Source organism: Amycolatopsis sp. NBC_01286 (assembly GCF_035982555.1).
Lineage (GTDB): Bacteria > Actinomycetota > Actinomycetes > Mycobacteriales > Pseudonocardiaceae > Amycolatopsis.
Genome location: NZ_CP108428.1, coordinates 8,632,066 through 8,745,552 on the forward strand (window position 1 = coordinate 8,632,066; position 113,487 = coordinate 8,745,552).

At 73.0% G+C, this 113,487-nt stretch carries 108 protein-coding genes (2 of these 108 cut by a window edge); 42 read left to right on the forward strand and 66 right to left on the reverse strand.

Translation table 11 applies throughout. The features are described from left to right. A protein-coding gene (locus OG570_RS39425; RefSeq protein WP_326953892.1) for a serine hydrolase domain-containing protein crosses the window boundary here: on the forward strand, positions 1-282 show its end. The gene continues 723 nt to the left of window position 1, outside the view; the window shows 282 of its 1,005 coding nt (coding positions 724-1,005); the start codon falls outside the window, past its left edge; its stop codon occupies positions 280-282. Here OG570_RS39425 and OG570_RS39430 read toward each other — a convergent pair. Next, the gene (locus OG570_RS39430) at positions 279-752 is read right to left on the reverse strand and encodes a MarR family winged helix-turn-helix transcriptional regulator (RefSeq protein WP_326953893.1); all 474 of its coding nucleotides are present in this window, start codon (positions 750-752) and stop codon (positions 279-281) included. The genes OG570_RS39425 and OG570_RS39430 overlap by 4 nt on opposite strands. An 84-nt stretch (positions 753-836) precedes the next feature. Here OG570_RS39430 and OG570_RS39435 point away from each other — a divergent pair, with 84 nt between their 5' ends. From OG570_RS39435 to OG570_RS39455, 5 genes are all read left to right on the forward strand, one after another. Further along, positions 837-1,430, forward strand: a complete 594-nt coding sequence (locus OG570_RS39435) for an NADPH-dependent F420 reductase (RefSeq protein ID WP_326953894.1) — start codon at positions 837-839, stop codon at positions 1,428-1,430. Between the two features lie 125 nt (positions 1,431-1,555). Continuing rightward, complete coding sequence (locus OG570_RS39440) at positions 1,556-1,993, forward strand: ATP-binding protein (RefSeq protein WP_326953895.1); 438 nt, start codon at positions 1,556-1,558, stop codon at positions 1,991-1,993. Positions 1,994-2,061: 68 nt separating this feature from the next. Then, complete coding sequence (locus OG570_RS39445) at positions 2,062-2,439, forward strand: STAS domain-containing protein (RefSeq protein ID WP_326953896.1); 378 nt, start codon at positions 2,062-2,064, stop codon at positions 2,437-2,439. 89 nt (positions 2,440-2,528) lie between these two features. Next, positions 2,529-2,738: a DUF2188 domain-containing protein gene (locus OG570_RS39450; protein WP_326953897.1), complete on the forward strand. Its 210-nt coding sequence runs from the start codon at positions 2,529-2,531 to the stop codon at positions 2,736-2,738. A 166-nt stretch (positions 2,739-2,904) separates the two neighbouring features. Then, a complete protein-coding gene (locus OG570_RS39455; RefSeq protein ID WP_326953898.1) occupies positions 2,905-3,891 on the forward strand; it encodes an esterase/lipase family protein in 987 nt (328 codons plus the stop codon). A 50-nt stretch (positions 3,892-3,941) separates the two neighbouring features. Here the strand turns inward: OG570_RS39455 and OG570_RS39460 are convergent, their stop codons facing one another. Then, positions 3,942-4,421 carry a hemerythrin domain-containing protein gene (locus tag OG570_RS39460; protein WP_247051105.1) on the reverse strand — a complete coding sequence of 160 codons (480 nt, stop codon included), beginning with the start codon at positions 4,419-4,421 and terminating at the stop codon, positions 3,942-3,944. A 61-nt stretch (positions 4,422-4,482) separates the two neighbouring features. After that, a complete protein-coding gene (locus OG570_RS39465; RefSeq protein WP_326953899.1) occupies positions 4,483-5,673 on the reverse strand; it encodes a zinc-dependent alcohol dehydrogenase in 1,191 nt (396 codons plus the stop codon). 192 nt (positions 5,674-5,865) lie between these two features. Here OG570_RS39465 and OG570_RS39470 point away from each other — a divergent pair, with 192 nt between their 5' ends. Then, positions 5,866-6,273 (forward strand): ATP-binding protein, encoded by a 408-nt coding sequence (locus OG570_RS39470; protein WP_326948914.1) that lies wholly within the window; start codon positions 5,866-5,868, stop codon positions 6,271-6,273. Between the two features lie 3 nt (positions 6,274-6,276). On the opposite strand, the gene OG570_RS39475 is transcribed toward OG570_RS39470, so the two are convergent. Together OG570_RS39475 and OG570_RS39480 are read right to left on the reverse strand one after the other, a co-directional pair. Continuing rightward, positions 6,277-6,693 carry an STAS domain-containing protein gene (locus OG570_RS39475; protein ID WP_326953900.1) on the reverse strand — a complete coding sequence of 139 codons (417 nt, stop codon included), beginning with the start codon at positions 6,691-6,693 and terminating at the stop codon, positions 6,277-6,279. Positions 6,694-6,926: 233 nt separating this feature from the next. Next, positions 6,927-7,397, reverse strand: coding sequence for a MarR family winged helix-turn-helix transcriptional regulator (locus OG570_RS39480; protein ID WP_247051101.1), 471 nt, complete (start codon positions 7,395-7,397; stop codon positions 6,927-6,929). A 71-nt stretch (positions 7,398-7,468) separates the two neighbouring features. On the opposite strand from OG570_RS39480, the gene OG570_RS39485 reads away from it, so the two are divergent. Then, a complete protein-coding gene (locus OG570_RS39485; protein ID WP_326953901.1) occupies positions 7,469-8,668 on the forward strand; it encodes an MFS transporter in 1,200 nt (399 codons plus the stop codon). Between the two features lie 4 nt (positions 8,669-8,672). Here the strand turns inward: OG570_RS39485 and OG570_RS39490 are convergent, their stop codons facing one another. The 3 genes from OG570_RS39490 to OG570_RS39500 form a co-directional block, all read right to left on the reverse strand. After that, positions 8,673-10,430 (reverse strand): SGNH/GDSL hydrolase family protein, encoded by a 1,758-nt coding sequence (locus OG570_RS39490; protein WP_326953902.1) that lies wholly within the window; start codon positions 10,428-10,430, stop codon positions 8,673-8,675. A 13-nt stretch (positions 10,431-10,443) separates the two neighbouring features. Beyond that, a complete protein-coding gene (locus tag OG570_RS39495) occupies positions 10,444-13,644 on the reverse strand; it encodes a family 78 glycoside hydrolase catalytic domain (protein WP_326953903.1) in 3,201 nt (1,066 codons plus the stop codon). 158 nt (positions 13,645-13,802) lie between these two features. After that, positions 13,803-14,696: a TIGR03619 family F420-dependent LLM class oxidoreductase gene (locus OG570_RS39500; RefSeq protein WP_326953904.1), complete on the reverse strand. Its 894-nt coding sequence runs from the start codon at positions 14,694-14,696 to the stop codon at positions 13,803-13,805. Between the two features lie 154 nt (positions 14,697-14,850). Between OG570_RS39500 and OG570_RS39505 the strand changes: the two genes are divergently transcribed. Further along, a complete protein-coding gene (locus OG570_RS39505) occupies positions 14,851-15,915 on the forward strand; it encodes a serine hydrolase domain-containing protein (RefSeq protein ID WP_326953905.1) in 1,065 nt (354 codons plus the stop codon). 12 nt (positions 15,916-15,927) lie between these two features. On the opposite strand, the gene OG570_RS39510 is transcribed toward OG570_RS39505, so the two are convergent. Further along, complete coding sequence (locus OG570_RS39510; protein ID WP_326953906.1) at positions 15,928-18,615, reverse strand: helix-turn-helix transcriptional regulator; 2,688 nt, start codon at positions 18,613-18,615, stop codon at positions 15,928-15,930. 122 nt (positions 18,616-18,737) lie between these two features. Between OG570_RS39510 and OG570_RS39515 the strand changes: the two genes are divergently transcribed. After that, complete coding sequence (locus OG570_RS39515; protein WP_326953907.1) at positions 18,738-19,163, forward strand: hypothetical protein; 426 nt, start codon at positions 18,738-18,740, stop codon at positions 19,161-19,163. Here the strand turns inward: OG570_RS39515 and OG570_RS39520 are convergent. From OG570_RS39520 to OG570_RS39530, 3 genes are all read right to left on the reverse strand, one after another. Next, the gene (locus OG570_RS39520) at positions 19,151-20,632 is read right to left on the reverse strand and encodes a glycosyltransferase family 39 protein (protein ID WP_326953908.1); all 1,482 of its coding nucleotides are present in this window, start codon (positions 20,630-20,632) and stop codon (positions 19,151-19,153) included. The genes OG570_RS39515 and OG570_RS39520 overlap by 13 nt on opposite strands. Then, positions 20,616-21,341 carry a TetR/AcrR family transcriptional regulator gene (locus OG570_RS39525; RefSeq protein ID WP_326953909.1) on the reverse strand — a complete coding sequence of 242 codons (726 nt, stop codon included), beginning with the start codon at positions 21,339-21,341 and terminating at the stop codon, positions 20,616-20,618. Before OG570_RS39525 ends, OG570_RS39520 begins: the two co-directional genes overlap by 17 nt. Positions 21,342-21,673: 332 nt before the next feature. Further along, positions 21,674-23,623 (reverse strand): potassium transporter Kup, encoded by a 1,950-nt coding sequence (locus OG570_RS39530; protein WP_326953910.1) that lies wholly within the window; start codon positions 23,621-23,623, stop codon positions 21,674-21,676. Positions 23,624-23,790: 167 nt separating this feature from the next. On the opposite strand from OG570_RS39530, the gene OG570_RS39535 reads away from it, so the two are divergent. Continuing rightward, positions 23,791-25,245, forward strand: a complete 1,455-nt coding sequence (locus OG570_RS39535) for a phospholipase D-like domain-containing protein (protein ID WP_326953911.1) — start codon at positions 23,791-23,793, stop codon at positions 25,243-25,245. Positions 25,246-25,257: 12 nt separating this feature from the next. Here OG570_RS39535 and OG570_RS39540 read toward each other — a convergent pair whose 3' ends face one another. Beyond that, positions 25,258-26,193: an AraC family transcriptional regulator gene (locus OG570_RS39540; RefSeq protein WP_326953912.1), complete on the reverse strand. Its 936-nt coding sequence runs from the start codon at positions 26,191-26,193 to the stop codon at positions 25,258-25,260. Positions 26,194-26,275: 82 nt separating this feature from the next. Here OG570_RS39540 and OG570_RS39545 point away from each other — a divergent pair, with 82 nt between their 5' ends. From OG570_RS39545 to OG570_RS39555, 3 genes are all read left to right on the forward strand, one after another. Continuing rightward, complete coding sequence (locus tag OG570_RS39545; RefSeq protein ID WP_326953913.1) at positions 26,276-26,698, forward strand: pyridoxamine 5'-phosphate oxidase family protein; 423 nt, start codon at positions 26,276-26,278, stop codon at positions 26,696-26,698. A 110-nt stretch (positions 26,699-26,808) separates the two neighbouring features. Then, positions 26,809-27,906: a ferredoxin reductase gene (locus OG570_RS39550; protein ID WP_326953914.1), complete on the forward strand. Its 1,098-nt coding sequence runs from the start codon at positions 26,809-26,811 to the stop codon at positions 27,904-27,906. Between the two features lie 29 nt (positions 27,907-27,935). Then, positions 27,936-29,213 (forward strand): fatty acid desaturase family protein, encoded by a 1,278-nt coding sequence (locus tag OG570_RS39555; protein WP_326953915.1) that lies wholly within the window; start codon positions 27,936-27,938, stop codon positions 29,211-29,213. Between the two features lie 162 nt (positions 29,214-29,375). Here the strand turns inward: OG570_RS39555 and OG570_RS39560 are convergent, their stop codons facing one another. Further along, the gene (locus tag OG570_RS39560; protein WP_326953916.1) at positions 29,376-29,690 is read right to left on the reverse strand and encodes a hypothetical protein; all 315 of its coding nucleotides are present in this window, start codon (positions 29,688-29,690) and stop codon (positions 29,376-29,378) included. 25 nt (positions 29,691-29,715) lie between these two features. Then, a complete protein-coding gene (locus tag OG570_RS39565; protein WP_326948895.1) occupies positions 29,716-30,165 on the reverse strand; it encodes a MarR family winged helix-turn-helix transcriptional regulator in 450 nt (149 codons plus the stop codon). 113 nt (positions 30,166-30,278) lie between these two features. On the opposite strand from OG570_RS39565, the gene OG570_RS39570 reads away from it, so the two are divergent. Continuing rightward, positions 30,279-32,705: an FUSC family protein gene (locus tag OG570_RS39570; protein WP_326953917.1), complete on the forward strand. Its 2,427-nt coding sequence runs from the start codon at positions 30,279-30,281 to the stop codon at positions 32,703-32,705. 150 nt (positions 32,706-32,855) lie between these two features. On the opposite strand, the gene OG570_RS39575 is transcribed toward OG570_RS39570, so the two are convergent. From OG570_RS39575 to OG570_RS39615, 9 genes are all read right to left on the reverse strand, one after another. After that, entirely contained in the window at positions 32,856-33,266 is a 411-nt protein-coding gene (locus OG570_RS39575; protein WP_326948892.1) for an STAS domain-containing protein, read from the reverse strand. Positions 33,267-33,468: 202 nt separating this feature from the next. Continuing rightward, the gene (locus OG570_RS39580; protein ID WP_326953918.1) at positions 33,469-35,607 is read right to left on the reverse strand and encodes a SpoIIE family protein phosphatase; all 2,139 of its coding nucleotides are present in this window, start codon (positions 35,605-35,607) and stop codon (positions 33,469-33,471) included. A 170-nt stretch (positions 35,608-35,777) separates the two neighbouring features. Next, a complete protein-coding gene (locus tag OG570_RS39585; RefSeq protein WP_326953919.1) occupies positions 35,778-36,746 on the reverse strand; it encodes a glycine betaine ABC transporter substrate-binding protein in 969 nt (322 codons plus the stop codon). 27 nt (positions 36,747-36,773) lie between these two features. After that, positions 36,774-39,158: an ABC transporter permease subunit gene (locus OG570_RS39590; protein ID WP_326953920.1), complete on the reverse strand. Its 2,385-nt coding sequence runs from the start codon at positions 39,156-39,158 to the stop codon at positions 36,774-36,776. Between the two features lie 145 nt (positions 39,159-39,303). Beyond that, positions 39,304-40,071, reverse strand: a complete 768-nt coding sequence (locus tag OG570_RS39595; protein ID WP_326953921.1) for a sigma-70 family RNA polymerase sigma factor — start codon at positions 40,069-40,071, stop codon at positions 39,304-39,306. Between the two features lie 267 nt (positions 40,072-40,338). Continuing rightward, positions 40,339-40,905, reverse strand: coding sequence for an SRPBCC family protein (locus OG570_RS39600; RefSeq protein ID WP_326953922.1), 567 nt, complete (start codon positions 40,903-40,905; stop codon positions 40,339-40,341). A 98-nt stretch (positions 40,906-41,003) separates the two neighbouring features. Then, positions 41,004-41,591: an ABC transporter permease gene (locus OG570_RS39605; protein WP_326953923.1), complete on the reverse strand. Its 588-nt coding sequence runs from the start codon at positions 41,589-41,591 to the stop codon at positions 41,004-41,006. Then, positions 41,588-42,220, reverse strand: coding sequence for a TetR/AcrR family transcriptional regulator (locus OG570_RS39610; RefSeq protein WP_326953924.1), 633 nt, complete (start codon positions 42,218-42,220; stop codon positions 41,588-41,590). The genes OG570_RS39605 and OG570_RS39610 overlap by 4 nt, the downstream gene beginning before the upstream one ends. After that, the gene (locus OG570_RS39615) at positions 42,217-43,269 is read right to left on the reverse strand and encodes a medium chain dehydrogenase/reductase family protein (RefSeq protein ID WP_326953925.1); all 1,053 of its coding nucleotides are present in this window, start codon (positions 43,267-43,269) and stop codon (positions 42,217-42,219) included. The genes OG570_RS39610 and OG570_RS39615 overlap by 4 nt, the downstream gene beginning before the upstream one ends. 108 nt (positions 43,270-43,377) lie before the next feature. On the opposite strand from OG570_RS39615, the gene OG570_RS39620 reads away from it, so the two are divergent. From OG570_RS39620 to OG570_RS39630, 3 genes are read left to right on the forward strand one after another with little or no spacing between them, the layout of a single operon-like run. Further along, positions 43,378-44,010: a TetR/AcrR family transcriptional regulator gene (locus tag OG570_RS39620; protein WP_326953926.1), complete on the forward strand. Its 633-nt coding sequence runs from the start codon at positions 43,378-43,380 to the stop codon at positions 44,008-44,010. 60 nt (positions 44,011-44,070) lie between these two features. Next, entirely contained in the window at positions 44,071-46,044 is a 1,974-nt protein-coding gene (locus tag OG570_RS39625) for a hypothetical protein (protein WP_326953927.1), read from the forward strand. 2 nt (positions 46,045-46,046) lie between these two features. Then, entirely contained in the window at positions 46,047-47,609 is a 1,563-nt protein-coding gene (locus OG570_RS39630) for a hypothetical protein (RefSeq protein WP_326953928.1), read from the forward strand. A 4-nt stretch (positions 47,610-47,613) separates the two neighbouring features. On the opposite strand, the gene OG570_RS39635 is transcribed toward OG570_RS39630, so the two are convergent. After that, positions 47,614-48,162, reverse strand: a complete 549-nt coding sequence (locus OG570_RS39635) for a TetR/AcrR family transcriptional regulator (protein ID WP_326953929.1) — start codon at positions 48,160-48,162, stop codon at positions 47,614-47,616. Positions 48,163-48,272: 110 nt separating this feature from the next. Between OG570_RS39635 and OG570_RS39640 the strand changes: the two genes are divergently transcribed. Next, the gene (locus OG570_RS39640; protein WP_326953930.1) at positions 48,273-49,286 is read left to right on the forward strand and encodes an NADP-dependent oxidoreductase; all 1,014 of its coding nucleotides are present in this window, start codon (positions 48,273-48,275) and stop codon (positions 49,284-49,286) included. Between the two features lie 103 nt (positions 49,287-49,389). Here OG570_RS39640 and OG570_RS39645 read toward each other — a convergent pair whose 3' ends face one another. After that, the gene (locus OG570_RS39645) at positions 49,390-50,211 is read right to left on the reverse strand and encodes a MerR family transcriptional regulator (RefSeq protein ID WP_326953931.1); all 822 of its coding nucleotides are present in this window, start codon (positions 50,209-50,211) and stop codon (positions 49,390-49,392) included. Between the two features lie 231 nt (positions 50,212-50,442). Here OG570_RS39645 and OG570_RS39650 point away from each other — a divergent pair, with 231 nt between their 5' ends. Beyond that, on the forward strand, positions 50,443-50,787 hold the full coding sequence (locus OG570_RS39650) for a putative quinol monooxygenase (RefSeq protein WP_326953932.1): 345 nt from the start codon (positions 50,443-50,445) through the stop codon (positions 50,785-50,787). Here OG570_RS39650 and OG570_RS39655 read toward each other — a convergent pair. Continuing rightward, a complete protein-coding gene (locus tag OG570_RS39655; protein ID WP_326953933.1) occupies positions 50,753-51,535 on the reverse strand; it encodes an oxidoreductase in 783 nt (260 codons plus the stop codon). The two genes, OG570_RS39650 and OG570_RS39655, sit on opposite strands and share 35 nt — an antisense overlap. Positions 51,536-51,610: 75 nt before the next feature. On the opposite strand from OG570_RS39655, the gene OG570_RS39660 reads away from it, so the two are divergent. The 3 genes from OG570_RS39660 to OG570_RS39670 all read left to right on the forward strand — a co-directional run bounded on the left by OG570_RS39660 (position 51,611) and on the right by OG570_RS39670 (position 53,569). Then, a complete protein-coding gene (locus OG570_RS39660; protein WP_326948876.1) occupies positions 51,611-52,099 on the forward strand; it encodes a MarR family winged helix-turn-helix transcriptional regulator in 489 nt (162 codons plus the stop codon). Between the two features lie 76 nt (positions 52,100-52,175). Continuing rightward, positions 52,176-52,784 carry a TMEM175 family protein gene (locus OG570_RS39665; RefSeq protein ID WP_326953934.1) on the forward strand — a complete coding sequence of 203 codons (609 nt, stop codon included), beginning with the start codon at positions 52,176-52,178 and terminating at the stop codon, positions 52,782-52,784. A gap of 59 nt (positions 52,785-52,843) precedes the next feature. Further along, positions 52,844-53,569, forward strand: a complete 726-nt coding sequence (locus tag OG570_RS39670) for a hypothetical protein (protein WP_326953935.1) — start codon at positions 52,844-52,846, stop codon at positions 53,567-53,569. Here the strand turns inward: OG570_RS39670 and OG570_RS39675 are convergent. Then, positions 53,536-54,999: an MDR family MFS transporter gene (locus OG570_RS39675; RefSeq protein WP_326948873.1), complete on the reverse strand. Its 1,464-nt coding sequence runs from the start codon at positions 54,997-54,999 to the stop codon at positions 53,536-53,538. The genes OG570_RS39670 and OG570_RS39675 overlap by 34 nt on opposite strands. Positions 55,000-55,087: 88 nt before the next feature. Between OG570_RS39675 and OG570_RS39680 the strand changes: the two genes are divergently transcribed. Both OG570_RS39680 and OG570_RS39685 read left to right on the forward strand, forming a co-directional pair. Next, positions 55,088-55,672 carry a TetR/AcrR family transcriptional regulator gene (locus OG570_RS39680; protein ID WP_326953936.1) on the forward strand — a complete coding sequence of 195 codons (585 nt, stop codon included), beginning with the start codon at positions 55,088-55,090 and terminating at the stop codon, positions 55,670-55,672. A 174-nt stretch (positions 55,673-55,846) separates the two neighbouring features. Continuing rightward, positions 55,847-56,197, forward strand: coding sequence for a DoxX family protein (locus OG570_RS39685; protein WP_326953937.1), 351 nt, complete (start codon positions 55,847-55,849; stop codon positions 56,195-56,197). Here OG570_RS39685 and OG570_RS39690 read toward each other — a convergent pair whose 3' ends face one another. From OG570_RS39690 to OG570_RS39705, 4 genes are all read right to left on the reverse strand, one after another. Then, positions 56,198-58,225: an MGH1-like glycoside hydrolase domain-containing protein gene (locus tag OG570_RS39690; protein WP_326953938.1), complete on the reverse strand. Its 2,028-nt coding sequence runs from the start codon at positions 58,223-58,225 to the stop codon at positions 56,198-56,200. It abuts the gene before it with no gap. Positions 58,226-58,335: 110 nt separating this feature from the next. Continuing rightward, complete coding sequence (locus OG570_RS39695) at positions 58,336-59,238, reverse strand: NADP-dependent oxidoreductase (RefSeq protein ID WP_326953939.1); 903 nt, start codon at positions 59,236-59,238, stop codon at positions 58,336-58,338. After that, a complete protein-coding gene (locus tag OG570_RS39700) occupies positions 59,235-60,191 on the reverse strand; it encodes an alpha/beta hydrolase (protein ID WP_326953940.1) in 957 nt (318 codons plus the stop codon). The genes OG570_RS39695 and OG570_RS39700 overlap by 4 nt, the downstream gene beginning before the upstream one ends. Positions 60,192-60,219: 28 nt before the next feature. Further along, entirely contained in the window at positions 60,220-60,780 is a 561-nt protein-coding gene (locus OG570_RS39705) for a hypothetical protein (protein ID WP_326953941.1), read from the reverse strand. Positions 60,781-60,919: 139 nt separating this feature from the next. Here OG570_RS39705 and OG570_RS39710 point away from each other — a divergent pair, with 139 nt between their 5' ends. From OG570_RS39710 to OG570_RS39725, 4 genes are all read left to right on the forward strand, one after another. After that, on the forward strand, positions 60,920-61,489 hold the full coding sequence (locus OG570_RS39710; protein WP_326953942.1) for a TetR/AcrR family transcriptional regulator: 570 nt from the start codon (positions 60,920-60,922) through the stop codon (positions 61,487-61,489). Positions 61,490-61,550: 61 nt separating this feature from the next. Next, the gene (locus OG570_RS39715) at positions 61,551-62,468 is read left to right on the forward strand and encodes a trypsin-like serine peptidase (RefSeq protein ID WP_326953943.1); all 918 of its coding nucleotides are present in this window, start codon (positions 61,551-61,553) and stop codon (positions 62,466-62,468) included. A 117-nt stretch (positions 62,469-62,585) separates the two neighbouring features. Then, on the forward strand, positions 62,586-63,221 hold the full coding sequence (locus OG570_RS39720) for a hypothetical protein (RefSeq protein ID WP_326960292.1): 636 nt from the start codon (positions 62,586-62,588) through the stop codon (positions 63,219-63,221). After that, positions 63,218-64,366, forward strand: a complete 1,149-nt coding sequence (locus OG570_RS39725) for a PrsW family intramembrane metalloprotease (protein WP_326953944.1) — start codon at positions 63,218-63,220, stop codon at positions 64,364-64,366. Before OG570_RS39720 ends, OG570_RS39725 begins: the two co-directional genes overlap by 4 nt. Positions 64,367-64,368: 2 nt before the next feature. Here OG570_RS39725 and OG570_RS39730 read toward each other — a convergent pair whose 3' ends face one another. After that, entirely contained in the window at positions 64,369-64,869 is a 501-nt protein-coding gene (locus OG570_RS39730; protein WP_326953945.1) for a DUF6630 family protein, read from the reverse strand. 78 nt (positions 64,870-64,947) lie between these two features. Here OG570_RS39730 and OG570_RS39735 point away from each other — a divergent pair, with 78 nt between their 5' ends. Next, positions 64,948-66,534 (forward strand): amidase, encoded by a 1,587-nt coding sequence (locus OG570_RS39735; RefSeq protein ID WP_326953946.1) that lies wholly within the window; start codon positions 64,948-64,950, stop codon positions 66,532-66,534. Between the two features lie 14 nt (positions 66,535-66,548). On the opposite strand, the gene OG570_RS39740 is transcribed toward OG570_RS39735, so the two are convergent. Together OG570_RS39740 and OG570_RS39745 are read right to left on the reverse strand one after the other, a co-directional pair. After that, positions 66,549-67,412, reverse strand: a complete 864-nt coding sequence (locus OG570_RS39740; protein WP_326953947.1) for an AraC family transcriptional regulator — start codon at positions 67,410-67,412, stop codon at positions 66,549-66,551. Positions 67,413-67,445: 33 nt separating this feature from the next. After that, a complete protein-coding gene (locus OG570_RS39745) occupies positions 67,446-67,868 on the reverse strand; it encodes a tautomerase family protein (RefSeq protein WP_326953948.1) in 423 nt (140 codons plus the stop codon). Positions 67,869-67,993: 125 nt separating this feature from the next. Between OG570_RS39745 and OG570_RS39750 the strand changes: the two genes are divergently transcribed. The 3 genes from OG570_RS39750 to OG570_RS39760 all read left to right on the forward strand — a co-directional run bounded on the left by OG570_RS39750 (position 67,994) and on the right by OG570_RS39760 (position 70,406). After that, entirely contained in the window at positions 67,994-68,887 is an 894-nt protein-coding gene (locus OG570_RS39750; protein ID WP_326953949.1) for an isocitrate lyase/PEP mutase family protein, read from the forward strand. An 84-nt stretch (positions 68,888-68,971) separates the two neighbouring features. Further along, complete coding sequence (locus OG570_RS39755) at positions 68,972-69,790, forward strand: alpha/beta fold hydrolase (RefSeq protein ID WP_326953950.1); 819 nt, start codon at positions 68,972-68,974, stop codon at positions 69,788-69,790. Between the two features lie 43 nt (positions 69,791-69,833). Beyond that, positions 69,834-70,406 (forward strand): TetR/AcrR family transcriptional regulator, encoded by a 573-nt coding sequence (locus OG570_RS39760; protein ID WP_326953951.1) that lies wholly within the window; start codon positions 69,834-69,836, stop codon positions 70,404-70,406. Positions 70,407-70,813: 407 nt separating this feature from the next. Here the strand turns inward: OG570_RS39760 and OG570_RS39765 are convergent, their stop codons facing one another. After that, the gene (locus OG570_RS39765; protein ID WP_326953952.1) at positions 70,814-72,217 is read right to left on the reverse strand and encodes a hypothetical protein; all 1,404 of its coding nucleotides are present in this window, start codon (positions 72,215-72,217) and stop codon (positions 70,814-70,816) included. A gap of 109 nt (positions 72,218-72,326) precedes the next feature. Continuing rightward, complete coding sequence (locus OG570_RS39770; protein ID WP_326953953.1) at positions 72,327-73,766, reverse strand: FAD-dependent monooxygenase; 1,440 nt, start codon at positions 73,764-73,766, stop codon at positions 72,327-72,329. Positions 73,767-73,881: 115 nt separating this feature from the next. On the opposite strand from OG570_RS39770, the gene OG570_RS39775 reads away from it, so the two are divergent. Continuing rightward, positions 73,882-74,847: an Lrp/AsnC family transcriptional regulator gene (locus OG570_RS39775; protein WP_326953954.1), complete on the forward strand. Its 966-nt coding sequence runs from the start codon at positions 73,882-73,884 to the stop codon at positions 74,845-74,847. 59 nt (positions 74,848-74,906) lie between these two features. Here OG570_RS39775 and OG570_RS39780 read toward each other — a convergent pair whose 3' ends face one another. From OG570_RS39780 to OG570_RS39790, 3 genes are read right to left on the reverse strand one after another with little or no spacing between them, the layout of a single operon-like run. Beyond that, a complete protein-coding gene (locus tag OG570_RS39780) occupies positions 74,907-75,710 on the reverse strand; it encodes an alpha/beta fold hydrolase (RefSeq protein ID WP_326953955.1) in 804 nt (267 codons plus the stop codon). After that, the gene (locus tag OG570_RS39785; protein ID WP_326953956.1) at positions 75,703-76,989 is read right to left on the reverse strand and encodes an O-acetylhomoserine aminocarboxypropyltransferase/cysteine synthase family protein; all 1,287 of its coding nucleotides are present in this window, start codon (positions 76,987-76,989) and stop codon (positions 75,703-75,705) included. Before OG570_RS39785 ends, OG570_RS39780 begins: the two co-directional genes overlap by 8 nt. Beyond that, a complete protein-coding gene (locus OG570_RS39790; RefSeq protein WP_326948851.1) occupies positions 76,986-78,017 on the reverse strand; it encodes an isopenicillin N synthase family dioxygenase in 1,032 nt (343 codons plus the stop codon). The genes OG570_RS39785 and OG570_RS39790 overlap by 4 nt, the downstream gene beginning before the upstream one ends. A 235-nt stretch (positions 78,018-78,252) precedes the next feature. Between OG570_RS39790 and OG570_RS39795 the strand changes: the two genes are divergently transcribed. Then, a complete protein-coding gene (locus OG570_RS39795) occupies positions 78,253-79,416 on the forward strand; it encodes a S8 family peptidase (protein WP_326953957.1) in 1,164 nt (387 codons plus the stop codon). Between the two features lie 53 nt (positions 79,417-79,469). Here OG570_RS39795 and OG570_RS39800 read toward each other — a convergent pair whose 3' ends face one another. Together OG570_RS39800 and OG570_RS39805 are read right to left on the reverse strand one after the other, a co-directional pair. Then, the gene (locus OG570_RS39800) at positions 79,470-80,291 is read right to left on the reverse strand and encodes a hypothetical protein (protein ID WP_326953958.1); all 822 of its coding nucleotides are present in this window, start codon (positions 80,289-80,291) and stop codon (positions 79,470-79,472) included. Between the two features lie 165 nt (positions 80,292-80,456). Beyond that, entirely contained in the window at positions 80,457-80,999 is a 543-nt protein-coding gene (locus OG570_RS39805; protein WP_326953959.1) for a TetR/AcrR family transcriptional regulator, read from the reverse strand. 86 nt (positions 81,000-81,085) lie between these two features. Between OG570_RS39805 and OG570_RS39810 the strand changes: the two genes are divergently transcribed. Then, the gene (locus OG570_RS39810) at positions 81,086-82,015 is read left to right on the forward strand and encodes a TIGR03564 family F420-dependent LLM class oxidoreductase (protein ID WP_326953960.1); all 930 of its coding nucleotides are present in this window, start codon (positions 81,086-81,088) and stop codon (positions 82,013-82,015) included. A 3-nt stretch (positions 82,016-82,018) separates the two neighbouring features. Here OG570_RS39810 and OG570_RS39815 read toward each other — a convergent pair whose 3' ends face one another. The 17 genes from OG570_RS39815 to OG570_RS39895 all read right to left on the reverse strand — a co-directional run bounded on the left by OG570_RS39815 (position 82,019) and on the right by OG570_RS39895 (position 102,986). Next, positions 82,019-83,206, reverse strand: a complete 1,188-nt coding sequence (locus tag OG570_RS39815; protein WP_442788349.1) for an FAD-dependent monooxygenase — start codon at positions 83,204-83,206, stop codon at positions 82,019-82,021. 90 nt (positions 83,207-83,296) lie between these two features. Continuing rightward, positions 83,297-84,562 (reverse strand): cation:proton antiporter domain-containing protein, encoded by a 1,266-nt coding sequence (locus OG570_RS39820; RefSeq protein WP_326953962.1) that lies wholly within the window; start codon positions 84,560-84,562, stop codon positions 83,297-83,299. Continuing rightward, positions 84,559-87,477, reverse strand: coding sequence for an AfsR/SARP family transcriptional regulator (locus tag OG570_RS39825; RefSeq protein WP_326953963.1), 2,919 nt, complete (start codon positions 87,475-87,477; stop codon positions 84,559-84,561). The genes OG570_RS39820 and OG570_RS39825 overlap by 4 nt, the downstream gene beginning before the upstream one ends. A gap of 182 nt (positions 87,478-87,659) precedes the next feature. Next, a complete protein-coding gene (locus tag OG570_RS39830) occupies positions 87,660-88,385 on the reverse strand; it encodes a DsbA family protein (RefSeq protein WP_326953964.1) in 726 nt (241 codons plus the stop codon). A gap of 34 nt (positions 88,386-88,419) precedes the next feature. Beyond that, a complete protein-coding gene (locus tag OG570_RS39835) occupies positions 88,420-89,475 on the reverse strand; it encodes a serine hydrolase domain-containing protein (protein ID WP_326953965.1) in 1,056 nt (351 codons plus the stop codon). Further along, positions 89,469-90,062, reverse strand: coding sequence for a nitroreductase family protein (locus tag OG570_RS39840; RefSeq protein WP_326948841.1), 594 nt, complete (start codon positions 90,060-90,062; stop codon positions 89,469-89,471). The genes OG570_RS39835 and OG570_RS39840 overlap by 7 nt, the downstream gene beginning before the upstream one ends. Further along, positions 90,049-90,594, reverse strand: a complete 546-nt coding sequence (locus OG570_RS39845) for a flavin reductase family protein (RefSeq protein WP_326948840.1) — start codon at positions 90,592-90,594, stop codon at positions 90,049-90,051. Before OG570_RS39845 ends, OG570_RS39840 begins: the two co-directional genes overlap by 14 nt. Further along, positions 90,578-91,696, reverse strand: coding sequence for a HesA/MoeB/ThiF family protein (locus OG570_RS39850; protein WP_326953966.1), 1,119 nt, complete (start codon positions 91,694-91,696; stop codon positions 90,578-90,580). The genes OG570_RS39845 and OG570_RS39850 overlap by 17 nt, the downstream gene beginning before the upstream one ends. Next, entirely contained in the window at positions 91,693-92,943 is a 1,251-nt protein-coding gene (locus OG570_RS39855; RefSeq protein ID WP_326953967.1) for an aKG-HExxH-type peptide beta-hydroxylase, read from the reverse strand. The genes OG570_RS39850 and OG570_RS39855 overlap by 4 nt, the downstream gene beginning before the upstream one ends. Next, on the reverse strand, positions 92,940-94,232 hold the full coding sequence (locus OG570_RS39860; protein WP_326953968.1) for an aKG-HExxH-type peptide beta-hydroxylase: 1,293 nt from the start codon (positions 94,230-94,232) through the stop codon (positions 92,940-92,942). The genes OG570_RS39855 and OG570_RS39860 overlap by 4 nt, the downstream gene beginning before the upstream one ends. Positions 94,233-94,237: 5 nt before the next feature. Continuing rightward, positions 94,238-95,491, reverse strand: coding sequence for an aKG-HExxH-type peptide beta-hydroxylase (locus OG570_RS39865; protein ID WP_326953969.1), 1,254 nt, complete (start codon positions 95,489-95,491; stop codon positions 94,238-94,240). Continuing rightward, a complete protein-coding gene (locus OG570_RS39870; RefSeq protein ID WP_326953970.1) occupies positions 95,488-96,816 on the reverse strand; it encodes a tetratricopeptide repeat protein in 1,329 nt (442 codons plus the stop codon). Before OG570_RS39870 ends, OG570_RS39865 begins: the two co-directional genes overlap by 4 nt. Continuing rightward, positions 96,813-98,168, reverse strand: a complete 1,356-nt coding sequence (locus OG570_RS39875; RefSeq protein WP_326953971.1) for a tetratricopeptide repeat protein — start codon at positions 98,166-98,168, stop codon at positions 96,813-96,815. Before OG570_RS39875 ends, OG570_RS39870 begins: the two co-directional genes overlap by 4 nt. A gap of 6 nt (positions 98,169-98,174) precedes the next feature. Next, complete coding sequence (locus OG570_RS39880; protein WP_326953972.1) at positions 98,175-99,746, reverse strand: NAD(P)/FAD-dependent oxidoreductase; 1,572 nt, start codon at positions 99,744-99,746, stop codon at positions 98,175-98,177. After that, positions 99,743-101,464 (reverse strand): S9 family peptidase, encoded by a 1,722-nt coding sequence (locus OG570_RS39885; RefSeq protein WP_326953973.1) that lies wholly within the window; start codon positions 101,462-101,464, stop codon positions 99,743-99,745. The genes OG570_RS39880 and OG570_RS39885 overlap by 4 nt, the downstream gene beginning before the upstream one ends. Beyond that, on the reverse strand, positions 101,461-102,714 hold the full coding sequence (locus OG570_RS39890) for an MFS transporter (protein WP_326953974.1): 1,254 nt from the start codon (positions 102,712-102,714) through the stop codon (positions 101,461-101,463). Before OG570_RS39890 ends, OG570_RS39885 begins: the two co-directional genes overlap by 4 nt. Before the next feature lie 134 nt (positions 102,715-102,848). Then, the gene (locus tag OG570_RS39895; protein ID WP_247050999.1) at positions 102,849-102,986 is read right to left on the reverse strand and encodes a hypothetical protein; all 138 of its coding nucleotides are present in this window, start codon (positions 102,984-102,986) and stop codon (positions 102,849-102,851) included. A 130-nt stretch (positions 102,987-103,116) separates the two neighbouring features. On the opposite strand from OG570_RS39895, the gene OG570_RS39900 reads away from it, so the two are divergent. After that, positions 103,117-103,716, forward strand: coding sequence for an alpha/beta fold hydrolase (locus tag OG570_RS39900; protein WP_326953975.1), 600 nt, complete (start codon positions 103,117-103,119; stop codon positions 103,714-103,716). Here OG570_RS39900 and OG570_RS39905 read toward each other — a convergent pair. Beyond that, positions 103,694-104,284: a TetR/AcrR family transcriptional regulator gene (locus OG570_RS39905; protein WP_326953976.1), complete on the reverse strand. Its 591-nt coding sequence runs from the start codon at positions 104,282-104,284 to the stop codon at positions 103,694-103,696. The genes OG570_RS39900 and OG570_RS39905 overlap by 23 nt on opposite strands. A 98-nt stretch (positions 104,285-104,382) precedes the next feature. Between OG570_RS39905 and OG570_RS39910 the strand changes: the two genes are divergently transcribed. Further along, positions 104,383-104,754: an ester cyclase gene (locus tag OG570_RS39910; RefSeq protein ID WP_326948828.1), complete on the forward strand. Its 372-nt coding sequence runs from the start codon at positions 104,383-104,385 to the stop codon at positions 104,752-104,754. 61 nt (positions 104,755-104,815) lie between these two features. On the opposite strand, the gene OG570_RS39915 is transcribed toward OG570_RS39910, so the two are convergent. The 3 genes from OG570_RS39915 to OG570_RS39925 form a co-directional block, all read right to left on the reverse strand. Further along, positions 104,816-105,838, reverse strand: a complete 1,023-nt coding sequence (locus OG570_RS39915; protein ID WP_326953977.1) for a S1 family peptidase — start codon at positions 105,836-105,838, stop codon at positions 104,816-104,818. 300 nt (positions 105,839-106,138) lie between these two features. Further along, positions 106,139-106,876, reverse strand: coding sequence for a hypothetical protein (locus OG570_RS39920; RefSeq protein ID WP_326953978.1), 738 nt, complete (start codon positions 106,874-106,876; stop codon positions 106,139-106,141). Positions 106,877-106,999: 123 nt separating this feature from the next. Further along, the gene (locus OG570_RS39925) at positions 107,000-107,419 is read right to left on the reverse strand and encodes a MarR family winged helix-turn-helix transcriptional regulator (protein WP_326953979.1); all 420 of its coding nucleotides are present in this window, start codon (positions 107,417-107,419) and stop codon (positions 107,000-107,002) included. A 56-nt stretch (positions 107,420-107,475) separates the two neighbouring features. Here OG570_RS39925 and OG570_RS39930 point away from each other — a divergent pair, with 56 nt between their 5' ends. Continuing rightward, positions 107,476-108,000 carry a DUF6790 family protein gene (locus OG570_RS39930; protein ID WP_326953980.1) on the forward strand — a complete coding sequence of 175 codons (525 nt, stop codon included), beginning with the start codon at positions 107,476-107,478 and terminating at the stop codon, positions 107,998-108,000. 20 nt (positions 108,001-108,020) lie between these two features. Continuing rightward, positions 108,021-108,659, forward strand: a complete 639-nt coding sequence (locus tag OG570_RS39935) for a TMEM175 family protein (RefSeq protein WP_326953981.1) — start codon at positions 108,021-108,023, stop codon at positions 108,657-108,659. A gap of 4 nt (positions 108,660-108,663) precedes the next feature. Here OG570_RS39935 and OG570_RS39940 read toward each other — a convergent pair whose 3' ends face one another. The 3 genes from OG570_RS39940 to OG570_RS39950 form a co-directional block, all read right to left on the reverse strand. Further along, positions 108,664-110,115: an amidase gene (locus OG570_RS39940; RefSeq protein WP_326953982.1), complete on the reverse strand. Its 1,452-nt coding sequence runs from the start codon at positions 110,113-110,115 to the stop codon at positions 108,664-108,666. A 204-nt stretch (positions 110,116-110,319) separates the two neighbouring features. Continuing rightward, the gene (locus tag OG570_RS39945) at positions 110,320-110,916 is read right to left on the reverse strand and encodes a TetR/AcrR family transcriptional regulator (RefSeq protein ID WP_326953983.1); all 597 of its coding nucleotides are present in this window, start codon (positions 110,914-110,916) and stop codon (positions 110,320-110,322) included. 78 nt (positions 110,917-110,994) lie between these two features. Continuing rightward, positions 110,995-111,393: an STAS domain-containing protein gene (locus OG570_RS39950; RefSeq protein ID WP_247050989.1), complete on the reverse strand. Its 399-nt coding sequence runs from the start codon at positions 111,391-111,393 to the stop codon at positions 110,995-110,997. Positions 111,394-111,525: 132 nt separating this feature from the next. Between OG570_RS39950 and OG570_RS39955 the strand changes: the two genes are divergently transcribed. Both OG570_RS39955 and OG570_RS39960 read left to right on the forward strand, forming a co-directional pair. Continuing rightward, a complete protein-coding gene (locus OG570_RS39955) occupies positions 111,526-112,347 on the forward strand; it encodes a class I SAM-dependent methyltransferase (protein WP_326953984.1) in 822 nt (273 codons plus the stop codon). A 190-nt stretch (positions 112,348-112,537) separates the two neighbouring features. After that, on the forward strand, positions 112,538-113,487 hold the start of the coding sequence (locus OG570_RS39960) for a TIM-barrel domain-containing protein (protein WP_326953985.1). 2,221 nt of this gene lie beyond the right edge of the window; only the first 950 of its 3,171 coding nucleotides appear in the window; the start codon lies at positions 112,538-112,540; the stop codon falls past the right edge of the window.

The following is a 113,487-nucleotide window of genomic DNA, read 5'->3' on the forward strand; positions in this document are numbered from 1 at the left end:
CTGAAACCGGCCACGCACGCCGAGATGATCACCGTTCAGACGGCAGGCCTGCGCCGCGGCCTGGGGTGGCAGGGACTGGACGTCCCGGGTTCGCCGGTCGGCACCGCGCTGGAGCCGGATGCCTACGGCCACACCGGGTTCACCGGCACGAGCCTGTGGGTGGAGCCCGCGCGCGGGCGGTACTACGTGCTGCTCACCAACCGCGTCCACCCGACGCGCTCGGGCGACGCCATCGCCGCGGTGCGCCGCGAGTTCCACGACACGGCGGCCCGGCTGGGCTAGCCGTCACCGGCGGTCAGGGCCGCGAGGCGGCCGCGGACCTTCTCGCCGATGGTGGTGAGCGTTTCCAGCTCCGCCGTCGTGAGCTGGTCGATGAACGCGTCCCGGACGTCGGCGACGTGCTGCGGGGCCGCGGCCTCGATCAGTTCCCGGCCTCGCGGGGTGCTGACGACGACCGCCCCGCGCTGGTCGGTGGCGCACCGCTCGCGGGTCACCAGGCCGCGGTGCTGCATCCGGCCCAGGTGTTGCGACAGGCGGCTCTTCTCCCAGCGCAGCAGCTCGCCGAGTTCGAACGACCGCAACCGGCCTTCCGGCGCCTCCGAAAGGTGGGCCAGTACCTGGTAGTCGGCCCGGGACAGCCCGCAGCGGGTCCGCAGCTGCCGCTCGATGAACTCCGAGAGGCCGTCCTGCATCGCCATCAGGCCACGCCAGGCCCGGTCTTCCCGTTCGTCCAGCCACCGCGCGTCCGCCATGACCGCGACCCTACCCGTTGGTTGACATGTGAACCAGTTGCGGCCTACGTTTGGTTAACACGTTAACCACATCGGGAGGACACCATGACCACGCGCCCCGCGATCATCGGCAGCGGCAACATCGGCTCGGCCCTGGCCCGGCTGTTCGCCCGGGCCGGCGTCGAGGTGAGCATCGCCAACACCCGCGGGCCGCAGTCGCTGCCGTCGTTCGGCGCCGGCGTGCACGCCGTGACGCTGGAAGAGGCGCTGGAGAGCGACGTCCTCTTCCTGGCGATCCCGTTCACGGCGGTCGAGCGCTTCGGCAAGTCCCGGCCGGACTGGGCCGGCAAGACCGTCGTCGACGCGACGAACGCGTTCTACACGCCGAACGCCGACGAAATCCTGCAAGGCCGGCTGTCCACCCACTACGTCGCCGAGCAGCTGCCCGGCGCCGAGGTCGTCAAGGCCTTCAACCAGCTGCCGTCCGGGACCCTCGCGGCCGAACCCGCCCCGGGACCGGGCAAACGGGTGGTCTTCCTCGCGACCGACACGCCGGCCGCGGGCGACCGGATCGCGGACCTCGCCGTCGCGCTCGGCTTCGCCGCGGTGCAGCTGGGCCGGATCGACGAAGGCGGCCGCCTGATCCAGGCGCAGAACGCCCTCGTGCTGCGCAACTTCGTCGAGCTGCCGCTGCGCTGAGCACGGCGCTCCGACGGCCGCGGCGGGCGCCGATCCCGAGCGCGGGTAGCCTGCCTGGAGAACACGACAGCCCAGGCAGGTTCCTCACCTCTGGGAACGGGCCCGCGGGAGGAGTCGTTTTGCCGGTGACCTGGGCTCGAGACGACCAGGCCGGCTGGCAGATCCTGGACGTGACCGGCCGCGACCGGGCCGACTCGGCGTCCGCGCGGCACTGGGCCGAAGCCCGGCTCGCCACGCTGGGCGAACCGCACCGCCTCGACGTGCTCATGGTGATCGGCGAACTGCTCGACAACGCCTACCAGCACGCCGACGGCCCCACCCAGGTCCGGCTCCACCGGCTCGCCGAGCCCTGCGAGATCACCGTGGCCGTCGCCGACACCAGCGGCAGCTCGCCGCGGCTGCGCGTCCCCGACGACCACGGCGGCCGCGGGCTGCTGCTCGTCGACCAGCTGTGCCTCGCCTGGGGCGCGAGCTACCACGACGACGGCAAAGTCGTGTGGGGCCGCCTCGGCTGCGCGGAGCCCGGCCTCGCCTGCCCGAAGGACGAAGCCGGCCCGAGCTAGGCAGGCCCCTTGGTATCCGCCGCCGGACCTGGTGGGATGGAACCGGCCACGCGAGTGGAGGAGCTGCCATGGAGACGCCGCGTCCGGACGGCACCGGACCCGCGAACGACCTGCTCACGGTGACCCGGCAGAGCGCCGGTGACGGCGACGTGAGCGTGCGGGCGCGCGGCGAGGTCGACGCCTCGACCAGCCCCGTCCTGGAGGACGCGCTGACCGCGGAGCTCGCCGGCGGCCCGCGACGGCTCACGCTCGACCTCGACTCCGTGACCTTCTTCAGCTCCGCCGGCATCTCGACGCTGGTGACCGTGCAGGGGCGCTGCGCCGACCGCGGGACGAGGTTCGTCGTCCTCGCACCGCGCCGGGTCCGGCGGGTGATCGGCCTCGCCGGGATCGACCGGGTCGTGACCGTGCTCGACTCGGGCGCCCCCGGCCCGGGCGGCACTTGAGCCCTTGATCGGCGGTACCGCGTTTGTGTCGCACCGGGAAGGGCACCCACCTCGGGTAGGACGGCCCACCCACGGTGAAAGGCGTCGGCGTGACCCGGGGAGACGTGCACACGTACTACGAAGACGGACTGTGGAAGAACCGGATCGAGGGCGGCGTCCGCGCCTCGAACACCTCGGCGCGCCGCAGCGACGCGGTGTCGTTCGGGCGCACGATGGCGCGCCGGAAGCGGGTCACGCACTTCGTCCACGACGCGACGGGAAACGTCGAAAGCCGGAAAACGTACGGGCCGCGCTCCTGACGGGCGATTTCGGCGTCCATTCAGGACAGTGAGAACGGCCCAGGCCCGGCAGTGCGTCGGACGTCACCCCGGCGCTTCGGGCCCGGCCGCGTACCGGGCGTCGACGCGGGTAGTCCCCCACCTGAGGCCGGCCGGTCCTGCGGCGGCGAAGCACGGAAGAAGCACCATGACGAAGACGACCGCTTCGGCGCTGCACGCACTGCTGGGCCGGGTCCCCGCGCGACTCGCGTGGCGGTACTGGGCCGGCTCGGTGCTCGAGTCCTCGGCGGGGCACTACGTCACCGGCGTCGCCCACGGGGTGTTCGGCGCGAGCCTGCCCGCTCCCGGCCGGGACGCCATGACCGTCCGAGCGGCCCGAAGAGCCGTCGAGGTCGAGCGCCGGACGCTCGCCGCGGCCTTCCCGGACGCGACCGGCAGCGTGGTGGTCTTCCTGCACGGCCTGGTGGAAACCGAGCGCGGCTGGTTCCGCGGCGCGACCCCCGGCGCCGACTTCGGGACGCGCTTGGCTGCCGACGTCGGCAGCACCCCGGTGTACCTGCGGTACAACTCGGGCCGCCACGTCTGGGAGAACGGCCGTGAGCTCGTCGCGCTACTGTCCGGGCTCGTCGCCGCGTGGCCGGTCCCCGTCACCGACATCGTCCTCATCGGACACTCCATGGGCGGCCTGGTCGCGCGAAGCGCGCTGTACCAAGCACAAGAACAGGGTTCGCCGTGGCTCCCCCGCGTGACGCGCCTGGTGTGCCTGGGCACCCCGCACCGCGGCGCGCCGCTCGAACGCCACGTCGCCCGGCTCGTCGGCGTGCTCGGCCGTTCGGCCGCGGCGGCGCCCCTCGCCCGGGTGCTCGCGCTGCGCAGCGACGGCATCCAGGACCTCGCCTACGGCCACGTCCACCATGCGCAAGGGGATGCCGGGGCCACCTGGCGACCGGAACCCGGCTCGGGCGCGGGCATCCGCCGGTTGTTCGTGTCCGCGACGCTCTCGCGCACCCAGGACAGCACGTGGGGCCGGCTCTTCGGCGATCTCCTCGTGACCCCGGTCGGGAGCGACGACCTGACCGAGGACGCCGACGTCGTCTGGCTCGGCGGGCTGAACCACTTCGCGCTGCTGCACGAGAACGTCGTCTACGAGGCCCTGCTCGGCTGGTTGCGGTGACGGGACCGGCCCGGGCTCGAGTGCGCCCGGGCCGGTTCACGCGACGCGCGTCAGGCGTGCGCGCTGCGGATCTTCAGCGGGTCCTTGGGGGCCTTCGACCGGATGTCGAGCATGGTCTGCCCGATCTCCTGCAACCGCTTGCGCCCCAACGCCTTGCGCACCTCGGGGAACCACTCTTCCTCTTCTTCTTCGACGTGGTGGCGCACGCTTTCGGTGAGCACGGTGACCTTTGCGTCGAAGGTTTCGTCCTTCGGGTCGAGCGTCCGCAGCTCGGCCATCAGCCACACCATCACGTGGTGCTCTTCCACGCTTTCCAGCACGTGGTCGCGCGTTTCCGGAACGGCTTCCCGGGCGACGGGGTAGAAGATCTCTTCTTCGATGTAAGTGTGGGTGGTCAGCTCCTCGATCATCGCGTCGACGAGCTTCCGCTTCTCCTGGTAGGCCCGCTCGCCCGCCTTCTCGAACTGCTTGAACAGCCTTTCGACTGTCTTGTGATCGTCCTTGAGCATCACGATCGCGTCGGTCGACACGGGCAGCCTCCTTCGTCCCCCGGCGGGTACCCGCCGGGGGACGGCCCAACCGGCGTCCCGCTCAGGACCCCGGCCGCAGCAGGATCTTCTGGGCGCCGTCGAGCTTCTTCTGGAACATCTCGTACGCCCGGGGCGCCTCCGACAGCGGCAGCTTGTGCGTGGCGAACCCCTCGACGCCGAGCGGGTCGCCGTCCCCGGTCAGCACCGGCATGATGTCGTCGATCCAGTGGCGGACGTTCGCCTGGCCCATCCGCAGCTGGAGCTGCTTGTCGAACATGTCCATCAGCGGCAGCGGGTCGACCATTCCGCCGTACACCCCGGACAGCGAGATCGTGCCGCCGCGGCGCACGCTGTCGATCGCGGCGTAGACGACGCTCAGCCGGTCGATGCCGGCCTTCTCGGTGATCTTCGCGCCGATCGGCTGCGGCAGCATCGCGACCAGGTTGTGCGCGAGCTTGCCCACCGGGGCGCCGTGCGCCTCCATGCCGACGGCGTCGATCACCGAGTCGGCGCCGCGGCCGCCGGTCAGCTGCCGGATCGCGTCGCCGATGACCTTGTGGTCGCGGGTGTCGATCGCGGTGGCGCCGTGCTCGCGGGCGCGGGCGAGCCGTTCCGGCACCAGGTCGACACCGATGACCTGGCCGGCGCCGCGGTGACGGGCGATCCGGCAGGCCATCTGCCCGATCGGGCCGAGGCCGAAGACCACGACCGTGCCGTCGCGGGGGACGTTCGCGTACTCGACGGCCTGCCAGGCGGTCGGGACGACGTCGGACAGGTAGACGAACCGCTCGTCCGGCGGGCCGTCCGGGACCTTGATCGGCCCGTACTGCGCCTGCGGGACCCGCAGGTACTCGGCCTGCCCGCCGGGCACCTGCCCGTAGAGCTTGGTGTAGCCCAGCAGCGCGGCGCCCTTGCCCTGGCCGGTGACCTGGGTGGTCTCGCACTGCGACTGCAGCCCGCGCTCGCACATCCAGCAGTGGCCGCAGGAGATGGTGAACGGGACGACCACGCGGTCACCCGGCTTCAGGCCGGTCACCTCGGCCCCGACCTCCTCGACCACGCCCATCGGCTCGTGGCCCAGGATGTCGCCCTCGGTCATGAACGCCCCGAGCACCTCGTACAGGTGCAGGTCGGAGCCGCAGATGCCGCTGGAGGTGATCCGCACGATCGCATCGGTGGGTTCTTCGAGCTTCGGATCCGGCACTTCTTCGACGCGGACGTCACGCTTGCCGTGCCAGGTCACTGCCTTCATGGGACTCCTCTGCGGGTGCGGACTACCCGGTTTCCCGCGACGGGCGGGCACAAACCCGGTTCAGCCGGTCGGGGCGTCCGCGAAAAGGGGCGCGAGTCACGGGTAAGCCCGGCGGCTCGGGGTACCTACCGGACAACGACGCCGGCCACCTGTGCTCGCCGGTGTGGCGGACGTCGTCGTGAGGAGTTGTTCATGCCGGTGACCTGGCGCGAAACCGATCGGCCCGGGTGGCAGGTCCTGGACCTGACCGGCCACGATCTCGCCGACCTCGCCGCGGCCCGGCGGTGGACCGAAGCGCGGCTCTCGACCCTCGACGAGGCCCACCGCGTCGACACGATGCTGGTCGTCGGGGAGCTGCTCGACAACGCCTACCACCACGCGAAAGGGCCGATCCAGCTCCGGCTCCACCAGGTGGACGACCCGTGCGAGGTCGTGGTTGCCGTCGCCGACCACGGCGGCGGTGTGCCGCGCATGCGGGACCCGGCCCACGACGGCGGCCGCGGGCTGCTGCTGGTCGACCGGATCTGCCGGGCCTGGGGCGTCAGCGACGACGACGGCGGCAAGACCGTCTGGGGCCGGGTCCCCTGCACGGAAGCCTGAGGGCTAGCAGTCCGGCGCCGGTTCGGTCAGCCGCGGCAGCAGCGCCAGCCACGACAACGCCTCGGCGAGGTCGCGGTAGACCGGCAGCACCCGCTCCAGCCCCAGCGCGGTCAGCGGGCGCAGCACCGACCGCTGCCGGGTGACGAGCACGAACGGGACCCCGGCGGCGTGCGCGTCGGCGGCGGTCTTCACCAGGACGGTCAGCGCCCGCGCCGCGCAGAAGGTGACGGCCGCGGCGTCGACCACGAGGACCGGCGGCCGCAAGGCCAGTTCCCGGTCGAGCGACTCGGCGAGCGAAGCGGCGACGGAGATGTCGAGCTCACCGGCCGCGGCCAGCACCGTGGCCTCGGCCGAGACCGAAACGTCGAACCGCGCCGACGCGAACACGCCGCGCTGACGGGGCAGCGGAACAGCAGGCATGACGGGTGGCCTCCCTCTTCACCGTGAGGCCAAACCGCGGCGTGCACCAGTCCAGTCCCACGCCGGTCCCGGACGGGATCGCGGATGTGGGGTGCGGCGGCTGCTCAGGTGAACCGCTGCACCCCCGACGGTACAACCGATTCACAACCGATGCAGAATCCGGGTCCCGAAGTGCGGTCCCCGGCCTGGTGCGGGCGGCCTGACGAGCGTGCAACGGTTGTGCGACGCGGTGCTCAGGACGCGTCTTCGCCGGGTTCCGGCAGCCGCCCGGCGACGTGGTCGCGGAGCCGGCCCAGCGTGTCGAGCAGGGCGCTGCGCTCCGCGGCGCCGAGGACGGCGAAGGTGTGTTCGGCGTGCGCGTCGTGCAGGGCCTTGATCTCGCCGAGGTGTTCGCGGCCCTTGGCGGTGATCTCGAGCCGGGTGGAGCGGCGGTCGCCGGGGTCGTCGCACCGGCGCAGCAGGCCCTCGTCCTCCAGGCCGTCCACCAGGGACGTGATCGACCGGCCGGTGACGCCGAGCCGGTCCTTGAGCTCACCCATCCGCGGGGTGCCCGCTTCGTCGACGGCGAGCATCAGCAGCACCCGGGACGTGGACCAGCCGCGTTGCTGGTAGGGCTGCCCGGCGTACCGCCGCAGCGCGTGGGTGGTGCGCATGAGCGCGTCGGCCAGCTGCGCCCCGGACGGCGGCGTTGTCTCACTTGACACGCTCCCAGAGTAGCCGCAACCCTCATGTACACAATTGACACTATCCGGGTTGAAACGTCTTGGGGAACATCATGTGGCGAAGCCGTAACTACCGGCTGCAGTTCGCGAGTGCGGTCGTCTCGGCGCTGGGTACGGCCGCCGCCCCGGTCGCGATGGCGTTCGCGATCCTCTACGCGGGCGGCTCGGGCACGGCGGTGGGCCTGGTGTCCGCGGCGGGCACGGTGCCGGCGGTGCTGTTCTTCGCGATCGGCGGCGTCGTGGCCGACCGGCTGCCGCGGCACCTGGTCATCGTGGCCGCGAACCTGGTCAGCGCGCTCGCGCAGGCGCTGTTCGCGCTGGTGGTCTTCACGGAATCGGTGAAGGTCTGGCAGCTGGTGGTCTTCGCCGCCGTCAACGGCCTCGCCATCGCCTTCCGCATGCCCGCCACCGAGGGTCTGCTGATGCGCAGCGTGGACCGGGCGGACGCGAGCAAGGCGTTCGCGCTCTTCCGGACCGGCCTCAACGGCGCCCAGGTCGCCGGGGCCGCGCTCGGCGGTGTGCTGGTCGCGGGCTTCGGCCCGGGCTGGGTACTGGCCCTCGACGCGGCGACGTTCCTCGTCGCGGCCGGGCTGGGGGTGCTGATGGAGGTCGACGGCCACCTGCGTAAGCGCACCGGGCTGCGCACCGAACTGCGCGAAGGCCGGACGGAGTTCGCCGGCCGGCGGTGGTTGTGGAGCGTGGTGGGCCAGTTCGCCGTCGTCAACGCCCTCGGTGTCGGCGCTTTCGCCGTCCTCGGCGCGCTGGCCGCCCACGCGAAGTTCAACGGCGCGGCCGACTGGGGTTTCATCCTCTCGTGCGACGCGGCCGGCATGATCCTCGGCGGCTTGCTCATGGTGCGGTTGCGGCCGAAGCGACTGCTGGTGTCCGGCACCTCCGCGGCGTTGCTGCTGGCCCTGCCGCTCGCGGCGTTCGCGGCGTCGGCGCCACTCCTGGTGATCTGCGCGGCGTCCCTGCTGGCCGGGGTCGGCGTGGAGATCTTCAGCGTCAACTGGCTGACGACGCTGCGGCAGGAGGTGCCGCACGACAAGTTCTCGCGCGTCGCGGCCTACGAGGCACTCGGCTCCTTCGGGCTCACTCCTCTGGGCGCGGCCGCCGCGGGCCCGGCGGCGGACAAGATCGGCCTGGACCGCACGCTGTGGTGCGCGACCGGCGTCATCGTGGCCGCGACCGCCGCGGTCCTCGCGCTTCCCGACGTGCGGCGGATCCGCCGTACGGCAGACAGTCCGAAGTAGACACTCACAGCGCGTCGAGGGGGATGGCCTCGGCCATGGCGCGGTAGCCCGCGTCGCCGGGGTGCAGGTGGTCGCCCGAGTCGTAGACCGGCAGCATGGCCTCCGGGTCGGCCGGGTCGCGGACCGCCGCGTCGAAGTCGACCCAGCCGTCGAACACTCCCGTGCTCGTGCGGATGAAGGTGTTCACCTGGTCGCGGGCCGCCAGGTGGGCGTCGTTGCTGCACGAGCAGCCCTTGATCGGCGTGAGCGTGGCCGCCAGCACCCGGATGTGGGCCGCGTGCAGCTCGGTGGCGATCTGTTTCAGCCCGGCGATGACGGCGTCGGCGCTCGCGTCGCTGTTGATGTCGTTGATGCCCTCCAGCACGATCGCGGTGCGCGCCCCGGGCTGGCTGATCAGGTCGTGGCCCAGCCGGGCGAGGCCGCTCACGCCGGCCGTGCGGCCGTCGGGGAATCCGCTGAAGGCGTCCTGCAGGATGCGGTTGCCCGCGATGCCCTCGTCGACCACCCCGGGCGCGCTGTCCGGGCCGCGCGCGAGCAGGCGCTGGGCCAGGAAGTCCGGCCAGCGGCTGTTGGTGTTCGGGGTCGACGAGTAGCCGTCGGTGATCGAGTCGCCGAAGGCCACCACGGAACCGGCCGGGCCCGCGTCCGCGACGTCGATGCCGCTGAGGATCGTCCAGAAGCCGAACGTGCCGGCGGACGGGAAGTCGCCGGCATCGGCCGTGTGGTCGCCGGTGCCGTCGGCCGTGGTGTACATGTCCTGCAGCCCGACGCTGTGCGCGGGCGCGTTGGTCACGGTCCCCTTCAGGTACAGGCTCACGAGCAGGTCGGCGTCGGCGGGCACCGCGAACGGCAGCGCGTCGCTGACGGCCTGAGCGCCCGCGGGCAACCCGGCTTCCGGTTGCCCGCCGAAGGTCAGGGTGACCGGCGTGTTCACCGGCGTCGCGCCCGCCTGCCGCACCGCGACCGTGGCGTGGCCGACGACCAGCGGCCCGGGGTCGTAGGCGTTGTCGAGCCGGACCCGCACCTGGGAGCCGCCGCGGCTGGTGTGCTCGACCATGCGCAGCGTCCGCTCGGTCCACGGACCCGCGGCGAGGCCGTCGTCCGTCGCCGCGGCCCACGTTCCCGCCCACGGCCCGGCCGCGGGCCGCACGCCGAGGGCGAACACGTGCAGGGCCGCGCCCGGGCTGATCGTGGGCAGCGTGACGGCGGTGGCCGGCGCACCCGGGTCGAGCGGGACCGACACCGTGTACAGCTTGGCGGAGAAGGCGTTCGGTCCGCTCGGGGTGTTCCACCGCGGGAACGACACGGTCATCCGGTCACCCGGCCCGAAGTACCAGTCGGGCGCGCCGAGCTGGAAGTCCTGAACGTGCCCGTCCGCGTACTCGATCGTCCCGGTCCCGGCGGACGCCGTGCCCGTGCTCGTCACCAGGAACGACAGCGCCGCACCGGAAAAGGCGCCCTCGATCCGCTGACCGGCGGCGACGACGTTGTCGGGTGCGCCCGGGCTGTAGGCGGGCAGCGCCAGCGCTGCGCCGTCGACGGTGACCGTGCGGCCGGGAGCCCAGCCCGCGGCGGCCAGGTCTTCGGCGATGAGGCTGTGCCCGCTCCCGTCGAGGTCGGCCGCGCCCGGCTGGGCGGCGGTGCTGACGCCGACGTTGTCGAAGGCCGCGGCGAGACCCGGGTAGCTGACGGCCGCGGCGGCCGTGCCGACCGGGGTGACGAGACCGGCGACCACCAAGGCGGCCAAGAGGATGCGCTTCACGAGGGACTCCCAGTCAGTCGCAGTGGCGGGCGGTGAACGTCCAGGTGCCGGAGCCCACGGAGAACCGGTTCGCCCCCGGCAACGGTGTCGCACCCGGCGGCGCCGTCACGCCCGTACCGGGGACCGTCACCGTGCCGGTCGTGTTGGCGGGCACCGTGACGGTCAGGTCCAGCCGGCACCCGGACTGCGTCCACGCCGACGAAACCGGGCCGCGGACCGTGTCGAGCGACGCCGCCACGTGCCCGAGACCGGTGGGAACCTGTGGTGCGAAAGCGATCGCGGCGTAGCCGGGCGCGGCCGGGGTGATCCCGGCGAACTGCGTGTACAGCGCGGCGTTGACGCCCGCGAACATGGCGTGGTCGTGGGTTTCCATGCCGGACTGGTACGTCCACTGCTCCCACGGCGTCGTCGCGCCGCGGCCGATCTCGTACCCGAACCCGGGGTAGGTCTTCTGGTCGAGCACGGTCAGCGCGACGTCGATCCGGCCGACCTTGGCGAGCGCCTCGGGCAGGTAGCGGGTGCCGAAGATGCCGGTGTCGAGGTGGCCGCCGTTCTTCGTCAGGATCGTGTCGACGAGCTGCGCGCCGACGGCGGCGAGCTTGTCCGGCGGCACGATGCCGAAGGCGAGCGGCAGGACGCTGGTTGTCTGGCGGCCGTCGCCGTAGGTGTTGCCTGCGGCGTTGAGGAAGTGCGCGTTGAACGCGTCGGCGATCGACGTCGCCAGTCCGGCGAAGTGGGCCGCGTCGGCCGTGTTCCCCAGTGCCCGCGCGGCTTTCGCGACGTCGTCGGCCTGCCGGAACGACAGGGCCGTGTTGACGATCGACCGCTCGCTGAAGCAGTCGCCCGCCGACGGGTTTCCCTGACCCCCGTTGGCGTTCGGGCCGCGGTCGGGCGGGCACCAGTCGCCGAACCCGCGGTCGTCCGGCCAGATCCGGCCGGGGTAGGCGGCCGCGTTGGTGTCCACGAACGCCGTCATCTTCGGGTAGGTCGCGGCGAGGCGCCCGAGGTCGCCGTACTGCTCGTAGAGCGACCACGCGAGGTCGACCGATCCGCCGCCCATGTCCGGCAGCTGGGCGTTGCCCGCGTCGCTGGGCAGCGCCGTGCCGGGCGGCAGGTCCTGTAGGTACTTGCCGTAGAAGCCGTCCATGCCGAAGTCGAGGACGGCCGCGTCGTGGTAGGCCTGCACGTCCATGCCCGGCGGCGTCCGCTCGTCGCGGACCGGGTTGTCGGTGGGCAGGCTCATCGAGTTGTTCAGGACGGCACGCCGGTTGTTCGCCCAGATCGTGTTCAGCAGCGGGTCGGACGTCTCGACGTGCCCGGTGGCCGCGACGTCGGCGTGCGCGACGCGGCCGGCAACGCTGCCGAGGTCCGGCGTGCCCGGGAAGCCGGTCAGCTCGAGGTAGCGGAAGCCGTGGTAGGTGAACCGCGGCTCGTAGACCTGGGTCCCCGCGGCGGATCCGAGCGTGTAGGAGTCGGTCGACGCGGCGTTCCGGTTGGTGCTGGTGTCGAGCATCCCGTCGGCGCCGACCTCCTCCGCCGTGCGCATCCGCACCGTCGTCCCGGCCGGCCCGGCGACGCGGAGCTGCGCCCAGCCCGCGAAGTTCTGCCCGAAGTCGTAGACGTGGACACCCGGCCGGGGCTGCTTAACCGACACCGCGCGCAGGGTCTGCACCACGCGGATCGGCGGCGCCGTGGCGGCGGTGAGGGTGGCGCTGGGCGCCGCGACCGTGCGCACCGGGTGCCAGGACGCGTCGGCGAAACCGGGCCGGTCCCAGCCGTTCTGCTGCAGCCGCGCGTCGTAGCTCTCCCCCGCGTAGAGGTCGTTGGCCGTCACCGGGCCGTCGGACCAGCGCCAGGTGTCGTCGGTGGTGACGGTCCGGGTCGTCCCGTCGGTGAAGGTGACGGCGAGCGCGAGGATGCCCTGTTTCGGGCCCGTCCACCGGAAGCCGTACTGGCTGAACCGCGAGCCGTACCCGTTGCCCAGCCACAGGCCCACGGCGTTGCGCCCGGCGTGGACTTGCCTGGTGACGTCGAAGGAGTCGTAGAGGTTTCGCTGGTCGTAAGGGGTACTGGCGGGCGAGAGGACCTGGTCGCCGGTCTTCTCGCCGTTGAGGTGGAGTTCGTAGAAGCCGAGGCCGTAGACGTACGCCCGCGCGGTGGCGACCGGCTTGTCCAGGACGAACTCGTGGCGCAGCAACGGCGCGTCCGGCGTCTGGGCCAGCAGGACCGGGTCGCCCTGCGGTTCCAGCTGGCCGTCGGCGATGGTGACGCCAGGGAAGCGCGGGTCCGGGACGGCCGAGAAGTCGTCGGAGAACAGCGGTGTGCCGTCGGGCGCGTGCACGGCGACGTTGTCGTAGCGGGCGTCCTCGGCCGTGCCCTGGCTGACGGACGTCCGGAAGCCGAGGGTGCCGGTGGTCGCCGCGCCGACCGTGCGGGAGTCGACCTGCGTGCCGTCGATCGAGGTGACGACGGTGTCGCCGCGGGCTTCGAGACGCAGGTGGTGCGGTGCGCCGACGGTGGCCGGGGTGATGACGGGCGCGAGGTCGGTCTCGCCGAGGAGCGTGAAGGCGCCGTGGCTCTTCACGTGCGGCCGCAGCAGCACTTTGCCCGGCGTCGTGGCCGCGTTGACCTGCCACATCAGGAAGTCGTCGGGGCCGGCGGCGCGGAAGAGGACGCTCGCGGCGCCCGCCTTGATCGTGAAGTCGAGGTCGAGGGTGAAGTCCTGCCACGCGTACGCGCTCCCCGCGTCCGGGCTGATCCAGGCCGCGCTCCCCCAGTCCGCCGGCCCGGTCTCCCACCAGGCGGGCCCGGCCGGTTTTGTCACGCCGCCACGGGAATCCCAAACCTCGACGGTCCAGTAGCTCCGCTTCCCGGCCGCGGCGGCCGCACCGCGGTAGGGCACCGAAACCGAGTCACCGCTCACGACCTTGCCGCTGTCCCAGATGTCGGTGCGACGCGCCGCGAGCAGGCCGGGCGAGCTGGCGACGAGGATCCGGTAGGCCGTCTGCCGCGCGCCGGACCGGTCGGAGCGCAGTTTCCAGCTCAGCGTCGGAGCGCCGGTGGTGGCCAGCGGGTTGACAACGTTGTCGGCGCGCAGATCGTAGACCTCGATCCCCGCGCCGCGATCCCCCGCGAGCGCGGGGGTGCCGAGGAAGAGCGTCGAGAGCAAGGCGCACAGGAAAGCGAGCGCGACTCGTGCGGGATGACCGGACATGGACGCTCCACTCGCGGCCGCAGCCGGCCGACGTCAAATCTTCGCTGATTTGAAACGTTTCAAGTTATCTTATCACCACGCCCGTGACGCAGACAACCGGAACTCGTCGGGAACGCTCCGGTGGTGGCTCACCCGCGGGCGAGCCGCCACCGGGGACTTCAGCCCTGGGCGGTCAGTTCCAGCAACCGGCCGGTGAGGTCGATGTGCTCGTCCACACTGCTGGTCAGGTAGCTGATGTCGATGAAAGTGTGGTCCGGCTCGAGGATCGAGACGATCTTGACGACGGACTCGGCGATGTCCTCCGGCTTCGTGTCCGGGGCCGCGTTCACCCGCAGCGCCGCGCTCAGCGCCCCCGGGTCACGGCCGGCCTGCTCGGCGTCGGCGCGGAGCTTGGCCAGGGTCGAGGTGAGCACGTCCGCGGGGAACGCTTCGGGGATCGACCAGACCGGCAGCCAGCCGTCGGCCCGCTCGGCGACCCGGCGCAGCGACTTCTCGCCGAACCCGGCCAGGTGCACCGGCGGCTTCCGCACCGGCTTGAGGTCGACGTACGACTCCGCGATCTTGTAGCCGACACCCTCGTGGGACACGATGTCCTTGCTCCACCAGGTGTCGAGCAGGTCGAGCAGGTCGTCGAGCCGCTTGCCGCGCTCGGACATCGGGATGCCGACGGCGTCGTATTCGTCCGGCGACCAGCCGATGCCCAGCCCGGGCAGCAGCCGGCCGTTGCTGGCGACGTCGATGCTGGTCAGCAGCCGCGCGAGGTTGGCGGGCTGGTACTGCGTGGCGTTGATGGTGCTGGAGCCGAGGATCACGGTCTCGGTCACCGCCGCGGCGATGGCCAGCGCGGCGAACGGGTCCTGGGCGGTCCGGAACTCGTCAGGCATGGTCTCGTAACCCGGGTAGGGCACCACGGGCTTGACCGGCGACAACAGCCGGTCCCCCACCCACAGACCGGCCGCCCCGGCCTCTTCGGCGGCCCGCGCGTACCGCGCGACCCCGCCCGGCGTGGCCGCCGCCTTGCCGAACACCGGAAGGCTGAAACCAATGCGCATCAATGACTCCCCTGGAGAACGAACGGATCATGGAGGTCCTGGTGCCACTACTACTCGCATCTGGTTGTTCGTTCAAGTAATTCGGCGGCGCGGCTGATCACGGCCTGCGTTAATCCGTTGGCGCCGACGGGGAAACGAGGGTTGGGTACCGCTCATGGCCCACATCGAGGGTACGTGTGACGAACGGTTCGAAGCGGTGCGGGACGCCCTGGCGGCGTCGCTGGACAAGGACGACGTCGGGGCGTCCGTGGCGGTGTACGTGGACGGTGCGCCGGTCGTCGACCTCTGGGGCGGGTACGCCGACGAGGCGCGGACGCGGCCGTGGGAGCGCGACACGATCACCGCGGTCTGGTCGACCACCAAGACGATGACCGCGCTGTGCGCGCTGATCCTCGCCGATCGCGGTGAGCTCGACCTGGACGCGCCCGTGGCCGCGTACTGGCCCGAGTTCGCCGCCGCCGGGAAGGACGACGTGCGGGTGCGGCACGTGCTCGGGCACACCGCGGGCCTGCCGTCCTGGGACGAGCCCCTGACCGTCGAGCGGCTCTACGACTGGCCCGCGATGACCGCGCTGCTGGCGGCGCAGGCGCCCGCGTCGGAACCGGGCACAGTGGGCGCCTACCACGCCGTCACGCAGGGGTACCTGGCCGGCGAGGTGATCCGCCGGGTCACCGGGCGCCGGCTCGGCCGGTTCTTCGCCGAGGAGGTGGCCGGGCCGCTGGGCGCCGACTTCCACATCGGGCTGGCCCCCGAGCACGACCACCGGGTCGCGCCGGTCATCCCGGCCACGACGCGGGCGCCCGGGTTCGCGGACCGCGGGCCCGGCAACCCGGACGTCCCCGCGGCGGTGGCCAACACGGAGGCGTGGCGACGGGCGGACATCCCGTCCGCCAACGGGTTCGGCAACGCGCGGTCGGTGGCCGCCGTGCAGTCGGTGCTCACCTCGGGCGGCCGGGGGCTGCTGTCCGCGGCCGGCTGCGAGCGGGCCCTGGAGGAGCAGTTCGCCGGCGAAGACCAGGTCCTGGGCGCCCGGATCCGGTACGGCATGGGTTACGCCGTGCAGGGCCGCAGCTGTTCCTGGGGCGGCTGGGGCGGATCGCTCGTCATGAACGACTTCGACCGCCGCATGACCGTGGCGTACGTGATGAACCGGATGCTGGAACAAGGCCCGCTGGGCGACGACCGCGGGCTGAGCGTCGTGCTGGCGACGTTCGGCTGACCGGCCTGGGCGTCAGCCGTCGAGGCCCGGCTGGTTCCGCAGCTGCCGGCGGGACGTGATGCCCAGTTTGCGGAAGATGTTGCGCAGGTGGGCATCCACGGTGCGGGGGCTGAGGAACAGCTGCGCGGCGATCTCGTTGGACGTCGCGCCGGTGGCGGCCATGCGGGCGATGTGCGTCTCCTGCATGGTCAGCCGGTCCGCGGTGCGCGCGGACCGGGCCCGCGCCGTTTCGCCGGTGGCGCGCAGTTCCTTCGCCGCGCGCTCGGCGAACGCTTCCATCCCGGCGCCCGTCAGGAGTTCGTGCGCGGTGCGCAGGTGCTCGCGGCTGTCGCGCCGGCGGCCTTCGCGGCGCAGCCATTCCCCGTACAGGAGGTGCGCCCGGGCCCGGTACGCGAGCAGCGGGCTCTCGCCCAGGTGCTCGACGGCGTCGCGGTAGTGGTCCTCGACGCCGGTCACCACGCCGCGCGCGTACGCCGCGACGCCGAGGCCCGTGGCGGTTCCGCTCGCCGCGGTGCGTTCGGTCAGCGACGCCAGGGCCGCGGCGGCTTCGGCGGGATTTCCGGTCCGGGCGGCCGCCTCAACCAGCTCGGGCAGGGCGGCTCCGGCGAGGGAGAGCCCGCCGTGCGCGGTGGCCTGGCGGGCGGCCGCCAGCGCGGCCGGGTAGTCGGCCAGCCCGTTGTGCAGCACGGCCGACGCCCAGTGCACGTTGGCGACCAGCTGGCCCGCGCCGCCGGCGGTCGCCGTCGCCGTGGCGGACTCGAACAGCGCCAGGGCCTCCTCGCGACGGCCGCGCATCGCCGCCAGGTGCAGCCGCGGGTACAGCATCGGCGGCCCGTCGACCGCGTCGGCGATCGCCTCCTCCTCGGCGATCGCCGCCATCGCCTGCCCGGTGTCACCGGTCAGCGCGCCCTGCGAGGCCAGCTGGGCGAGGCCGAGCCGCAGGACGAGCGGCGAACCCGATTCGCGGCCGGTCTTCATCAGCCACTCGGTGATCGCCGCCTGGGCGTGGGGATCCCACATCTCCGACGCGAGCATGATCGCGAGCGCCGGCCGTCGAGTCCACAAGGGACTGTCGACGTCGTCGAACAGTTTGCGCAGCAAGGGAACCGCGGCCCGGTGGTCTCCCCCGGTCACCAGCACCAGCACGTCGAGGACGTCCGGTGACGCCGGCGCGGGCCCGGCGGACCGGACCGCGGCCAGCACCGTGTCCAGCACACCACCGGGCCGGCCGACGAGCAGGCCCATCTCGAGCGCGTCGAGGTAGCACTCGCGCGACCGGTCCGGATCCAGCTCCGCCAGGCGTCGCGCGGCCCGCACCATGAACATCGGGCCGTCGCCGTCGTGGTGCCGCTGGAAGGCGACCTGACCGCGCAGGAGATCGACCTGCGCGTGCCGGATCTCGTCCAGGGCCACGGGTTCGACGACCGTGAGGAGCTCGGCCGCCGCGTCGGGCGCGCCCGCGTCGAGTGCGGCCCGGGCCGCGACGATCGTCCGTTCGACCCGCTTCCCGGCGTCCAGCGACAACGCGGCAGCGCGGTCCAGGAAGGCCGCGGCGGCCACCACCCCACCCCGGGACCGGGCCCGGGACGCGCACCGCTCCAGCTCGGCGGCGACGTCGTCGTCGGGGCCGGCGCAGGCCTGGGCGCGGTGCCAGGCCCGCCGGTCGGGATCAACGGCCGGGTCGGTGACCTCCGCCAGCACCCGGTGGACCGCGTAGCGCTGACCCGCCTCCGCGGCCTGGTAGACCGCCGACCGGGCCAGCGGGTGGCAGAAGCGGACGCGGGTGGCGAACTCGACCAGCCCGGTGGCGGCCGCGGCCGCGCCGGCCGTGGCGACGTCGAGGTCCAGCCGCCGCGCGGCCGGCCACAGCAGGCCCGGGTCGCCGGTCGGGTCGGCGCTCGCGAGGGTGAGCAGCAGCCGCGCGGCGGCGGGCAGGTCCGCCAGCCGGGCCTGGAAGCCGCGTTCGATCCGGGACGGCACCGACGAGGAGTCCGGCGCGGCGAACCCGCCGGCCGTCGAGAGTTCCAGCAACGCCAACGGGTTCCCGCGCGCCTCGGCCAGCAGCCGGGCGCGCACCTGCTCGTCGAGCGTCACGTGGCTCCGCGCCGCCAGCAGCTCCCGCGCGTCGGTGTCGCTCAGCCCGTCGACGTCCACGCCCGGCAGCCCGGCCAGCGCGCCCGCACCCGGCGGCCGGACCGCGACCACCACCGCGACGCGCTCGGCGCCGACGCGACGGGCGAGGAAAGCCAGTGCCTTGGCCGACTCCGCGTCCAGCCACTGCGCGTCGTCGACGACGCACAGCAGCGGGCGTTCCGCCGCCGCGGCCGCCAGCAGCGCCAGGGTCGCCAGGCCGACGCGGAACAGGTCCGGGGTGCCCTCGGCCAGCCCGAACGCGACGCGCAGGGCGTCGCCGTGCCGGCCGGGCAGGTCGGCGAGCCGCGCCAGCACCGGCACGCACATCTGGTGCAGCGCGGCGAACGGCAGCTCCGACTCGAACTCGGCCCCGTCGGCCCGCACGACCCGGAACCCGGGCGCCTGTGCGGCATGCTCCAGCAGCGCGCTCTTGCCGATCCCCGCCTCACCGCGGAGCACGAGCACGCCGCCCTCGCCCACGCGCGCCGCCGTCGTCAGCTCGTCGATCCGCCGGATCTCGGCGCGCCGCCCGAAGAGCGGTCCACGGGGGTGCGCCGGCGTCCGCATCCCGCGAATGCTAGCCGGGCCGTGATCGATCGCCTACCCGGTCACCTAGGTGATTACCGCCGACGCGAACGGCCGTCCGCCGGTGCGAACGTGAAGGCCCGACCAGCTCACCGGAGGCAGCCATGACCACCCAGGACACCGCCCTCACCACCCGCCCCTTGACCACCCGCCGAGATGTGCTCGGGCGGGTCCTGCTCACCATCGCCTCGCTCGCCACCGTCGGCGCGGCCATCCGCGGGATCGTGTACACGAGCCAGGTCGCCGACGACCGGGTCTGGATCGAGAGCTGGCGGATGACCGCTTTCTGGCTGGTGGCCGGGCTGTTCGCGCTGCTCGCCTGGAAACCGCGGGCGCAGCGCGGGGTCTGGGAGCTGCTCTTCGCCCAGAAGGCGTCGCTCGTCGTCATCGCCGTCGCGCTGGGTGACGTGCCCGAGGCCGGCGAGGCCGGGTACGTCGACTTCGGCCTCGTCGTGATCCTCGTGGCGTCGTACTTCCTGTGCCGCGGCTGGCTCGGCTGGCGCCGCACCGAGACCGCTCAGCCCAGGTGAGCCAGCTCCGGCCACAGCTGCGTCCAGGTCCCGCGCGGCTGCCGGCACAGGTAGCTCGCCGCGCCCTTCTCGACCTCTTCGTTCGACAGGCCGCCGGGCAGGGTGAGCGGCGCGATCTCCGTCACCTGCGTCCAGAAGCGGTGCAGGTAGGCGGGGGTGAACTCGCCGACGCAGAGCACGGTGGCGTCGCTGCCCGGGGGCGGCCCCCAGAACCCGTAGGCGTTGTGGCCGCTGGCGACCGGGTTGCGCAGGCCCTCGGCCGGGCCGAGGGTGGTCAACGCGCCGGCTTCGCCGTAGTTGCCGGTGAAGATGACCGTGTCGGCCGGGTAGCGGTCCGCGACCGCGACGATCTGGCGCACGTACTCGGGCCAGCCGTAGGTCTCCATCACGGTGCTGCTCAAGCCGATGCCGTTCGTGATCTTCGGCGGGAACACGGGCAGGCCGATCACGATCGCGAACACGGCCGTGGCGGCGATCGCGATAGGCCACGACCGCCGGCCGTCCCGCGTGTCCGCGGCCTCCACCGCCACCGCGCCGGCGGCGAACAGGCCGGGCAGCATCGGGGCCGCGTAGTAGGACTTGCCCGACGTGACGGCGATGAACACCACCGCGGTGATCGCCACGACCAGCAGCCACCGGTGCGGCCGGCCCGCGCCGGTGCACAACCGGCGTACGCCGATCACCCCCAGGCAGAGCAGCGGCGGGCCGGTCAGCACCAGCAGCAGCAAGGGAACCTGGGTGAGCGCGTTGCCCTCCCGGCCGGACAGCACCCCGGCCATCCGCACGGCCGGCCACGGCCAGCCGTAGGAGGCGTTCCACAGGATGTTCGGCAACGCGATCAGCAGCGCCAGCACGGCGGCCAGCCACGGCCCCGGGGTGCGCAGCACCGCGCGCCGGGTGACGACCAGGCCGAGCCCGATGCCGACGAGCAGCGCGGCGATGGTGTCCTTGTTCTCCAGCCCCAACCCGGCGAGCAGGCCGGCGAGCAGCCACGCCGGGATCGTGCCCAGCCGCAGCGCCCGCGCCGTCGCGACCATGACGGCCAGCCAGCACAGCTGGTCGACGACGGTGGTGCCGAACAACGCCGACGCGGCCACGAACGCCGGGCAGGCCGCCACCGCGGCGGCCGTGACGAGCTGGGCCCGCCGACGTCCACCGAGCTCGGCGGCGAGTTTCGCGGCCAGCAGCACACACCCGGCCGCGGCCGCGATGGCCAGGACGCGCAGCGGCAGCACCCCGCCGGGCAGCGCGGCGGCCAGTCGCGCCAGCGCCGGCGTCACCGGCGGCTGGTCGACGTACCCCCAGGCCGGATGGCGGCCGGTGAGCACGTAGTAGAACTCGTCGCGGTGCCAGCCGTAGCGGGCGGCCACGGCCAGGTGGATCACCGCGACCACCCCGGCGACCAGCAGGACCGGCCGCCACACCACGCGCGGTCCGGTTTCCCGGGTGTCCTCAACCGTCTGCGTCATCGTCATTTCCCCCAGGAGGTGGCTCAGCCGGCAGAAACGCGGCCAGCAACAGGTGGCGCACCGTGCGCCGGCAGTCGTCGTCCTTGAGCATCAACGAGTCCTGGTCACCGTGCCGGTGCCAGGCGAACCAGGCGACGGACTCGACGAGGAACCGCGCCGACGTCGGGACGTCCGGGACCGGACGCAGGTGCCCGGAGCGGATGCGGCGGCGCAGGTAGTCGCCGAGCTGGTCGAGGACCACGCGCCGGCCGCGCACGAAGTGCAGCTCGGCGAGCTCCGGGATGTCCCGCGCGCAGCTCTCGACCAGCGCGAGCAGGCCTTGGTGGCCTTCGATGTAGGCGTACAGCTCGTCGATGATCCCGCCGAGTTCGTCGGCCACCGGCTTGGTGCGCCGGCCGAGAGCGGCGTCCAGCGCCGGAAAGCCGGCGGACGCGACCGACCGCGCGTCGATCTCCGCGATCCCCGCCGGCCCCGGGCTGCCGACCGGAATGGTCAGCCCGGCCGGCGCCTCCGGTTCGGCGAGGTGCAGGAAAGCCAGGTACAGCAAGGCTTCCTTGCTGTCCACATAGGTGTAGAGGGCGCCGTGGCTCAGGCCGAGCACGGCGGCCACGTCGGAGATCCCGGCCGCCTTGTACCCCTTGCCGGTGAACACCCGCGCCGCGGCCGCGGCGATCTCGCCCAACGGCCGCGGCTGTACCCGTCCGCGCATGCGGTGAGTATTGACTGAACGAGTCAGTCAGTCAAGAGGTCGTGCTACGCGGCTCCCCCGAGCTCGTCGCGGGTCAGGCTTCGAGCGCCCAGCGCACGTAACGCATCTTCGGGGTGAAGCCGGCCTTGGCGAGGAGCCCGGACCCGGCTCGACGCGCAGCCCGCCGGGGATCGCGGTGGCCGGGATCGCGGTGCCGGGCGGGTGCTCCCCTCCGCTGGAACCAGCGGACCGGCGTGAAACCGCGGGAGCGGACGAGTTCGCGTCGACGTCGAAGGCGCCCAGGCTCGCGCGCTCCAGGTCGTCCACGCGGCCGACCGCAATGGCCGCCCGGTTCACACCTCGATGTGCGAGCCCATCACGACCGTGCGATCGCGGGGCAGCGCGAACTGCTCGGCCGCGTCCGCGGTGATGAACGACGTGGCGATGAACAGCCGCTTGCGCCAGCCCGCCATCGTCTTCGCCTCGCCGAGCTGGAGCTCGATCTTCGAGAGGAAGTACGACGCGTCGTCCACCTGCAGCCGGCCCTCCGTCTCCTTCGGCTCGAGGGACCGCAGCGCGGCGGGGACGTCGGGGCGCTCCATGTAGCCGAACCGCGCGCTGACGTGGGTGATGCCGTCGTGGGCGTGGCCGAGGTCGTCGACGACCGTGCGCTCGCTCTCCGGCACCCGGGGCACCGGCTCCGTCTCGATCGAGACGATCACGACGTGCTCGTGCCGGACGTGGTTGTGCTCCGCGTTGGCCCGCATCGCCAGTGGCGCGGTCACCTTGCCGCGGTTGAGGAAGACGGCCGTGCCCGGGACGCGCTGGGTGACGGGCTTGTCGTTCTCCAGGTCGTCGATGAACTCGCGCAGCGAGCCCTCGTGCTGCTCGCGCTCCGCGGTGACGATCTGCCGGCCCCGCTGCCACGTGATCATGACGGTGAACACGGTGAGGGCGATCAGCAGCGGCAGCCACGCGCCGTGGATCAGCTTGGTCAGGTTGGCCGCGACGAACAGCAGGTCCACCGACAGCAGCACGGTCGCGCCGAGCCCGATCAGCCACTTCGGCGTGCCCCACTTCACGCGGGCGACGTAGAAGAACAGCAGGGTCATGATGGTGATCGTGCCGGTCACCGTCATGCCGTACGCGTAGGCCAGCGCCGCCGAGCTGCGGAACGCGAAGACCAGCGTCAGCACCGAAACCAGCAGCAGCCAGTTGATCCACGGGACGTAGATCTGGCCGATGTTCGACTCCGAGGTGTGCCGGATCCGCAGCCGGGGCAGGTAGCCGAGCCGGGCGGCCTGCGCCGTGACCGAGTACGCGCCGGTGATGACGGCCTGGGACGCGATCACGGTCGCGGCGGTGGCCAGCAGGACCATCGGCAGCCGCGCCCAGCCGGGCACGAGCAGGAAGAACGGGCTGCTGATACTGGCCTGGTCCGCCAGGATCAACGCGCCCTGACCGAAGTAGCTGAGCGTGCACGCGGGAAGCACCAGGAACAGCCAGCCGCGGGTGATCGCCCGCCTGCCGAAGTGGCCCATGTCGGCGTAGATCGCTTCGGCGCCGGTGACCGCCAGCACGATCGCGGCCAGCGCGAAGAACGCGATGCCGAAGTGCCCGGCCAGGAAACCCAGGGCGTAGGTCGGCAACAGCGCCTTCAGGATCTGCGGGTGGCCGGCGATCCCGCTGATGCCGAACGCTCCGATCGCGGCGAACCAGACGATCATCACCGGCCCGAACAGCCGGCCGACGGTCGCGGTCCCCTTGCGCTGCACCAGGAACAGCAGCGCGATGATGACCGCGGCGATCGGTACGACCAGCTCGCCCAGCGCGGGCTCGACGATCTTGAGCCCCTCGACCGCGGACAGCACCGAGATCGCCGGGGTGATCATGCTGTCGCCGAAGAACAGCGAAGCGCCGAAGATGCCCACGCCGGAGAGCACCAGCGCGGTCCGGGCGCCGCGCTGCCCGCTCCAGCGCCGCAGCTGCGTGATGAGCGCCATGATGCCGCCCTCGCCGTCGTTGTCGGCGCGCATGGCCAGCAGCACGTAGGTGACCGTGACGATGATCATCACCGACCAGAAGATCAGCGACACCACGCCGTAGACGTTGTCCGTGCTCACCGGGACGGGGTGCGGGTCGCTCGGGCTGAACACCGTCTGCAGGGTGTAGATCGGGCTGGTCCCGATGTCGCCGAACACCACGCCCAGGGCCCCGATGACCGCGGCGAGCCGCACGGCCTCGCGCCCGCTCGGCGCGTGTCCCGGGGCCACCGGATCGGCGGCCGGGTTCTGATCAGCCATGACGTTCCCCTCCGAGCAGGCAGCCGGAACCCTCGTCGCCCGGTGCACCGTGCCGGACCCTACCGACACCCGGGCCGCTCCCCCGGCGCCCCGGCCCGCGACGCGCCGACCGGGTAGCGGAGAGTCACTGCGCGGCGGACCGGGCCGATCTGTAGTGCCATGGAGGGGTGACGACATTCCACTCCTTCCTGGACAAGGCGGACGAGCGGCTGGGCGACCGGCTCGAGCACGTCCTGTGCGCCCACCACCGGCGGCGGCTGCGCGGGCTCGGCTGGGGTGACGTCCTCGAGCCCGGCGGCCCGGCCGGCCGGTTCGGCGGCCGCGCCGCGGTCCGCGACGGCAACCGCGTCGAGATCCTGATCGACGGCGAAGAGGCGCTGCCGGCCATCCAGGACGCCATCCGGCACGCGAAGTCCCACGTCCACATCGCCAACTGGCACGCGAGCGCGGACTTCCGGCTGACCCGCGAGCCCGGCGCCCCCACCCTGCGTGAGCTGCTCTCCGAGACCGCCGGCCGCGGGGTCGACGTGCGGATCCTGCTGTGGGGCGGGCCGCCCGTCCCGGCCTTCAAGCCGACGCGGGGCCTCGCGAAGGAAGAGCAGCGGAAGCTCACCGAGGGCACCGGCGTGCGCTGCGTGCTGGACTCGCGGGAGCGGACCCTGCACTGCCACCACGAAAAGCTGGTGGTGGTCGACGACGTCGTCGCGTTCGTCGGCGGTGTCGACTTCACCGCGCTCGAAGGCGACCGGCACGACAGCCCCGACCACCCGCCGCGGCAGATCGGCTGGCACGACCTGGTGTCCCGGCTCGAAGGACCGATCGTCGCCGACGTCGCCGGGCACCTCCGGCACCGGTGGACCGAGGTGGCGGGCGAAGAGCTGCCGGCGCCGAAGGTGCCCGAACCGGCCGGCGAGACCCGCGTGCAGCTGCTGCGGACGGTGCCGAACAGCACCTACGACTTCGCGCCGAAGGGCGAGTTCACCATCCTCGACGGCTACCTGCGGGCCCTGCGGTCGGCGCGGCGGCTGATCTACCTGGAGAACCAGTTCCTGTGGTCCCCCGAGATCGCCGAGGTGCTGCTCGACAAGCTGCGCAACCCGCCCGAGGACCGCTTCCGCGTCGTCCTGCTGCTGCCGCGCAAGCCCAGCAACGGCGCCGACACCACCCGCGGCCAGCTCGGCCGCCTGGTCGACGCGGACGACGGCAACAACCGGCTGCTGGCCACGACGATCAGCGCGCACGAGGGCGACACCGCCGCGCCGGTGTACGTGCACGCGAAGCTCGGCATCGTGGACGACGAGTGGCTGACCGTCGGGTCCGCGAACCTCAACGAGCACTCGCTGTTCAACGACACCGAGGTCAACATCGCGACCGACGACCGGGACCTGATCCGCGCGACGCGGCTGCGGCTGTGGGCCGAGCACCTGGGCCGCCCGGTGGCGGAGCTGGACAAGGACCCGGCGGACGTCGTCGACGACCTGTGGCGGCCGCTGGCCGAAGAACAGGCGAAGCGGGAACGCCGGGGCGAGCCCCGCACGCACCGGCTGGTGCTGCTCCCCGGCGTCTCCCGCCGGGCCGGCCGGCTCCAGGGCCCGCTGCGGGGACTGCTGGTGGACGGCTGACGTCCGTGCGCTTCAAGCGTTGGAAACCGCCGAAGGCGCGCGCCGGTACTCGCTCGGGTTGGCGCCGCGGACCCGCTTGAACGCCGCGCTGAACCCGAACGGATCGGCGTAGCCCACCGCGCGGGCGACGTCCGCGATGGTGGCGGTTTCCCGCTCGGTCAACAGATCCGCCGCGAGCGTCATCCGCCAGTGGGTCAGGTACGTGAGCGGCGGCTCGCCGACCAGGTCGGCGAAGCGCTTGGCCAGCGTCGACCGCGAGACGCCGGTGCGGTCCGCCAGCGCCGCGACCGTCCACGGCGCCGCCGGTTCGGCGTGCAGCAGGCGCAGCGCGTCGCCGACCACCGGGTCGCGCTGGGCGGACCACCAGGCCGGCGCCCCGCTCCCGGGGCGGTCGAACCATTCGCGCAGCGTGCACACCAGCATCCAGTCCAGCAGCCGGTCGAGGACCACCTGCTGACCCGGCGCGTCGACGGCGACCTCGGCCGCGAGGTGGTCCAGCACGGCGTCACCGGTGCCGCCGCCGGCCGCGCGCAGCACGACGGGCAGCGCGTCCAGCAACCGGCGGCTGAGTTCGCCGCGCACCGGGTACGCGCCGACGATCAGCGTCGTCGCGCCGCCGTCGTCGTCGGCCCAGCCGAGCCGGTGGCGGGTGCCGCCCTGCTCGGGCGTCGCGCAGAACTCGCCGCACGCGACCGGTGCGGCCCGGGTGCCGACCTCGTCGACGAAGGTGAACGTCGCGGGCCCGCGCACGACGACCGTCTCGCGGGCGCGCAGCGGTTCGGGCGGGCCGTGCTCCGGCACGATCCAGCCCGCCCCGTCGACGACGGTGCACAGGGTCAGCGGCGCGCCGTCGACGAACTCCAGCGCCCAGGGCGGGGACAGCGTCGAGCTGCCGAACAGCGAGCCGTGGGCTCGCACCCCGCGGATCAGGTCGTCGAACACGTCCACCCGGCCGAGGTTAGACGAATGGACAGGCGATCCGGGCTTTCACCTATGGGATTGTCCGAGCGAGCCGGGTTGAATCGGCGTCATGAGCACCGACGCCCTGACCGCCGAAGACCTCGAGTTCCTCCGCCGCCCCCTGCACGGCTTCCTGACCGTGGCCGCGGGCCCGGTTCCGCCGCAGCCCCGGCCGGTGTGGTTCGAGGCCGCGCCTGACGGCACGCTCCAGCTGTTCACCGAACCGGACGCGCTCAAGGTGCGACGTCTGGGCCGCGACCCGCGCGCCTCGATCGTCGTCGCCGCGCCGGTGGGTGAACGCGAGCGGTGGGTCTCGGTCGCCGGCCGCACCACGCTGGAACCCGGCGGCGCCCACGACCTGGCCCGTCGCCTGGCCGCCCGCTACTGGGACCTCGGCGACCCGGCCCGGGCCGCGGACCTCGCCGGAATCCTGGCCGTCGATCAGCTTCGCCTGGTGATCCACCCGGAGTCCGTGCGCCGCTACACGTACTGATCGCCACTCAGGCTGCGAGTTGAGTGCACGCCTGTACACTCAATCAGCATGATCGCCACCACCTGGTCCCACGAGGTCGTGACCGCCGGCCGCGAGCGGGGCGGTGCCTGATGGCCGAAGTGGGGATGCGGCCCCCGGCGTCGCCGCTGCGGCGCCGGGCCTTGCGTGCCGTGCGCTGGCTGTTCACCCCGTTGCGGGCGGACGACTACCTCGAGCTGATCAACCCCCTGTGGTCGACCCGCGAGCTGCGCGGCCGCGTCGAACGCGTCGTACCCGAGCGAGGTGACGCCGCCACCGTGCTGATCCGGCCGGGGTTCGACTGGGTCGGGCACCGGCCCGGGCAGTACGTCCGGCTGGGCGTGGTCATCGACGGCGTCCACCACTGGCGCGCGTACTCGCTGACCTCGAGCCCGGACCGCGCGGACGGGCTCATCTCGGTCACCCCCAAGAAGGTCGACGGCGGCGTCGTCTCGCCGTACCTGGTCGAGCGGACCCGGCCCGGCGAGGTCGTGCGGCTCGGCGAGGTCGAAGGGGCCTTCACCCTGCCGAATCGGCTCGACCGCGGCCTGCTGTTCGTCACGGCGGGCAGCGGCATCACGCCGGTGATGAGCATGCTGCGTCACCTGGGCCCGGGTCCCGGCCTGCGCGACGTCGTCCACGTGCATTCGGCGCGGGAAACCGACGGCGTCACCTTCGGCGACGAGCTGGCCGCGCTGGAAAAGCAGCACGAGGGCTTTCGCCTGGAGCTGCGCATCACCAGCCGCGACGGCCGGTTCTCCCCCGCCGACCTGGACGCCCTGTGCCCGGACTGGCGCGACCGCGACACCTACGCCTGCGGACCCGGCGAGCTGCTCGACGCGCTGCAGGCGCACTGGAAGAGCCACGGCGACGTCGAACGGCTGCACCACGAACGGTTCCAGCCGATCGTCGGGGGCGACGCCGCCGACGGCGCGGGCGGCACCGTGCGGTTCGCGCACCGCAACGTCGACGCGGACTGCCCGCCCGGCACGCCGATCCTCGTCGCGGGCGAGAACGCGGGCGTCGACATGCCCTTCGGGTGCCGGGTCGGGGTCTGCCACACCTGCGTGCTGCCGATCCGCGACGGCCGGATCCGCGACTTGCGCACCAACGTCGTCAGCCAGCTGAACAACGAGATCGTGCGGACCTGCGTGAACGGCGCCGAGGGCCCGGTCACGGTCGAACTCTGAACAGTCGAACTCTGAGCGGAGAGGAACTCATGTCCACGCCGGTAACTTCCCCCGACGTCCACCCGTTCGCGCACTTGAGCGCGGGCCAGCTCGACGAACTCGCCCGCGAGTTCGACGCCATCCACGACCAGGTCCGCGGTGATCTGGGCGAGCGCGACCGCCGCTACATCAAGGGCGTCATCAAGCTGCACCGCCAGATCGCGGTGGCCGGCCGGGCGCTGCTGCTCGGCTCCCGGTCCAAGCCGGCGTGGCTGGCGGGCACCGGTTGCCTGGCCGTCGCGAAGATCCTGGAGAACATGGAGATCGGGCACAACGTCCTGCACGGCCAGTGGGACTGGATGAACGACCCCTACATCCATTCGTCCACTTGGGACTGGGACACCGCTTCGACGGCGGCGGCGTGGAAGCACTCCCACAACTTCGTCCACCACACCTACACCAACATCCGCGGCAAGGACAAAGATCTCGGGTACGAGATCATGCGCATCGACCCGCACCAGAAGTGGCACCCGGCGTACCTGGCGCAGCCGCTGTACAACCTGCTGCTGATGGCTTTCTTCGAGTGGGGTGTCGCGGTCCACGACCTCGACGTCGAAGCCATCCGCTCCGGCGAGAAGCCGATGAAGGACGTGTGGCACGACATCAAGGGCATCTCCGGCAAGGCCCGCGACCAGATCCTGAAGGACTACGTCGGCTGGCCACTGGTGAGCGCCCTCGCCGCGACGGCCGTGGGGCGGCTCGCGCGGCCCGAACCCCGTTCCCGGCTGCGGGTCCTGGCGGACCGGGCCGGTGGCCGGCGCCGGAAGGGCGCGGTGCGCGCCCAGCTGGAAGCGATCCGCACGGAAGGCGGCGGCACGTTCGCCGCGACGTTCTGGGCGAACTTCACGGCCAACATCATCCGCAACCTGTGGGCGCACTCGATCATCTTCTGCGGCCACTTCCCGGACCAGACCTACACGTTCGGCCAGGACGAGGTCCGCGACGAGACCCGCGGCGGCTGGTACGTCCGGCAGCTCGTCGGCGCGGCGAACATCACCGGCTCCCCGCTGTTCCACCTGATGAGCGGGAACCTCGGGTACCAGGTCGAGCACCACCTGTTCCCGGACATGCCGAGCAGCCGCTACGCCGAGATCGCCCCGCAGGTCCGCGAGATCTGCCGGCGCTACGGCCTGCCGTACAACACCGGGCCGTTCTCCCGCCAGCTCGGCACGGTCCACCGCACGATCCTGCGGCTGGCCTTCCCGGGCGGCAAGCCCCGCCCGAAGCCGGGGCCGTACCAGGGCGACGAGGTGGAGCGCGCCGCTTAGCCCCGAGCGCACCGCGTGGGACGAGGTCGACCGCGGCCGCGGCTTCCTGGTGGTCGCGGCCGGCCCATCGTCCGGCGGTGGAGACCGGCACCCGGAACCGTGGCGCAGCTCGCCGCAGCAGCCCCCGAGCGGGAATACAAGGTTCCGACCTATCTGGCCGGATCAGGGCATGAGGCGCTGACGATGTCGGTCATCGAGATGACCACCTTCACGGTGGCCCCCGAGCACACGCAGGCGATGCTGGACGCGCGCCCCGGCATGGTGGCGGCGTTCCGCGACGACCGGCGCGGGTTCCTGGCGGCCCGGCTGGTGCGCCTCGACCACGAGCACCGGCGTGCGTTCTTCTTCGGCGCCGACCGGTTCGAAGCGCCTGACGGCCGTGTCTTCACCGCCGGCAGCGGCCAGCCGCTCTTTCACGTCGAGCACTCCGCGGCCGGCCCCGAGGACGACCCGCTCAACCTCTGGCGGATCGTCCACCTGACCACCGCTCCGGACCAGGCCCTCAGTCCGGCAGCAGGCTCACGTCGTAGTGGCGGGCGACGGCCTGGTTGTAGCGGGCGAACGACTCCCCGATCACCCGCAGCTCGTCCTCGGGCGCGCCGTCGAACATCACGGCCAGGTTGTCGCGGCGGCGGTCGTGGACGCGGCGGGCGCGCAGCCGCCCCTCCGCCGTCGCCGCGACGATGCCGCGGCGGCGGTCTTCCGGGGCCGGGGTCCGTTCGACCAGGCCGGCCGCCGTCATCGCCGCCACCTGGCGGCCCACCGTGGACGGGTCCAGGCCGAGCCGCGTCGCCAGCGTGGTGATGTCGGCCGGGCCGGTCACTTCGAGCGTGCGCAGCAGGAGGTAGCCCGCGCGGTCGAGCTCGTCGTAGATGTCGGTGCGGCGGCTGAGCAGCTCGAAGTTGCGCACCATGACCGCGGTGTGGGCCTCGATGAGGTCGAGCGCGTCCATCACGTGAACCTACCTTCCGGCCGATTGCCCGGCCGCAAGGCATATCGGTATCATACCGGTAATTATCGGCATGATACCGATATCCGCGACCGGGGGTAGGAGAAATCACTCGAATGGGACGCGCGTCGACGGCGATGCACCGGATCAGGGATAAGGCGAGAGGCTCGGACCCGGGGCTGACCCGGTTGTGGAGCGCGGTCTCGGCGGCCGTCGCCATGACGACCGGGCTGGCCGTCGAGTACGTCTTCGCGACGCTGACCGGGGCCGCGCCGCAGGCCACCCTGGTCGCGGTCCTGCTCGGCGCCATCACCGCGATGATGGGCTCGATGGCCCTGAGCGGCACCGGGGTCTGGCCGAAGGTCCGCACCGCCGCGCTGTTCCCGGTGGCGATGGGGCTCGGGATGGCACTCGGCATCGCGGTGGCGCCGCACACCGACCTCATGCTCGCCGTGTTCGTCGTCGTGATGTTCACCGCCGTGTTCGTCCGGCGGTTCGGCGTGCCGTTCTTCTTCTACGGCTTCATGGTCTGGATGGGCTACTTCTTCGCCGCGTTCCTGCACGCGACGCTCGGCGGGCTGCCCGCCATGCTCCTCGCCGTCGTGATCGCGACCGTCTGGGTGCTGCTGCTGTCGCTGACCGTGCTGCGCGGCAACCCCGCCCGCACCCTCGCCCGCACGCGCCGCGCGTTCGGCGCCCGGGCCCGCGCGGTCGTCCGGCTCTGCGCGACCCTCCTGGAAGCCGGGCCCGACGAGCGGCTCACCCGGCGGATCCACGCGGCGCAGGCCCGGCTCGCCGAGTCCGCGCTGATGATCGAGGCGTGGTCGGCCGAGGTCCCGGTGCTGCCCGGCGCCGTCCCGGCGGCGTCGATCCGGCGCACGACGATGGACGCGCAGCTCGCGATCGACCTGCTCGTCACCGCCTGCGCGCAGCTCGGCCCCGGCGACGCGCCGGACCTGGTGACCCGCGCGGCCCACCTGCTCGACCTGTTCGCCCGCAACGACTACGCCACCGCCGGGCGCACGGCCGAGACCCTCCTGGCCCAGGCGGGCGGCTCCCCCGTCCGGCTGGTGGCCGTGGCGGTCACCGACTACCTCGGCGTCGTCCGCCGCGCCGGCCAGGACGGCTTCGCCGGCACCGGCGACTTCGAGCCCGCGGTGTCGATCGCGCTGGGCGCGCTGCCCGGGTCCGCCGCCGCGGCCGGCGACGTCGAACCCCGCGGCGGCGCGTGGAACCCGTTGCGCCGTCTCGACTTCACGACCCGCCAGGCCGTGCAGGTGGCCGTGGCGGGCGGGCTCGCGATCGTGCTCGGGCGGCTGCTGTCCGAGCAGCGCTACTACTGGGCGGTGATCGCCGCGTTCGTCGCGTTCACCGGCACGGCGACCCGGTCGGAGGTGTTCCTCAAGTCGGTCAACCGCGTGGCGGGCACCCTGGTCGGGCTGGGCGCCGGCATCGGGCTCGCGCACCTGACGGCCGGGCACCCGGCGGCGGTGCTCGCGGTGATCGTCGGCAGCATGTTCTGCGGTTTCTACCTGCAACGGCTGTCGTACGCCTACATGATCTTCTTCGTCACGATCATGGTCAGCCAGCTCTACAGCGTGCTCAACGAGTTCTCGACGGGCCTGCTCGTCCTGCGGCTGGAGGAGACGGCGATCGGCGCGGCCGTCGGCGTCGGGGTCGGCCTGGTGCTGACGCCGCTGAGCACCCGCGACACCGTCCGCACCACCCACCGCGCCCTCGCGCGCACCCTGGGCGAGCTGCTGAACGCCGTGGCGGACCGGATCGAGGGCCACGCCGGCGTCCCGGACCTCGACGCCCGCGTCCGCGTCCTGGACAACGACCTGCGCCAGCTGCGGCTCGTGGCCGCGCCGCTGGTGGCCGCCGTGCCGTGGGGTGGCGGGTCCCGCACCACCCGGCACCGGCTGACGCTGGCCGCCACGCTGGTGCAGCACACCCACCGGCTGGTCGCCGTCCTGCGCCGCGGCCGCGCGGGCGACCGGTCCCTGGCCGTACCCGCCCGGGCCCTGGCCGACGTCGCGACGGCCGTCGCCGACCCCGGCGAAGCGGACCTGACGGCGTTGCTAAGCCTCGTGGAGGCCGCGCTCGCGCAGCACTGCTCCCCCGCGGACGAGCCCGTCCTGGTCGAGCTGATCCACCTGCGCCGGCTGCTGCACGAGATCGCCACCGGCGACGAGCCCGGCCTGCTCCCCGAGCCGGCCGTCCCGGGCATGGGCGCGATCACCGGCCGCGTCCACGACGCGGCCGGGGCACCGCTGGCGGAGGCGACCCTGACCCTGGTCGACGCGCACGGCAGGCAGACCGCCCGTGCGACGTCGGCGGCCGACGGGGGCTTCACGCTGCAGGCCCCGCGAGCGGGCTCCTACGTCCTGATCACGGCCGCGGCCCGGCACCGCCCGGCCGCCACGACGGTACCGGCCCGCCACGGCCGCGACGTGGTGCAGGACATCTGGCTGACGGCGGCCCGGCCCCAGACCGCCTCGGCTCGCCGCCAGTGCCACCGCCACGACGTCCGGCTCCACTGACGAGCGGGTCGCGTCACGACCGCTCGACGCGCGGATGCCGCGCACGCTGGGCCACCCGGTGCGGATGCGGATGCTCGAACTGCTGCAGGCGCTACCAGGCCGAGACGCAGTTCCTCGGCGAGCTCCCGCGGTGGATGGGCCGGTGGCGCCCTAGCTTTCGGTCACCGGCTCGGCCAGCTGGGGCAGCAGCTCGAGCCACGCGAGCGCCTGGCTGAGGTCGCCGTGCACCGGCAGCTCCCGCTCCAGCCCCAGCGCCGTCAGCGGGCGCAGGACGGCGCTGCTGCGGGTCACGATCGCGAACGGGATCCCGGCGGCCTTCGCGTCGGCGGCGGTCGTCACCAGGATGGTCACGGTGCGGGCCGAGCAGAACGTCACCGCCGTCGCGTCGACCACCATCGCCGCCGGGCCCAGGCCGAGCTCGCGGTGCAGCAGTGCGGCGAGCCGGCCGGTGACCGTCAGGTCGAGTTCACCGGCCGCCGCCAGGACGGTCGCGCCGGCGCTGGTCGTGATGCGGAAGCACGCGGTCGATCCGGACGGGTCGGGCGACCGGGTTTCGGACACGACGGGGGGCCTCCTCGGGTGGACCGTGAGGCCAAACCACAGGGGCACCAGTCCGGTCGCACGCCGGCCCCAAACGGGGACCGCGGGTTCGGGGTGCGACGGCTCCCGGGCTGAACCGCTGCCCCATGACGGTACAGCCGTGCCACGTCCGACGCAGCACCGTCCCGGTGAGTGGATGACTACCCGTCGCACTGCATGTCGGTCAGTCACGGGCGGTGATGATCAGGGCGGCCTGGTCGTCGGCCGCCTCCGCTTCGCCGGTGAACGCCCGGACGGCGGACGTGATCGCGTGCAGGAGCTGCTGGGCGGTCGCGTGGCGGGGCGCGGCGGCCACCGCGTCGACGAGCCGCCGGTCGCCGAACTCTTCCCGGCCCGGGTCGCGGGCTTCGAGGAAGCCGTCGGTGAGCAGGATGAGGCTTTCGCGCGGCCGCAGCCGGATCCGCCGCTCGGTGAGCCGCGGTGTGGTGTGGATGCCCAGCAGGCGGCCGGGGATGTCCAGCTCGTGGATGCGGTGGTCGGCGTCGAGCAGCAGGGGCAGGTTGTGGCCGGCCCGGATGAGGTCGAGGACGAGCCCGTCGGCGTCGCGGGCGAGGTGGCCGTAGACGAGCGTCGCGAAGTCGGTGCCGTGCGCGTGCGGCCGGTTGCTGAGCGCGGTGTCGATGGCGGTGACCACGGCGGTCGGGTCCCGCAGCAGCGGCGCGACGGCGCGGGCCGTGTGCCGGATCAGCGCGGTCGTGGTCGCCGCGTTGGCGCCCCGCCCGCAGACGTCGCCGAGCATGAACGCCCACGTGCGGTCGTCCAGCTCGAAGACGTCGTAGAAGTCGCCGCCGATCTCGAGGCCTTCGCCGGCCGGGTGGTAGAAGGTGGCGAGCTCGGTGCCGGGCACTTCGGGCAGGTCGGGCATGAGCAGGCCGGCCTGCAGGTCGCGGGCGAGCCGGACCCGCTGGTGGTACTGGCGGGCGCTGCGGGCGGCCGACGCCGCGCGCCGGGCGAGCTCTTCGACCAGCGTGACGGCGTGCTCGTCGAACGGGTGGTCACTGGTGGTGAACAGGGTCACCGCGCCGAAGGTGTGCCCGCGCTCGGTGAGCGGGACGCACAGGGACTCGGTGAAGCCCGGCCCCGGTCCGGCCGCGCGCACGGTCCGCCCCGAGGACAGCACGTCCGCGACGGTGCCGCCGATCTCCGGGTCCGGCTCGGCGGGCGACGGGTCCGCGGCGGCCTGGGCGACCCGGCGCAGGTGGCCGTCCTGGACGATGTCGACGACCGCCAGCGGAGCGAGCTTGGGGACGTAGAGGTCCGCGAGCTGCTGCAGGGTCTGGACGTGGTCCAGATCCGCGGCGAGGGCCGTGCTGGCGTGGAGCAGGAACGCCAGGTCGTCGCGGATCGCCCGTTCCTTCTCCTCGGCGACCAGCCGGGCCCGCTCGGCCTCGTGCCGTTCGATGGCCAGTGCGGCCGTCTCGGCGAACAGGCGGGCGAGGGCCAGGTCGTTGGCCTGCGGGGCGCGGGGCGCGCGGTGGTACATGGCGAACGTGCCGAGCAGCCGGCCGTCGCGGCCGAGGATGGGCGTCGACCAGCAGGCCGCCAGCCCGGCGCGGCCGGCCAGGTCCCGGAAGTCGGCCCAGAACGGGTCTGCGCCGATGTCGGTGACGATCACCGTCTGCCGGCGGTGGGCGGCGGTGCCGCAGGAGCCGACGCCTTCGCCGGTGGCGATCCCGTCGATGGCCTCGTTGTAGAAGCCGGGCAGGCTGGGCGCCGCGCCGTGGCGCAGGTGGCGGCCGTCCGGGTCGGCGAGCAGCACGGAGACGAGCACGTCCGGCGTGAGGTGCTCGATGGTGGTGGCCATGCCGTCGAGCACGTCGGCCAGCGGGGCCTGCCGGGCGATCTGCTCGAGGAGCGCGCGGTGCTCGGCGGTGAGCCGCTGCGCGTGCTTGATCTGGGTGGTTTCGACGCCGATGACGCGGACGCCGGTCACCGCGCCGGCGGCGTCCCGGCGGGGTTCGTAGGTGAAGTCGAAGAACGCTTCCCGGACGTCGGTCCCGGTCCCCAGCAGCACCCGGGCGTCGCGGCCGGTGAACGGCTGCCCGGTGCGGTAGACGCGGTCGAGCTGGTCGAGCAGGCCCTGCCCGGTCAGCTCCGGCACGAGCTCCCCGAGCGGGCGACCGGCCGCCAGCCGGCCGGCACTGCCGACGGCCTTGCCGAACGCCGGGTTCGCGGCCTCCAGCACGTGGGCGGGCCCGCTCAGCGAGGCGAACAACGCGGTGGACTGACCGAACAGGTCCCGCAGGTCGGCATCCGCCGGGGCCGGGTCGCCGGCCGGCCGGTAGGCGCTCGCTGAAGACATCGGCCTGCTCTCGCTTCCGTTGGTACCTGAAGTCCGGTCAGGCGCTGAGCGGTCCGGCCCGCTCGTCAACGGTGTGCCTGTCTTCTCAAGCCTCGTCGACACGTGACGCCCACCACGGTGCGCGTCACCCGCCGGTCGAAGCATACCGACCGCCCCGCCGGCGGGGCGGTTCAGCTGATGAAGCCCGCCGCCTTCAGCCAGTCGTGGGCCACCGTGGCGGGCTTCCGGCCGTCCACGCTGACCTGCTTGTTCAGGTCCGTGAGCGTCGCGGTGTCGAGCTTCGCGGCGATCGGCGTGAAGACCTGCTCCAGTTGCGGGTACTTCTGCGCGATCGCCGAGGTGATCGAGATCGCGGGGTTGTAGGTCGGGAAGAAGTGCTTGTCGTCGTCGAGCACGGTCAGCTTCTGCCCGGCCACGCGCCCGTCGGTGGAGGCGACCGAGCCGAAGCCGCAGGGGTCGCCCTTGCCGATGCTGGTGTAGACGACGGCGTCGTTGAGCACGTGCACCTGGGCTTCGGGCAAGGTGAACCCGTAGGTCTTCTCCACCCCGGGGAAGCCGTCGTCCCGGCTCTTGAACTCCGGGCCGATGCAGGTCGAGGCCGCGGCCGGGTCCTTCTGCGCGAGCGCCGCGTAGTCCGAGATCGTCTTGACGCCGGTCTTGGCGAGGGCCGCCGGGTTGCCGGCGAGGGCGTAGGTGTCGTTGGCCGGCGAACGGGCCCACCAGGTGACCTGGTTCGCCGCGTCGGCCTGCTTCACCGCGTCGTACTGCGCCTGCGGGTCGGCGATCGGCTTGGTCTGCTTGAGGTAGCTGATCCAGGCGGTGCCGGTGTACTCCCAGTACAGGTCGATCGCGCCGCTCGTGAGGGCCTGGCGGACGTTGCTCGAACCGGTGATGTTGGTCTTGTCCTGCGGGCTCGCCCCGGCCGCCTGCAGCGCGACGATCGCGATCTGGCCGAGCAGCAGCTGCTCGTCGAACTCCTTGGAGCCGACGCGGATCTGCGCGCCGCTCAGCGCGTCGATCTTCTTGATGGATCCCGCGCCCACCTGGGCGCCGGTCTCGTCCTTGCCGATCGTGCACCCGGCCGTGAGCGCCGCCGCCGCGACGAACGCGAGGACGGCGGCTGTCGTGCGCTGGAGCATGGGTGGAGCCTCCTTGAAGTGGTGGAGCTACATGCCGCGCGGGTGCAGGACCTCCTCGGCGACCAGGCCCAGCCAGTCGGCGAAGAGCGCCAGCGCGGCGACGACGATGCCGAAGGTCAGGCTCAGGATCGGGCGGTACAGCCCGATCCCGGCGACGAGCCCGCCGCCGAGACCGCCGCCGTCGATGAAGGTCGCCAGCGTCGCGCTCGCGACGGTGAGCACCAGCGCCGTCCGGATCCCGGCGAGGATCACCGGGACGGCCAGCGGCAGTTCGATCCGCCACAGGATCGCCGTCTTCGTCATGCCCATGCCCCGCGCGGCGTCGACGAGGGTCGGGTCGACGCCGTCGAGCCCGACGATCGTGTTGCGCAGCACCGGCAACGTCGCGTAGACGACCAGCGCCGTCACCGCCGTCGCGGTGCCGGTGCCGGTCCAGAGCGCGAGCAGCACGACGAGCCCGATCGACGGGATCGCCTGGCCGAGGTTGCCCAGGCCCAGCCCGACCGGCCGGGCCCAGCGGGCGCCCGCGCGGGTGAGCAGGATGCCGAGCGGGAGGGCGATGACGATGGTGCAGACCGTCGAGATCAGCGTGAGCCGCAGGTGCGCGCCCAGTTCGGTGAAGATCTCGCCCGCGTTGAGGTAGCGCTGCTCGATCGAGTCGAGCGGCTGCGCGCGCACGATCAGGAAGAGCGCCAGCAGGCCGAGGGCGAGCAGGACCGGGCGCACCAGCAGCCCGAGCCGGCTTCGGGACCGTTCGGGCGCCTCGGTGTCCGGACGCGGATCGGGCGCTCCCCCGGCGTCCGGGACCGTGGGCGTGGGCGTCCCTTCCGCCGGCTGGAGCGCCGCGATCAGGCGCGGCACGTCGCACACGCCCAGCGCGCGCTCGCCATCGGTGACGACGACGGCGGTGCTTCCGGTGCGCACCATGGTGTCCAGCGCGTCCCGCAGGGTCGCCCGGTGCGAGACCGCGGGCAGGCCGTCCGCCGGCGCGCCGAGTTCGAGGTCCGCCAGTGGGATCAGCGCGAGCCGTTTCAGGTTCCGCTTCGAGCCGGCGAAGGCCGCGACGTAATCGTCGGCCGGCGCGGCGAGGATCGCCTGGGGCGTGTCGTACTGCGCGAGCACCGACCGCGGCCGCAGCACGGCGATCCGGTCGCCGAGCTTGAGCGCCTCGTCGAAGTCGTGCGTGACGAACACGATCGTCTTGCGCACGTCCCGTTGCAGGCGCAGGAACTCGTCCTGCAGCCGGGCGCGGGTGATCGGGTCGGTGGAGCCGAACGGCTCGTCCATCAGCAGCACCGGCGGGTCCGCGGCCATCGCCCGCGCGACGCCGACGCGCTGCTGCTGGCCGCCGGAAAGCTCGCGCGGGTACCGGGTTCCGTGCTCGCGGGTCAGGCCGACGACGTCGAGCAGCTCGCCCACGCGGGCGGCGACGCGGCGCCGGGTCCAGCCGAGCACCCGCGGCACCACGCCGATGTTGGCGTCCACGCGCAGGTGCGGGAAGAGCCCGACCTGCTGGATGACGTACCCGGTGTGACGCCGGTGCTCGTCGAGGTCGAGGGCCGCCACGTCGGTGCCGCCGACCGTGACGGCACCCGAGGTGGGTTCGACGAGCCGGTTGATCATCCGCATGGTCGTCGTCTTGCCGCACCCCGACGGCCCGGTCAGCACGACGATCTCCCCCGCGGGGATCCGCATCGTGAGGCGGTCGACCGCGGGCGCCGCCTGGCCGGGGTACCGCTTGCTCAGGTCCCGCAGCTCGATCGTCTCGCCGGCCGTGCCCGCGGCGTCGGCCGACGCCGCGGCCTCCCGGGCGAGCGGACGCCGCCACGTCGTCAGCTTGCCGACCAGCACGAACGCCAGGTCGAACAGCAGCGCCAGCACCACGATCCCGAGCGTCCCGGTCAGCACCTGGTTCAGCGAGTTCACCGAGCCGAACCGGCCGAGGCCGTCGAAGATCTCGTTGCCGAGCCCGGGGCCCTTGACGTACGCGCCGATGGCCGCGATCCCGATGGTGATCTGCGTCGAGACGCGGATGCCGGAGAGGATCACCGGCCAGGCGAGCGGCAGCCGCACGCGCCACAGCAGCCGCGCCCGGCCGAGCCCCATCCCGCGGGCGGCGTCCACCACGGCCGGGTCGACGCCGCGCAGCCCGACGATCGTGTTGCGGGTGATCGGCAGGAGCGCGTAGAGCACCAGCGCGCACAGGACGTTCGTCAGCCCGAGCCCGAACGGGCCGATCAGGATGCCCAGCAACGCGATCGACGGGATGGTGAGGAACGCCGCGGTCGTCGTGGTCGCGATCGAGCCGAGCCAGCGCCGCCGGTAGGTGAGCAGCCCGAGCGTCATCCCGATCAGCACGGCCAGCGCCATCGCCGCGAGGGTGAGGTCCACGTGGAGGATCGCGTCGTTCACGACGTCGATCCAGTTCTCGCGGAGGTACTCGGAAAGGCTCAGGGCCGCGCTCCTCGGGCGTCGAGGGGCGGAAATTCACCGACCGCCCCAGTCCGGCTTGGACCCCAACCCCAGCACGTCGGCGGGTTCCTGTCCACCGCCCCGATCAGGCCGCGACGTGCGCGACCGCGGCGGGCAGCTCTTCGTTGAGCCGCCGGAGACTCGCGACCAGCTCCTGGCAGTCCGCGCAGCCGTCGAGGTGCGTCCGGATCCGGCTCGCCTTGTGGTGCCCGATCCCGTCGCGCACCCACCGGCCCAGCTGGCCGCCGACGTCGCGGCAGTTCCGCCGCTGCGACGCCGGGACGTGCTGGTCCAGATAGGCCTGACGCAGCCCCTCCCGGGCGCGGTAGGCCAGCGCCGCGACGCTGTTCGGCGACATCCCCAGGTCCCGCGCGATCCGCGCCGGCGACTCGCCCTCGATCTCCGTGCGCCACAACACGGTCCGCCACCGCTCGGGCAGGCCGGCGAACGCGGCCGCGGCGACGGTGGCGTGCAGCCGGCTGCCCACCTGCTCGTCGCTTCCCGCGCTCGGCAGCACGTCCGGCACCTCGGCGACCACCGAGACGGACGCGTCGTGCCGGCGCCAGGTGATCATCGTGTTCCGGATCGTGGTGAGGAGATAGGGCCGGAAATCCTCGTTCGGCCCCTCCCCCGAGCGCAGAATCCGTAGTACGCGGGTGAATCCTTCGGCGATCAGGTCGTCCCGCTCCGCCGCGTCGGCCGCGATCGCGGCCGCCACCCGGCGAGCGGCGACGTAGTGCCGGTCGTACAGCCGGCCGTACGCCGCGACGTCCCCGCCACGCACCGCTTCGATCAGGACCGCGTCGTCCGGGACATCCCTCGCCCCGGCCTCCGCCGGTACCACGTCGGTCACCGCTCCCCCTCGCCCATGCTCTTGCTCATGCCCTTGCCCGTGCCGCTGCTCGCGCTCTTGCACGTGCAGATTGATCCGAGATACTCACCCAACGAGGGAGCGGGCGCAAGGTTTCGGCACCAGGTCCCGGTTTCTTCCGGAACAGGCGCCGTAAAACCGGAGTTTGTCAGGGCGCGGCGGGTTCGGACGCGAATTCGCCGGCCGGGCGATGACGGTAAAAATACCGGCAGCCTCCCTTTTCGGAAGGCCACCGGCATTCCCCGGAGATCAGTGACAGCCGGACCGCGCCTCGGCGGTATCCCGCAACCGGTGCACCCAGTCGGCGAGGCCTTGGCCGAGGCTGCTTTGATTACCGGGAACGTCGGCTTCGACCGGCGGGCCCGCCCAGGATTCCTCGGTGGTCGCGAGTACGCCGTCCCCGGTCGGCTTGAACGTCCACAAGTGCACGCCGGTGATGCCGTTGACGGGCGCACCCCATGCGGTGCACCCCAAGGGCTTCACGGTCTTGATCGTCGACTCGGCGTGCGTGTTCTGCGGCGACCAGGAGAACACCGAGCCCGGCCGCAGCGGCCCCGGCGTTTCCTTGTGCGCGGGGGCGATCTCCGGGATCCAGCTCTGCCAGTGGTCGATGTCCGTGTGCAGGCGCCAGATCTCCGCCAGCGGCGCCTTGATGAGCACACTCGCCCGGCTGACCACCGGCGCGGTCTTGTCGACGGTGACGCCCCGGCAGTCCTGGAAGGTCGTGGAACTCGCCGAAGCGACCGACTGCGCGGACAGCGTCATCGCCGCGCCGAGGGTCACGACGCCGATACCGCGAAGAATGGTGTTGGTCATGATCAGTCCTTTTCGATCGTGAGGAAAGTGGTGATGCCCCGGCGGTCACCGGAAACGTCGAAACTGTCGAACGACAATTCGAGCAGCGGGAACGTCGCTCAGCGGTTCGCGCCTTCGGCGAGCCGGCGGTGTTCGAGGACGGTCGCGACCGCGTAGCCGCCGCCTCCGGCGACGGCGAGGACCCAGAACAGCCCGGGCGTGCCGAAGGCGAGCGAGGCGGTGGAGACCAGGGCCAGCCAGCTGCCGAGGCCGTAGTGCAGGACGTTGCGGCGCACGGCGCCCTCGCCCAGGTAGAGCAGGCCGACGACGAGGCCGGAGCCGGCGGGCCAGAGCACGGTGGCCAGGTCCGGCGAGTCCATTGTGGACGTCAGGCCGGTGATGGCGAGGAAGAGCGCCGTGAAGCCGCCGATCCAGGACAGGCCGAGGAGCCGGCCGCTGAGGACGTCGGCGCCGCCGCGCTGGGCCCGGGCCGCGGCGAGGGTGGCGAACACGGTGCCGGCGGCGAGGCCGAGGCCGAGCAGCGTCATCGGCAGCCACCCGGGCAGCCGGACCAGCGGGTCGTCGCCCCCGGACACGGCGGCGGCGCCGTGGCCGAAGACGTACGCGAGGCCGAAGCTGAGGTAGGTGGCGCGGTTGTCGGTGTCCCCGGCGCGGGCGATCGGGGCGGCGGCGATGGCGGTGGTCATGACGGGAATCCTCCGGAAGTGAGGCGGGACAGGGGAAACGCGATCCGCTCGACGATGTCGGCGGGCCACGGGAAGACGTCGGTGACGGCGCGCTGGTGGGCGAGCCCGTGCAGGCCCAGCCACAGCGCGACCGCGTCGGCGGCGGGATCGGTGCTGGTGCAGAGCCCGGCGGCGACACAGTCGGCGAGGCAGCCGGTCAGGACGCGCAGTGCTTCTTCGCCGAGGGCGGCCAGCTCGCCGGGCGCGGCCGCCGGGGTCCAGGTGCCGCCGAACATGGCGCCGTACCGCTCGGGATGGTCCCGGGCGAAGCCGAGGTAGGCGTGGCAGATGGCGTGCAGCCGGAGCCGGGGATCGGGGCCCGCGCCGGCGAGGGCGGTCCGGGCCCGGCCGGACAGCTCGGCGAACCCCTGGCGGACGACGTCCAGCAGGATCGCGGGCCGGTCGTGGAAGTGGCGGTAGATCGAGGGTGCGGTGATCCCGGCGCGGCGGGCGACGGCGCGCAGGGTCACGGCCCGCGGGTCACCGCCGGCGTCGAGCAGGGCGGTCGCGGCGGCCAGGATCTCGGCGCGGAGCCGCCCGCCTTCCCCACGCCGGTTCCGCGAGCGGGGCGGACCGGCGCCCGGGGTCACGGCCGGCCCGGGTCCGCCACTATCACGACCTTGCCCGCGACGGTCCGCGACTCGGCGAGCGCCAGCGCCGCACCGGCGTCCGACAGCGGGAACTCCGCGGCGATCTGCGGGCGCAGGACGCCGCTTTCCACCAGCCGCAGCACCTGCGTGAGGTCCTCGCGCAGCCGGGCCCGGAAGGTGTTCAGGCGGCGCTTGCCCGCCCAGAAGTTGTAGAACCGCGCGCTCTTGCCGTTGGGCAGCAGGTTCCACAGCGCCAGCCGGGCGAACAGCCTCAGCACCGGCAGCTGCGAGTTGCCCTCGGTGTCCTTGGACGCCGCGGTGCCGTACGACACCAAGGTGCCGCCGCGGCGCAGCAGCCGCCACGAGTCCGCCACGCCGGCCCCGCCGACGTGGTCGAACACCGCGTCCACGCCGTCCGGCGCGAGCTCGCGGAGCTTCCGGTACATCTGCGGGTCGTGGTAATCGACCGGGGTCACGCCCAGCTCGCGCAGCGCCGCGTGGTGGCGCGGCGACGCCGTGCCGAGCACGGTGATTCCGGCGTGGCGGGCCAGCTGCGCGAGCGTGGAGCCGACGCCGCCGTTGGCGCCCAGGACCACGATCGTCCCGCCGGCGCGCACGGTGGTGTTCCGGTGCAGCATCTGCCAGGCCGTGACGCCGTTGACCGCGACGGTCTCGGCGGCGGCCGCGGAGACCCCGTCCGGCACCGCCACCAGGTCGGCGGCGGCCAGCACCTGGGCGCTGGCCCAGCTGCCGACCTTGGTGACCGCGGCGAACCGGCGGCCGGTCAGGGCCGGGTCGACGTCCGGGCCGGTCGTGGTGACCGTGCCGACGACGTCGTAGCCGGGAACGAACGGGAACGGTGGCTGGCTGAAGTACTTCCCGAGCCGCATCTGCTGCTCGGCGAAGGACACGCCGGTCGCGTCCATGCTCAGGACGACCTGGCCCGCGGCCGGCGCCGGGAGGGTGCGGGTGCGGATCTGGAGGCCGGTGGCCTCGACCTTGCCCGGCAGGACGACCTCGGTGGCGGTGGTGACAGTGGTGGTTCCCATGGCGGCTGCTCCGTCCGATCGGTTGTGCTTACAGCCGTAACCCTACGAGCGTTAGCGTACCGAGCGCAAGAGCTAACGCTTGTAAGTTTCATGGCGTAAACTGACGGCATGGACACCGAAGGCACCGCGACCCGCACCCGCAACCGCCGCGGCGAGGGCGCCCGCCTGCGCGACGAGATCGTGGCGGCGGCGGTCGAGCTGCTCGACGAGACGGGCGACGAAAGCGCCATCACCCTGCGCTCGGTCGCGCGGCACGTCGGGATCGCCGCGCCGTCGATCTACCGCCACTTCCCCGACCAGCCCGCGATCATGCTGGCCGTCGTCCGCAACGCCTTCGCCGAATTGGACGTCGAACTCCGCACGGCCCGGGACGCCGCGACCGGCCCCCGGCAGCGGCTGGTCGCGATCTGCGACAGCTACCTCGGCTACGCGCAGGCGCACCCCGGGCGCTACCGCACGATGTTCGGCGGGCTCTGGATGCCCGACCTGACCGACAGCTCCCTGACCGAGACCGACCTGGCCACCCTGGGCCGGGCGAGCATGGAGCTGCTCCACGACGCCCTCGCGGACTGCGTGCGCGCCGGCGTCGCCACCAGCACCGACCTCGCGGCCGACACCGTCGCGTTGTGGGTCGGCGTGCACGGACTGGCCCACCAGCGCGGTGTGTCCCCCGCGTTCGTGTGGCCGCCGGACATCGCCGACCGCGTCGTCACCTCACTGGCGCACCTGACCGCGGACTGAGTTCCGCCGGGTACCGGCGTTTTCTCGTATCAACGCGCCCCACCTCCTACTCTCAGTGGGGTGGACGGCATCGACAGTCTCCGGCACGCGATCGAAACCATTCCCATTCCCGGCGCCCCGCCGCGGCTGTCCCGCCAGGGCGCGGCGGTCGGGCTGGCGCTGCTGGACACCTCGCTGCGGCTCAACCACGTGCGCCGGCTGACCGAACGGCTGACCGTCGTCGAGCACGGGACGGCGCGGCGCAGCACCGAGGTCGACGTCAGCCTCAAGCTCCTCGACGAGGGCCAGCGCCAGGCCACCGCGCAGCTGCAGGACCTGATCGGGCAGGAACACGGCGAACGGGCCACCTCGCGACCGGCCCGGCAGCGGTCCCTGTGGGTGCCGCTGGCCCGGCTGCCGCGCCGCGACGTCTCCCCTGTCGACGTCTTCGACAGCTCGGGCCAGAAACTGCCGCGGCTCACCCAGCACGAGGCGTCGCGGCTGGTCGCCGCCGGGCTCTACCGGCTGCTGCGCGGGATCCTCGCCGGCGACGAGAACGCGCAGACCGCCAAGCACGAGCTGAACACCTTCCTGTTCCAGGTGCACGAACCGCGCTGGCTCATCCAGCAAGCGCTGCTGACGCTGCTCACCGAACGGAACCACCCGGAGGAGGAGTTCGCGCTGGCCCCGGCCGGCGGCACGGTGCCCGGGTACGGGCGGCAGTGCCGGGAACTGGCGCTCGACATCCTCGCCGGCTGCGCCGACCTGCTCGTCGAGTACGCCTACCTGCTGAACGTCGCGGTCCGCGACTACATGCTGGTGGTGGCGCTGGACGACACGGTCGAGGAACACCGGCTCAGCTACGAGACCCCGCTGCACGTCGACGCGCGCCAGCCCGTTGCGAGGGAACAGTGGCGGCGGCTGGCGTCGAGCCGGCGCGGGTACGTCGTGAGCTACGAGACGATGATCCCGGCGACGCTGAAGTCGTACCACCTCGTGGCGGGCACCGCGCCGGAGGCCGAGATCTCCCGGATGTACCTGTCCACCGACGCCGACCAGCACCAGGTGGACGGCCTGGTCGAAGACCTGGCCTCGCTGGCCGAACGGCAGGACGCCGCGCCGCTGCAGGAAGCCGACGGCGCCCGGCACAAGATCCTCGAGCTGCAGGCCCAGACCGTGCTGCGCCGGCTGGCGGACCTGGTGCGCCGCCGCAAGTGGGAGGCCGGCCAGTCCGGCGTCGAGCTGTCGCCGCGCAGCCTGCCGGCCTGCCACCGGCTCACCGCCGCGGCCACCACGGGCGAGGCCGTGCGGACGGATTCGGGCGAGCTCGACAACTCGCTGCGGCGGCACCCGGAGTTCACCGCCGCGAACCTCCGCGAGGCCGCCCAAGAGCTGACCGACCGGGAGTTCGGGCAGGACCTGGTGCTGGTCAACGGGATCGCCGACAACGAGGCGCGGGCGTACTGGCGCCGCTCCGGCGGCCGCGACGCGCGCGGCGACCACGTCCGGGTGCGCGCGACGCTGGTGCTCAAGGACTCCACGAAGTCCGGGCCGCTCAACGTGACGTTCTACGCGCTGGCCGTCGCGACGGTCTCGTTCGTGCTCGGCTGGATGCTGGTGGGCAGCCCGTGGTTCTACGGACGGGCCGCCACCGAGGCGCTCGGCCACATCGGCGACGGCCAGTCCGTGATCACCATGCTGTTGCTGCTGCCGGGTTTCCTCTACAGCCGCCTGTCGCTGCCGCCGCGCCGCACCGTGCTCGGCTACCTCGGCACGCTGCCGCAGGCGCTCGTGCAGCTGAGCATCGCGGCCGTCGCCGGGTTCGCCGCGGCCGTCGCGACGCAGAGCCGGGGCGAGGTCGTGCAGGTCACGCTCACGATCGCCGTCGGGCTGCCGGTGCTCGCCGCGCTCGTGCTGTTCAGCCAGGTGTCGTGGCGGGTCTCGGCGATCCCGCTGTCCCGCATCGGGGCGCCGCGGTGGGCGGGCGCCGGGGCGTGGGACCGCCGCAAGCCGCTGGACGCCGACGTCCGGTTCGACTCGTCCGGGGGGTGGTGAAGGTGCGCAACCAGCGGATCTCCGTGCGGAACGTCGCCGACCTGGCCCGGGCCGGCTTCGAGATCGCGCGCCAGCCGGTGACCAAAGTGGACTTCGAGGTGCACCACGCGACGGCCCGCCACGGCTACCTGCGCGAGCTCGTCTCCGACGACTCCGACACCACGATCTTCCTCGAGACGCTGTGTTCGGCCACGAACGGCGCCGGCGTCGTGATCGGCACCCGCACCCGAAAGCCGTTGGACGGCACCGAAGTCGTCGAACGCGTCGACGGCCAGCAGCCGGCCGAACGCCCGCAGCAGCGCCCGGGCGCCTGGGTGTTCCACCAGACGACCTCGCCCAACCCGACGTTCATCTACGAGTCCGCGCAGACCTTCGAGGGCCTGATCGGGATCGACCCGGGCGCGCACGAGGTGGGCGAGTGGCACGGCCTGGCCATCCGCGACCTGGCGAGCGAGATCTCCGACGCCGCGGCCGGGCTCATCGACGCGCCGCTGCTGTCGCTGCAGTGCCCGGCGCAGCTGCCGACGATCGTCAAGACCCGCAACCACGACCTGCGCACCCGCAAGGAGGTCGCGCCGCCGTGCGCGTCGCTGGCGGTCCGGTTCTCGATCGCGCTGCGGGACGCCTCCGCGGCCGCGCGGTTCGAGCTGGCCGACCGGTTCCGGGAGCTGTGCGAGAAGAACGGCTACAGCTTCTGGCTCGCCGACACGCGCCCGGGGCACCGGCAGGGCAACTGGTTCGAGGTCTACCACGCCGACGGCGAGTTCTCCCCGCTGTACAAGGGGGATCTCCGGTCCCGCCAGCGGGTCGGCACGTGCCTGCCGGTGACGTTCGTCGGGCCGGCGCGGATCGGCTCCACGCACGCGATCACGGCGTTCCTGCAGCGCTACCCGCAGGTGGGGGTGGTCGGCTGCGCCGGGACGACGTTGTCGGACGTCGCGTTCGTCCACCTGCAGCTGTCGATCCACGGCGTGGCCGCCGATCGGCTCAACCGCATCCTGGGCAAGCTGCTGGGCGAGTCCTCGACCCCGGCCCGGCCGTACAAGCTGCTGCGGGAGCTGTTCAAGCGGCTCGGCCTGCCACCGGACCCCGACGGCCCGGGCTCGGCGGCGCCGGACCCGACGGGCGACTACCAGACCTTCGCCGGGCCCGCGTTCGCCTACCGCCCATTCCAGATGCCCGACTGCATGGCCGTGTGGGTGTCGTGGGAGATCGCCCGCCAGCACCAGGGTCTGGCCGCACCGCTGGACTGCCTGTACCGCGCGCTGGCCCAGATCGCGCCACGGGCGGACGCCCAGCCGTCGGCGGCCGAGCTGACCACCGTCGAGTACCTCATCTGCCGCGCCACCGAGCAGTCGGTGATCCGGGGCAAGGCGAAGCTCGCCGTGCCCAAGTCGGCCCTGCGCCAGTTCGCCTCGGGTGGCGCCGAGCTGCCCGCGTCGAAGCTGTGCGCGTCGCTGGAGGAGGCGTGGAAGGCCCACGTGGACCAGTCCGGTGTGGACGGGGTGAGCGAGCTGACGGTGGCGTGGCGCGAATCCTGGCTCGGTCACTGGACGTACTCGTGAGGAGCTAGCCCTTCACCAGGACGGCGCCCATGACGACGCCGAAGAGGCGTTCGACGCGCGGCTCGAGCGCGGGCTGGTCACCGAGCCAGGCCAGCGACGCGGCCAGGGCGAACAGGTCCGCGCCGTCGATGTCGGTCCGGGCCACGCCCTCGGCCTGAGCGCGGGTGAGCAGCCGGGTGCCGGCCGCGCGCATCGTGACGCAGGAGTCGTGCAGCGCGGACTCCGGGTCCTCGATGGCGTTCACCATCGACGTCACCACCCCGCGGTAGTTCGTCGTGCACGCGACGAACTCGCGCAGCCACGCCAGCAGCGCGTCCGCGGGCGGGCTCGTGGTCTCGACCTCGGCCGCTTTCGCCGTCAGCTCGTCGAAACCGGTGCGCAGCAAGGCTTCCAGCAACGACTCACGCGTCGGGAAGTGCCGCAGCAGGGTCGCGAGCCCGACCCCGGCCCGGCGGGCGATGTCGCGCATCGAGGCGTCGACGCCGTGCTCGGTGATGACGGTGCCCGCGACGACGAGCAGGTGGTCGTGGTTCGCCTTGGCGTCCGCCCGCATCTCCGCCTCCTTTGACATCCGGACCACTGATCCGCATAATCGGATCAGTGGTCCACATAAGTGGATCGTTGATCCGTTCAGCGTACCCGGTGCGCAGACAGGAGAACGCCGTGTCACCACGGACGATGAAGGCGATCCAGCTGCACGAGTTCGGCGGGCCCGAGGTCCTGCGGTACGACGACGTGCCGGTGCCCGAGCCGGGGCCGGGTGAGGTGCTCGTGCGCGTCCACGCGGTCGGCGTCAATCCCCCCGACTGGTACGCCCGCGAGGGGATGCCCGACGTGCCGCCCGAGCTGAAGCCGCCGTTCTCACTGCCGCTGATCCCGGGGACGGACGTGTCGGGTGTCGTCGAGGCCGTCGCCGACGACGTCGAGGCGTTCGCCGCCGGCGACGAAGTCCTCGGCCTCCTCCGCTTCCCGGCCAGCCTGCAGGGCGCCGCGTACGCGGAGTACGTGACCGCGCCGGCCACCGACCTCGCCCGCAAACCGGCCGGCGTCGACCACGTCGCCGCGGCCGGCCTGGCCATGGCGGGGTTGACCGCGTGGCAGTTCCTGATCGAGCTCGGCCACGACCACCCGTCGCCGTTCCAGGCGGCCCGGCACCAGCCGACGCCCCTCGGCGCGGACACCACGGTGCTCGTCAACGGCGCCGCGGGCGGCGTCGGGCACCTCGCCCTGCAGCTGGCGAAGTGGCGGGGCGCCCACGTCATCGCCGTCGCCTCGGGCACGCACGAGGCGTTCCTGCGGGAGCTCGGCGCGGACGAGTTCCTCGACTACCAGAAGGTCCGGCCCGAGGAGGTCGCCCGTGACCTCGACCTGGTGCTGGACACCGTCGGCGGCCCGGACAGCCGGCGGTTCCTGCGCACGCTCAAGCGCGGCGGCGCGCTGTACCCGGTGTACTTCGGCGAGTTCGACGACGAGGAGAACGAGAAGCTGGGCGTCACGGTCACGGCCACCCAGGTCCGTTCGAACGGCGCGCAGCTCGCCGAACTCGCGCGCCTGCTCGACGCCGGCACGATCCGCGTCGCGATCGACAGCACGTTCCCGCTGGAGAAGGCGGCCGCGGCGCACGAACGGGCCGCGCGCGGGCACCTCCGGGGCAAGATCGTCCTCACCGTCGACTGAAGCGGCCGGCTCGATCGGCAGGATCGGGGTGCGGTGTTGCCGAGGTGGGCGGAAAGTCCGGCGCCGGCTCGGCGCTCGCCGCGTTCCGGCGCGGTCCTGAGCGTCAGGTGGCGTCGGAGCGGAAGATCGGCCAGCCGACCTCGGTCCGCCACTCGGCTTCGGCGGACGTCTCGATCGGGTCCCGCAGGTAGTACTCCCGCAGCGGCCCTTCGACGCCGATCTCGTGCCGGGCGGCGTAAGTGCCCAGGTCGCCGTAGGTGAGGTCGATGTCGTTCAGCGGCCCCGGGTGCACCGCGATCGCCAGTTCGGCCGGCGGGACCACGAACGCCGTGACCCGCCCGACCGGGCGGAGGCCGGCCTCGACGGGGACGAACACCACGGCCTCGCCCCGCTCGTGTTCGTACAGGTCGCTGTCGAACAGGCCGCCGCCGGGCCCGGTGCGGCGCAGGTGCTGCGCGCCGATGACGCCGTTCAGCTCCCCCAGCGCGCCCTGCCACCAGCTCAGCACGTCGGCGCGGTCGATGACGGCCCGGATCCCGATGGCCGGCTGGGCCGGCACGGACCGGTGCTCGATCACCGGACCGCCGGGAGCGCGTCGCAGGAGGTCGCGCAGGTCGTCGACCGCCGCCCGCGCTTCGACGAGCTTCGTCTCCAGGCGGTCCAGGTGCGCGCTGATCAGCTTGTTGCGGTCGGCGACCGCCTCGGCGGCCAGGACGGCCTTGACGTCGGCGACCGGCATGTCGAGGCCGCGCAGGCGGCGGATCACCTGCGCCGGGGGCACCTGGTCGAGGGAGTAGTACCGGTACCCGGTCGCCGGGTCGACGTCGGCCGGTTCGAGCAGCCCGACGTCGTGGTAGTGGCGCAGGGTCTTCGCGCTGAGGTGCGTCACCCGGGAGAACTCGCCGACCGTCAGACCTGCTCGCATGGCGCTCATTCTGAACCTTCCCCCGGCCGGAAGGTCCACCCGCCGGTCGCCCCTTGTCTCTCCCCCGGCCGCCGGGCCCAGCATCACCGGTACCGGCCACCGCGGCCGGCTCCCGACGGAAGGACACAGTCATGGACACCGCACTTCCCGGCGTCGTCGCCACGCTGATCGTGCTGCACAACACCCCGGCGCCCTACTGAGAACTGTTGCAAGCGAACGGAGCCTGACCACATGAGCACCACGGTCCTCACCGAACTCTTCGCCCGGCCCGGGCGGGGTGACGACGTCGCCGCCCTGCTGCTGGAAATCCTGCACGAAAGCCTGGCACACCAGGGCTGCGAAACGATCCGGATCATCCGGGACCAGGACGATCCCGACCACGTCGCCGGACTGACCCAGTGGACCGAGCGGCAGGACTACACCGGCTACCTCGGCTGGCGGACCGCGCGCGGCTTCACCGGTACCTTCGAAGCGATGCTCACCCGGCCGCTGGTGATCAGCTACTACGACGAACTGTTTGCCGGCCAAGGGATCGCCGCGGTCAGAGGGTCGGGAGCAGGCCGCCGTCCACAGTGATGGCCGTGCCCGTCACGTAGGACGCGCGTGGCGAGGCCAGGAAGGCGATCAGCTCCGCGGCCTCGTCCGCCCGGCCCGGCCGGCCCAGCGGCACGGTCAGCGACGCGTGGAACTGCGTGCGGACCTCGTCGACGGTGCGGCCCGAGTTTTCCGCCTGCTGAGCCAAAGTGGCGTCGAGCGCGCTGGTCTCGACGACGCCGGGCAGCACCGTGGTGACGCGGACGCCGTGCGGGCCGCAGGTGGTGGCGAGGCCCTTGCTGTAGGCGTTGAGCGCGGCTTTCGCGGCCGCGTAAAGAATGCCCGACGGCTGCGGGTAGCGGGCGGCGCCGGACGAGACGTGCACGACGGCGCCGCTGCCCTGCGCGGTCAGGTGCGGCACCAGGATCCGGTCCAGGCGCACGACCGACAGCAGGTTCGCGTCCAGGTTCGCCTGCCAGTCGTCGTCGGTCGCCGCGAGCACGCCGCCGGGTACGTGGCGGTTGCGGCCGGCGTTGGCCACCAGGACGTCGAGGCCGCCGAGGTGGCCGAGCGCCGCTTCGGCGGCGGCCTCGATCTCGGCCGGCACGGTCAGGTCGGCGGTCACCAGGTGCACGCCGTCCGGCACGTCGGCCGGCGTGCGGGCGATGGCGACCACGCGCGCGCCGGCCGCGACGAGGCGGGCCACGGTGGCGGCACCGATCCCCCGCGTGCCACCTGTGACGACGGCACGCGCACCCGCAAGACCCAGGTCATCGCGGCTTTCGAGCATGGCAGTCCTCCGAAAGTGCTTGAGTGGACTATATCGTTTAGCACGCTACACGATATAGTTCGCTACAGTGAGCCGGTGACCACCGTCCCGGCCGCCGGCCACCGCGACAGCCCCGGCCTGATGTTCGCCCTGCTCGGCAACGAGACCATGCGCCGGCTGCGGGACGCGCACACCGCGAACGACCTGACCCCGCGCCAGTTCCAGATCCTCGGCCTGCTCCACGACCGCGGCCCGCTCGGCCAGACCGACCTGGCGACCGCCGTCGACACCGCCGCCAGCATCCTGGTCACCCAGCTCAACCCCCTGGAGGCGGCCGGCCTCGTCTCCCGCGACCGCGACCCCCACGACCGCCGTCGGCACGTCGTACTGCTCACCCCTCTCGGCCGGGAACGCCTGGAGAAGGCCGCCGCCGCCCAGCAGGCGGTCGAGGACGACGTGTTCCAGGCCCTCACCCCGGCCCAGCGCGCCCAGCTGACCCGGCTGCTGATCCTGGTCCGCGACGACCTCACCGGCGGCCACGAACAGTGCGGCACCCCGGCCTCCCTGGACCGCGAGACCCGCTAGTCCTGTCGCCGACGGCCCCGGCACGCCGCTTCAGTAGCCTGGGCCGGCTGTGGCCGATCACCGACAGGAGCTCCCCATGGAACGGCAGAGGTCGCCCGAGAGGCTGGTCTTCTTCAGCGACGCCGTCGTCGCCATCGCCTTGACGCTGCTGGTGCTGCCGCTCACCGAGCTCGTGCCGGAACTGATCGCGGCCGGCGCGCCCGCGACGGAGGCCGTCACCGGGAACTGGCCGAAGATCTTCAGCTTCCTGCTCAGCTTCGCCGTGATCGGCCGGTTCTGGCTCATCCACCACCGCATCTTCGAGCACGTGCGCGCGTTCAACACCCCGCTCGTGCTCGTCAACTTCTGCTGGCTGCTCACCATCGCCGTGCTGCCGTTCCCGACCCAGCTCATCGGCGCCTACCAGTCGCAGCGCTTCACGGTGCTGTTCTACCTCGGCACCCTGCTCGCCGGCAGTGTGTGCCACACCGCACTGCTGTTCATCGTCCGCGGCGACCCCGCGGTCCACGGCGACGCCGAACCCGTGTCGGACGCCTGGACCCGCAGCTTCGTCGTGAGCACGGGCATCTTCGCCCTCGCGGTGGTCGTCGCCTGCATCCGGCCGGGTTTCGGGTACTACGTCCTGCTGCTGCTCGCCCTGCAGCCGCTGTTCACCCGCCGTCGCCCGGCGGCCAGACCGGCCTGACGTCAGCCGCCGTGCCCGGGTCTCCGGGTTGTCGGCCGCGAGGTGGCAGGATGCCGCGCATGCGAGTGACGCGTTACGGACCGTCCGAAGAGGCCGGACGCGGCCGGCTGGACACCAACACCGTCGCGCGGCTCGACGGCGTCGGTAGCTTCACCGACCTGCTCGGCGTCCTCGGCGAACTGCGTTCCGAGCACGAGCCCGCCCGGGTCCTCTGCACGCTCGACGACGTCAACCAGTGTGCGTACACGAGCGGGCACGCCAGCCAAGACGACCGGCTCTGGTCGGACAGCGACGACGCCGACGCCCGCGCCGCCCACATCGCCGCCGCCCTCGACGATCCCGGGTCGCGGGTCGCGTGGGCGGACCTGCCCGGCGAGCGCCTCGGCGGGGAAGCCGACGTCGCGGCCCTCGTCGAGGTGAACCGGGACCCGGACGGCTTCCTCGACGACGTCGTGCTCGTCCAGCGCGTGCCCGTCCCCCGCGACGACCTCGCGATCGCCGGGATCCCGAACGGCTACTTCACCGCCGACTGGACCGTCTTCCAGAACCACGCGATCGTCCGGCGGCTGGCCGCGCACGGCTACCGGCACGTGGGGATCGGCGCGTCGCTGCTCGGGTTCGACCGCGCGGCCCCGCCGTCCGAAGACGAGGCCCGCGCGGTCGTCGCCGATCTCAAGCACCTCTACGGCGCGCTCGGCGCCTGGGCACAGCTCGCCGCGCTGCTCCCGGAGCGGCCGTACCTGCTTCTCGGCTACACGGAGGACTTCCCCGACTTGACCGGCTGAGCCGCCGCCAACGTCGCCGCGGCCGCGGCGGCCTGGACCTGCTTGCGCCCCGGCAGCCACACGCACAGCGCGGTCGCGAGGAGCGAGAAGCCCGTCGCCCACCAGAACGCGACGTGGAAGCCCGTCACGGCCGCGCCCGGTCCGGCACCGGCGATGGCCTGCTCCAGGACGACGGCGAGCACCGCCGTGCCGAACGACCCGCCGACCTGCTGGGCGATCCGCGTCAGGACGCTCGCGTGCCCGATCTCGGCGCGGGCGAGCCCGACGTAGGAAGCCGTCATGACCGGCATCGTGACGGCGCCGAGCCCGATGCCGCGGATCAGCAGCCACAGCGCGAGCAGCCAGCCGTCGCTCGTGGCGTCGACGAACGCGAACGGCACGGTCGCGGCCGCGACGACGACGAACCCGGCGACGGCGATGGACTGCGCCCCGATCCGGTCGGTGAGCGGGCCGGCGATCTGGCGGCTGAGCAGGGCCCCGATCCCCTGCGGGACCAGCATGAGCCCGGCCGTCAGCGCCGTCACGCCGCGGACTTCCTGGTAGTACAGGGGAAGCAGCAGCATCGCGCCGAACAGCGAGAAGCCCGACAGGAACAGCACGGCCGTCGACGACCCGACCGAACGCGCGGCGAGCAGCCGGATGTCCACGAGCGGGTCGCGGTGACGCAGCGCGTAGAGCGTGAAGGCGACGAGGAAGACCACGCCGATCGCGAGCGGCGCGAGGACGTCGAACCGGCCGAAGCCGGCCGCGCCGGCGTTCGAGAGGCCGAGGAGCACGGCCACGATGCCCGGGACGAGCAGCACGAGCCCCCACACGTCGAGCCGGGCCCGCGCGGCGGCCGGCGGGTCCTTGGGGAGGTAGCGGCCGGCGAGGATCAGGCCGGCGACGCAGAACGGCACGTTGACCCAGAACATGAAGCGCCAGCTGTAGTCCGTGATGATCGCGCCACCGACGAGCGGGCCGAGGATCGGCCCGAGCAGCCCGGGCAGCGCGACCCAGGTCATCGTCTTGCCGAGCGCGTGTCCCCCGGCGGCCTGCATGATCAGCGTCGTCATCACCGGCAGCATCAGCCCGCCGCCGAGCCCCTGCAGGACGCGCCAGCCGATGAGCGATCCCGCGTCCCACGCGAGGCTCGACCCGATCGAGCCGGCGAGGAAGACGGTGAGGGCGAACATCCAGACCCGCTTGCCGCCGAAGCGGGTGAGCGCCCAGGTGCTGAGCGGGACCGCCGCGCCGAGCGCGAGCATGTAGCCGGTCGTCACCCACTGGATCGTCGAGACCGGGACGTCGAGGCTGGTCGCCAGCTGGTGCAGCGCGACGCTGACGATCGTCGTGTCGAACACGACCGCCAGCGCCCCCACGACCAGGATCAACGCCGTCTTCAGCACCTTCGGGTCGACGCCGTCGCGCGCCGGTGTGTCCGCTGTCATCACTACCCCAATAAGAGAGGGATTATTTCCTTATTGGCGAGGGTAGGAGGACTGGCGAAGGAATGCAAGTCTCTCTTATCCTGGACGCATGCCGACCGAGGTCAAACGCCGCCGCCGGGGAACCGAGCTGGAGCACGCGCTCCTCGACGCGACCTGGGAGGAGCTGGCCGGCGCCGGGTTCGCGAAGCTGACGATGGAGTCCGTCGCGGACCGCGCGAAGACCGGGATCGCGGTGCTCTACCGCCGCTGGCCGGACAAGAACGCCCTGGTGCTCGCCGCCATCCGGCACTACGGCGACACCCACCCGGTCGAGATCCCGGACACCGGCAGCCTGCGCGACGACCTGCTCGCGCTGCTCCGGAACGTCAACGCCGGCCGCATCGAGCTGGCGACGCTCGTCGGCGCGACGTTCGCGGGCCTGCACGACAGCGCCGGCCTCACCCCGGAGGAGGTCCGGCTGACGGTCCTCGGCGACGGCCCGAAACGCTCCGACCCGGTGTACCGCCGCGCCCACGACCGCGGCGAGATCGACTTGACGCGCATCCCGCAGGACGTCCTCGACCTGCCGTTCCAGCTCATGCGCCACGACATCCTGATGACACTGAAGCAGGTCTCCCCCGAGCGCATCCGCTCGATCGTCGACGACGTCTTCTGGCCGCTCGTCACCCGTTGACCCCGCTCCCCCGGGCGGCTTCCCCCACCCGGCGGCGAGTTGCAGGGCGCCGGTGGCGAATTCGTGGCGAGGCGCCGGTGAGCGGCAGCATCACGTCACCGGTCGAGTCCCGGGCTGTCACGTCTTGCGGGCCCGCGTCGTCCATCGGCGGACAGCTCAGCAGAAAGGGAGGCCATGTTCGCCGCCTATCTCAGCGTTACCCTCGTCGCCGCGGTTTTCACCGGTAGTGCCGCCGTTTTCTACCTGATCGGGCACGACTACCCGAAAGCCCAGGCGGACATGAAGGGCGTCCCGCGGTCGTGGCTGCCGTGGCTGGGCTCGGCCCTGGCCGCGGGGGCGGCCGGGCTGCTGGCCGGGCTTGCCGTGCCGCTGCTGGGTGTCCTCGCCGCCTCCGGGCTGGTGCTGTACTTCCTCGGCGCGCTCACGGCCCACCTGCGCGTCGGCTCTCGTCAGCTTGTCGGCGGAGTCGTGTTTCTGGCCCTCGCAGTGGCGGACCTCGTGCTGAACCCGGGCTACCACGGGTAGTCAGCCGTGGTACTCCAGCCAGTCGAGGTTGATCGAGCCGGTGTCGCCGGGGGCGTACGACAGCGTCACCACCGGGTCGCGGCCAGTCAGCGGCACGCCGGTGAAGGTCACCGTGCCCCAGGCGTCCCAGCTGGCGGAGACCACCGGGAAGCTCACCTGCCGCACGGCTTTCCCGGCCACCGACAGCGTCATCGTGCGCGCGTCGCCGTTGGCGTTCGCGTACCGCACGGTGATCGCGCCCGTCGTGGCGTCGGCCGACGTGCGGTGCAGCGTGAACGACGACGCGGCGCCCTGGGCCCACAGCCCGTCGAGGAACGCGCGGCCGGAGTAGCCGGTGTGGTTGACGTTCGTCTTGACCCCGCCGGTGTTGTGCGCGTCTTCGGCCTCGAGGTGCCCGGGGGCGGGACAGCCGGCGACGGTGCCAGCCGTGTCGGCGCAGCGGTCGGCGGCGTCCGCCACGTGGTCGCCGTCCCGGTCACCGGCGGGCGCGCCGGTGAGGGTGATCTCGACGCGGTGCGCGCCGCTCAAGGTCACCGGGACGACGTTGCCGGGCGCGGGCCGGCCGTCGAGGGTGAACGCGCTGATCCGGGTGCCCGCCCCGTGCAGGGCGATCGTCAGGTCAGCGTTGCGGTAGCGCAGGTTCCGCAGGGTGACGTCGCCCCAGCCCGCGGGCAGGTCCGGCGTGAACGCCAGGCCGCGGTCGGTGAACGTCAGGCCGAACAGTCCCGTGTGGACCATGTCGAGGAACGCCGTGGCCGACCACGTCTGGTCGGGCTGCGAGCCCCAGTGGAACTTCACCGTGTCGCCGAGCCGCTGCCAGCCGCCGTCGACGACCCCGGTGTCACCGTTGTAGATCTCCCAGAACCCGCTGTTGCCGCCGACCAGCTTCGCCAGTTTCGCCGTTTCCGACGCGAACCCGCTCTGGTTTCCTTGAGCCGCCAGCGCTTTCGCCCACAGGCCCTGGACGAGCGGCCAGACGATCGCGTTGTGCCTGCCGGGCTGGGCGGCGGAGTAGCGGTCCCAGTGCGGGTAGGTGTCGGGCAGGCCCCAGGTCATCTCGCGCGCGTGGGTGACGATCGACCGGGCCTGGGCCGGGTCCGCGACGCCGAAGAGGATCGCGAACGCCAGCCCGGTGCCCTCCTGGTAGGCGCCTCTCGTGCCGTCGGCGAGCAGCTGGTAGTCGTACAGGCCGGTCGCGGCGTTCCAGAAGTGGTTGTTGATGGCGGCTTTCAGCGCGGCGGCCTTGGTCCGGTAGCCGGTGGCCTCCGACGGATTGCCCAGCTGGTCGGCCATGTTCGCGGCGTTGACATAGGCGGCGTAGTAGACCTCGTTGGTGCTCAGGTACATCCCGCTCGCGACGCCCGGCCACGGCGAGCTGCCCGTGCTGACCGACTCGGTCGCGTCGGCGGGCGGTGCGGGGTAGCCGGCGATGCCGTCGTTGAAGAACGACGGGCCGGTGAACAGCCCGTACGTGGCGTTGAACCCGGCCGTGCCGGCGTGTTCCCGGATGGTCAGCGTGTCGCCGGCGGTGCGGTAGGCGTCGCCGAGGAACTGCCGGTCCCCCGTGACCAGGTAGTGGTGCCACGCGGCGGTGACCCAGACGACCTGGTCCCACTGCTGGTCGTCCTGCTGCACGCGCAACGCGCCGCTCGCGTCCTTGTCGACCACTGCCCAGAGCGTGTTCTCCGCCAGCGCCGGAGCCAGCAGGCTCGTCGCGTTCCAGCTGTTGACCGACGCGTCCCGGGTCCACGGCTGGTCGTACCCGGCACCGGCGCGGACGAGGCCGACGGCCGGATCCAGCAAGCCGCTCTTGTCGTACTTGGCGTCGTAGCCGATCGTGTTGGTGCGCAGCAGGTTGTCCAACGCGGCCGCGTACGCGGTGCCGAACAGGGCCTGGCTCTCCGGGTTCGCGAACTCGAGCGCCGGCGCGGCGACCGGGTCCGCGGTCGCCGGCGCCACGCCGGAGACGACGCCGCACGCGGTGACCAGCGCGAGGAGTGCGAGTGCGGTCCTGCGTCCGTGGCTCATGCCGTGCACCTTCCCCGGCACCGGGCCCGCCGGACCGAAAGGCCATTGCACCACGGAATCCCGGCCGGGGAGCGGGCCGGCGAAGATCCTGTCCGCTTCTGTCCGGCGCGCTAACCCATCAGCAGTACGAGCTTTCCGCGGACGCGACCGGCTTCCCCGGCCCGGTGCGCCTCGGCGATGCCCGCCAGCGGGAAGGTGCCACCGACCCGGACGACGAAGCGCCCGGCGTCGGCCAGCCGGCCGATCTCCGCCAGCACGTAGTACGCGCGGCCGCCGTCACCCCGGCTGAACCGCACCCCGTGCCGCTGCGCGCCGGCGAAGTCCGCGACCGTGATGACGTGCTCCGGGCCGCCCGCGAGGTCGGCCAGTTCGGGCAGGACGCCGTTCCCGGCGACGTCGAGCGCGAAGTCCACGCCGTCGGCGGCCAGCGCGCGCACCCGCTCCGGCATGCCTTCGCCGTACGCGACGGGTTCCGCCCCGAGCGAGCGCAGGAAGTCGTGCGTAGCAGCACTTCCGGTGCCGATCACGCGGACACCGCGGGCCACGGCGAGCTGGACGGCGGCGGTGCCGACGCTGCCCGAGGCGCCGTTGACCAGCAGCGTGTCGCCGGCTTCGACGCCGAGCTGGTCGAGGGCCCGCGCCGACGTCTCCCCGGCGACCGGCAACGCGGCCGCCGACGCGAAGTCCAGCGACGCCGGGATCGGCGCGTACCAGGACAGCACGACCCGTTCGGCCTGCGCGGCACCACCTTCGGACAGCCCGAACACCCGGTCCCCGACGGCCACGTCGGTGACGCCCTCGCCGAGTTCGTCGACGATCCCCGCCGCTTCGTAGCCCATCGTCTGCGGCAGGTCCGGGTCCATCAGGCCCTGGCGTTTCTTCCAGTCGCTCGCGTTGACGCCGGCCGCGCGCACGGCGATCCGGACCTGCCCGGCCGCCGGCCGCGGGTCGGGCAGGTCGACGATTTCGAGCACCTCCGGGGCCCCGAACCGGCTGAACCGCGCGGCTTTCACGCGTCCGCCTTCTCGCGAAGGGGCACGCCGTACCCGGCGAGGAAGCGGCGCTGCTCGGCGACGGCTTCCCGGTCTTCCGGGCTGTCGCCGCCGAACCCGGCGTGCGGCATGGCCTCGAACACGTGCAGGTCGGCCGCGACGCCGGCGTCGCGCAGCCTGCGGTGCATCCGGACGGTGTTGGAGAGGAACAGGTCGCGGGTGCCGCTGCGGAGGAACGTGGGCGGGAAGCCGGTCAGGTCGCCCAGGACCGGCGAGAGGTACGGCTGCCGCAGGTCCGCCCCGGCCGCGTAGAGCGCGTTCGGCGTGCGCAGGCTGCGCAGGACGTTGTCGACGCCGGCCAGGGTCCGGAAGGTGTCGCCCGACTCGGTCAGGTCGACCTGCGGGGTGTTGAGCACCAGGGCCGCGGGCATCGGCAGCCCGGCGTCCTTGGCGCGCAACAGAAGGGCCGCGGCGATGTTCCCGCCGGCGGAGTCGCCGCCGACGAACACCCGCGCCGGATCACGGTCCCGCAGCAGACGCCGGTACACGGCGAGCGCGTCGTCGAGCCCGGCCGGGTAGGGGTGCAGCGGCGGCAGCCGGTAGTCCACGCCCCACACGAGCAGCCCCGCGCCCGCCGCGGTTCGCGCCGTCGTCATGCGGCACGCGTCCCCGCCGCCGACCACGAGGCCGCCGGGGTGCATCCAGAGGTAGACCGGCTCGTCCGCGTCCTCTTCGACGCCTTCGGGCCTCGCGGCGTAGACGGTGACGCCGTCGACGTCCAGGTCCTCGACGGTGACCGGCAGGTCGGCCACCGGGAACCGCCGGGCCGCGGACCGGTCGGCTTCCTCGGCCAGCGCGAGCCAGCCACCGGTGTCGTCCAGGGCCGGGTAGGTCAGCTCGCTCTTGTCGAAGGCGAGCCACTCCTGGGCCTGCTCGCTGACGGTGGACGGGGCGGGGAAGGTGTCGTGGCGCATGAGCACTACATTAACTGACTAAATTTAGTCAAGCAACTAAGGCGTTTCGCCGAGCACGCCCCAGGCGCAGGGCGGAGACGAGGAAGAAGATTCCGCCGAGCGTCGCGTAGCCGGCCAGGTTCGTCAGCGAGGCACCGTCCTTTGTGGCCTGCAGGATGAACGAACCCCCGGCCAGCACGGAGATGCCACCACTGAGGATCATCGGCCACTGCCCGCCGAGGCCGCGGCGGCGGAGTCCGACGACGAGCTGGACGACGCCGGCCACGACGGCCCAGCTCCCCCACACCCGCAGGACGCCGGCGATCCCGCTCGAACCGACCACGGCCAGGCCGATGGCGGCGAGCAGGCTGATCGCGATGTTCACGTACAGCACCGAAACCGACTGGGCCGCCTTCGACGAACGGACGTCGACGACCGCGGCGACCACGTCGAACACCGGGTACAGCACCAGCAGCGCGACGCCGGCGACCCCGAGGCTCGACCCGGTCGCGAACACCAGCGCGGCCCAGACGACAGCGAAGGCGAACCGGACGAAGTACAGCCGGCGCAGCGACGAGGCGACGTCGGCGGCGGGAACGGTGGTGGTCATGTTTTCCCCTTCGGACACAGCGAGGTAGATAGAACGATCGGTCTTGCTGATGAGGACTATGGCAGCGAACCGGCGAGTCGTCAAGACCGACCGTTCTATCTGCTACCGTGGAGCCAACGAACCGGAGGCAGGAGTTCAGGTGTCCGAAGCACGCGCGCGGCTGCTCAGTACCGCGACCCGGCTGTTCTACACAGAGGGCCTCCATGCCGTCGGCGTCGACCGGATCATCGCCGAGGCGTCCGTCACCCGCGCCACGCTCTACCGGCACTTCGCGAGCAAGGACGACCTGCTCGTCGCCTACCTGACCGCCGCCGACCAGGCGATCCGCGCCCAGGCCGAGGCCGCCCGGGCCGGTGGCGGCGCGCCGGCCGACGTCGTCCGGGCGGTCGCCCGGTCGATCGCCGACGGCATCCGCTCCCCCGGGTTCCGCGGCTGCGCGTTCCTCAACGCCGCGGCGGAGTACCCCGACCCCGCCCACCCCGTGCACCAGGCCGTCCTCGCCCACCGCCAGTGGTTCCTGGACACCGTCACCGAGCTGCTCGCGCAGACCGGCGAGACCGCGCCGGAGCCCGCGGCCCGGCACTTCGTCATGCTCCGCGACGGCGCGATGGCCGCGGGCTGCCTCACCGACCCCGCACCGATCTGCGAGACGTTCCTGCTCGGCGTCGAAGGAATCCTGAGGTACCGGGACGCTTCCGTCGCGCCGTGAGGCGGTTCAAGATCACCCGCTCGGCGAACAACCCTCCCCGGCGGGCGGGCGTCCACCGGACATGACCACGAACTCGCGTGCCCTTTCCCGAGCCGGCACCCTGCTGGCGGTGGCCGGCACCGCGGCGGCGGTCGTCGCTGCCCCGGCCACCGCGGCCGACGGCGACCAGGTCGTGACGCAGGTGAGCGCGGCCGACCGGGCCGCGGCGCTGGCCCACTGGACGCCGGAGCGGATGCGGCAGTGGGCCGGCGCGGACTGGCTGCCGCCGGCCGAGAAGATCGGCCGGGTCTGGGACGGGCCCGTCCCGGCGGGCGTCGGGCGGCTGTTCTTCACCGCCGAGCCCGGGGTCGACGAGTCCTGCACCGCGACCGTGGTGCCCAGTGCGAGCAAGGACGTCGCCCTCACCGCCGGGCACTGCGTCAACGGCGGCCTGGACCGCTTCGACAACCCGATCAAGATCGTCAACGTCGTGTTCGTCCCCGGCTACGACCACGGGACGGCGCCGTACGGCGTGTTCCCGGTCCGGGCCTTCGCCTGGTCGGCCACCTACTCGGGTCCGACGAGCGGCACGGACGACGACGCGGTGCTCGCGCTGGACCCGGTCGGCGGCCGGCACGCCGCCGACGTCGCGGGCACCCAGGACGTCTCCTTCGACCAGCCGCCGTCCCCGGTCGACACCACGATCCTCGGCTACCCGGTGTCGCAGCTGGCCGGCGGCGAGGCGTTGCTGTCCTGCGCACGGCCGGCCACCCTCGAGGTCAACTCGGTCCTGTCGGATTGGAAGACGGACTGCGACCTGTCCGGCGGCTCCAGCGGCGGCCCGTGGCTGCGGGACTTCGACCCCGCCACGGGCCAGGGCACGATCTTCGGCGTCACCAGCCGGGGCACGATGAGCGAGGATGGCGTCACCCAGGACCTCACGGGCGCCGCGTTCACCAGCCCCGTGCAGGAGCTGTACGAGCGCGCCGGGCGGCTCTGACCCGGATTCACCCGCACGGGTGCACCACGCACCCGGCCCACCGCGGTGATCGCCGCGGTGGGCCAGTTCGTGTTCTGATGACCGTTACCCGACCCCGCGAGGAGTTGTTCGTTGACCGTGACCGCGCCGGAACCACCGCAGGGCTGGGTGCCGGTCGAGCACCGGCTCTTCGGGCTCGACCGCCGGACCTTCACCCCGGCCCTGATCGTGCTCGCCATCGCCCTGCTGCTCGGGTACGGGCTGCCCGCGCTCAACGCCGCGATCCCCTGGCACAACGAGATCCGGGCCGGTGACCTGCTCGACCTCGGCGACGGCGCGACCGCCGTCCCGCCGGCGGGCTGGCAGCTGCAGAGCGGCACGCTGACCGGCGCCTCCGTCACGAACCCGACGAGCCTGCAGGTCGTCCTGGCCACCGGCGGCGCGACGATCGCCCTGCGCGGCGCCGCCTACAGCGGCACCGCGGAAGCCTTCCTCGACCAGGTGCGGCGTTCGGAGGGCAACGACGCTCCCGCGATCGACGGCACGCGGGGCACGGTGACGACCACCGCCGGGCTCACCGGCGTCGCGCAGAGCACGACGTCGCCCAGCGGTGACGGGCTCGACGTCGCCTTCAAGGTGGCCGGCCGCGGCGAGCCGGCCGACGGCGCGCCCGCGCTGCTGTTCCGGGTGCGCACCGCGCCGGGCCAGTTCGAGCGGTTCCGCGGCGAGATCGACGGCGTCCTGCGGAGCATCACCCCGGGAGCGAGCCGGTGACGACCAAGTCCGAGACCAAGACGGCCCAGCTCGCCGCCATCGAGCAGTCGGGCTGGGGCCTGCCGTTCCGCTTCTTCCAGCCGCACAACCTGGCGTTCTGGGTGTACCTCGTCGGCGTCGGCGGTGGCGCGCTCGGGATGCTGCGCTACTTCGGCGGCGACGGCGGCTTCTACACCCCGGCCCTGACCGGCGGGATCCTGCTGTTCGGGCTCTACCTCGTGCCCTGGCTGGTGCTGCTGCGCCACCAGAACCGCTACACCGCGCAGCCGGGCCGGCTGCTGACGACGGCGTTCGCCTGGGGCGGGATCGCCGCGACGTTCTGGATCGCGCTCCCGGCCAACACTGCCCTGCTGGAGCTGTGGACGAAGCTCGGCGGCACGGCCTTCGCCGCCGACTGGGCCGCCGGGCTCACCGCCCCGATCAACGAGGAGTTCGGCAAGGCCCTCGGGCTCGTCCTGCTGATCGGGCTCGCGCCCCGGCTCGTCCGCAGCGTCTACGACGGGTTCATCATCGGCGCCTTCATCGGCCTGGGCTTCCAGGTCTTCGAGGACGTCCTCTACGTCTACAACGGCGCGGCGCAGAGCTTCGGCAGCAACCAGGTCGGCGCGTCGCTGCAGGTGTTCCTCTACCGGGGCGCGTCCGGCATCGTGTCGCACGCGCTGTTCAGCGCCATCTTCTGCGCCGGGCTGATGTGGGTGCTGAGCCGGGTACCGGGTGAGCGCAACGTCGTGCGCGGCGTGCTGACCATGCTGGTGGCGATGGTGTTCCACTTCGCGTGGGACGACATGACCGGCCTCGGCGGCCGCGGTCCCCTGGTCGCCGTGCTGCCGTTCGTGATCGCGGCGATCGAGCTGACGTTCCTGTTCCACGTCCTGCGCCACGCCGCCCGCCGCGAGCGGGCCTGGACCCGGGACCTGCTCGGCCCGGAAGCCGGCGCGGGTGTGCTGGACCCGCCCCTGCTCGACGCGGTCAGCGGCCTCCGGAAGCAGCGCAAGGCCTACCGCAAGCACGTCCACAGCCGCCGCACGGCGAGGCACCGGATGGCCGCGGCGAGCGACCTGGCCCGGGAGATCGCCCGCGCCGGCGGCCGGGAGACGGACCGGGTCGCCCACGCCCGCGCGGAGGTCGTGCGGCTCAGCGGGTGACGCTAGGCCGGGAGGACCGCGGCCTTGAAGCCCGCCGCCGCGGCCAGGCCGGGAAGGTCGACGGCCCGGGTGGGCGGCAGGAGCACGAGCGGGTAGCAGTCGGACTCGATGTCGAGGACGGCGAGCGCGGTGCCCGCGGCCGCCAGCTGCCCGCCCGCCAGCTCCAGGAACTCGAAGGTCGGCAGGTCCGCTTCCGCGAGCGACGCCCACGCCGCGTCCCCGGCCGGCGCGGACCGCAGGGCGCGCAGCCGGCCGACGATCTCGTCCGGCGCTTCCTTCCAGTCCACTTCGGCCAGCAGCCCGTGGTCGGCGAGTGCGTCCACCAAGGCGATCCAGGGCAGCTCGGGGATCGGGGTGTCGATGCCGCGGTCGTCGAGGCTGTCGCCGTGTTCCCGCAGGTAGGCCTCGGGATCGTCGTGTGCGGCCGCGGCGCGGGCACGCACCTGCGGCACGTCCGGCGCCACCAGGGCGGCCACGGCGATCAGCGCGTCGCGAGCAGTCATGAACGTCCTCCCAGGACACCCATGATCGCACCCGGGCCGACGAATGGCGGCTTGACCCCCGCCGGGTTCAGGAGTCACATGTACGCCGTGATCCGACTGCGCTCGTCCGCCGTGCTCCTCGCCCTCGCCGGCCTCGTCGCGGCCCCGGTGCCCGCGCTGGCCGCCGCCGCTCCCGCCCAGGCCGGCCCGTCACTGGGCTTCGACCTGGACGCGGCCACCATCCCCGAGCTCCAGCAGCGGATGGACCACGGCCGCCTGAGCGCCGTGGCGCTGACCGCCGCCTACCTCCACCGGATCGACGCGCTGGACGGCAAGATCCACTCCGTCGTCGCCGTCGACCCGACGGCGTTGCGCGCGGCTGCCGCCAGCGACGCCCGCCGCCGCACCGGCCACACGCTCGGGCAGCTCGACGGGATCCCGGTGCTGCTCAAGGACAACATCGACACCCGGACGCTGCCGGCCACCGCGGGTTCGCGGGCCCTGCCGCGCAGCCGGCCGGCGGCCGACGCCGCCCTCGTGGACCGGCTGCAGCGCGGCGGCGCGGTGATCCTCGGCAAGACCAACCTCTCCGAGTGGGCCAACTACCGCTCCACGAACGCGACGTCGGGCTGGTCCGGGATCGGCGGCCAGACGAACAACCCGTACGTCCTCGACCGCAACCCGTGCGGCTCTTCCTCGGGCTCCGGCGCCGCGGTGGCCGCGAGCCTGGCGCAGGTGGCGATCGGCACCGAGACCGACGGCTCGATCGTCTGCCCGGCCGGCGCCAACGACGTCGTCGGCGAGAAGCCGACGCTGGGCCTGGTCAGCCGGACCGGTGTCGTGCCGATCTCCGCGGAGCAGGACACCGCCGGGCCGCTGGCGCGCCACGTCGTCGACACGGCCATCACGCTGTCCGTCCTGCAGGGACGCGACAAGGCGGACCCCGCGACGGCGGCGATCCCGGCGGGCCAGCCGACGGACTACGCGGCCCTGCTGCGCCCCGGTGCCCTGCGCGGCGCCCGGATCGGCGTCTGGCGCAAGGCCGGCCAGGACGCCGACGTCGACCGCGTCGTCCAGGACGCCGTCCGCACGCTGACCTCGCGCGGCGCGACCGTCGTCGAGGTCGACCTGCCCTACCAGGACGAGATCGGCGCCGCCGAGTCCCCGGCCCTGCTCACCGAGTTCAAGAGCGACGTCAACGCCTACCTCACCCACCGGCCGGGCCACCCCGCGAACCTGAACGAGCTGATCGCGTTCGACAAGAAGGACCCGGTCGAGCTGTCGAAGTTCGGCCAGGAGCTGTTCGAGCAGGCGGCGGCCGCGCCGGCCCCGACCGATCCCACCTATCGCGCCCAGCGCGCGACGGCGACGTCGCTGGCCCGCCGGTCGATCGACGAAACCCTGGCGGCGCACCACTTGGACGCCATCGTGGCGCCGACCAACAGCCCGGCCTGGAAGACGACGTACGGCTCCGGTGACGCGTTCGTCCTCGGCTCGTCGACCCCGGCGGCCGTCTCGGGCTACCCGAACGTCTCGGTGCCGGCCGGGTTCGCGGGCCCGCTCCCGATCGGCGTCTCGTTCTTTGCCGGACGCTGGGCGGACGCGCGGATCCTCGCGCTGGCGGCGGCGTTCGAGAAGGCGGCCCCGGCCCGGAAGGCGCCGACCTTCATCCCGTCGATCGGCTGACCGTCCACAACGGACTACCGGGCCGCGCGGTACTGCGACGGGCTGACGCCGCGCGCCCGGCGGAACGCGGTGCTCAGGTGCTGCGGGTGGCTGAACCCGCAGTCCGCGGCGATCACGCCGATCGGGTCCGCCGTCGCGGCGAGCCGGTGTTCGGCCTCGCGCAGGCGCAGGTCGAGGACCCAGCGCATCGGCGTCACGCCGGTGCTGCGGCGGAACGACCGCAGGAAGTGCCGCGGGCTGAAGCCGGCCACCGCGGCGAGCTGGTCGACGGTGACCGGGTCGCGCAGGTTCCGCCGGACGAAGCCGTCCAGGTGTGACAGCGTCCCGGCCGGCAGCCCGGCGGCGGGCGGTTCGGGTTCCGCGCCGCGCGTCAGCCGGACGAGGTGCGCGAGGCTCTGGCGGGCCACGCCGTCGACAAACAGGTCGAACGTCTCGTCCGGGGCCGCCGCTTCCGCCGTGACCTCGCGCAGAGCGCGGACGAGCGGCGGCCGGTCGAAGCCGACGAGCGCGCGCCGCGGCGCCGGGAGGTCGTGGTCCGCGGCGAGGTCCGGGTCGAGGAACAGCACCGTGTAGCGGCAGAGCCCGTCGATCGCGAACGTGCCGGTGACCTCGGTGTCCGGCGGGATGTAGCAGAGGCTGTTGGTCGCGGTGACGACGTCGTGGAACGGCCGGCCGTCCACCGCGAGCCGCAGCTCGCGCACGCCGGAACCCCACCAGAACAGCGCCGCGGCCGGCTGGCGGAAGCGCCAGCCGATCGGGTCCGCCGAGGTGCGGGCCAGGGTTTCGAGCCGGGCGAGCGGGGTGCCGCCCGCCGCGCGCTCGACCACCCGGCCGCCGACCTCCCGCCAGGCGGGCCGTTCCTCACCCAGAACCGTCATACCGACATTCGTACCCGCTCCGGAGGAGTCCGGTCAGGACTTCCCGAGCAGCGAACGCACGTGCTGGACGATCTCGTCGTTCGTGTAGGCGTGCCCGCCGATCCCCCAGCCGCCCGGGACGGCCTCGGTCAACGCGACCCACGTCCGCGCGGCCAGCCCCGGGTCACCCGCGGCCGCGGCGACCTGGGCGGTGATGTCCTGGACGACGCCGAGCTGCTGCTCGCGGTCCAGCGCGCCGGCGTTGGTCGTCACCTGCACGCGGACGTGGTCACCGCCGCCACCGGCGTCCGACAGCGCGCCGTCGGGCAGTTCGTGCACGAAGGCCGCGGTGTTCTCGGTGAAGAACGGGATCACCGGGACCTTCTCCCACCGCATCACGGTCTGCGCGAGTTCCTGGGCGAGCTTCTTCTTGTCGCCGATGACGCCCGCCGGGGCGTACACGTCGATCATGGGCATGGCGGTTCTCCGTTTCGACCGGTTCGGGGCGGTGCAAGTCATCCTTGAGCGGTCCGGCGGCGGCGCACTTCCACGAGGCCGCCGTCTGCTACACCTGAGCGTCAGGAAACGAGGAGGTGGCCGGAGTGGCCGATCTGCTGGGACCACGGATTTCCGGGCCGGCGCGGCTGCGGGACCTGCTGGCCGGTGACGAGATCGTCGTCGCGCCCGGCGCGTACGACGCGCTGAGCGCCCGGCTGGTCGAGGCGGCCGGGTTCCCCGCCGTTTACATGACCGGCTTCGGCACGACGGCGTCGCTGCTCGGCCGGCCGGACGTCGGCCTGCTGACGATGACCGAGATGGTCCAGGCGGCGAGCCGGATCCGCTCGGTGGTCGAGGTGCCGGTGATCGCCGACGCCGACACCGGCTACGGCAACGCCCTCAACGTCATCCGCACGGTCCGCGAGTACGAGGCCGCCGGCGTCGCCGCGATCCACCTGGAGGACGAGGTCGCGCCGAAGCGCTGCGGGCACCTGGACGGCAAGCGCGTCGTGCCCGCCGCGACGATGGCCGACCGGGTCCGGGCGGCGGTCGACGCGCGGTACAACCCGGACTTCGTGCTGATCGCGCGCACCGACGCCCGCGCCGTCGAGGGGCTCGACGCCGCGATCGACCGCGCCCGCCGGTACCGGGACGCCGGCGCCGACATGCTCTTCGTCGAGGCCCTGCAGTCCGAAGCCGAGATCGAACGGGTCGCGGACACCTTCCGCGACGTCCCGCTGCTGTTCAACTGGGCCGAGGGCGGCAAGACCCCGCCGCTGGGCCGGGATCGCTTGCGGGAGCTGGGTTTCCGGCTGGTGATCTGTCCGATCTCGACGTTGCTGGCGGCCACCGAGGCCATGCGGTCAGTGCTCGGCCGGATCGCCCAGGACGGCACGCCGGTCAACGCCGTCCGCGACCTGCCCGGGCTGACGGACTTCGCCGAGCTGGTCGGGCTGCCCGAGATCGAGGAGATCGGCGAGAAGTACGGCGACGGCTGATCCCTCGGCTGTGCCCTGCGTCACTCTCCTTGACGACTCTAAGACGACCGGTCATATTGAAACGACCGAAGAGAGGACGAGGACATGAGCGAGATCAAGCCCCGGTTCCGGACCATCGACGGGCTGTCCGTCCGGTACGCCGAGAGCGACGGGCCGCACGAGACCGAGGCCCTCCTGCTGAGCCCGTGGCCGGAGAGCCTGTACGCCTTCGACGCGAGCTGGTCACGGCTGGCGGAACACGCCCGCCTGATCGCCGTGGACCTGCCCGGATTCGGGCACTCCGAGCTGCGGGAAGAGCTGCTCTCCCCGCAGGCGATGGGCGAGTTCGTCGTGCGAATCGCCGACGAGCTGGGCCTGGCGAAGCCGCACGTCGTGGGGCCGGACGTCGGCACCAGCGCGGCCTTGTTCGCGGCGGCGCGGCACCCGGGCCGGTTCGCCACGGTGACCGTCGGCAGCGGCGGGACGTCCGTCCCGCTGAACCTCGGTGGGGTGCTCGATGAGTGGGTGCGGGCCGAGGATCTGGCGCCGTACCGGGCCATGGGCCCCAAGGACATCGTGACGTTCGCGCTCGCCACCATCGAGGGGTACGAGCTGCCCGAGGTCGTGCGCGAGGACTACCTGGCCGCGTACCGGGGTCAGCGGTTCGTCGACCAGATGCCCTACGTCCGGGCGTACCCCACCGAGCTGCCGATCCTCGGTGAGCTGCTGCCGGGCATCGAGACGCCGGTCCAGATCATCGCCGGCGGCAAGGACCCGGTGGTGCCGGTGGCCAACGCCGAGTACCTGCACGAGCGGCTCCCCCACAGCAAGCTCGACGTCCTCGACGCGGGCCACTTCACCTGGGAAGAGGCCGCGGCCGACTACGCCCGGGTGATCACCGGCTGGTGGCGGGCTAACATTTGAGGTGAGGTAGACGACCGCCCATATTGATCCGGAGGAGGCCCCGATGGCCCGGGCCAGCGTGCGAGAGCAGATCGTGGACGCCGCGTACGAGCAGTTCCACCGGCTCGGCTACAACGCGTGCGGCGTCAAGCTGATCACCGACAGCGCGGGCGTGCCCAAGGGGTCGTTCTACAACCACTTCGAGAGCAAGGAAGCGCTGGCGCTGGTCGTCATGGAGCGCTACGGCGCCACCCGCCGCGTGCCGGACCTGGCCAAGGCGGACGTCGCGCCGCTCACGCGGCTGCGTGATCACTTCGGCTTCCTGGCGAGCGACATCGAGAAGTACGGCTACGAGCGCGGGTGCGTGTTCGGCAACTTCAGCAACGAAGCGGCCGATCACAGCCCCGCCATCCGCGACGGCCTGGTGACGAGCTTCGCGAGCTGGTCGGCGGCCGTGGCGAGCACGATCCGCGAAGCCCAGGCCGACGGTTCGGTGGCGTCGGAGCAGGATCCGGACGTGCTGGCCCGCTTCCTGGTCAACGCCTGGGAAGGCGCCATCGTGGGCGAACGCGCGGCGAAGGACGGCTCGTCCTTCGCCGCGTTCTTCACCCTCGCGTTCGGCACGCTGCTGCGCTGAGCGGTCGCGCGTCCTGGTGCCGGACCAGGCGCCCCGGGATCATGAGTCCCAGGTGGCCACCGGGCCACGCGCGGAGGGTGGAGTGACCGACCGGACTCGCACCGGCTGAACCCAGGGCCACAACCTGGGGCCTCGTCTACTTCGGCTTCGGTCACGGTGGAAGACGAGGGAGTCGAACCCTCTCCGGCGATCGAGCGACGATCACCCGCGCTCCGGCGCGTCTCCCCACGGGCACCGGCGGTGGTTCAGCGGTGCCGCGAGCGCGGATGGCGGGCTCGGCTCGGCATCGGGTTCACGGCTTGCCCTCCCTGCTCGTCGTGGCCGAGTCGCTCGACCGCGGTCCGAAGTAGTAGCTCTCCCAGAGGATGCGCCACCCCCGGCCCCGGCGTCCACCGATTTCCCTTGCGTCAGGCCGTTCCGTCGGCCATCGCGGTCAGGAACGTCGTCCAGGGGCCGTCCGGGAAGCGCTCTTCCACCCGGGCCAGGTTCGCCCGCATCGCCGCTGTCAAGGACTCGTCGCCTTCGCGCAGGGCCGACAGCTGGCAGGCCAGGTCGTGGCCGGCCGGGCGCGGGTCCTCGGGATCCACCTCGACGCGGCTGAAGCCGGGGCCGAAGTGGTCGGCGAACGCGTCGTACGGCGTTACGGCGCACGGGATGCCCGCCAGCGCCGCGAGGGCCGGGCCGAGCCCGACGGTCTCGACGTCGACGCAGCTCGGCGTGAACAGCACCGCGCCGTGCGAGGCCCGCGCCACCCGCACCAGGTCGATCTCGTCCAGCTGCCACGCGCCGGCGCTGTCGCGGTGGCTCGAAATCGGGACCCCGTCGAGGAAGCGGACGGCGTCGGCGGCGTCCGTCTCCGCCACGGCCTCGCGCACGACGTCCGCGTACCCCGGCTCCTCGTCGAGGCTGCCGAACACCAGCAGGACCGGGTCGGGCACGCCGAGCCGCGCGCATTCGTCACGCACACCGGCGAACACCCGCACGGAGATGTCCACGCCCTTCACGGCGAAGACCCGCACCGGCACCAGGACGACCGGGCGGTCCGGTTCGATGTCGCGTTCGGCCAGGAACTCCTGGTGGCGGGACTCGAGCGGGCCGCCGGGCACCAGCGGGAGGACGTTGGTGAGCAGCTCCGGCTCCAGCTCGGACGGGTACTTCCGCGCCTCGGTCAGCAACGCCGGCGACACCACCGCCCACCGGTCCGACTCCGTGGTGCCGGGCACGGGCGTGAAGTCGTTGGGCGCGGCGGGGTAGAACCGCTTGCCGTCCTCGAAGATCGCGCAGCTGCCGAACAGGTCGTGGTCCCAGTACAGCACCCCGCCCGGCCGGTCCCCCGCCCACCGGCGGGCCGCGGCGCGGTGCAGCGCCGTGGTGACCGGGACGGCGTCCGAGAGGGTGAGGTTGATCGCGACCACCCAGTCGACGTCGTGCTCGGTGAACCAGTCGTAGAAGTACTTTTCGTAGTGTTCGCTGTAGGTCTCGATCTCACGCCGCAAGCCGGCGGCCTCGGCCTCGTCGAGCTCCTCCGCCGCGGCCACGGTCCGGCGGATCGTGTCGAGCTTTTCCATCCACCGCGCGGGATCCACCGGTACCGGGACCGCGTCGGAGACCTGCAGCCACGACGGGTACTCGGCGCCCGGCAGCCCGCGCGGGAAGAACCGCTGCTTGTCCGCCCGCCACGAGTAGCCGAGGTCCGCGGTGACCGGGAACTCCAGCAAGTCCGCGTCACGCGCCCGGTCGACGACGTTGCGGAAGATCGTCAGCAACCCGCTGACCGGCAATCCGTCCCCACTGACCACTGCCCAGCGCATCTTCCGCCCCACCCACGGCCTCCTGTTCGTCCGGTCACCCCGTCGACACCGACCGTAGCCGGGGTCCACCCCGCGAATACCCAGTCCTGCTCGTCGCGAACCGGCCCGGTCAGCCGCGTGGTTCGCCGAACCACCGGGCCAGCGCCGGTTCCAGCTCGTCCGGGTCGCCGGCCCAGCAGACGTAGCCGTCCGGACGGACGAGCATCGGCTCGGTCGCCGCGCCTGCACCCGCGCGGTCGACCCGGTCCGACCAGCCGCCTGTTACCTCGGCGAAGGCGTCGTCCGGGTCGAGCAGGACGCCGCGGCCCGGGCGCAGCAGCTCGTGCAGCCGGACCTCGCCCAGCCGCAGGTCCGGCGCCGGGCGGCCGATCGACGGGTGGGCCTCGATGCCCGGCATCTCGTAGCGGATCGCCATCCCGGACAGCAGGTCGCCGAGGTGGCGCTGCACCTCCGGCAGCTCCGCCAGTGCCACGAACAGCTCCCGGGTGGCAACGACGTCCGGGTCGCGGGTGCCCGCCCAGTCCATCAGCAGGCTCTGCGCCTGGACGTTGCGCAGCACCGCCGCGCCGACCGGGTGCCGCTCCGCGTGGTAGGTGTCCAGCAGGCCCGCCGGCGCCCAGCCGTGGACGGCGGCGCCGAGCTTCCAGCCGAGGTTTAGCGCGTCCTGCATGCCGGTGTTCATGCCCTGCGCGCCGAGCGGCAGGTGGACGTGCGCGGCGTCGCCGGCCAGGAAGACCCGCCCGTGCCGGTAGCGCTCGGCCTGCCGGGCCGCGTTGGTGATGCGCCGGCCGTAACGCAGTTCGAGCAGCTCGACGGCGGAGCCGAACACCTCCTTCAGGCCGCCGCGGATCTCGTCCTCGGTGACCGGGACGTCCCGCGCCGGCGCGTCCGGGCCGCCCAGGACGAGCCGGCGCAACGGCCGGCCCCGCGCGTCCGTGCCGAGCGGGTACAGCGCCACCCAGTAACCGTCGTCGGTCCACGTGTGCGACATCGGCTCGCCGGCACCGCTGAGCCGGACGTCGGCGGCGATCACCGTCGACGTGCCCGGGCGGCCCGGGAACCCGGCCCCCAGCAGGGATCGCACCACGCTGTGCGCGCCGTCGGCGGCCACGAGGTAGCGGGCGCGGACGACCGCGCCATTGGCGAAGGTGGCGGTGACACCGTCGGTGTCCTGGCCGAGGCCGGTCAGCTCGTGGTCACGCCGGACGTGGACGCCGTGCGCGGCGAGGTGCCGCTCGAAGAACCCCTCGATCTCGACCTGCGGCACGGACCGCCACGGCAGGCGGTGGGCGGTGTTCGCCGGCGAGAACCCGATGCCGGCGAAGTGCCCGGCGCTGGTCGGGTAGTTCCCGGTCGCCAGCAACGGTTCCAGGAGCCCGCGCTGGTCGAGCGCGGTCAGCGTGCGCGACTGCACGCCGCCGGCTCGCGAGAGTTCGCTGCGCCGCGGCAGTTTGTCGACGAGCACGGCGGGCACCCCCGCCACCCGCAGCTCGTTGGCCAGCGTCAGTCCGGTCGGGCCGGCTCCGACGACGAGCACTCCGGTGTCCATGGACTCTCCCCTGGTTCGTGTCGATCAGGACGAGGCCCACGCTGCTCCCACCGCCGCGGCCGGGCCAGAAACGACGTGATCCGCGGTCGAATCCGGCACCAGTAGGCTCGTCACGGTGGAATCCGACTACGACGAGCTGGACCGCCGGCTCGTGCACGCGCTGCAGGTCGACGGCCGGGCCGCGTTCAGCACGATCGCCGAGGTGCTCGGGGTGTCGGATCGCACCATCGCCCGTCGCTACGCCCGGTTGCGGGCGATGGGGGCCGTGCGGGTGGTCGGCGACGTCGACCCGGCCGCGCTGGGTGGCGCGCTGTGGTTCCTGCGGGTGCGGTGCGCGCCCACCGCGGCGGTCCCGGTCGCCGAGGCGCTGGCCCGCCGGCCCGACACGTCCTGGGTGAGCCTGACCTCCGGCGGCACCGAGATCACCTGCACGGTGCGCACGGAGACCGCGGCCGACAGCGAGGCGCTGCTGCTGGCGAAGCTCCCCCGCACCCCGCGCGTCGAGGGCGTCACCGCGCATTCGGTGCTGCACACCTTCTACGGCGGCCCGGACAGCCTGATCGCCAAGCTCGGCTGGCTGGACGACGCCGCCGTCGAGCGCCTGCGCCCGCCCCCGTCACCCCGCCGGCCGGGTTCGGTGCGGCTCGACGACGGCGACCGGAAGCTGCTCGCCGCGCTGGCCACCGACGGCCGCACCGGCATCGCCCGGCTGGCCGCCCGCACGGGCTGGTCGCCGACGACGGTCCGGCGCCGGATGAGCGACCTGCGCGACCACGGCGTCCTGTACCTGGACATCGACATCGACGCACAGCTCTTCGGCACCGGCACGCGGACCCTGCTCTGGCTTTCGGTCGTCCCGGCCCAGCTGGCGCGGGCCGGGGAAGAGCTGGCCGGGCACCCGGAGGTCGCGTTCGCCGCGGCCACGACCGGGCCGAGCAACCTCTACGCCACCGTTGTATGCCCGGACCAGCGGGCGCTGTACCGCTACCTGACGACCCGGGTGGCGGCGCTGCCCGCGATCACGCACATCGAGACGGCGCCGGTGATCCGGACGGTCAAGCAGACCGCGAACCAGCCGTGACCCGGGTCAGGCCGGGCACAACCACCAGAGGTCCAGCTCAACCGCTCACAGGACAGCGCCTAGCCGCGGGCGTGTTCGGCGGCGAACTCGGCGAAGACGCGGTGGACGTCGTCGCGGTCCAGTTCGTTCAGGATGTTGTGGCGGTCTTCGGGGAAGACGACCACCCGGGCGTCCGGCAGCAGCTCGGCGGCCTTCCGGGCGCCGTCCGCGGGGGCGAGGTCGTCTTCGGCGCCGTGCAGCAGCAGGACCGGCAGGTCGAGCTTCGCGAGGACGGCCGTCGCCCGGGGGGCGGCCGCGCCGAGCGCGCCCAGGGTCTCCAGGCGCAGGCCGCCCTGCCAGGTCAGCGGGTCGTCGCGGATCTGCTGCGCGTAGCTCGGGTGGCGGGTCAGTTCGCCGGGGTCCTTGCGCAGCTCCCAGGGGTCGACGCCGCTCGCCAGCAGGTTCACGAGCCCGCCGGCGGCGTCCGGCACCAGCGACGAACCGGCGAGCACCAGCGCTTTCGGGCGGTCCGGCAGCCGGTCCTCGCCGACGAGCAGCGTCGCGACGGTCGCCCCGAGCGAGTGCCCGGCGACCACCAGCGGCAGCCCGGGATGCGCGTCGCGCGCCAGCGCCACGAGTGTGGCGGCGTCGGCGATCAGGTCGTCGACCGACTCGATCAGGACGCGCTCGCCGTCGCTGTGGCCGTGCCCGGCGTGGTCGTGGGCCCAGACGGCGAACCCGGCCCCGGTGAGCGCGTCGAACAAGGGCTGGTAGCTGCCGATGTGCTCGCCCAGGCCGTGGAAGAACACCACGAGCGCCTCGGGTTCGGGCGGGCTCCACTGTCCATAGTGGATCTTCCCGCGGCTTCCGGTGAATTCAGCCATCACGCGTCCCCAGTCCGTGTGCCAAGTCGGCGAGCAGGTCGCCGATTCCTTCCAGGCCGACCGAAAGCCGGATCAGCCCCGGCGTGACGCCGCTGGCCAGTTGCTGCTCCGCGTCGAGCTGGGCGTGGGTGGTCGACGCGGGGTGGATGACGAGGCTGCGCACGTCGCCGATGTTGGCCAGGTGGCTGAACAGCCGGACCCGGTCGACGAACCGGATTCCGGCCCGGGCGCCGTCCGCCAGGTCGAACGCCACCACCGCGCCGACGCCGAGCGAGAGGTAGCGTTTCGCCGCGTCGTGCCACGGGTTGCCCGGCAGCCCGGCGTAGTGCACCGCCTCGACCTCGGGCCGGTCGGCGAGCCACGCGGCGACGGCCTGGGCGTTCGACACGTGCCGTTCCATCCGCAGCGACAGCGTCTCGATGCCTTGCAGGAGCAGGAAACTGTTGAACGGCGAGACCGCCGGGCCGAGGTCGCGGACGAGCTTGGTGCGCAGCCTGAGGCTGTAGCCCAGCGCGCCGAACTCCCGCGCGAAGACGAGCCCGTGGTAGCTCGGGTCCGGCCGGGTCAGCTGCGGCCAGCGGTCCGGGTCCGCGGTGTAGTCGAACGTCCCGCCGTCGACGACGACGCCGCCGATCGCGGTGCCGTGCCCGGACAGGAACTTCGTGGTCGAGTGGACGACGACGTCCGCGCCGTGCTCCAGCGGCCGCGCGAGGTAGGGCGTGGGCACGGTGTTGTCGACGACCAGCGGCACCCCGGCCGTGTGGGCGACCTCGGCGACGGCGCTGATGTCGAGGACGTTCCCCCGCGGGTTGCCCACGGTTTCGGCGTAGAGCGCTTTCGTCTCGGGCCGGATGGCGGCGCGCCAGGCCTCGAGGTCGTCGGGGTCGCGCACGAAGCCGACGGTGATCCCGAGGTCGGCGAAGGTGTGGGCGAGCAGGTTGTACGTGCCGCCGTACAGGCTCGCCGCCGCCACGATGTGGTCGCCGGCGCGGGCGATGTTCAGCAGGGCCAGCGTCGTCGCGGCCTGGCCGCTGGCCACCGCGACCGCGGCGACGCCGCCTTCGAGGTCCGCGAGCCGCTCCTCCACCACCATGGTCGTCGGGTTCGACAACCGGGTGTAGGCGTGCGTTTCCAGGTCCCGCAAGGCGAACGCCTCGGCGGCGTGGTGCGCGTCGGCGAAGGCGAACGACGACGTCTGGTACACCGGCGTCGCGCGGGCCCCGGTCGCGGGATCCGGGCGGGCGCCGGCGTGGATCTGGCGGGTCTCGAAGGCGCTCACCCGCGCTCCGCCAGCACGTCGCTCCACCACCGCTGCGCCACCTTCGGGTGCGACCGCAGCCAGCCGACCAGCGCGTTCTCCCCGAACGCCGCGTGCAGCGGGTTGTCCGCGTCTTCGCTGACGCCCTTCGCGTCCGCGGCCAGCTCGGGCGGGAGCCGCAGCGGTTCGACGACGGCGTCGAGCCGGGGCCCGAGGAAGAACGGCACCGAGAACCGCTCGACCCCGGCCTGCGGGCTGACGACGCGGTGCCGGGTGGCTTTCAGGTACCCCTGGGTCGCGATCTCCAGCATCTCGCCGATGTTGAACACGAAGCTGCCCGGCACCGGGGTGGCGTCGATCCAGCTGCCGTCGGCCGCCTGGACCTGCAGGCCGCCGATCCCGTCCTGCTGCAGCAGGGCCAGGTAGCCGTAGTCCTTGTGCGCGCCGACGCCCTGGTCCCGCTCGGCCGACGGCCGGCCGGGGTAGCGCAGGATCTTCACGTGCGTGGACGCTTCTTCGTCGAACCACGCGTCGAAGTAGGCCTCGTCCTGGCCCAGCGCCGCGGCGAGCGCGCGCAGCACCTCGCGGCTGACGCGCAGGGCTTCGGCCTGCCATTCGAGGGTGGTTTCGCGGAGCCCGGGAAGCGCTTCCGGCCATTGGTTCGGACCGATGAGCCGCTGCCACGCGGGGCCGCCGGGCGCCACCGGCTCGCGTTCCGGGCCGATGTCGATCTGCTCCCGCCAGTCGGGCGTCCCGCCGGTGTACTCGTGGCCGGTGCGGGTGTAGCCGCGGAACTGCGCGGAGTGGATGTTCTCGATCGCCAGCCGCTCCTCGACGGGCAGCGCGAAGAACTCCTGGGCCGCGTCGAAGATCCCGCTGGTCAGCCGCTCGGGCACGCCGTGGCCGACCACGTAGAAGAAGCCGACGTCGTGCGCGGCCCGCCGCAGCTCGTCCAGGAACGCCGCGCGGTCCGCGGCGGGCCCGCGCAAGCGCGAGATGTCGATCAGCGGCAGGGCGGTGGCCGCCCCGGATTCCTCGAGCGTCGTCACGTCTCGCAGCCTAAGCCCGCCCCGGGGCCCGGGCCGGGTGGTCCCACATCGCGGACAGGTCCGAGCAGAACGTCCAGTCCGCGGAAACCTGCTTCCGCCGCGGGAAAACGCTTGCCCGGCGCCGTTGCGGGACCGCAAAACCCGCCGCAAAACCGCAAAAATCCGCGGCTGCCGAAGAAACACCGGGCGACCTAGCTTCGGAGTCGGAGAAACCCACTTCCCCGAGGAGCAGGAAATGCGCGCAGCGAGATCCGTCGGAGCCGCCGTCGCCGTCACGGCGGCCGTCGTCCTGACCGGAGTCACCCCCGCCCAGGCCGCGGAAGGCGTCGTGCTCGGCGCGGCCGACGCGAACGCCGTCAAGGACAGCTACATCGTCGTGCTCAAGGACAACGCGACCGACCGCGGTGACCTGGCCCGGCGCTACAGCGGCACCGTCGACCGGGTCTACACGCGGAACCTCGCCGGGTTCTCGGTGCACCTGGACGAAAAGCACGCCAAACGGCTGGCCGCCGACACCGCGGTCGCGTTCGTCGAGCAGGACAAGACCGTGCGCACCGAGGCCGTGCAGCAGAACCCGCCGTCGTGGGGTCTGGACCGGATCGACCAGCGGAACCTGCCGCTGGACAGCAAGTACACCTACGCCACCACGGCGTCGAACGTGAACGTCTACGTGCTCGACACCGGCATCCGCGCGACGCACCAGACCTTCGGCGGCCGCGTGCACCAGGGTTTCGACTTCGTCGACAACGACACGAACGCCGACGACGGTTACGGGCACGGCACGCACGTCGCCGCGACGATCGCCGGGTCGCAGTACGGCGTCGCGAAGGGCGCGCAGCTGTACCCGGTGCGGGTGCTCGGTTCCGACGGCAGCGGCACCACCGCCGGCGTGATCGCCGGCGTCAACTGGATCACCGCCAACGCGAAGAAGCCGGCCGTCGCCAACGCCAGTCTCGGCGGCGGGGTCTCGACCGCGCTCGACACCGCCGTCCGCAACTCGATCGCCGCCGGCGTCACCTGGGCGGTCGCGGCGGGCAACTCCAACGCGAACGCCTCGACGTCGTCCCCGGCCCGGGTGGCCGAGGCGATCACCGTGGCCGCCGCGGACAAGACCGACACCCGCGCGTCCTTCTCCAACTACGGCGCCGGAATCGACTTGTTCGCCCCGGGCGTCGGCATCACGTCGGCGTGGAACACCAACGACACGGCCACCTACACCGGCAACGGCACGTCGTTCGCCTCGCCGCACGTCGCCGGCGCGGCGGCGCTCTACCTGGCCACCCACACGACGGCGACCGCGGCCCAGGTCGCCCAGGCCCTGATCACCGCCTCGACCCCGAACCTGGTCAAGAACCCGGGCAGCGGCAGCCCGAACCGCACGCTGTACGTCGCTCCCTGACGCCGCCGCGCAAGGAGGGTGTGGCCCCGGTACTCGCCGGGGCCACACCTGTCTCACGCCTCCCAGCGGATCCCGATCCGGCCCGCGACGTCGGCCTCGGCGACGTGCACGGTCCCGCCGGAGTCCGGCACCAGCTCACGGTCGGCGTCCTCGCCGTGGACGCGGACGCACTGCGCCGGCAGCTCGGCGAACCGGGCTTCGAGCAGGTAGTCGCGCACCGGCCGGTCGAAGATCCGCACGTACCCCCGCGCGACGGGCCGGGCCGGGAACGTCGCGCGGTATTCGACGACGACGGATTCGCCCGGCGCGGGCGGTGAGTCCAGCACGAGCTCGGCGGTCAGCCGGTCGTGGTCCAGGTCGTGCTCGACGCTGCCGACGCGGCAGTTGCGGTCCGCGACGATCTTCGGCGCCACGCCCGGCTCGAAGTGCCACCGCACCGGCCAGCGGTCCAGCCCGGCCGCGGTGGCGCGCAGGACGACGCGGGCCCGGACGGCCGAGAGCCCGCCGAGCGCGTCGATCTCCGCCCGGTCGTGCTGGCTGACGGTCACCAGCTGCCCGGCCCGGCCGCGGACCGGGGCCCGGCCACGCGGCCGCGGCGGCCCGAGCAGGGTCCCGAGGGAGCCGGCGGGCAGCTCGAGCACCTGCTCCAGCCCGGTGAGGACGCGCAGCGACTCGGCGCGTTCCGGACGGCGGCGGCCCGACTGCCAGAGGCTCAGCGTGGGCACACTGACCGACAGCCCGCGCCGGGCGAGCCGGTGGCGGATGCGGTCCAGGGACAGCCCGCGCGCGACGATCGCCGCCCGCAGCGCGGCCGGGAACGGCCCGTGCGCGAGCAGGTGGTCGAGGTCGGCCGGCCGTTCGGTGGCGCGGTGCATGAGGACTCCTCGGGACGGATCGGTCGCGGAGACACGCTCAGCGACAACAGACCCGTCTCGCGGACGCCGTCGGACACGGTCGTGTGAGACGCCATCCCGTTGCCATGCACCGAAAGTAAGAACACGTGCGTGAAGTGTCAACGATGTCCGAATCATGAACATTTCTCACGACGTGGCGCGGACGCACTCCTGGCGCAGGCCGTCGAGCATCACGGTCGTCAGGTGGTCGTCGGGCCGGGCGCCCGGGCGGCAGACCACCACCGCGAGCAGGGCGACGACGTCCGGCGGCGGGATGTCCCGGCGCACGGTGCCCTCCCCCTGCGCCCGCCGGACGACCCGCGCGAACAGGTCGTCGCTCTCCTGTTCCAGCTCGGGCAGCCCGGTCCCGGCGGGCAGCGACCCGGCCAGCGACTTGGCCAGCGCCAGCGGCAGGCCGGCGCAGAACCGCACGATCGCCACCAGCGCCTGCCACCCGGTGTCCTCCCGCTCCAGCGCGCCGGCGCCGAACTCGATCAGGTCGCGCAACGCGCCCGCGGCGATGTCCAGCAGCAGCGCCTGCCGGTCCGGGAAGTGCCGGTACAGGGTGCCGACGCCCACCCCGGCCGCCTGGGCGATGGTGTCCATGCAGACGTCCGGGCCGCGCTCGGCGAACAGGGTCAGGGCGGCCGCGGCGATCCGCTCGCGGTTGCGCTGCGCGTCCGCTCGCATCGGCGTCCCTCCCATCAACCGGAATATCACCTTCAGCTTAGGGTACGGTGGTTCCGGAATATGAAGTTCCGGTTCACCTTGGAGGCATGATGCGGATCGGCCTGTACGTCCCCAGTGCGGACGTGACCCTGGACGACATCGGCGCGCAGGTCGGCGCCGCGGAGACCGCGGGGCTGGACAGCGTCTTCTTCCCCCAGCTGACGGCGTGGGACGCCCTGACGGTGGCCGCTCTGGTCGGGCAGCGGGTACCGCGGATCGACCTGGGCACCGCGGTCGTGCGGACCTACGCCGTGCACCCCCTCGCGCTGGCCGGGCAGGCGCTGAGCGTGCAGGCCGCCATCGGGAACCGGCTGACGCTCGGCATCGGGCCCAGCCACCGCGAGATCATCGAGGGTCAGTACGGCCTGTCGTTCGACCGCCCCGCGCGCCACGTCCGCGAATACCTGCAGGTGCTGCGGCCGCTGCTGCGCGGCGAAGAGGTCGAGCAGCGCGGGGAGGCCGTCAGCGCCGCGGGGATCGTCGACGTCCCGGGCAGCACGCCGCCGTCCGTGCTCGTCTCGGCCCTCGGGCCGGTGATGCTGCGGATCGCCGGGGAGCTCGCGGACGGCACGACCACGGTCTGGGCCGGGCCCGAGGTGATCGGCGACCACATCGTGCCGGCCGTCACGCGAGCCGCCGCGGCGGCCGGGCGGCCCGCGCCGCGTGTCGTGGCCACGATCCCGGTGAGCGTGACGGCCGACCCGGACGGCGTCCGCGCGGATCTCGCCGCCCGGCTGGGCGCCGCCAGCCGGTTCGCCAGCTACCGCCGTCTCCTGGGCGAGCAGGGCAAGACCGACACGTCCGAGACCCTCGTGGCGGGCGACGAAGACGCGGTCGCGGCCGCGATCCACCGCTTCGCCGAAGCCGGCGTCACCGAGCTGGTGGCCAGCGTGGCCGGCGGCGAAGCCGATCGCGCCCGGACCGTCGAAACCCTGAGGCTCCTGCGGAAAACCCTGCCGCAGAACGACGTTTCGTGACGCCTACGGCGTGACCGGCGCCCCGGAGTCCGGCACGCCCGCGTAGTCAGGCAGCTCGACGCCGTTGATCGCCCGCTCGACCAGCTCGGTGAGCGCCTCCATGTCGGGCTCCTCGCCCGGCTCGTCGTCCGGCCCGGGGACGGCGAGGCTGCGCACGTGCAGCCGGCCGATCTCCTGGTTGGCCTCGACGAACGACCGCATCCGCCGCTCGTAGCCGGCGAACCCGGCCGCCGGGTCCCAGCCGGCGGCGGCCAGCTCCCCGGCCAGCAGGTAGGCGCCGACCAGGGCCAGCCCGGTGCCCTGCCCGGACATCGGCGACGCGCTGAACGCGGCGTCCCCGAGCAGCCCCACCCGGCCGCTCGACCAGCGGTCCAGCACCACCTGGGCGACCTGGTCGAGGTAGAAGTCCGGGGTGTCGTCCAGGTGCGCGAGGATCCGCGGGGCCAGCCAGCCCAGGCCGGCCATCCGCTCGCGCAGCAGGTCCTTCTGGGCCGCGATGTCGCGGTAGTCGACGTCGAACTCGGCCGCGGGGAAGGAGAACATGGCCATCGCCCGGGTGGTGTCCCCGATGGGCCGCAGGCTGGCGGAGCGCCCGGACGCCCGGTCCTGGTGGTCGAGCAGCCAGCGATCCAGCCCGAACTCGTTGGGCACGCTGTAGAAAGCGAGCACGAGCCCGAGGTGGCGGACGAACCGCTCGCGCCGCCCGAAGACCATCGCCCGCAGCGCCGAGTGCAGCCCGTCCGCCCCGATCACCAGGTCGAAGCGCCGCCGGACGCCGCCCGCGAAGGTCACGTCGACGCCGGTGTCGTCCTGGATGAGCTCGGCGATCCGGTCGCCGAAGAGGTACTCGACGCCGTCGCGGGTGTCGTCGTAGAGCACCTGGGACAGGTCCCCGCGCAGGATCTCGATCTCCGAGATGTACCCGTCGCCGCCGTCGTCCTCCGCGCTGAAGGTCTCCAGCACGGTCCCGTCCGCGTCCACGGTGTGCGCGCCGGCGGTCTGCGTGCGGGCCGCGCGCACCGCCGCGTCCAGCCCCATCCGCCGGATGACCTCCTTGGTCACCCCGCGCGCGTCGACCGCCTGCCCGCCGGGACGCAGCCCGGGAGCCCGCTCGACCACGGTCACCTCGGCCCCGCGCCGGCGCAGCCAGTGGGCCAGCGCCGGCCCCGCGATGCTCGCTCCCGCCACCAGAACCCTGATACCGCTCACCGTGTCCCCCGCTCACCGTCCGGCTGTCGGTCCGAAGTGTACGGTGCGCCGCGGCCCCGGCGAACGACGCGACTACCGATTCGCCCGGCTTCTCCCGGTTCCGGCCGTCCGGAGATTTCCGGTGTCCGGCAACGATCCCGGCTCGCCGATGCCGAACAGCGACAGGAGCGGCCCGGTCATCGCCGTCGTCACGATCGCCATCACGACCATCATCGAGTACAGCGCTCCACTCAGGACACCGAGCTGGAGCCCGACGCTCAGCACCACCAGCTCGGTGAGGCCGCGGGTGTTCATCAACGCCCCCATCCCGAGTGCGTCGCGGGTGTCCAGCCCGACCAGCCGGCCGCCGAGGAAGCCGCCGCCGAACTTGCCGGCGACCGCGACCAGGAGGATCAGCCCGGACGTCAGGAGCCCGGCGGTGCCGACGCCGGCGAGGTCGACCTGCAGTCCCGCGACGACGAAGTACACCGGCAGCAGCAGCTTCCCGATCTTGTCGGCGTAACCGGCCAGCTCCGCGCGGGCGTCGGCCGACTCGCCGCGCGGGAGCAGCGCGCCGAACAGGAACGCGCCGAAGATGAGGTGCAGGCCCAGGAACTCGGTGATCCAGCCGGCGGCCAGCACGCCGACGAACACCACCGTCAGCCGGTCCGCGGGCACCCGCCGCGCCCGCTCGCCCCGCTCGCGCCACAGCGCCCACCGCAGCACCGGCCGGAGCGCGACCAGGGCCGCGACGAACGGGACGACCAGGAGCAGCCGCCACGGACCGGCCCCCGCCGGCTGCGCGATGGCGGCCACGACCGTGAGCAACGCCCAGGCGAGTACGTCGCTCATCGACGCGGTCGCCAGTGCGAGCCGGCCGAGCGCGGTGTGCTGCAACCGCCGGTCGGTGAGGATCCGGGCCAGCACCGGGAACGCGGTGACCGCCATCGCCGCGCCGAGGAACAGCACGAACCCGAGCGGGCTGCGCGGGTGCTGCCCGGCGATCAGCACGACGCCGAGCCCGGCGCCGAGACCCAGCGGGAGCAGGGTGCTCACCACCGACAGCCCGATCGCGGAGCCGGTGGCGCGGCGCAGGTGCGCGTGGTCCAGCTCAAACCCGACGGCGAACATGAACAGCGCGACCCCGACGTTGGCCAGCGCGCTCAAGGTCGGCCGGGCGGCCGCCGGGACGAGTGTCTCGGCGACCGCGCCGTGGAACAGCGTCGGCCCGAGCAGGAGACCCGCGACGATCTCGCCGATCACCGGCGGCTGTCCCAGCCGGAGCGCGGCCGCGCCGCAGAGCCGGGCCAGCACGAGGATCAGCACGAGGTCGGCGAAGACCAGCGGCACGCCGGTCACCGGGTCACCTCACGGGCGCCTCCGGCCGCCAGGCACGCCCGGATCCGCGCGGTGAGCGCCGAATCGAGCGTCTCGCACTCCCCCAGCGCGCTGCGCCAGAGCCAGTGGGCCTTCTCTGGGCTGCCGACGGCGAGCGCGGCTCGCGCCAGGCCGTTGAGCGCCCGGGCGATGACGGCCCGCACGCCGGTCCGGCGGCCCAGCTGGAGGGCCGACTCGTGCACCTGCCGCGCGCCGTCGAAGTCCCCCGCGTCGTAGAGGGTTTCGCCGAAGCTGTTGAGCGCGCCCGCTTCCAGCAGCGGCTCCCCGGTGATCTTCGCCAGGGCGAGGGCGCGCTGGTGGCAGTGGAGCGCGTCGGAGATGCGCCCGGCGTCGCGGTGGACGTCGGCGAGGTGGGTCAGCACGATCCCCCGCTCGACCCGGTGGTGCGGCCGGCTCAGCAGGCCCAGGGCCCGGTTGAGGTGCGTGACGTCGGCGGGCTGGTGCCCCAGCAGGGCGTGCGCCCGGCCGAGTGCGCCGAGGATCAGGCCGTGCTGCGTCTCGTTCCCGGTCTCCGCCACCAGCCCGAGCGCGGTGCGCAGGTGTACGACGGCCTCGGCCGGTTTGCCCCGGTCGAGCGAGATCTCACCGAGGACGCGCAGGGCGTACCCCTCGCCCTCGCGGTCGCCGGCGTGCCGGTGGACGTTCAGCGCGCGACGGCAGAAGTCGACCGCGTCCCGCGTCGGGCCCAGCAGACGGGCCACCTCGGCCAGCACCGACAGCGTCTGCGCTTCGCCCCGCACCTCGCCCAGGTCCCGCCGGAGCACCAGCGCGTCGACCAGGTGGGTCCGGGCGTCGTCGAGCGTGCCGGTCCGGGCCTCGAAGCGGCCCAGGTCGTGCAGGGCCTCGGCTTCCCGGCGCTGGTCCCCGGTGCGCCGGGACGTCTGCAGGGCCCGCAGCGTCAGCGCCTTGGCCGCGTCGAGGTCGCCGCCGAGCTCCGCGTGCCGGGCCCAGGCCCGCGCCAGCGCGATCGACCGGGCCGGGCGGGCGACGTCGGAGTCCAGGTCGGCCAGGGCGAGCAGGGCCGGGAGCCGGTTGCCGCAGGCGCCCGGCTCGCCGCGGCCGGGGGACGCGCCCCGCGGGGCCGGGACGAGGACCGTGGTGTCCGCCTCGTCCAGGTAGTACTCGACGAGCTGGTCGACCACCGCGGCCCGGGTCCGGTGCGGGATGTGGCGCTCGGCCAGGCCGGCGGCGTAGCGCCGGACCAGTTCGTGCATCGTGAAGCCGGGCGGCTCCGCGCGGAGCAGGCCCGCGTCGGCGAGGTCCGCCAGCAGCCCACGCGCCCGCGCAGTGGTCACGCCCGCCATCGCCGCCGCCGCGCCCTCTTCGATCGGCGCGCCGGGGTGCAGCCCGAGCAGGAGGAACAGCTCCCGGGTGGCGCCGGTGAGCGCGCGGAAGGAGCTCCCGAACGCGGCCGCCACCCCGCCGAGCTGCCGCAGCGGATCGGTCAGTTCCGCGGTGACCGTCTCCGGGGTGCCGTACGCCAGGTGCTCGACGGCCGCGCGCAGGGCCAGCGGGAGCAGGCCGCACTTGCGGGCCAGCTCGCCCAGGGCCGTGCGCCCGCCGGCGTCGGGGTGCCCGGCACCGGCGGTCAGGAGGGCGACGGCGTCGTCCTCGGGCAGGGTGTGCAGCGGCAACCGGACCAGCCGGTCGATCCCGGTGAGCCGGTGCCGGCCCGTCAGGAGGACCAGACATCGCCCGGTGGCCGGCACCAGCGGGGCCACCTGGGCGGCGGACGCGGCGTCGTCGAGCAGCAGCAGGATCCGGCGATCGGCGAGCACCTCCTGGAACGCGGCGGCCCGCCGGGCGGGGTCGGCGGGCACCGGGTGGTCGAGGGCACCGAGCAGGTGCTCCAGCGCGACGCCGGGTGGCAGCGGTGTCTCGCCGGTCCCGCGCAGGTCGAGGTAGAGCTGCCCGTCGGGGTAGTCGTCGGCCAGCTGGTGCGCCGCGTACAGCGCGACGGCCGACTTGCCGCTGCCGGGCATGCCCTCGATCGAGACGATCCGGGGCGCCTCGGTCCGGCCGTGCCCGGCGTGCAGGATCCGCGTCAGCTCGGCGGCGCGGCCGGCGAACGACGGCGGTGGCGCGGGCAGCTGGGCGGGGGTGGGCCGCGGACCCGCCGGGGCGGCCGGGGCCGCGTAGAAGTCCCCGAGGTCGTCACGCAGGATCGCCGCGTGCAGGTTCCGCAGCTCCGCACCCGGTTCCACGCCCAGCTCGTCGATGAAGTGCCGCCGGGTCTCCCGGAAGAACTCCAGCGCCTCGGGCTTGCGGCCCGACAGGTAGAGGCAGCACATCAGGGCCTTGCGCAGCCGTTCGCGCAGCGGGTTCTCCCGGACCAGCGTGAAGAGCTCCGCGAGCAGTTCTTCGTGCCCGCCGACCGCGAGATCGGACTCGACGCGGCGTTCGAGCGCGTCGAGCCGTTCGCTCTCCAGGCCTTCGCAGAGCGCCTCGCGGACGTGCTCGGCCATGCCGACCAGCGGCTGGTCCCGCCACAGCGCGAGCGCCGTGCGCAGGTCGCCGGCGACCCGGTGCAGGTCGTCGGACCGGCGGGCCAGCCGCACGAGGCTGCGGAACCGGCCGACGTCGACGGCTTCGGGGTCGACGTCGAGCCGGTAGCCGGAACCGGTGGTCACGACGTACTCCCGGGGATCCGCGCCGAGCGCGCGCCGCACCTGGGAGATGTAGACCTGGATGGCGGCCCGGGCGCGGGCGGGCGGTTCCTCCGCCCAGAGCACGTCCACGAGGCGGTCGACCGACACCGTCCGTCCCGGGTTCATCAACAGGGTCGCCAGCGTCTGGCGCGCGCGGGGTGGTCCCAGTTCGATGGCTCGGCCGTCCCGGTGTACCGCCAAGGACCCCAATACGAAAAACCTCAGCATCTGAAGAACCCCCAAAGTCGATCAGCCTGCTTGGATCCGGCTTACCAAGAACTCACAAGTAGATCAAGAGCTTTCAATCTTTGGTAAATGATTCGACGAGCGCCGCGAACGCCTGACCTGCGATTGCCGGAAATCGCCGATCCGGCCGGGCCGGTTCGACGATTTCGAGCGACCCGCGGGGCTCAGCTCACGACCCCCAGGCTCGCCAGCCACCGCTCGTCGTCGGTGTCCAGCACGCGGGTGCCGACGGCGATGGTCGGCGTGCCGCGGAAGGCGCGCCCGTTGCCGTCCGGGCGGTCGACCTGGAACGCCGGCTCGGCCTTCACCTGCTCGAAGGCGGCCTCGACCTCGGCGAAGTGGGTTTGCCCGGTGACGCAGGCCGCGAACTCCGGCGCGGTGATCCCGAGGTCGTGCCCGATCGCGATCAGCTTCGGGTCGTCGAAGACCGGGGCCGCCTCCGGGGGCTGGTTGTGCATCAGCGTCTCGTGGTAGGAAACGAACCCGCCCTGATCGGCCGCGCACAACGCCGCGTTGGCCGCGCGCAGCGAATAGCGGTCGCTGTTCGGTTTCCGCTGCAGCATCGGCAGTTCGTGGTAACGCACCTTGAGCCGGCCCGCGTCGAGCTCGGTCCGGATCCGCTCGGAATACTTCTTCTCGAATTCCGCGCAGTGCGGGCAGAGGAAATCCTCGTACACGTCGATCGTCACCGGCGCGGAATCCTTTCCCGCGGTGACGACGGCGTCCTGCCGGACCGCCGGATAACTCGCGGAAACGGATTGCGCGTGCACTTCCTGGGGCGTCCGGAAGAGCCACACGAGCGCGCCGGCCACCACGGCCAGCACGAGCACACCGACAAAGATCAGGTTGGCTTTCCGGCGCCGGGAGCGGACCGAGGTGGTCGCGTCCATCAGCACTTCCTCTCTCTCGCGGGGGGACAACGGTTCACCGGGGGAACCCGGCGAGCACTCGGTCGGCGAACGCCCGGACGTCCGGCAGCGCCGTCTCCGACTTCGGCGTCACCGAGACCGATACGCAGCGGAAGGGGTCTTCGACGCACCGCACGACGGTCAGGTAGCCGCCGAAGCCACCGGTGCAGCCCCACGCCGGCCGCCCGTCGGGCAGGGCGCCGCGGAACAGCGCGAGCCCCCAGTCGCGTCCCTCGTCCGCGGGCACGGTGGTGGTCAGTTCCCGCAGTGCGCGGCGGGAGAGCAGACCGCCGGTGAAAAGCGCGGTGAAGAACCGGCACAGGTCGGCGGCGGTCGTGATCAGATCGCCGGAACCCCACGCCTTGGCCGGGTTCTGCACGGTGATGTCGATCGGCCGCCGCGCGCCACCCCGGCCGGGCCAGGCGTACCCGCGCAGGTGCGGCCCGGGAATGAAGGGCGACGTCCCGGGCAATACGCTCGCGCCGAGTCCGGCGGCCGTGAGGATCCGGCCGAGCAGCGTTTCGTACCGCTCACCGGTAACCCGCTCGAGAAGCAGCGCGAGCACGAGGTAACCGGTGTTCGAATAACGCCATTCCGCCCCCGGCTCGAAATGGGCGGGCCGGGCCAGCGCCGCTTCGGCGAGCCAGCTCGGCGTCGTGGTCCGGAACCGCCCGGCGGTCAGCAGGTCCGCCGGCGTGACCGGCCGGACCTCGGTGGTGTCGACCAGGCCGCCGGTGTGGTTCAGCAGCTGCCGGACCGTCACGCGGGGGTGGTCGCGCAGCAGATCCGGGAGGTACGAGCCGGCCGGGACGTCGAGGCCGACGCAGCCCGCGTCCACGAGCCGGAGGACGGCGACCGCGACGAACGCCTTCGTCAGGCTCCCCGCCCGGAAGAGGTGCTCCGGCGCCGCGGGCCGGCCGGTGGCCAGGTCCGCGGTCCCGGCGGCCGCGCCGTGGCCCGCCACGCCGTCGGTCACGTGCGCGACCGCGGCGGTCGCCGCCGTCGTCACGAGCGCGTCGAGCCCGGCGCGCAGCACGGCGTCCGGCGCCGTGGTCGTCAGCAGCGTCACCACTTTCCCCAGTGCACGACGTCTTCGAGGGGTTTGCGGGCGATCGCGGGCCGCCACGGCGGGTCCGGGTCGAGGCGGTAGTCGCGGTGCCCGATCGCGATCGCGCCGACCGGCGTGTACTCGGCGGGGATGCCGAAGCGTTCGCGGAACGAGTCCAGCACCGGCGGGAGGATGCCGAAGAACTTCGCGCCCAGCCCGGCGTCGACGGTCGCCAGCAGCGTCAGCAGCGCTGTGAACCCGGTGTCGATGTACCAGTACGGCACCGCCCACCGGTCCTCCGCGCGGTCGGTCCAGTTCTTGTCCGCCTGCGTGTAGCGGTCCAGGTACGCCTGCTTCGAGGCGAGCGGGACGACGATCAGCGGCGCGCGCTTGACCGGGTTGCCCTTCGCCGGGTCCTGTCCCAGCGCGAGCCAGAACTCCGCGCGTTCCTCCTCGGTCCGCAGCGCGAGCAGCGCGTAACCCTGGCTGAACCCGGCCGACGGCCCGCGGTTGGCCACGTCGAGCAGCCGCCGCACGGTCTCGTCGTCGAGCGGCTCGTCGGTGAACGAGCGCACCATCCGCCGTTTGCGGATCACGTCACGGAATTCCATGTGCTGAGCCCCTTTCCCGAGGCGTCGGGCCGCCGAGCCGGGCGTAGTCCCCGCGGAAGTGCACGAGGGGCGCGCGGTCGGCGGCGGAGGTGACGTCGAGGACGGCGGCGAGGACCACGTCGTGGTCGCCGCCCTCGACGGTCCGGGCGACCTCGCACTCGAGCCAGGCGAGGCCGCCGGTGAGCAAAGGGGCGCCGGTGTGCGGGCCGGTCCGGTGCGCGAGGCCGGTGAACTGCGCCGCGCCGTCCGGCCGGCCGCCGTCGGAGAACCGCCGGACGGCCGGGTGGTCGCGCTCGCCCAGGACCGTGAGGGCGAACCGCCCGGCGGCCCGTACGAGCAGCGCGGTGCGGCTCTCCCGGGCCAGGCAGACCAGCACCATCGGCGGCCGCAGCGACACCGACGTCAGGCTGCTGACGGCGGTCCCGTGCGACGCGCCCGCGTGGTGGACGCCGAGGACCGCCACCCCGGTCGCGAAGTTGCCCATCGCCCGGCGGAAGGCGACGGCGCCGACCCGGTCACGGGCGGGCAGCACCGGCGCCGTCCTGTCCGCCTTCGCCGTGGCACACCGGGCACTCCGGGTGCGGCGGCCGCGGCACGGTCACCGGGCCCGGGTCGACGCTGATCTCGACGACGGCGTTCGTCGTGGCCGGCGGGGCGTACCCGCTCAGGAAGCGGAAGATGTCGAGCGCCGCGGGCGCGCCGGCCAGCATCGCCAGGGAGCTGAGCGAGCCGGAATTCCCCTTGGGCAGCCGCCTGCCGGCCTCGACGAGCCGCGGCATCTTGGGGTTGCGGTCGACCAGGGCGGCCCAGTCGCACATCTGGCAGCTGGTCCGGCCCGGCACGTAGAGCGGGCCGACCCGGGTGCCCGAGACGTTGATGTTCGGCACCCCGGCCTCCCGCCCGGCGCGCGCGGCCCACTCCCGGATCAGCCACGGCGGGGTGTCCGCGCACCCCACCAGCAGGTCCGCGCCCTTGATGAGCGGCACCAGCTCGTCCGGGCCGGCGATGTACCGGTCGTGAAGCTCGACGTCGGTGCGCGGCGCGAACCGACGGACCGCGTCACGCGCCGCTTCGACTTTGCGGCGCCCGACATCGCCTTCGGCGTAGAGGATCGAGCGGTTGAGGTTGGAGGCTTCCACGACGTCGCCGTCGATCAGGCGCAGCCGCCCGACACCCATGCACAGCAGGTTGTAGACCATCCAGCTGCCGAGGCCGCCGGTGCCGAGCACGACGACGTCGGACCCGATCAGCCGCCGGATGTAGTCGAACCGGCTCGTCTCCGGCGTCTCGAACTCGGAGAAGAAGTCCACCAGCCGTGACAGCCGCGCGAGATCGGCGGGGTCGATGTCGCCGGGCGTGTGCGGTTCTTCCAGGAAACCCAGCTCCCGCAACCGGTTCACGGCCGCCTCGGCCGCCGCGGCGGCCGCCGGGCCGAACCTGGCGGCGAGCCGGCCGGACAGCACCTCCGGCTCGGCGCCCTCCGCCAGCCGGGCGAGCAGCTCCTCCACGGCCTCGTCGAACGGGGCCAGCACGTGCACCCGCTTCCCGAGGCGCAGGATGACGCGCTCGCCGTCGCTCACCAGCTGCGTCCGGGCCCGCAGCCGGACCATCGTTTCCGTGCCGACCGCCGTCATGTGCCTTCTCCTTCCGCGCGGGCCCCGCTCACGCGGCCGCTCGCCGGGCTCGCCGCGTGCGCGGCGGCCTCTTCCAGCAGTTCGGTCCCCGCCTCGCTGAGCGCCCCCGACGTCGCCAGGGTGTCCTGCGCTTCACGGAACTCGGCGTGGCATTCGTGGCCGCGTTCGGCGAACCGCTCGTCGCCCGTCACCGCCGCCGCGCGGGCCATCACGACCGCGACCCGGGCCAGGACGAACGCCGCGTGGTAGACGCCGGCGGCCGGGCGGGCGTCCTTGCGCAGCGGCGACGACAGCAGCCGGTGCTGCCCGCCTTCGGCGAAGAACCGCGTGCGCACCGACAGCACGTACAGCCGGGTGTGCGCGGCCTCGTGCACGAGCCGTTCCGCGGTGAAGCGGACCGGGTCGGGCACGTCGTCGTCCGACACGGCCCGGAGGAAGATCGCGCCGAGGTGCGACAGCGACGTCCACCCCTCCATCAGGGCGCTGGTGAACGGCACGACCAGCCGGACGTGGGTGGTCAGCTCGGCCAGGCAGTCCGGCCAGGCGCGGCCGATCAGCCCGGCGGCGCGGGAGAACACCGCCTCGACGCGGGTCGCGTCGGGCACCGGGCGGATGTCGCGCGGCGGGTACGGCGGCGGCGACGGCGTGGCGTTGACCCCGGCGAGCACCTCCTCGACCCACGGGTCGGTCGCGTCCAGCTCCACCGGGGTGCCCGCGAGCACCGGCCTGCGGGACTCCCCGAGCCCGGCGGCGGCGAGGATCCCGGCCGGGAACGTCTCGGTGACGCCGTCGCGTTCGACGCGCAGCTCGCCGCCTTCCCGCGACACCACCACCGACGGGTCGGTGCCCGGCCGCACCACGAGGTGCCGCGGCAGCCCGGGAACGCGCAGCTGGTCGCCGCGCACGAGCGGCACCCGGACGCGCGCGAAGTCGTCCCGTGCGAGCAGCGCGGGGGCGAGCAGCAGCCGGGGCAGGCTGTCCAGCCACGCCGAGATCCGGTCGCCGGCGCCGATCTTCACCCGGGCGTCCAATGTGGACCGCCAGTGCCGGAACAGCGGGTGCAGCACGGCGGCGCGCAACGCCGCCGGGTCGGCCGCCTCGACCAGGGCCCGCGCGGCCGCCAGCGGACCGTCCGGTTCGGCACCGCCGACGTTCAGCACGGCGGTCAGCGACCGGAGAGCCGCGTCACCGCAGGCCAGCAGCGCGGGATCGTCGGGCTGCCGCGCCGGGACGAAGGCGGCCGTCACCGCTCCTCCCCCGGGCCGGCCTCGACCGGGGTCCGCGCTTCCGCCGCGAACTGGTCGAGCAGGGTCCGCCCGAGCGGGGTGAACCCGACGTTGTTGATCTCGAGCACCTGCAACGCGGCCTCGACGTCGGCCACGACCTCGATCCGCCGCCGCGCGAACCGCTGTTCGCCGGTCAGCCGGTGGGCGTACCGCAGGAACCGCGCGACCCTGGCGAAGACGAAGACCCCTTGCACGATCCCGATGAGCGGCCGCGGGTCACGCCGCCACGGCGACTCGACGAGGGTGTCGCCGCTGCCGTGGAAGACCGGGTCCTGCTCCATGATCATGCACAGCCGCACGTGGCTGTGCTCGTGCAGCAGGTGCTCGGCGGTGTACATCAGGTCCGAGAACGGGTGCCGGCACTCCCCCATGAACACCGCGCCGGGGAACGCCGCCTCGGCGAACGTCGAGTAGGACCGGCTCACGAACGGCACCAGCAGCCGGGTGTAGCCGAGCAGCTCGGCGCCCGCGGCGGGCCAGGCGCGCGAGATCAGCGCGCAGGCCGCGGCGAGGTGGTCGAGCGTCTCCGGTGCCACCACCGGCATCGCGGCGAGGTCGCGGGGCGGGTAGCCGGCCATCGGCGGCCGGGCGTTCATCGACGCGTACAGGTCGCCGACGAACGGGTCGGTGCCGTCCACCTCGATCGCGGTACCCGGGATCAGCGGCCGCTCGGCGACCGGCGAGCCACCGCCGGGCGCGACCTCGCCGAGCAGCTCGGCCACCGGGACGTGGATGTCGCACCCCGGCCCCCGCACGTTCAGCCGGTCACCGTCCACAGTGGCGTGGACCGGGCCGTCCGGGGTGCCGACGGGCAGCAGCACGTGCCGGAGGTGACCGGGGAACCGGAGCTGGCCGCCCCGGGCCCGCAGCTCGACCCCGCCGCCGGGGACCAGTCCGTGCCGGGCCGCGGGCAGCAGCACGAACCGCCCGACGTCGGGCATGGCTTCCAGGAGCGCGGCCCGCTGGCCGGCCACGCTCCGCTCGTACTGCTTGACCAGCCAGTACATGTAGTAGGGGTGGGATTCGACGGCGGCCCGCTCGGCGGCGGGCAGCCCCTTCAGCGCGTCGGCCGCGAAGCGCAGCGGGGCCAGTTCGCCGGGCGTGAGGACCGTCGCCAAGCGCGTGGCGATGCGGTCGAGAGCACCGTCCAACCGGGACAGGACGAACCGGCGGCTGAGGTCGTTCTCGACGGTGCTGACGGCGAGGTCCGCGACGCCGTCGGCCAGGGGCGTGTCTTCCAGGGTGGTCATGACGCTCAGAACTCCTCGTAGATCTTGGGTTCGTCGGGGGCGGCGGCGCCGTAGGCCGCGGCGAGGTCGGTGATGTGCGCGTCGGCTTCGTCGAGCAGCGCGGCGCCGTCGGGGGTGAGCCGGACGTCCCGGCGCAGCGTGCCGAGCGCGAGCCGCACCTGCGTGACCAGCACCGGGATCCGCTCGGCGTAACCGAGATCGCCGGCCAGCCGGTGCACCCGGTCGAGGGCGCGCGCGGCGCGGGTCACCACGAACGCGCCGTGGTAGAGCCCCATGATCGGGCGCAGCCCGGCGCGGAACGGCGACGGCACCCGGTCGGCGGCGTCGTGGTCGTAGAGCTTCGTGCGCGCCATCACCAGGTTGAGCCGCAGGTGGCTGGTCTCGTGGACCAGCCGTTCCACGTCCTGGACGTCGTCGTGGACGGTGGTGCGCAGGAACACCGCGCCCTGCCAGCCGACGTTGGTGAAGGCCGCACGCACCTGGCTGGAGAACGGCGCCACGAGCCGGACGTAGTCCTCGAACTCGCGCCGCATCTCCGGCCACGCCCGGCCGAGCCGGTCCACGGCACCGCCCAGCCAGGTCTGCGCGGCGACGTCCGCCGCCGCCGGTGCGAGGTCGTCGCGGCTGCGTCCCGGCGAGGGCGCGGTGACGTTCTCGACCTCGAAGAACTCCCCGACCCACGGATCGGACGAGTCGAGTTCCACGGCCGTGCCGGGGATGGCCGGGCGCAGCACACCGGGGCCGGGGCGGTATTCGTCCAGCAGCTCGGCCACCGGCACGGCGTCGTGCCCGGTGAGCACCAGCTCGCCGTTCGTGGCCCGGGCCCGCAGCGCGCCGGACGCCTCGACGCGCAGGTGCCGTCGATGGCCGGGGAACCGCAGCTCGCCGGCACGCGGCGGCGGCAGGGCCAGGTCGACGTCGCCCCGGCGCAGCAACGGGATGAGCAGGAAGCGGGACAGCTCGGGGACGAGTGACGTCACCTCGGCGGCCCGGCCCGCGGCCACCGCCTGGGACAACCGGCTCCACCAGTACGAGTAGTACGGGTGGAGCGCGATGTCCGTCCACTCCGGACGGTCCAGCTCCGCGGCCAGCCGGGCGCCGCGCTCCAGGAGAGCGGCTTCGGCGGCCGGGAGGCGGGAGCCGAGCAGGCCGGCGAAGCGGCCGAGCCCGGCGAGCCGGAACTCCGCGAACCGGGCGACCGACGCGTCGCTCTCCTTCGGCACCGGCGAAAACGGCACGGTGGGACTGATGGTGGTCATGCTCGGGCCCCCTGTCGGACGGTCGTGGACGACGAAACCGGCGCAGCCAGCCGGTGGTGCAGCACGTGGAGCCGGTCGCGCGCCCAGCCGGCGAGGAACCGCTGGCCGGTCCGGTCCGCGACGCCGTGCAGCCGGTGCAGCGCGGTGATGCCCAGCGGCTCCGCGGCGACGGAGTTCGCGTAGGCCTGCGCCGCCTGGTCGAGGTCGCCCAGCGCCTCGTGGCAGCGACCCGTGCAGTACCAGGCGGTTCCGGTGAAGGGCGCGCCCAGCACGGCCGCGGTCCGGTAGGCGTCCAGCGCGTCCGGCGTCCGGCCGTCGTCCCAGTGCACGGCCCCGAGCTGCAGCCACGCCCGGGGTTCCCGCGGGTCGTGCGCGGTCAGTGCGGTGGCGGCGGCGAGCGCGGTCTCGCGGTCCCCGCGGGCGACCGCGGCGTTGGTGATCGTTTCGAGGACGGCGTAGCGGTTCTCGTCGGCCAGCACCAGCGGCACCCCGGGTGCTCCGGTGACGTCGACGGCGTGGGCTTCGGCCTGCTTGAGCATCGCCGCCACGGCGTCGTGGTCCCCGCGCACGAACGGGCCGAAACTGGCCGCGCGCAAGGTGATGCTCGCCATCAGGAGGTCGCGCGGGCTCCCCTCGGCGTGCTGCGCGGCCGCTTCGGCGAGCACCCGGTCCGACCACTCGACGGTGGCCTCGCGGTCGCGGGTGGCCCGGCCGTAGTGGATGGCCAGGTTGACCGCCACGGCGAGCCGCACGCGCGGGGACGCCGGCGTCTGCGCCAGCACGGCCAGCGTGCGCGGCACCAGGTCGTGGACGGACTCGCCGAGCTTGGACCGCGCGCCGATGACGCGCAGCTCGCTCAGCGCGGTGAACTCGCCGGGCGGCCCGAGGCGGTCCCCGAGCGCCACGGCCGCGTCGAACAAGCACAGCTTGTACAGCGCGCAGATCACCTGGTAGCGCCGGAACGCGCCCAGCTCGTCCCACGCGTCCACGGCGTCGCACAGCGCCTGCCAGTGCGGGCTCCGCGCGGTTTCGGGCAGCTCGCCCGGCCAGGTGACGTCGTAGCTCGCGAGGCCGGTCTCGCGGATCAGCGCCGTCCGCAGGGACCGTTTCGTGTTGCCCTGGGGCGCGATCCAGCCGTCGGCCTCGGGCTCCGGTCCGGCGACGCTCTCCCCCACGTAGGCGGCGGCCTTCGCGTTGACCGGCCCGCCGGGCCCGCCGAGGTCGAGGAACGGGCGGAGCAGGTGGCCCGAGAGCGTCCCGGTCTCCGGGGTGACGAGGTCGTGCTCCTCGAGGAACTGCGTCGCGGTCAGCACTCGCTGTCTCATCGTGCCTGCTCCTTCGCCGTCGTGCGGGCGGGCGCCTTCAGCCGGGTGGTGATCTCCCCCAGCGAGCCGCCGGCCCAGGCGGGCAACGCCGCGAGCCCGCCGTCCGCCGCCCCGGCCAGTTCGTGGATGCGCAGCCGGGCGTCCACACTGGCCGGGTCCGCGCGCACGGCCTCGGCGTAGGCCCGCAGCGCGCCCGCGTGGTCGCCGAGCCGGTCCAGGCAGCGAGCCGTCAGGTACCAGGACAGGCCGGTGAACGGCGCGCCCAGCGTGATCGCCCGCCGCAGCTCGGGGAGCGCTTTCTCGGGCGCGCCGTCGTCGAGGTGGAACTTGCCGACGTGGATGCGCACCTTCGCGCTGAGCGGTTCGAGCTCGGCGAGCTGCGACAGGCGCGCCCACCCGCCGTCGCGGTCGCCGGTGTCGAGCGCGGCCCGCATCCGGGTCTCCAGCAGCGGGTTCATGTTGGCGGCCCAGACCATCCGCTCGGTGCTGTCGCGGGGCCGGAACGCCAGCGCGTGGTGCTCGGCGGCGTCGAGCTCCTCGGTGGTCCGCACGCGGTCGCCGAGCAGGTGCGGCAGGTAGCACACGGCGCGCCAGAACGTGCTGGCGTACAACACGTCCGGCAGCCCGGCTCCGGGATCGAGCAGGTCGTACTGCGATTCGGCGACCTCGCGCCAGTGCCGCACTTCCTCGATGTCCCGCCGCTTGGCGGCCAGGACCACCAGGGTGAGGGCGGCGCCGAGCCGGACGTACCGGTCGCCCCGGTCGTTCTCCGCGGCCTGCCGCAGGGTCGCCGCGTTCACCCGCTCGGTGTCGGCCGAGGGATCGATGCGCAGCCGGGCGATGGCGAGCTGCATGCTCAGCGCCGTCGCGACGCCGTCGCCGCTGTCGACGTCCCCGATCCGGCCGGTGAACAGCTCCACGGTCTCGCCGAACAGGCCCAGCGTGTTCAGCAGCGTGGCGAGCCGCAGCCGCTGGCCCAGCGGCAGCAGCCGGGCGCGCGTCCACTCGACGAGCTGCCGCCACCGGTCGGTGCGCAGCCGCTCGGGCAGCTCCCGCGCCCGGGTGATCCCGTAGGCCGGCAGGCCGCTTTCGCGCACGAGCGCGGTCCGCAGGCCGCGCCCGGGGTGGGTCTGGATCATCAGCCGGGGCGCGTCCGGCGCGGCGAGCTGGCGGAACGCGACCTCGACCGACGTCGTCTCGCTGGGCCCGTCGACGAACTCGCTCAGGTCCAGGTACGGCCGGAGCAGGTACGCGCTGAGCGGGCCGCCCACGTCGTCGAGCCCCAGCTCGCGCGCCGGGACGTCCGCGACGCCCAGCTGGGCCCGCTCGAGCACGATGTGCTTGTGGTGCATCGGAACTCACCTCTCCGCCGGCAGCAGGCCGGCCCCGGCCGCGCGGAAGATGCCCGCCTTCACCAGCGCCCCGGCCAGCAGGGCCAGGTGCTGCCGGCGGGTACCGTCCGATGTGGACGCTTCGAGCAGGCTGCGGAGATCGCGCCGGCCGTCGACCGCCGCGAGCAGCCGCTGCCCCGGCGTGCCGCCGGAGAAGTCGATTTCGTGCGTGCGACGCCGCCGGTGCGCCACGCGCGTCGCCGGCACCAGCCGGCCACCCGCCCGGGTCCAGTCCTGGCGCAGCTCGACCTCGTCGGCGAACGACAGCACGGTGTGCTCGGGCAGGCGGGTGGGCGGGAGCGCCGAGGTGAACTCGGGCAGCAGCCGGCGCACCGCCGCCGGGAGCCGGATCGAGCCGTCGGCCTCCGCCTTGGCGAACAGCTCGACGCTGCCGGCCCCGATGTGGCGCAGCATCTCTTCCGCCTGGCCGTCGGTCAGGTGCTCGAGCGAGCGGGCCCGCCAGAACCGGGTGTCGCCGGGGTGGGCCGCGTAGAGCAGCTTGGTCATTTCGGTGGTGCGGCGGTAGTGCCCGCGGACGCGCTCGTCGTACCACTTCGCCGCGCCGTCCTCGGGCAGGTCGCCCGCCAGCACCGACGCGATGCCCGCCGCGGCCAGCGAGGCCGAGTAGAGCGTCGCGTTGATGCCGGTGGAGAACAGCGGGTCGACGAACGCTGCGGTGTCGCCGACGAGCAGGTAGCCGTCGGTCCACAGTGGAGTCGCCACGGTGTGGTTGGTGTAGCGGAGCAGCCGCGGTTTCCGCGCCATGGTCGCGTTCGCCAGCAGCCGCCGCACGAGCTGGGAACTGGCGATCTGCCGGGTGAACACCTCGGCGGGCGCGCCGGTGATGTCCTCGGCGTCGCCGACGAAGCCGACGCCGGTCTGGCCGTCCGCGAAGGGGATGAACCAGATCCAGCCGTCCGCGCAGGCTTCGCTGATGACGTCGGCGGTGTGCGGCGCGTCCGGGCGCAGCGCGTCGTCCCAGTAGACGGTGACCGCCGCCCGCTGCGGGCCGAACAGGTCCATCGGCAGGCCCAGGCGTTTCGGCAGGAACTGGAACAGGCCGCTGGCGTCGACGACGTAACGCGCCCGCACCTCGAAGGTCGTGCCGCCGGCTTCCTGGGCGAGCAGCCCGGTCATCCGGCCGGTGTCGTCCCACCTCGGCTGCCGAGCCCAGGTCTCGGTGCGGACGTCGACGCCGGCGTCCCGCGCGTTGTCGAGCAGGAGCTGGTCGAAGTGCTCACGTTGCACCTGGAACGCGAAGCCCGGCCGCGGCATCTCCAGGCTGATCAGCGACGGCGAGGCGCCCCAGACCCAGAGCGAGCCGAGCTTGCGGTTGAACTGCTCCAGCTGCGGCAGCACGCCGAGCTCCTCGAGGACCGGCATCGACGCGGCCAGCAGCGACTCGCCGATGTGCCAGCGCAGGAACCGGGTGCCCTCCAGCACCAGCACCCGCGCGCCGGCCCGGGCGAGGAACGTCGCCGTCGTCGAGCCGCCGGGTCCGCCGCCGATCACGACGACGTCGTAGTCCAGGGTCGTCATGCCAGCACCCGCCCCAGGAAGTCCCGCGCGGCGGCGGCATAGCGGGCGGCGTTGCGCCGGATGCGGAAGCTGTGGTCGTCGTTCGCCAGCAGCACCCATTCGTGCCCGGCGCCGTCGAGGCGGGCGAACATCGCCTCGGCGTCCCCGGCGGGCACCTGCTTGTCGCGTTCGCCGTGCACCGACAGGACCGGGCAGCGGGAGGGCAGCGCGGCGGCCGGGTCACCGGCCCAGGCCCGGTCCGCGAACGCCGCGGCCGCGAAGCGGTGCACCTCCGGGTCGCCGCTGCCGGCCAGCACCGCCGGGTGCAGGTAGCCGCTCGTCGTGATCACACCGGCGACCTCCGGCAGCGCCAGCGACGCGCGGTAGGCGATGAACGCGCCGTGGCTGTGGCCGGCCAGGACGATCCGGCCGGGCTGGGCGAGGCCGAGCCGGATCAGGGCCGCGACGCTGTCGGCGACGTCCTCGACTTCGCGGACGCCGTGCTCGGTGACCGGCACCGGGGGCACCGGCCAGCCGGTGAACGTCGTGCCGCGGGTTTCCAGCAGCACCACGCGGTAACCGGCGCCGAGCAGGTCGAGCAGGACCGGGTTCCAGCCGTTGCGCCAGCAGGATGCGGGTCCGCCGTGCAGCATCACGACCGTCCCCCGGTCCGGGATCCACGGCTCGTAGGCGAGCGCGGGCAGGTCGAAGCCTTCCCGGCTGGGCAAGCGGACCACGGACGGCGAGACCGGCCGGGACACCGTCGCCGGCGGGGTCACCGGTAGCGCGGCGGTGGCGCCCGGGCGCCACCGCCGCACCGCGGGCGGGTGGTCCGGGCCGAGCACGCGGAAGTAGCAGTCGTCGCCGTGCCACTGCGGCGCTTCGGCGCAGGTGCCCGCCGGGGCCGGCACCTCGGTCAGCGTCCGGGACGGCAGATCGTGGACGTGGAGCCGGGTGACGGGCCAGTCGTGGGCGGCGAAGGCCAGCTTGGTCCCGTCGCCGTTCCACACCGGCACGTCGGTCGGCGCGGGCCCGTCGAGCACCTCCATGGTGCCGGCGACCAGGTCGATCAGCCGGGCTTCGGTGGCCCGCCGGCGCCGGACGAGCACGACGACCGACCGGCCGTCCGGGCTCCAGCGCGCCCGGGTCGGCGCCGCGCTGCGGTTGCCGGCGAGCAGGGTGGTGACCACGCCGTGGTCGAGCACCACGATGTCCTGGCCGGTCCCGGACGCGACGGTCAGCACGATCCGGCCGTCCGGCGCGACGTCGGGCACCGGGTCCGGCCACCGCGGCGAGGCCGGCAGGCGCCACAGGGTCTCGGGACGTGCTCCCGGCGTCACGGCGACCCGGGCGAGCACCGGGCCGTCGGCGGTCTGCCAGGTGGTGACGACGTGGTCCGGGCCGGCCCAGGCGACCCCGCAGGGCTGGCGCGGGGCTTCGATCGCCGTCCGCACCGGCGTTTCCCCGGGGACGGCGGTGAACAGGACGAACCGGTTGTCTTCGTCGGCCAGCTGCGCCCAGAAGGCGATCCGCCGGGGCCCGCCGGAGAGGCCGGCCTGGTCGATGCTCGACAGGGTGTTCGCCGGTTCGGGCGGGCTAGCCGGACCTGACACGGTGTGGACGCGCGGGCCGTCGGCGGTGCTCCACGCGACCGCCACCCGGCCGTCGCCGGTCACCGCGAAGGATTCGGCCCAGCCGGTCTCGAGGAACAGCGCGCCGGGGCGGGTTGAGGTCGTCACTGCAGGCTCCTTACCGCGCGGGACGAAACGATGGCGGCGCCTCCGGCGAAGAAGGTCGCGGCGATGATCACCACGGCCCAGCGGGGGTCCAGCAGCGCGCCCAGCCAGCCGAAGAACAGCGGGCCCAGCGGCATCAGCCACTGCACGAACGACGTCAGGGTGCCGAACGCCCGGCCGCGGAACTGTCTGTCCACATTGGTCTGGACCCAGGAGGACAGGGCGATCTGGCTCGCGCCGGCCGGCAAGCCCATCAGCAGGAACGCGGCGGTGCCGACGACGGGGTCGGGGACGAGCACGAAGAGCCCGAGCATGACGCCCTGGGAGAGGTGGTTGACCGCGAGCACCGGCCCCCGCCGGCGCCGCAGCCCGGTGTGCGCGAACACCCACGCCCCCAGCACCCGGCCGATCGCGTTGGCGGCCAGCAGCGCGCCGAACAGCCAGCTCGCGGTGTACTTCGCCGCGGACAGGTAGGACGGGAGCAGGAAGACCAGCGAGTAGGCCGCGGCCTCCATGAAGGGGAAGACGGTGAACTGCCGCCGGAGCACCTCGTTGCCGAAGATGTACCGCAGTCCTTCCCGGACGTCGGCGAGGAGGTTGCGGCGCGGGCGCGGTGGTTCCGGCGGCGGCGCGAGGGCCGGCGTCCCGGGTCCAGGAAGCGCTCTCCGGACGTAGAAGACCGCGACCGCGGACACCGCGAACGTGCCCGCGTCGAACCAGAGGAACCCGCTCATGCCGACGAACGGGTACAGCGCCCCGGCCAGCGCGGGGCCGACGACGCCGACGACGTTGATGGTCGTCAGGAACAGCGCGTCGAACTTGATCATCCGGTCGCGGTCGGGGAACAGGTCGGGCAGCCACGACTGCAGTGCCGGGGTGAAGCAGACACCGGACGCCGCCAGCACCGCGGCGCCGGCGAGCAGCGCCGGCAGGCCGGGTCCGTTGCCGAGGAAGAGCACGGCGAACGCCGCCACCACGGCGAACCGGACGACGTCGGTCACGATCATCAGGCCCGGGCGGTTGAAGCGGTCGATCACGACGCCGCCGAACATGCCCAGCAGGGCCACCGGCAGCGCCATCGCCGTGCCGAGCAGGGCGGCCGGGCCGATGCCGCCGTCCGTGGTGGCGTTCCAGGTCAGGCCGACCCGGTAGAAGCTGTCCCCGAGCAGGGACACCGCGAGGCCGAGCCACAGTGCGGTCGTGACTCCGGCCGCGACCGTGCGCTTCGGCGCGTCTACTGCAGGCGACGACATCCGTGGTCCTTTCCTGGTGGGGCGTCGAAGACTGGGTGCGCCCGTCGCGATCGCGACGGGCGCACCCGCTGGGAAAACGTCACTCCGGTGCGGAGCCGGACCCCGCGGCGCGAGCCGGGAGGTCACTCACCGGGTCACGCGCCGTAGCAGTACTCACACAGGGAGAGCACACCGAACTCGTCGAGGAGTTCCTGCTCGCTCACGTCGAGGCTGAACGTGGCGTCCTTCGGAGCCTCGACCTTGGCCTGCACGGTGGTGGTTGCCGACATCATCTTCACCTCCTCTCGTCTGACGGGAGGAAGGTTCGCGCGCCGCCCTTTCCGTCCGCCAAAGATTCACCAACCGGCTACCAACGACCGGGTTTTCCGGTTGACTGGCGGAGGCCGACCCGAAGGAGCGCGCGTGAACGTCCTGCTGGTCCACGGCGGACTGCACGAAGACATGGACGCCCGGCGATTCTGGGGAAGCACCGGCGTCGTCAGCGGTCTGGAGCAGCGGGGACTGCGCGTCCACGCGCCCGACCGCCTCGCCGGCGCCCGCAGCTGGCAGTCCGAAGCGGACCACCTGACGCCGGTGCTTCCTGACGAACCGGTCGTGGTGGTCGCCGGGTCGAACGGCTGCTCGGCCGCCGTCCGGCTGACCCTCACGCACCCGGGGCGGGTCAGCCGGCTGCTCCTCGCCTGGCCGGCCACCGCCGGGGACGCCTCGATCGACGACCGCGTCCGCGAGCGCGTCACCGACCCGGCGATCGCCGCCGAGCTGCTGCGGGGCGAGACGCTGCGCGGGGTCCTCGACGGCGAGCTGGCGGGCCTGCGCGTGCCGACCGGCGTGCTCCCGTCGGCGCCGCACAACTCGGTGCACCAGCGCCGGACGGTGGACGCGCTGCTGCGGCTGCTGCCCGACGCGCGGGAGCTACCCGGCTTCCCCGAACCCGTGCGGCCCGGGTTCGCCGATCACCAGGACGCCTTCCTCGGCACGGTCACGGCGTTCGCCGGGGGCTGACCTCGCCGGGCCGCCGGCCGACGCCGTCGAGGACGAACCCGAGGAGGCGGCGGGCGTCGCCGGGGTCGCCGCCACCGGCGTGCGCGACCGCCGCGACCAGCGCCATCAGCTCGGCCGCACGCAGATCCGGGTGCGCGGTCCCGGCGGCCTGCGCGTCGTGCAGCAACGGGACGGCCGCGTCGTCGGTCATGCGATGCCATTCGGCGAGCTGCGGCGCTCCACTGCCGGCACCGAGGTGGTGGGCGTCGACGAAGGCGTCCCGCAGGCCCCGGCTGCCGCTGATGTGGTCGACCACCGCGCGCAGCCACACCGGCAACGCCGCGCCGGCCGGTTCGGCGGCGCGCATCTGTTCGGCCAGCACACAAAGCGCGCCGATGCGCGCTTCGTAGACGGCGTCGATCAGCTGTTGCCGCGTCGGGAAGTGGCGGTAGAGCGTCGCGTTGCCGACGCCGGCGGCGCGGGCGATGTCGTCCAGGGACGCGCCCGCGCCGCGGGTGTTGAAGGCGCTTTCGGCGGCCGCCAGCAGGTTCCGGCGGTTGCGCTGGGCGTCGGCGCGGGGCTCGGGCATCGGACACCTCTTGCCGATCCGGGGACAGTCCCCGTATCGTACCGGCAGCGTACCGGGGACAGTCCCCGTTACCTGCTTCCCGTGAGGAGACCGAGCCGATGACCCCACCGTCGAGCCCCGCCGAGGTGAACCGGGCGATCCTCGCCGCCCGCGCCGCGGGCGACCTGGACACCGCGTTGAGCTACATCGCGCCCGAATCGCGGGACCAGGGCCACCGCGTCACCCACGCGGACTGGCGGCGGAAGTGGGAGGGCCTGCTGGCCGGGGTTCCGGACTTCGACGTCGTCGTCGAGGCCGACGTCGAGAACGGCGAGTGGGTCGCCCACCGCTACACCGTCCGCGGCACCCACACCGGCGACTTCTTCGGCAGGCCACCGACCGGTGACCGGTTCGAGGTCGCGGGCATGGACATGATCCGGGTGGTCGACGGCCGCCTGGTCGAGCACTGGATGGTCGCCGAACCGTTCTGAGCCGAGCGATCGCGGCGCCGCCTCCTCTTCGGAGACGGCGCCGCGATCAGTTCGGCGTGGGTCAGGCCAGAGTGAGGCCGTAGGACGAAAGCTCACGGGTCAGCGGGTAGAAGTAGCTGACGGTCGTGTTCCCGCCGGACAGGGTGCCGAGGCCTTTGGAACCGTCGTAGGCCGGGCCGCCGGAGTCACCGTGGTCGGTGTGGGCGGTGGTCCCGAACTCGTGGTTGAGCACACCGACGTCGAAGTTGACCGACTGGTCGACCGACGTCACCTGGCCGGTGCCGCCACCGGTGGTCGAGCCCTGCTTGGAGATGCGCTCGCCGACCTGCGGCGCGGCCGCGCTGGTGATGGCCTGGCCGGTGTTGATGCGGCCGGGACCGGAGCCGTTCGGCCGGGTCAGCAGACCGGAGTCCGCGCCGGGGCAGTCACTCCGGACGACCCGCGCACCGCTGACGTCGCCGCCGGACCAGGTGCCGCCGAGGTTGGTGCAGTGCCCGGCGGTGAGCAGGTACGGGGTGCTGCCGCTCTTGACGTTGAACCCGAGCGAGCAGCGCGCACTGCTGTTCTGGATGGCGTCGCCGTCGGCGATGTACAGCTCGAGCTTGCCGGTTTTGTACTCGACGCGGGCGCTGTCGCCGTACTGCTTGGCGGCGGTGGCGACCTTGTCCGCGGTCGCCTTGGTGGCGGCCGAGAAGATCGTCACGACGACCTGGTTGGTGGAAGTGTCGATGCCCCAAGAGGTTTGCGGCACGTTGCGGACGTTGTCGAGGGCGTTCTTGACCCCGGTCAGCGCGGCGAAGGTGTGGGTGACCTTCTTGGCGGTGAGACCGGCCGCTTCGACTTTTTGCGCACCGGCGTCGTCCAGGACGTTGACGATCGCCTTGCCGTTGTCGAGGTAGTAACCACCCGACGCGGCACCGAGCGCACCGGTCACCTGGTCGGCCTGGGTCATGGCATTGCCCTGGGCAAGGGTGAAAGCCGCCTCGGCCGACAACGGCGCGGCGTGAGCAGCCGGGACACAAAGCGCACAGGCCAGGGCGGCCGAGGCGAATGCGGTGAAGCCGGCGAGTTTCCGGGAAGTCATCAAAATCCTCCGGGTCGTCTTTGGGGGGAAGACTGGCGTGAGGGGTACTTGCCACGGTGGAACACTGCGTGACGATCCAGCTTCCGCGGGTGATACACCACCGACGAAGGTTTGTTTTCAACCGAAAGCCCACTTGGAAAACGGACAAACGAGAGTTTAGTCGAGTAATCCACCAGCGATTGTCCGGCGAGATCACCGGACCACTCCGTCGCGCGGTCGCTTCCCGACAACTCCGGACGTGGCACCATCGCGGGTCGCACTTTCCTGCCGCTGCCGCAGTGCGGGCCGCAGGCAATGCGCTCAGCGATCCGAGAGCCCCGAGTCGGGAAGCGTGAGATCCAGCTCCGTCCGGGGCCATGACTCCGGCGCGGGACCGAACGCGCGTCGGGCGGCCCGGACCGCCAGGGCTGCGACAGTGGCGTTGGCGCCACCGCCGATCACCGCGCCGATGCCGAACGGAGCCACCCGGCCGAGCACGATGATGCCCTGCTTGGTGCCGTACTTGGTGACGAAGTTCTTGCCCAGGACGCCGTTGATCTGTTTCAACGCCGTCGAGGGCACCTTGCTGACGAGCTGGCGGGCCCAGTGCTGGCCGGTGCGCTCGGCGGCCTTGCCGACGATGGTCGAGGAACCCGACTGGCCGAGCAGGATCCCCATGACCAGCGTCCGCCGGCGTTCGATCTCGTCCAGCGGAACGCCGTGGACCTCGGCGACCGAGAGCACGAACAGGGCGCTCAGTTCGAGCGAAGAGAAGGCCTCGCCCGCCGACAACGCCAGTGCGATCCCGGTGCCGACGGCGGGTGCGGCCGCGGTGGCCCCGACCGCGGCCCCGCTGCCCGCCAGGGTGCTGACGTACATCCGCTCCAGGGTGCGCACGACCTCCGCCGGCGTCGCCTCCGGGTTGCGCTGACGGGCCCGGGCGATGTTCTTGCGCACCAGCGGTGTCTGCATGCCGATGGCCTTGTCCAGCAGCGCAAGGACCGGTTGCCCCGGCCCGCTCGACGCCGGAACCGGTCCTTCGAGGGCATCAGAGGCCACAGCGAGCTCCTTCGCGTCGTCAAGTTGCCGCACAGTCTCGCACCCGCACGGCCGGAGCCCACCGATCCCCACGCCCGCCGCGTCACGTGCCGGAGTCGCGCGGGGTTTCGCGCCGATACGTCGTCAGTCGGATTCGAGGATTTCCGCCAGCCGGAGGGTGTCTTCGAGGTAGCGCTCGTAAGGGAACCCCGCGGCGACAAGCCCAGCGCGGAACTCGTCGTAAAGCGGCTTCCCGTTGACCTGGAACGCCTTCCGCCCGGTCTCGGTGAGCGTGACCAGCCGCCGACGCGCGTGGGCGGGGTCGACGACCACCCGCACCAGGCCGTCCGCCTCCAGGGACCGCAGCGCCCGGCTGATCGCCGGGTCCGAGACCGACATCGCCTGCGCCAGCCGGTGCTGGGTTGCCGGCTCGATGTCCTCCAGGGTGCCGAGCAGCCGGATCTGGCTGTAGGTCAGGCCGTCCTGGCCATCGGTGCGCCGCCGGGCCGCGTCGCCCAGGAGCATGACCACGCGGTGCAGCAAGTCTGCGAGTCCTTCGTCCACGTGGTCAGCCTAACAGAGTGTTGACTAGTTAATGTTAACCATGCAAGATTCACGGCATGGACAACTTCGGTTACCTCGCCCAGTCAGCCTTTCCCCTGGTCTGGATCCTGGTCCCGGCCATCGGCGCCTACGTCCGCGGCCGCCACGCCGCCTCCGCCCGGGAGCGGCTGGAGATCTGGCAGCGCTGGTGGGCCATCGGCGCCTTCGGCATCGGCAGCCTGTGGATGACGGTGGCGTTCCTCGTCTTCCCGGACGTGATGGCCACCGCGATCGGCTTTCCCCGCACGCCGTTCCTGTTCGAGATCGCCTTCGCCAACCTCGGGCTGGCCATCATGGGCTTCCGCGCCGCTTCGGCGTCGGCGCGCGAGCGCATCACCATCGGCCTCGGCGCCGGCATGTTCCTGTGGGGCGCGCTCGTCGGCCACGTCTACCAGTGGTTCGCGAACGGCGACCACGCCCCCGGCAACACCGGCGGCGTACTCGTCAACGACCTGCTGATCCCGGCGGTCATGATCGTGCTCGCCGTGCGGTCCCGGCGCCTGGCCGACACGCCCTCGCCGACCGGCCCCGTCGCCGTCTGAACCCGCGGGAGCCGACCACCATGGGAACCCAGCACAGCGAAAGCGAGACCGGCGAAGCGCGCACGGCCGCCGCCGACCGGCTCACCACGTTCGTCGACGCGGTGATCGCGATCGCCCTCACCCTGCTCGCCCTGGAACTGCCCGTCCCCACCGGCGACACCAGCGACGCCATGCTGAGCTCGGCGTTGGCCCACGGCAAGGAGTACCTGGCCTTCGCGCTCAGCTTCACGGTGATCGCCGCCCACTGGCGCGCCCACCACGAGATCTTCCGCTACGTCGGCTCGCTGAGCCTCCGCCTGACCAGCCTCACCCTGGTGTGGCTGTTCATGCAGGTCGTGATGCCGTTCGCCACCCGGGTGCTCACCGCCGACGGCGCCTTCCCGCCCCGGTTCAGCTTCTACGCGCTCGTCCAGGTCTTCGCGTCCGCGACGTTCGCGCTGATCATCCGGGAGATCCGGCGCGAACGCCTGTACCGCACGGACCTCGCGCCGCCGGAATTCGCCCAGAGCCTGGTGCGCAGCATCTGCCTGGCCGCCGTCTTCGGGCTGTCCGTTCCCCTCTCGTTCCTGATCACCGGCACCGGCGCGTACCTGTGCTGGCTCGCGGCGCCGCTCGTGCTCGCCGCCGCCCGCCGCGTCCAGAGCCGCGCCGTCCGGTGACGCCCTACTCCGGCTTCCGGAAGCCGCCGATCTCCCGCTCCAGCAGTTCGGCCAGCCGCAGCGGGGTGCGGTCCTCGAGCATCGGGCCGATGAGCTGCACCCCGACCGGCAGGCCCTCGGGAGACCGGCCCGCGGGGACGGCGGTGGCGGGCAGCCCGGGCATGGTCGCCAGGCCCGCCCAGACGAGCTGGTCGAAGTACGGGTACTCGACGCCGTCGACGTCGACGCGCCGGTCCAGCGGATTCGGGTGGTGGTCGTGCGGGAACGCGGGTGTCGGCGTGATCGGGCACACCACGGCGTCGAACTCGGCGAACAGCCGCCGCCAGCCGTGGCGGTGGACCTCGCGGCGGTTGCTCGCCACCAGCCAGTCGCCGTGGCTGAGCACCATGGCGCGCAGCCGCACGGAGTCCAGGCTCCGGTCGTCCGCGCTCAGTCCGGCGACGCGGGTCCGCAGCTGCTCGAGCGTTTCGACGGGAAACCGCGCGGGCGAACCCGAAATCAGCAGCTGCATGTAGAGCGTCGCGGCTTCGGTCAGATCGGGCAGCAGCGGGCTGTGCCGGGCGACGCGGGCGCCGCCGTCGACGAGCGCGGCCGCCACCCGGTCCACGCCCGCCCGCACGGCGGACCCGGTCGCGATGAGCGGGTGCTCGTCGAGGACCAGGACCCGGAAGTCGCCGAGCCGCTCGTGGCGGGCGGGCGGCAGGGCCACCCGGTGGGCCACTCCGGACGTCAGCGGGTCCGGTCCGGCCATGACGTCGAGCAGGAGCGCGAGGTCGCGGGCGGTGCGCGCCATCGGACCGACGACGGCGAGGTCGAGGTCGACGGGCAACGCCGGCTCGGCCGGCGGGACCATCCCGCGACTGGCCGCCAGTCCGAGCGACGGCTTGTGCGCGTAGACGCCGCAGAAGTGCGCGGGGGTGCGCAGCGAGCCGGCGATGTCGGAGCCGATGGACAGCGCGCCGAACCCGGACGCCAGCGCCGCCGCCGACCCGCCGGAGGACCCGCCCGCCGTGCGACCGCGGTCCCACGGATTGGTGGTGGTGCCGTAGATCTCGTTGAAGCTCTGGATGTCCTGCAGCCCCAACGGCACATTGGTCTTGCCGAGCACCACCGCGCCCGCGGCCTTGAGCCGCGACACCTGGACCGCGTCCTCGGCCGGCACGTGGTCCCGGTGCGGCGGCATGCCCCAGGTCGTGGGCAGCCCGGCGACGTTGTACGACTCCTTGACCGTCACCGGAACGCCGAGCAGCGGCCGGTCCTCCCCCCGGGCGCGGGCCTGGTCGGCCCGGCGTGCGGCGGCCCGCGCACGGTCGAAGTCGCGCACGCAGATCGCGTTGATCACCTCGTCGGCACGCTCGATGCGGGCGATCACCTCGTCGGTCAGTTCCACCGACGTCACCGCACCTCCGCGCAACGCGGCAATGAGTTCTTCGGCCGATTGAAAGCTCCATTCCATGAATTCGACGCTATCGACCTGTCACCGAAGACACGAAATTCCGGTTCACGCAACGGGGGCTCACCTCGTTCCACCCTCAAAGGTGGCCCATCGCAGGTCACAGGGCCAAAAAGGGGAAACGCAACCCGCTCAGGCCATCAAATGCCGCATCACGCAACAGGATGGATGTCTCAATTCCCGGCCGCCGGCCATTGACGTTCGCGATCACCCAAGGGAATGGGACCGGCGCTGGAACAGCGGCAGCAGGACGTCGTCGACGATGTGCTCGACGAAGGTCCGGTCGATGGGCTCCCCCACGACCACGAGGCGGTGCACGATGAGCGCCGGAACGATCTCGGCGAACAGCTTGTCCGCGCCGGGGACGAGGTGGTCGCCCCGCGCGCCGCCGAAGGGCCGCTCGGTCATCGCCGCTTCGTCGCGCCGCAGGATCCGCCGCATCTTCGCCGCCAGGTCCGGATCGCCGCGCATGCCGGCGAACAGCCCGACTTCCTGCTCGGCGATCTGCTCGGCCAGCCATCCCACGGTCCGCACCAGGTCCTGCCGCAGATCACCGGTCCCGGGCGCGGGCGGCACGCTCGCCGCGCGGTGCTCGACCGCCGCGGCCACCAGCGCGGCCTTGCCGGCGTAGCGCCGGTAGATCGTGGGTTTGCCCACGCCGGCTTCGGCCGCGACCGCCTCGATGGACAGCTGGTCGTAGCCGACCTCGACCAGCAGTCTCAGTGTCGCGTCGAGGATCGCCAGGTCCAGGCCGGTGTCGCGCGGTCTGCCCCGAGCGGGCCGCGCGTCGCGGGCACTGGGCACACCCACCTCCTATTTACGAAACGAAACCGGTGCGTAATCAAATAGAGGCCCACCACGGCGCGGCGGGAGCGCGAGCAGCTACCCGGCAGCGTCCTGGAGCCCGGCGGCGAGCAGTTCCCGCAGCGCGTCGGACAGCGACGCGAACATCGGGACACCCGCGGCCAGGCCGGTGATGCGGAACAGCCGTGCGAGCGTGCGGCTGCTCGCCACCAGCCCGAAGTGCCGCCCCTCGGCCCCGGCGCGTTCGGCGGCCGCCGCCAGGGCGCGGGCGCCGGCGAGGCCGACGAACGCGATCTGGGTGAGGTCCACCAGCGTCGTACCCGGTGGGGTGTCGCGCAGCTCGCGCTCCAGGATCGGGACGGTCAGGGCGTCGATCTCCCCGGCGAAGGTCAGGATCAGCAGGCCGGGACGGTACTCCGTCCGGCGCGCCGCGAGCGGGCGCGGGCCGGAGACGGGGATCGGTGGCTGAGGGGACACGGGTTCGGCAGGCCTTCCGCGCCGGCGGGCCGGCGTCGCGGGGAAGTGATCAAGGACGGGAACTTGATACCCAAACCTCCGGCCGGGAAACGCGCTATCCGGGTGGGGATTGACCACCCTAGGCTGCACACCGTGATCGCTGGTGGCTGGGACTGGGATCCGTCGCTGTATTCCGGCAGCGCGGCGTACTACGCGCGCGGCCGCGCCGCCTATCCGGACGCCCTCGCGGAGGCGTTCACGGCCGAGCTGGGGCTCGACGGAACCGGCCGGCTGCTCGACGTCGGCTGCGGGCCCGGGTCGCTGACCTTGCTGTTGGCCGGCAAGTTCGACGAAACCGTCGGCCTGGACGCCGATCCGGACATGCTCGCGGAGGCGACCCGGCGCGCGGCGGACGCGGAGATCGGCACCTGCCGGTGGGTGCACCGGCGGGCCGAGGAGCTGCCCGCGGATCTGGGCGAATTCCGTTTGGTCACCTTCGCCCAGTCGTTCCACTGGCTGGACCGCTCGGCGGTCGCGGCGGCCGTGCACGGGATGCTGGCCGCCGGCGGCGCCTGCGCCCACGTCCACGCCACGACGCACCAGGGCGTCGATCCGGACGACCAAGCAGCGCCGCACGACGCGATCACCGACCTGGTGCGGCGGTACCTCGGCTCGGTGCGCCGCGCGGGCCAGGGCGTGCTCCCGGACGGCACGGCGGCGGGCGAGACGGAGATCTACCGCGCGGCCGGGTTCCACGGACCACGGCGGTTCGAGGTCCCGGGCCGGGTCGTCACGAAGGACGCCGACGCCGTCGTCGCCGCGGTCTTCTCGTTGTCCAGCGCGGCACCGCACCTGTTCGGCGACCGTCGCGAAGCGTTCGAGGCCGACCTGCGGCAACTCCTGCACGAAGCCAACCCGGCGGGCGTCTTCACCGAGCGGCTGCGCGAGATCGCCGTCGACCTCTGGTGGCCCTGAGCCGTTCGGAGCACCGCGTGCGGCCAGATCGCGGGACACAACCGGCCTGCCTATGGACAGCCGTCGAACGCCTGTGCTCTGATCACCACCACCAGATTTACAACGTTGTAAGCGGTCCCGGGAACGGAGCAGCCCGTTGGCATCGAACGGTTGGCGGAGGTCCTGCGCGGTCGTCGCGGTCCTGAGCACGGTGGCGGCCTTGACGGTCGCCGGATCCGGACCGGCGGCGGGTGTGTCCCGGCCGCGGACGGTGTCCGCGGGCGACGCGCGCTTCCAAGTGCTCTCCCCCACCCTGATCCGGACCGAGTACGCCGCCGACGGCAAGTTCCTCGACCGCCCCACCTTCACCGCGATCGGCCGTGACGCGTTCGGGCCGACGTCGTTCAGCTCGACCACTTCCGGCGGCTGGCTGACGATCCGGACGAGCGCGGTCACCCTGCGGTACCAGCTCGGTTCGGGGCCGTTCACCGCGCAGAACCTCGTCGTGCAGGAGAACGCCGGCCCGGCGCCGGTCACCTCGACGCCGTGGCAGCGCCTGATGTGCGCGGCCGGCGCGCTGTGCGAGGCGGAAGACCTGCAGTACAGCGGGCTGGCCGTCGCCGCGGACCACACCGGCTACACCGGCGGCGGGTTCGTGGCCGGGTTCGAAGGCACCGGCAACTCGCTCTCCGCCGACGTCGACGTCCCCACCGCCGGCGCGTACCGCTTCGACACCCGCTACGCCAACGCCGTCGCCGGGGACGGCCAGCACGTCACGCGCACCCTGTCCCTCTCGGTCGACGGCGGCGCGAGCCGGACAGTCTCCTTGCCGGTGACCGCGGACTGGGACACGTGGAGCGTGGCGTCCGTCCCACTGCAGCTGGCCGCGGGCCGGCACACGGTCACCCTGACGCGCGCGGCCGCGGATTCGGGCAACGTCAACGTCGACAGCGTCGCGCTCCTGTCTCCTGACGCGAGTTACCCGCCGGCGTCGGCGAAAGCGATGCTGGACTGCCGTTACGGCGTCGACTGCGAGGCGGAGTCCGCGCGCACCGCGGGTTCGGCGAAGCTCGCGTCCGACCACGCCGGGTACGCCGGCCAGGGCTTCCTCGCGGAACTGAACCAGGGCTCGAGCCTGACCCAGCGCGTCGTCGCCGTGCC

Coding starts and splice junctions, on each gene's coding strand:
- OG570_RS39870 (WP_326953970.1), bottom strand. CDS start 96,816: ATGAGACAGCGAGTGCTGACCGCGACGCAGTTCCTCGAGGAGCACGAC.
- OG570_RS39895 (WP_247050999.1), bottom strand. CDS start 102,986: ATGATGTCGGCAACCACCACCGTGCAGGCCAAGGTCGAGGCTCCGAAG.
- OG570_RS39650 (WP_326953932.1), top strand. CDS start 50,443: ATGAGCACCACGGTCCTCACCGAACTCTTCGCCCGGCCCGGGCGGGGT.
- OG570_RS39645 (WP_326953931.1), bottom strand. CDS start 50,211: ATGCGAGCAGGTCTGACGGTCGGCGAGTTCTCCCGGGTGACGCACCTC.
- OG570_RS39780 (WP_326953955.1), bottom strand. CDS start 75,710: ATGGCTGAATTCACCGGAAGCCGCGGGAAGATCCACTATGGACAGTGG.
- OG570_RS39940 (WP_326953982.1), bottom strand. CDS start 110,115: ATGGAATGGAGCTTTCAATCGGCCGAAGAACTCATTGCCGCGTTGCGC.
- OG570_RS39910 (WP_326948828.1), top strand. CDS start 104,383: ATGACCCCACCGTCGAGCCCCGCCGAGGTGAACCGGGCGATCCTCGCC.
- OG570_RS39745 (WP_326953948.1), bottom strand. CDS start 67,868: ATGCCCATGATCGACGTGTACGCCCCGGCGGGCGTCATCGGCGACAAG.
- OG570_RS39905 (WP_326953976.1), bottom strand. CDS start 104,284: ATGCCCGAGCCCCGCGCCGACGCCCAGCGCAACCGCCGGAACCTGCTG.
- OG570_RS39690 (WP_326953938.1), bottom strand. CDS start 58,225: ATGAGCCACGGACGCAGGACCGCACTCGCACTCCTCGCGCTGGTCACC.
- OG570_RS39865 (WP_326953969.1), bottom strand. CDS start 95,491: ATGACCACCATCAGTCCCACCGTGCCGTTTTCGCCGGTGCCGAAGGAG.
- OG570_RS39435 (WP_326953894.1), top strand. CDS start 837: ATGACCACGCGCCCCGCGATCATCGGCAGCGGCAACATCGGCTCGGCC.
- OG570_RS39875 (WP_326953971.1), bottom strand. CDS start 98,168: ATGCACCACAAGCACATCGTGCTCGAGCGGGCCCAGCTGGGCGTCGCG.
- OG570_RS39930 (WP_326953980.1), top strand. CDS start 107,476: ATGGACAACTTCGGTTACCTCGCCCAGTCAGCCTTTCCCCTGGTCTGG.
- OG570_RS39730 (WP_326953945.1), bottom strand. CDS start 64,869: ATGACTGCTCGCGACGCGCTGATCGCCGTGGCCGCCCTGGTGGCGCCG.
- OG570_RS39850 (WP_326953966.1), bottom strand. CDS start 91,696: ATGACGGCGGTCGGCACGGAAACGATGGTCCGGCTGCGGGCCCGGACG.
- OG570_RS39545 (WP_326953913.1), top strand. CDS start 26,276: ATGAGCACCGACGCCCTGACCGCCGAAGACCTCGAGTTCCTCCGCCGC.
- OG570_RS39705 (WP_326953941.1), bottom strand. CDS start 60,780: ATGACCACCACCGTTCCCGCCGCCGACGTCGCCTCGTCGCTGCGCCGG.
- OG570_RS39635 (WP_326953929.1), bottom strand. CDS start 48,162: ATGCGGGCGGACGCCAAGGCGAACCACGACCACCTGCTCGTCGTCGCG.
- OG570_RS39810 (WP_326953960.1), top strand. CDS start 81,086: ATGATGCGGATCGGCCTGTACGTCCCCAGTGCGGACGTGACCCTGGAC.
- OG570_RS39565 (WP_326948895.1), bottom strand. CDS start 30,165: ATGGACGCGCTCGACCTCATCGAGGCCCACACCGCGGTCATGGTGCGC.
- OG570_RS39840 (WP_326948841.1), bottom strand. CDS start 90,062: ATGGAATTCCGTGACGTGATCCGCAAACGGCGGATGGTGCGCTCGTTC.
- OG570_RS39915 (WP_326953977.1), bottom strand. CDS start 105,838: ATGACTTCCCGGAAACTCGCCGGCTTCACCGCATTCGCCTCGGCCGCC.
- OG570_RS39555 (WP_326953915.1), top strand. CDS start 27,936: ATGTCCACGCCGGTAACTTCCCCCGACGTCCACCCGTTCGCGCACTTG.
- OG570_RS39600 (WP_326953922.1), bottom strand. CDS start 40,905: ATGACCAACACCATTCTTCGCGGTATCGGCGTCGTGACCCTCGGCGCG.
- OG570_RS39525 (WP_326953909.1), bottom strand. CDS start 21,341: ATGCGCGGACGGGTACAGCCGCGGCCGTTGGGCGAGATCGCCGCGGCC.
- OG570_RS39505 (WP_326953905.1), top strand. CDS start 14,851: ATGGCCCACATCGAGGGTACGTGTGACGAACGGTTCGAAGCGGTGCGG.
- OG570_RS39580 (WP_326953918.1), bottom strand. CDS start 35,607: ATGTCTTCAGCGAGCGCCTACCGGCCGGCCGGCGACCCGGCCCCGGCG.
- OG570_RS39740 (WP_326953947.1), bottom strand. CDS start 67,412: ATGACGGTTCTGGGTGAGGAACGGCCCGCCTGGCGGGAGGTCGGCGGC.
- OG570_RS39485 (WP_326953901.1), top strand. CDS start 7,469: ATGTGGCGAAGCCGTAACTACCGGCTGCAGTTCGCGAGTGCGGTCGTC.
- OG570_RS39805 (WP_326953959.1), bottom strand. CDS start 80,999: ATGCGAGCGGACGCGCAGCGCAACCGCGAGCGGATCGCCGCGGCCGCC.
- OG570_RS39455 (WP_326953898.1), top strand. CDS start 2,905: ATGACGAAGACGACCGCTTCGGCGCTGCACGCACTGCTGGGCCGGGTC.
- OG570_RS39620 (WP_326953926.1), top strand. CDS start 43,378: ATGGACACCGAAGGCACCGCGACCCGCACCCGCAACCGCCGCGGCGAG.
- OG570_RS39465 (WP_326953899.1), bottom strand. CDS start 5,673: ATGAAGGCAGTGACCTGGCACGGCAAGCGTGACGTCCGCGTCGAAGAA.
- OG570_RS39570 (WP_326953917.1), top strand. CDS start 30,279: ATGGGACGCGCGTCGACGGCGATGCACCGGATCAGGGATAAGGCGAGA.
- OG570_RS39500 (WP_326953904.1), bottom strand. CDS start 14,696: ATGCGCATTGGTTTCAGCCTTCCGGTGTTCGGCAAGGCGGCGGCCACG.
- OG570_RS39515 (WP_326953907.1), top strand. CDS start 18,738: ATGACCACCCAGGACACCGCCCTCACCACCCGCCCCTTGACCACCCGC.
- OG570_RS39430 (WP_326953893.1), bottom strand. CDS start 752: ATGGCGGACGCGCGGTGGCTGGACGAACGGGAAGACCGGGCCTGGCGT.
- OG570_RS39615 (WP_326953925.1), bottom strand. CDS start 43,269: ATGGGAACCACCACTGTCACCACCGCCACCGAGGTCGTCCTGCCGGGC.
- OG570_RS39890 (WP_326953974.1), bottom strand. CDS start 102,714: ATGTCGTCGCCTGCAGTAGACGCGCCGAAGCGCACGGTCGCGGCCGGA.
- OG570_RS39830 (WP_326953964.1), bottom strand. CDS start 88,385: ATGGACGCGACCACCTCGGTCCGCTCCCGGCGCCGGAAAGCCAACCTG.
- OG570_RS39585 (WP_326953919.1), bottom strand. CDS start 36,746: ATGCTCCAGCGCACGACAGCCGCCGTCCTCGCGTTCGTCGCGGCGGCG.
- OG570_RS39530 (WP_326953910.1), bottom strand. CDS start 23,623: ATGGCTGATCAGAACCCGGCCGCCGATCCGGTGGCCCCGGGACACGCG.
- OG570_RS39670 (WP_326953935.1), top strand. CDS start 52,844: ATGCGAGTGACGCGTTACGGACCGTCCGAAGAGGCCGGACGCGGCCGG.
- OG570_RS39770 (WP_326953953.1), bottom strand. CDS start 73,766: ATGGACACCGGAGTGCTCGTCGTCGGAGCCGGCCCGACCGGACTGACG.
- OG570_RS39760 (WP_326953951.1), top strand. CDS start 69,834: ATGGCCCGGGCCAGCGTGCGAGAGCAGATCGTGGACGCCGCGTACGAG.
- OG570_RS39550 (WP_326953914.1), top strand. CDS start 26,809: ATGGCCGAAGTGGGGATGCGGCCCCCGGCGTCGCCGCTGCGGCGCCGG.
- OG570_RS39715 (WP_326953943.1), top strand. CDS start 61,551: ATGACCACGAACTCGCGTGCCCTTTCCCGAGCCGGCACCCTGCTGGCG.
- OG570_RS39825 (WP_326953963.1), bottom strand. CDS start 87,477: ATGCTGAGGTTTTTCGTATTGGGGTCCTTGGCGGTACACCGGGACGGC.
- OG570_RS39860 (WP_326953968.1), bottom strand. CDS start 94,232: ATGACCACCCTGGAAGACACGCCCCTGGCCGACGGCGTCGCGGACCTC.
- OG570_RS39685 (WP_326953937.1), top strand. CDS start 55,847: ATGTTCGCCGCCTATCTCAGCGTTACCCTCGTCGCCGCGGTTTTCACC.
- OG570_RS39675 (WP_326948873.1), bottom strand. CDS start 54,999: ATGACAGCGGACACACCGGCGCGCGACGGCGTCGACCCGAAGGTGCTG.
- OG570_RS39700 (WP_326953940.1), bottom strand. CDS start 60,191: ATGCGCCACGACACCTTCCCCGCCCCGTCCACCGTCAGCGAGCAGGCC.
- OG570_RS39520 (WP_326953908.1), bottom strand. CDS start 20,632: ATGACGCAGACGGTTGAGGACACCCGGGAAACCGGACCGCGCGTGGTG.
- OG570_RS39475 (WP_326953900.1), bottom strand. CDS start 6,693: ATGCCTGCTGTTCCGCTGCCCCGTCAGCGCGGCGTGTTCGCGTCGGCG.
- OG570_RS39880 (WP_326953972.1), bottom strand. CDS start 99,746: ATGACGACCCTGGACTACGACGTCGTCGTGATCGGCGGCGGACCCGGC.
- OG570_RS39470 (WP_326948914.1), top strand. CDS start 5,866: ATGCCGGTGACCTGGCGCGAAACCGATCGGCCCGGGTGGCAGGTCCTG.
- OG570_RS39935 (WP_326953981.1), top strand. CDS start 108,021: ATGGGAACCCAGCACAGCGAAAGCGAGACCGGCGAAGCGCGCACGGCC.
- OG570_RS39680 (WP_326953936.1), top strand. CDS start 55,088: ATGCCGACCGAGGTCAAACGCCGCCGCCGGGGAACCGAGCTGGAGCAC.
- OG570_RS39735 (WP_326953946.1), top strand. CDS start 64,948: ATGTACGCCGTGATCCGACTGCGCTCGTCCGCCGTGCTCCTCGCCCTC.
- OG570_RS39445 (WP_326953896.1), top strand. CDS start 2,062: ATGGAGACGCCGCGTCCGGACGGCACCGGACCCGCGAACGACCTGCTC.
- OG570_RS39765 (WP_326953952.1), bottom strand. CDS start 72,217: ATGCGCTGGGCAGTGGTCAGTGGGGACGGATTGCCGGTCAGCGGGTTG.
- OG570_RS39495 (WP_326953903.1), bottom strand. CDS start 13,644: ATGTCCGGTCATCCCGCACGAGTCGCGCTCGCTTTCCTGTGCGCCTTG.
- OG570_RS39655 (WP_326953933.1), bottom strand. CDS start 51,535: ATGCTCGAAAGCCGCGATGACCTGGGTCTTGCGGGTGCGCGTGCCGTC.
- OG570_RS39755 (WP_326953950.1), top strand. CDS start 68,972: ATGAGCGAGATCAAGCCCCGGTTCCGGACCATCGACGGGCTGTCCGTC.
- OG570_RS39510 (WP_326953906.1), bottom strand. CDS start 18,615: ATGCGGACGCCGGCGCACCCCCGTGGACCGCTCTTCGGGCGGCGCGCC.
- OG570_RS39605 (WP_326953923.1), bottom strand. CDS start 41,591: ATGACCACCGCCATCGCCGCCGCCCCGATCGCCCGCGCCGGGGACACC.
- OG570_RS39665 (WP_326953934.1), top strand. CDS start 52,176: ATGGAACGGCAGAGGTCGCCCGAGAGGCTGGTCTTCTTCAGCGACGCC.
- OG570_RS39795 (WP_326953957.1), top strand. CDS start 78,253: ATGCGCGCAGCGAGATCCGTCGGAGCCGCCGTCGCCGTCACGGCGGCC.
- OG570_RS39800 (WP_326953958.1), bottom strand. CDS start 80,291: ATGCACCGCGCCACCGAACGGCCGGCCGACCTCGACCACCTGCTCGCG.